At 62.9% G+C, this 113,207-nt stretch carries 111 protein-coding genes, 4 tRNA genes, 1 other RNA gene and 2 pseudogenes (1 of these 118 running past the window's edge); 37 read left to right on the top strand and 81 right to left on the bottom strand.

Annotated elements, in window-relative coordinates:
• Positions 1–89 precede the first annotated feature (89 nt).
• The 3 genes from AYB31_RS21585 (at position 90) to AYB31_RS21275 (ending at position 1,757) form a co-directional block, all read left to right on the top strand.
• Entirely contained in the window at positions 90–611 is a 522-nt protein-coding gene (locus AYB31_RS21585; protein ID WP_153020757.1) for a hypothetical protein, read from the top strand.
• 80 nt (positions 612–691) lie between these two features.
• Positions 692–1,066: a DUF4288 domain-containing protein gene (locus AYB31_RS21270; RefSeq protein ID WP_082805375.1), complete on the top strand. Its 375-nt coding sequence runs from the start codon at positions 692–694 to the stop codon at positions 1,064–1,066.
• A 136-nt stretch (positions 1,067–1,202) separates the two neighbouring features.
• Positions 1,203–1,757 carry a transglycosylase domain-containing protein gene (locus AYB31_RS21275; protein WP_082805376.1) on the top strand — a complete coding sequence of 185 codons (555 nt, stop codon included), beginning with the start codon at positions 1,203–1,205 and terminating at the stop codon, positions 1,755–1,757.
• A gap of 214 nt (positions 1,758–1,971) precedes the next feature.
• Here the strand turns inward: AYB31_RS21275 and ffs are convergent.
• The 3 genes and pseudogenes from ffs to AYB31_RS22420 all read right to left on the bottom strand — a co-directional run.
• Positions 1,972–2,068, bottom strand: an RNA gene (ffs, locus tag AYB31_RS19420) — signal recognition particle sRNA small type.
• 120 nt (positions 2,069–2,188) lie between these two features.
• The gene (locus AYB31_RS22415; RefSeq protein WP_442961846.1) at positions 2,189–2,968 is read right to left on the bottom strand and encodes a methyl-accepting chemotaxis protein; all 780 of its coding nucleotides are present in this window, start codon (positions 2,966–2,968) and stop codon (positions 2,189–2,191) included.
• A gap of 126 nt (positions 2,969–3,094) precedes the next feature.
• A pseudogene (locus AYB31_RS22420) lies at positions 3,095–3,823 on the bottom strand (MCP four helix bundle domain-containing protein); the annotation flags it as partial.
• Positions 3,824–4,042: 219 nt separating this feature from the next.
• Between AYB31_RS22420 and AYB31_RS19430 the strand changes: the two are divergent.
• Complete coding sequence (locus AYB31_RS19430) at positions 4,043–4,321, top strand: HU family DNA-binding protein (protein WP_068830669.1); 279 nt, start codon at positions 4,043–4,045, stop codon at positions 4,319–4,321.
• Between the two features lie 18 nt (positions 4,322–4,339).
• Here the strand turns inward: AYB31_RS19430 and ligA are convergent, their stop codons facing one another.
• From ligA to smc, 3 genes are all read right to left on the bottom strand, one after another.
• Positions 4,340–6,703: an NAD-dependent DNA ligase LigA gene (ligA, locus tag AYB31_RS19435; RefSeq protein WP_068830670.1), complete on the bottom strand. Its 2,364-nt coding sequence runs from the start codon at positions 6,701–6,703 to the stop codon at positions 4,340–4,342.
• A gap of 70 nt (positions 6,704–6,773) precedes the next feature.
• Positions 6,774–7,583 carry a cell division protein ZipA gene (gene zipA / locus AYB31_RS19440; RefSeq protein WP_068830671.1) on the bottom strand — a complete coding sequence of 270 codons (810 nt, stop codon included), beginning with the start codon at positions 7,581–7,583 and terminating at the stop codon, positions 6,774–6,776.
• Positions 7,584–7,770: 187 nt separating this feature from the next.
• The gene (gene smc, locus AYB31_RS19445; protein ID WP_068830672.1) at positions 7,771–11,259 is read right to left on the bottom strand and encodes a chromosome segregation protein SMC; all 3,489 of its coding nucleotides are present in this window, start codon (positions 11,257–11,259) and stop codon (positions 7,771–7,773) included.
• Positions 11,260–11,568: 309 nt separating this feature from the next.
• Between smc and xdhA the strand changes: the two genes are divergently transcribed.
• From xdhA to guaD, 4 genes are all read left to right on the top strand, one after another.
• A complete protein-coding gene (gene xdhA, locus AYB31_RS19450; RefSeq protein ID WP_068830673.1) occupies positions 11,569–13,020 on the top strand; it encodes a xanthine dehydrogenase small subunit in 1,452 nt (483 codons plus the stop codon).
• Positions 13,013–15,409, top strand: a complete 2,397-nt coding sequence (xdhB, locus tag AYB31_RS19455) for a xanthine dehydrogenase molybdopterin binding subunit (RefSeq protein ID WP_068830674.1) — start codon at positions 13,013–13,015, stop codon at positions 15,407–15,409. The genes xdhA and xdhB overlap by 8 nt, the downstream gene beginning before the upstream one ends.
• Before the next feature lie 181 nt (positions 15,410–15,590).
• Positions 15,591–16,427 (top strand): xanthine dehydrogenase accessory protein XdhC, encoded by an 837-nt coding sequence (gene xdhC, locus AYB31_RS19460; protein WP_068830675.1) that lies wholly within the window; start codon positions 15,591–15,593, stop codon positions 16,425–16,427.
• Between the two features lie 81 nt (positions 16,428–16,508).
• Complete coding sequence (gene guaD, locus AYB31_RS19465; RefSeq protein WP_068830676.1) at positions 16,509–17,813, top strand: guanine deaminase; 1,305 nt, start codon at positions 16,509–16,511, stop codon at positions 17,811–17,813.
• Positions 17,814–18,016: 203 nt separating this feature from the next.
• Here guaD and AYB31_RS19470 read toward each other — a convergent pair whose 3' ends face one another.
• Entirely contained in the window at positions 18,017–18,784 is a 768-nt protein-coding gene (locus AYB31_RS19470; RefSeq protein WP_068830677.1) for a GntR family transcriptional regulator, read from the bottom strand.
• Positions 18,785–19,184: 400 nt separating this feature from the next.
• Here AYB31_RS19470 and AYB31_RS19475 point away from each other — a divergent pair, with 400 nt between their 5' ends.
• Together AYB31_RS19475 and AYB31_RS19480 are read left to right on the top strand one after the other, a co-directional pair.
• Positions 19,185–20,534, top strand: coding sequence for an NCS2 family permease (locus tag AYB31_RS19475; protein WP_068830678.1), 1,350 nt, complete (start codon positions 19,185–19,187; stop codon positions 20,532–20,534).
• A gap of 66 nt (positions 20,535–20,600) precedes the next feature.
• Positions 20,601–21,227, top strand: a complete 627-nt coding sequence (locus AYB31_RS19480) for a LysE family translocator (RefSeq protein ID WP_068830679.1) — start codon at positions 20,601–20,603, stop codon at positions 21,225–21,227.
• 441 nt (positions 21,228–21,668) lie between these two features.
• Here AYB31_RS19480 and uraH read toward each other — a convergent pair whose 3' ends face one another.
• On the bottom strand, positions 21,669–22,022 hold the full coding sequence (uraH, locus tag AYB31_RS19485; RefSeq protein WP_068830680.1) for a hydroxyisourate hydrolase: 354 nt from the start codon (positions 22,020–22,022) through the stop codon (positions 21,669–21,671).
• Positions 22,023–22,348: 326 nt separating this feature from the next.
• Between uraH and puuE the strand changes: the two genes are divergently transcribed.
• Genes puuE through AYB31_RS19510 form a run of 5 tightly spaced genes read left to right on the top strand, consistent with a single transcriptional unit; the run spans position 22,349 to position 26,741 of the window.
• Positions 22,349–23,284, top strand: coding sequence for an allantoinase PuuE (gene puuE / locus AYB31_RS19490; protein WP_068830681.1), 936 nt, complete (start codon positions 22,349–22,351; stop codon positions 23,282–23,284).
• Complete coding sequence (gene uraD, locus AYB31_RS19495; RefSeq protein ID WP_068830682.1) at positions 23,281–23,796, top strand: 2-oxo-4-hydroxy-4-carboxy-5-ureidoimidazoline decarboxylase; 516 nt, start codon at positions 23,281–23,283, stop codon at positions 23,794–23,796. The genes puuE and uraD overlap by 4 nt, the downstream gene beginning before the upstream one ends.
• 41 nt (positions 23,797–23,837) lie before the next feature.
• Positions 23,838–24,833, top strand: a complete 996-nt coding sequence (alc, locus tag AYB31_RS19500) for an allantoicase (RefSeq protein ID WP_068830683.1) — start codon at positions 23,838–23,840, stop codon at positions 24,831–24,833.
• A gap of 55 nt (positions 24,834–24,888) precedes the next feature.
• Positions 24,889–25,392 carry an ureidoglycolate lyase gene (locus tag AYB31_RS19505; RefSeq protein WP_068830684.1) on the top strand — a complete coding sequence of 168 codons (504 nt, stop codon included), beginning with the start codon at positions 24,889–24,891 and terminating at the stop codon, positions 25,390–25,392.
• Between the two features lie 53 nt (positions 25,393–25,445).
• Positions 25,446–26,741: a urate hydroxylase PuuD gene (locus AYB31_RS19510; RefSeq protein WP_068830685.1), complete on the top strand. Its 1,296-nt coding sequence runs from the start codon at positions 25,446–25,448 to the stop codon at positions 26,739–26,741.
• 266 nt (positions 26,742–27,007) lie between these two features.
• Here the strand turns inward: AYB31_RS19510 and AYB31_RS19515 are convergent, their stop codons facing one another.
• Together AYB31_RS19515 and rlmE are read right to left on the bottom strand one after the other, a co-directional pair.
• A complete protein-coding gene (locus AYB31_RS19515) occupies positions 27,008–27,400 on the bottom strand; it encodes a GFA family protein (RefSeq protein WP_068830686.1) in 393 nt (130 codons plus the stop codon).
• A 103-nt stretch (positions 27,401–27,503) separates the two neighbouring features.
• Positions 27,504–28,124 carry a 23S rRNA (uridine(2552)-2'-O)-methyltransferase RlmE gene (rlmE, locus tag AYB31_RS19520; protein WP_068830687.1) on the bottom strand — a complete coding sequence of 207 codons (621 nt, stop codon included), beginning with the start codon at positions 28,122–28,124 and terminating at the stop codon, positions 27,504–27,506.
• Between the two features lie 212 nt (positions 28,125–28,336).
• Between rlmE and AYB31_RS19525 the strand changes: the two genes are divergently transcribed.
• From AYB31_RS19525 to AYB31_RS19535, 3 genes are all read left to right on the top strand, one after another.
• The gene (locus tag AYB31_RS19525) at positions 28,337–29,956 is read left to right on the top strand and encodes an NAD(P)/FAD-dependent oxidoreductase (RefSeq protein WP_068830688.1); all 1,620 of its coding nucleotides are present in this window, start codon (positions 28,337–28,339) and stop codon (positions 29,954–29,956) included.
• Entirely contained in the window at positions 29,956–30,678 is a 723-nt protein-coding gene (locus tag AYB31_RS19530) for a TrmH family RNA methyltransferase (protein WP_068830689.1), read from the top strand. The genes AYB31_RS19525 and AYB31_RS19530 overlap by 1 nt, the downstream gene beginning before the upstream one ends.
• Positions 30,679–30,772: 94 nt before the next feature.
• Entirely contained in the window at positions 30,773–31,123 is a 351-nt protein-coding gene (locus AYB31_RS19535) for a VOC family protein (RefSeq protein WP_068830690.1), read from the top strand.
• 73 nt (positions 31,124–31,196) lie between these two features.
• Here the strand turns inward: AYB31_RS19535 and AYB31_RS22425 are convergent, their stop codons facing one another.
• The 7 genes and pseudogenes from AYB31_RS22425 to moaA form a co-directional block, all read right to left on the bottom strand.
• The gene (locus tag AYB31_RS22425) at positions 31,197–32,042 is read right to left on the bottom strand and encodes a methyl-accepting chemotaxis protein (RefSeq protein ID WP_442961847.1); all 846 of its coding nucleotides are present in this window, start codon (positions 32,040–32,042) and stop codon (positions 31,197–31,199) included.
• Between the two features lie 66 nt (positions 32,043–32,108).
• Positions 32,109–33,164 (bottom strand): annotated as a pseudogene (locus tag AYB31_RS22430) (cache domain-containing protein); the annotation flags it as partial.
• A 196-nt stretch (positions 33,165–33,360) separates the two neighbouring features.
• Positions 33,361–34,890 (bottom strand): nucleobase:cation symporter-2 family protein, encoded by a 1,530-nt coding sequence (locus tag AYB31_RS19545; protein WP_068830692.1) that lies wholly within the window; start codon positions 34,888–34,890, stop codon positions 33,361–33,363.
• A 128-nt stretch (positions 34,891–35,018) separates the two neighbouring features.
• On the bottom strand, positions 35,019–35,828 hold the full coding sequence (locus AYB31_RS19550; protein WP_068830693.1) for an outer membrane protein OmpK: 810 nt from the start codon (positions 35,826–35,828) through the stop codon (positions 35,019–35,021).
• A 426-nt stretch (positions 35,829–36,254) separates the two neighbouring features.
• Positions 36,255–37,073 carry a substrate-binding periplasmic protein gene (locus tag AYB31_RS19555; protein ID WP_068830694.1) on the bottom strand — a complete coding sequence of 273 codons (819 nt, stop codon included), beginning with the start codon at positions 37,071–37,073 and terminating at the stop codon, positions 36,255–36,257.
• 78 nt (positions 37,074–37,151) lie between these two features.
• Entirely contained in the window at positions 37,152–38,510 is a 1,359-nt protein-coding gene (locus tag AYB31_RS19560; protein ID WP_068830695.1) for an 8-oxoguanine deaminase, read from the bottom strand.
• Between the two features lie 157 nt (positions 38,511–38,667).
• Positions 38,668–39,663, bottom strand: coding sequence for a GTP 3',8-cyclase MoaA (gene moaA, locus AYB31_RS19565; RefSeq protein ID WP_068830696.1), 996 nt, complete (start codon positions 39,661–39,663; stop codon positions 38,668–38,670).
• A 199-nt stretch (positions 39,664–39,862) separates the two neighbouring features.
• Here moaA and AYB31_RS19570 point away from each other — a divergent pair, with 199 nt between their 5' ends.
• Positions 39,863–40,480 (top strand): TetR/AcrR family transcriptional regulator, encoded by a 618-nt coding sequence (locus AYB31_RS19570; protein WP_068830697.1) that lies wholly within the window; start codon positions 39,863–39,865, stop codon positions 40,478–40,480.
• Positions 40,481–40,495: 15 nt separating this feature from the next.
• Here the strand turns inward: AYB31_RS19570 and AYB31_RS19575 are convergent, their stop codons facing one another.
• Positions 40,496–40,930 (bottom strand): GlcG/HbpS family heme-binding protein, encoded by a 435-nt coding sequence (locus AYB31_RS19575; RefSeq protein WP_068830698.1) that lies wholly within the window; start codon positions 40,928–40,930, stop codon positions 40,496–40,498.
• Between the two features lie 249 nt (positions 40,931–41,179).
• Here AYB31_RS19575 and gcl point away from each other — a divergent pair, with 249 nt between their 5' ends.
• The 6 genes from gcl to AYB31_RS19605 all read left to right on the top strand — a co-directional run bounded on the left by gcl (position 41,180) and on the right by AYB31_RS19605 (position 48,536).
• A complete protein-coding gene (gcl, locus tag AYB31_RS19580; RefSeq protein WP_068830699.1) occupies positions 41,180–42,955 on the top strand; it encodes a glyoxylate carboligase in 1,776 nt (591 codons plus the stop codon).
• A gap of 116 nt (positions 42,956–43,071) precedes the next feature.
• Positions 43,072–43,854: a hydroxypyruvate isomerase gene (gene hyi, locus AYB31_RS19585; RefSeq protein WP_068830700.1), complete on the top strand. Its 783-nt coding sequence runs from the start codon at positions 43,072–43,074 to the stop codon at positions 43,852–43,854.
• Positions 43,855–43,869: 15 nt separating this feature from the next.
• Complete coding sequence (locus tag AYB31_RS19590) at positions 43,870–44,760, top strand: 2-hydroxy-3-oxopropionate reductase (RefSeq protein ID WP_068830701.1); 891 nt, start codon at positions 43,870–43,872, stop codon at positions 44,758–44,760.
• Positions 44,761–44,942: 182 nt separating this feature from the next.
• Positions 44,943–46,214, top strand: a complete 1,272-nt coding sequence (locus tag AYB31_RS19595) for a glycerate kinase type-2 family protein (protein ID WP_068830702.1) — start codon at positions 44,943–44,945, stop codon at positions 46,212–46,214.
• Complete coding sequence (pyk, locus tag AYB31_RS19600) at positions 46,214–47,629, top strand: pyruvate kinase (RefSeq protein ID WP_068830776.1); 1,416 nt, start codon at positions 46,214–46,216, stop codon at positions 47,627–47,629. The genes AYB31_RS19595 and pyk overlap by 1 nt, the downstream gene beginning before the upstream one ends.
• A gap of 4 nt (positions 47,630–47,633) precedes the next feature.
• A complete protein-coding gene (locus AYB31_RS19605) occupies positions 47,634–48,536 on the top strand; it encodes an urea transporter (protein ID WP_068830703.1) in 903 nt (300 codons plus the stop codon).
• Positions 48,537–48,621: 85 nt separating this feature from the next.
• Here AYB31_RS19605 and AYB31_RS19610 read toward each other — a convergent pair whose 3' ends face one another.
• Complete coding sequence (locus AYB31_RS19610) at positions 48,622–49,710, bottom strand: GGDEF domain-containing protein (RefSeq protein ID WP_068830704.1); 1,089 nt, start codon at positions 49,708–49,710, stop codon at positions 48,622–48,624.
• A gap of 350 nt (positions 49,711–50,060) precedes the next feature.
• Here AYB31_RS19610 and AYB31_RS19615 point away from each other — a divergent pair, with 350 nt between their 5' ends.
• Together AYB31_RS19615 and AYB31_RS19620 are read left to right on the top strand one after the other, a co-directional pair.
• Positions 50,061–50,900, top strand: a complete 840-nt coding sequence (locus AYB31_RS19615; RefSeq protein ID WP_068830705.1) for an ion transporter — start codon at positions 50,061–50,063, stop codon at positions 50,898–50,900.
• Entirely contained in the window at positions 50,893–51,516 is a 624-nt protein-coding gene (locus tag AYB31_RS19620; protein ID WP_068830706.1) for an HD domain-containing protein, read from the top strand. Before AYB31_RS19615 ends, AYB31_RS19620 begins: the two co-directional genes overlap by 8 nt.
• Here the strand turns inward: AYB31_RS19620 and AYB31_RS19625 are convergent.
• The 10 genes from AYB31_RS19625 to ccmA are packed head-to-tail and all read right to left on the bottom strand — an operon-like array spanning position 51,504 to position 58,711.
• Positions 51,504–51,821 (bottom strand): hypothetical protein, encoded by a 318-nt coding sequence (locus AYB31_RS19625; RefSeq protein ID WP_068830707.1) that lies wholly within the window; start codon positions 51,819–51,821, stop codon positions 51,504–51,506. The genes AYB31_RS19620 and AYB31_RS19625 overlap by 13 nt on opposite strands.
• Entirely contained in the window at positions 51,818–53,020 is a 1,203-nt protein-coding gene (gene ccmI / locus AYB31_RS19630) for a c-type cytochrome biogenesis protein CcmI (RefSeq protein ID WP_068830708.1), read from the bottom strand. The genes AYB31_RS19625 and ccmI overlap by 4 nt, the downstream gene beginning before the upstream one ends.
• The gene (locus AYB31_RS19635) at positions 53,020–53,505 is read right to left on the bottom strand and encodes a cytochrome c-type biogenesis protein (RefSeq protein ID WP_068830709.1); all 486 of its coding nucleotides are present in this window, start codon (positions 53,503–53,505) and stop codon (positions 53,020–53,022) included. The genes ccmI and AYB31_RS19635 overlap by 1 nt, the downstream gene beginning before the upstream one ends.
• Entirely contained in the window at positions 53,502–54,035 is a 534-nt protein-coding gene (locus AYB31_RS19640; RefSeq protein ID WP_068830710.1) for a DsbE family thiol:disulfide interchange protein, read from the bottom strand. Before AYB31_RS19640 ends, AYB31_RS19635 begins: the two co-directional genes overlap by 4 nt.
• Entirely contained in the window at positions 54,032–56,005 is a 1,974-nt protein-coding gene (locus AYB31_RS19645) for a heme lyase CcmF/NrfE family subunit (RefSeq protein WP_162493018.1), read from the bottom strand. The genes AYB31_RS19640 and AYB31_RS19645 overlap by 4 nt, the downstream gene beginning before the upstream one ends.
• A gap of 17 nt (positions 56,006–56,022) precedes the next feature.
• The gene (ccmE, locus tag AYB31_RS19650) at positions 56,023–56,469 is read right to left on the bottom strand and encodes a cytochrome c maturation protein CcmE (RefSeq protein WP_068830712.1); all 447 of its coding nucleotides are present in this window, start codon (positions 56,467–56,469) and stop codon (positions 56,023–56,025) included.
• On the bottom strand, positions 56,466–56,642 hold the full coding sequence (gene ccmD, locus AYB31_RS19655) for a heme exporter protein CcmD (RefSeq protein WP_068830713.1): 177 nt from the start codon (positions 56,640–56,642) through the stop codon (positions 56,466–56,468). The genes ccmE and ccmD overlap by 4 nt, the downstream gene beginning before the upstream one ends.
• A complete protein-coding gene (locus AYB31_RS19660) occupies positions 56,639–57,394 on the bottom strand; it encodes a heme ABC transporter permease (protein ID WP_068830714.1) in 756 nt (251 codons plus the stop codon). Before AYB31_RS19660 ends, ccmD begins: the two co-directional genes overlap by 4 nt.
• A 16-nt stretch (positions 57,395–57,410) precedes the next feature.
• Positions 57,411–58,082 carry a heme exporter protein CcmB gene (gene ccmB / locus AYB31_RS19665; RefSeq protein ID WP_068830715.1) on the bottom strand — a complete coding sequence of 224 codons (672 nt, stop codon included), beginning with the start codon at positions 58,080–58,082 and terminating at the stop codon, positions 57,411–57,413.
• Complete coding sequence (gene ccmA, locus AYB31_RS19670) at positions 58,079–58,711, bottom strand: cytochrome c biogenesis heme-transporting ATPase CcmA (protein ID WP_068830716.1); 633 nt, start codon at positions 58,709–58,711, stop codon at positions 58,079–58,081. The genes ccmB and ccmA overlap by 4 nt, the downstream gene beginning before the upstream one ends.
• Positions 58,712–58,860: 149 nt before the next feature.
• Between ccmA and fliK the strand changes: the two genes are divergently transcribed.
• The gene (gene fliK / locus AYB31_RS19675) at positions 58,861–60,408 is read left to right on the top strand and encodes a flagellar hook-length control protein FliK (protein WP_068830717.1); all 1,548 of its coding nucleotides are present in this window, start codon (positions 58,861–58,863) and stop codon (positions 60,406–60,408) included.
• Positions 60,405–60,740 (top strand): EscU/YscU/HrcU family type III secretion system export apparatus switch protein, encoded by a 336-nt coding sequence (locus tag AYB31_RS19680; protein WP_068830718.1) that lies wholly within the window; start codon positions 60,405–60,407, stop codon positions 60,738–60,740. The genes fliK and AYB31_RS19680 overlap by 4 nt, the downstream gene beginning before the upstream one ends.
• Here the strand turns inward: AYB31_RS19680 and AYB31_RS19685 are convergent.
• The 9 genes from AYB31_RS19685 to AYB31_RS19725 form a co-directional block, all read right to left on the bottom strand.
• Positions 60,691–61,161, bottom strand: a complete 471-nt coding sequence (locus AYB31_RS19685) for a rhodanese-like domain-containing protein (protein ID WP_068830719.1) — start codon at positions 61,159–61,161, stop codon at positions 60,691–60,693. The genes AYB31_RS19680 and AYB31_RS19685 overlap by 50 nt on opposite strands.
• 123 nt (positions 61,162–61,284) lie before the next feature.
• A complete protein-coding gene (locus AYB31_RS19690) occupies positions 61,285–62,058 on the bottom strand; it encodes a dienelactone hydrolase family protein (protein ID WP_068830720.1) in 774 nt (257 codons plus the stop codon).
• A 183-nt stretch (positions 62,059–62,241) separates the two neighbouring features.
• Positions 62,242–62,721 carry a hypothetical protein gene (locus AYB31_RS19695; protein ID WP_068830721.1) on the bottom strand — a complete coding sequence of 160 codons (480 nt, stop codon included), beginning with the start codon at positions 62,719–62,721 and terminating at the stop codon, positions 62,242–62,244.
• 70 nt (positions 62,722–62,791) lie between these two features.
• Entirely contained in the window at positions 62,792–63,781 is a 990-nt protein-coding gene (locus AYB31_RS19700; RefSeq protein ID WP_068830722.1) for an HD domain-containing phosphohydrolase, read from the bottom strand.
• Complete coding sequence (locus tag AYB31_RS19705; RefSeq protein ID WP_068830723.1) at positions 63,778–67,470, bottom strand: PAS domain S-box protein; 3,693 nt, start codon at positions 67,468–67,470, stop codon at positions 63,778–63,780. Before AYB31_RS19705 ends, AYB31_RS19700 begins: the two co-directional genes overlap by 4 nt.
• 271 nt (positions 67,471–67,741) lie before the next feature.
• Positions 67,742–69,646, bottom strand: a complete 1,905-nt coding sequence (htpG, locus tag AYB31_RS19710) for a molecular chaperone HtpG (protein ID WP_068830777.1) — start codon at positions 69,644–69,646, stop codon at positions 67,742–67,744.
• A gap of 130 nt (positions 69,647–69,776) precedes the next feature.
• On the bottom strand, positions 69,777–71,036 hold the full coding sequence (locus tag AYB31_RS19715) for an MFS transporter (RefSeq protein ID WP_068830724.1): 1,260 nt from the start codon (positions 71,034–71,036) through the stop codon (positions 69,777–69,779).
• 36 nt (positions 71,037–71,072) lie between these two features.
• Positions 71,073–71,519 (bottom strand): PaaI family thioesterase, encoded by a 447-nt coding sequence (locus AYB31_RS19720; protein ID WP_068830725.1) that lies wholly within the window; start codon positions 71,517–71,519, stop codon positions 71,073–71,075.
• On the bottom strand, positions 71,519–71,992 hold the full coding sequence (locus AYB31_RS19725) for a PaaI family thioesterase (RefSeq protein WP_068830726.1): 474 nt from the start codon (positions 71,990–71,992) through the stop codon (positions 71,519–71,521). The genes AYB31_RS19720 and AYB31_RS19725 overlap by 1 nt, the downstream gene beginning before the upstream one ends.
• A 193-nt stretch (positions 71,993–72,185) precedes the next feature.
• On the opposite strand from AYB31_RS19725, the gene AYB31_RS19730 reads away from it, so the two are divergent.
• Complete coding sequence (locus tag AYB31_RS19730; protein WP_068830727.1) at positions 72,186–72,476, top strand: hypothetical protein; 291 nt, start codon at positions 72,186–72,188, stop codon at positions 72,474–72,476.
• A gap of 39 nt (positions 72,477–72,515) precedes the next feature.
• On the opposite strand, the gene AYB31_RS19735 is transcribed toward AYB31_RS19730, so the two are convergent.
• Positions 72,516–72,911, bottom strand: a complete 396-nt coding sequence (locus tag AYB31_RS19735) for an MAPEG family protein (protein WP_068830728.1) — start codon at positions 72,909–72,911, stop codon at positions 72,516–72,518.
• A complete protein-coding gene (locus tag AYB31_RS19740) occupies positions 72,908–73,639 on the bottom strand; it encodes a DUF599 domain-containing protein (protein WP_068830729.1) in 732 nt (243 codons plus the stop codon). The genes AYB31_RS19735 and AYB31_RS19740 overlap by 4 nt, the downstream gene beginning before the upstream one ends.
• Positions 73,640–73,839: 200 nt before the next feature.
• Between AYB31_RS19740 and AYB31_RS21280 the strand changes: the two genes are divergently transcribed.
• The gene (locus AYB31_RS21280) at positions 73,840–74,178 is read left to right on the top strand and encodes a pyocin activator PrtN family protein (RefSeq protein ID WP_082805378.1); all 339 of its coding nucleotides are present in this window, start codon (positions 73,840–73,842) and stop codon (positions 74,176–74,178) included.
• On the opposite strand, the gene AYB31_RS21775 is transcribed toward AYB31_RS21280, so the two are convergent.
• The 16 genes from AYB31_RS21775 to AYB31_RS19815 all read right to left on the bottom strand — a co-directional run bounded on the left by AYB31_RS21775 (position 74,099) and on the right by AYB31_RS19815 (position 86,905).
• The gene (locus AYB31_RS21775) at positions 74,099–74,440 is read right to left on the bottom strand and encodes a hypothetical protein (protein ID WP_068830730.1); all 342 of its coding nucleotides are present in this window, start codon (positions 74,438–74,440) and stop codon (positions 74,099–74,101) included. The two genes, AYB31_RS21280 and AYB31_RS21775, sit on opposite strands and share 80 nt — an antisense overlap.
• The gene (locus tag AYB31_RS19750) at positions 74,440–76,593 is read right to left on the bottom strand and encodes a hypothetical protein (RefSeq protein WP_068830731.1); all 2,154 of its coding nucleotides are present in this window, start codon (positions 76,591–76,593) and stop codon (positions 74,440–74,442) included. Before AYB31_RS19750 ends, AYB31_RS21775 begins: the two co-directional genes overlap by 1 nt.
• A 166-nt stretch (positions 76,594–76,759) precedes the next feature.
• Positions 76,760–78,136: a phage major capsid protein gene (locus AYB31_RS19755; protein WP_177332316.1), complete on the bottom strand. Its 1,377-nt coding sequence runs from the start codon at positions 78,134–78,136 to the stop codon at positions 76,760–76,762.
• A gap of 78 nt (positions 78,137–78,214) precedes the next feature.
• The gene (locus AYB31_RS21590) at positions 78,215–78,460 is read right to left on the bottom strand and encodes a hypothetical protein (protein WP_153020758.1); all 246 of its coding nucleotides are present in this window, start codon (positions 78,458–78,460) and stop codon (positions 78,215–78,217) included.
• 538 nt (positions 78,461–78,998) lie between these two features.
• The gene (locus AYB31_RS19760; protein ID WP_236715586.1) at positions 78,999–79,550 is read right to left on the bottom strand and encodes a hypothetical protein; all 552 of its coding nucleotides are present in this window, start codon (positions 79,548–79,550) and stop codon (positions 78,999–79,001) included.
• A gap of 162 nt (positions 79,551–79,712) precedes the next feature.
• Positions 79,713–79,997, bottom strand: a complete 285-nt coding sequence (locus tag AYB31_RS19770; RefSeq protein ID WP_068830734.1) for a hypothetical protein — start codon at positions 79,995–79,997, stop codon at positions 79,713–79,715.
• Positions 79,998–80,560: 563 nt separating this feature from the next.
• On the bottom strand, positions 80,561–81,220 hold the full coding sequence (locus AYB31_RS19775) for a hypothetical protein (protein ID WP_068830735.1): 660 nt from the start codon (positions 81,218–81,220) through the stop codon (positions 80,561–80,563).
• Positions 81,217–81,441, bottom strand: a complete 225-nt coding sequence (locus AYB31_RS21285) for a helix-turn-helix transcriptional regulator (protein WP_236715587.1) — start codon at positions 81,439–81,441, stop codon at positions 81,217–81,219. The genes AYB31_RS19775 and AYB31_RS21285 overlap by 4 nt, the downstream gene beginning before the upstream one ends.
• A gap of 175 nt (positions 81,442–81,616) precedes the next feature.
• On the bottom strand, positions 81,617–82,939 hold the full coding sequence (locus tag AYB31_RS19780) for a tyrosine-type recombinase/integrase (protein ID WP_068830736.1): 1,323 nt from the start codon (positions 82,937–82,939) through the stop codon (positions 81,617–81,619).
• A gap of 162 nt (positions 82,940–83,101) precedes the next feature.
• Positions 83,102–83,188: transfer RNA gene (locus tag AYB31_RS19785), tRNA-Leu, on the bottom strand.
• A 118-nt stretch (positions 83,189–83,306) separates the two neighbouring features.
• Positions 83,307–83,380 (bottom strand) — tRNA-Cys (locus AYB31_RS19790).
• Positions 83,381–83,418: 38 nt separating this feature from the next.
• Positions 83,419–83,494: transfer RNA gene (locus AYB31_RS19795), tRNA-Gly, on the bottom strand.
• A 69-nt stretch (positions 83,495–83,563) separates the two neighbouring features.
• Positions 83,564–84,124 carry a CDP-diacylglycerol--glycerol-3-phosphate 3-phosphatidyltransferase gene (gene pgsA / locus AYB31_RS19800; RefSeq protein ID WP_068830737.1) on the bottom strand — a complete coding sequence of 187 codons (561 nt, stop codon included), beginning with the start codon at positions 84,122–84,124 and terminating at the stop codon, positions 83,564–83,566.
• Positions 84,125–84,157: 33 nt separating this feature from the next.
• The gene (gene uvrC, locus AYB31_RS19805) at positions 84,158–85,996 is read right to left on the bottom strand and encodes an excinuclease ABC subunit UvrC (RefSeq protein WP_068830738.1); all 1,839 of its coding nucleotides are present in this window, start codon (positions 85,994–85,996) and stop codon (positions 84,158–84,160) included.
• A gap of 57 nt (positions 85,997–86,053) precedes the next feature.
• A complete protein-coding gene (gacA, locus tag AYB31_RS19810; RefSeq protein WP_068830739.1) occupies positions 86,054–86,698 on the bottom strand; it encodes a response regulator transcription factor GacA in 645 nt (214 codons plus the stop codon).
• A gap of 119 nt (positions 86,699–86,817) precedes the next feature.
• Positions 86,818–86,905 (bottom strand) — tRNA-Ser (locus tag AYB31_RS19815).
• A 131-nt stretch (positions 86,906–87,036) separates the two neighbouring features.
• Between AYB31_RS19815 and AYB31_RS19820 the strand changes: the two genes are divergently transcribed.
• The 6 genes from AYB31_RS19820 (at position 87,037) to AYB31_RS19845 (ending at position 90,180) form a co-directional block, all read left to right on the top strand.
• Positions 87,037–87,702: a Bax inhibitor-1/YccA family protein gene (locus AYB31_RS19820; protein WP_068830740.1), complete on the top strand. Its 666-nt coding sequence runs from the start codon at positions 87,037–87,039 to the stop codon at positions 87,700–87,702.
• Positions 87,703–87,801: 99 nt separating this feature from the next.
• Entirely contained in the window at positions 87,802–88,194 is a 393-nt protein-coding gene (gene tusD, locus AYB31_RS19825) for a sulfurtransferase complex subunit TusD (protein ID WP_068830741.1), read from the top strand.
• Positions 88,194–88,553, top strand: a complete 360-nt coding sequence (gene tusC / locus AYB31_RS19830) for a sulfurtransferase complex subunit TusC (protein WP_068830742.1) — start codon at positions 88,194–88,196, stop codon at positions 88,551–88,553. Before tusD ends, tusC begins: the two co-directional genes overlap by 1 nt.
• On the top strand, positions 88,553–88,852 hold the full coding sequence (gene tusB / locus AYB31_RS19835; RefSeq protein WP_068830743.1) for a sulfurtransferase complex subunit TusB: 300 nt from the start codon (positions 88,553–88,555) through the stop codon (positions 88,850–88,852). The genes tusC and tusB overlap by 1 nt, the downstream gene beginning before the upstream one ends.
• Positions 88,849–89,184 (top strand): TusE/DsrC/DsvC family sulfur relay protein, encoded by a 336-nt coding sequence (locus tag AYB31_RS19840; RefSeq protein WP_068830744.1) that lies wholly within the window; start codon positions 88,849–88,851, stop codon positions 89,182–89,184. The genes tusB and AYB31_RS19840 overlap by 4 nt, the downstream gene beginning before the upstream one ends.
• Before the next feature lie 9 nt (positions 89,185–89,193).
• Positions 89,194–90,180, top strand: a complete 987-nt coding sequence (locus tag AYB31_RS19845) for a glycosyl transferase family protein (RefSeq protein ID WP_068830745.1) — start codon at positions 89,194–89,196, stop codon at positions 90,178–90,180.
• A 2-nt stretch (positions 90,181–90,182) separates the two neighbouring features.
• Here AYB31_RS19845 and AYB31_RS19850 read toward each other — a convergent pair whose 3' ends face one another.
• The 25 genes from AYB31_RS19850 to AYB31_RS19970 form a co-directional block, all read right to left on the bottom strand.
• Positions 90,183–90,587, bottom strand: coding sequence for a DUF2802 domain-containing protein (locus tag AYB31_RS19850; protein ID WP_068830746.1), 405 nt, complete (start codon positions 90,585–90,587; stop codon positions 90,183–90,185).
• A 3-nt stretch (positions 90,588–90,590) separates the two neighbouring features.
• Positions 90,591–91,070: a chemotaxis protein CheW gene (locus AYB31_RS19855; protein WP_068830747.1), complete on the bottom strand. Its 480-nt coding sequence runs from the start codon at positions 91,068–91,070 to the stop codon at positions 90,591–90,593.
• A gap of 84 nt (positions 91,071–91,154) precedes the next feature.
• Positions 91,155–91,982 carry a CheW domain-containing protein gene (locus AYB31_RS19860; protein ID WP_068830748.1) on the bottom strand — a complete coding sequence of 276 codons (828 nt, stop codon included), beginning with the start codon at positions 91,980–91,982 and terminating at the stop codon, positions 91,155–91,157.
• A gap of 85 nt (positions 91,983–92,067) precedes the next feature.
• On the bottom strand, positions 92,068–92,856 hold the full coding sequence (locus AYB31_RS19865) for a ParA family protein (protein WP_068830749.1): 789 nt from the start codon (positions 92,854–92,856) through the stop codon (positions 92,068–92,070).
• A 52-nt stretch (positions 92,857–92,908) separates the two neighbouring features.
• Positions 92,909–93,790 (bottom strand): flagellar motor protein MotD, encoded by an 882-nt coding sequence (gene motD / locus AYB31_RS19870; protein ID WP_068830750.1) that lies wholly within the window; start codon positions 93,788–93,790, stop codon positions 92,909–92,911.
• 4 nt (positions 93,791–93,794) lie between these two features.
• Entirely contained in the window at positions 93,795–94,535 is a 741-nt protein-coding gene (locus tag AYB31_RS19875; RefSeq protein WP_068830751.1) for a flagellar motor protein, read from the bottom strand.
• The gene (locus AYB31_RS19880; protein WP_068830752.1) at positions 94,535–95,635 is read right to left on the bottom strand and encodes a protein-glutamate methylesterase/protein-glutamine glutaminase; all 1,101 of its coding nucleotides are present in this window, start codon (positions 95,633–95,635) and stop codon (positions 94,535–94,537) included. Before AYB31_RS19880 ends, AYB31_RS19875 begins: the two co-directional genes overlap by 1 nt.
• A 38-nt stretch (positions 95,636–95,673) precedes the next feature.
• A complete protein-coding gene (locus tag AYB31_RS19885) occupies positions 95,674–97,890 on the bottom strand; it encodes a chemotaxis protein CheA (protein WP_068830753.1) in 2,217 nt (738 codons plus the stop codon).
• Between the two features lie 29 nt (positions 97,891–97,919).
• Positions 97,920–98,708: a protein phosphatase CheZ gene (locus AYB31_RS19890; RefSeq protein WP_068830754.1), complete on the bottom strand. Its 789-nt coding sequence runs from the start codon at positions 98,706–98,708 to the stop codon at positions 97,920–97,922.
• A gap of 19 nt (positions 98,709–98,727) precedes the next feature.
• The gene (locus AYB31_RS19895; protein ID WP_090254048.1) at positions 98,728–99,102 is read right to left on the bottom strand and encodes a chemotaxis response regulator CheY; all 375 of its coding nucleotides are present in this window, start codon (positions 99,100–99,102) and stop codon (positions 98,728–98,730) included.
• 80 nt (positions 99,103–99,182) lie between these two features.
• Entirely contained in the window at positions 99,183–99,926 is a 744-nt protein-coding gene (gene fliA, locus AYB31_RS19900; protein WP_068830756.1) for an RNA polymerase sigma factor FliA, read from the bottom strand.
• Positions 99,923–100,756: a flagellar synthesis regulator FleN gene (fleN, locus tag AYB31_RS19905; protein ID WP_068830757.1), complete on the bottom strand. Its 834-nt coding sequence runs from the start codon at positions 100,754–100,756 to the stop codon at positions 99,923–99,925. Before fleN ends, fliA begins: the two co-directional genes overlap by 4 nt.
• A gap of 95 nt (positions 100,757–100,851) precedes the next feature.
• Positions 100,852–102,174 (bottom strand): flagellar biosynthesis protein FlhF, encoded by a 1,323-nt coding sequence (gene flhF / locus AYB31_RS19910; protein WP_068830758.1) that lies wholly within the window; start codon positions 102,172–102,174, stop codon positions 100,852–100,854.
• A gap of 12 nt (positions 102,175–102,186) precedes the next feature.
• A complete protein-coding gene (gene flhA, locus AYB31_RS19915; protein ID WP_442961845.1) occupies positions 102,187–104,316 on the bottom strand; it encodes a flagellar biosynthesis protein FlhA in 2,130 nt (709 codons plus the stop codon).
• A 106-nt stretch (positions 104,317–104,422) separates the two neighbouring features.
• The gene (gene flhB, locus AYB31_RS19920; protein WP_068830760.1) at positions 104,423–105,559 is read right to left on the bottom strand and encodes a flagellar biosynthesis protein FlhB; all 1,137 of its coding nucleotides are present in this window, start codon (positions 105,557–105,559) and stop codon (positions 104,423–104,425) included.
• Positions 105,560–105,571: 12 nt separating this feature from the next.
• Complete coding sequence (fliR, locus tag AYB31_RS19925) at positions 105,572–106,348, bottom strand: flagellar biosynthetic protein FliR (protein WP_068830761.1); 777 nt, start codon at positions 106,346–106,348, stop codon at positions 105,572–105,574.
• On the bottom strand, positions 106,348–106,617 hold the full coding sequence (fliQ, locus tag AYB31_RS19930; protein WP_068830762.1) for a flagellar biosynthesis protein FliQ: 270 nt from the start codon (positions 106,615–106,617) through the stop codon (positions 106,348–106,350). Before fliQ ends, fliR begins: the two co-directional genes overlap by 1 nt.
• 10 nt (positions 106,618–106,627) lie before the next feature.
• Positions 106,628–107,383: a flagellar type III secretion system pore protein FliP gene (gene fliP, locus AYB31_RS19935; protein ID WP_068830763.1), complete on the bottom strand. Its 756-nt coding sequence runs from the start codon at positions 107,381–107,383 to the stop codon at positions 106,628–106,630.
• Positions 107,380–107,811 (bottom strand): flagellar biosynthetic protein FliO, encoded by a 432-nt coding sequence (gene fliO / locus AYB31_RS19940; protein WP_177332317.1) that lies wholly within the window; start codon positions 107,809–107,811, stop codon positions 107,380–107,382. The genes fliP and fliO overlap by 4 nt, the downstream gene beginning before the upstream one ends.
• A 6-nt stretch (positions 107,812–107,817) precedes the next feature.
• Complete coding sequence (gene fliN, locus AYB31_RS19945; RefSeq protein ID WP_068830765.1) at positions 107,818–108,294, bottom strand: flagellar motor switch protein FliN; 477 nt, start codon at positions 108,292–108,294, stop codon at positions 107,818–107,820.
• Positions 108,295–108,374: 80 nt separating this feature from the next.
• Positions 108,375–109,346: a flagellar motor switch protein FliM gene (fliM, locus tag AYB31_RS19950; protein ID WP_068830766.1), complete on the bottom strand. Its 972-nt coding sequence runs from the start codon at positions 109,344–109,346 to the stop codon at positions 108,375–108,377.
• 12 nt (positions 109,347–109,358) lie between these two features.
• Positions 109,359–109,898 (bottom strand): flagellar basal body-associated protein FliL, encoded by a 540-nt coding sequence (gene fliL, locus AYB31_RS19955; protein ID WP_068830767.1) that lies wholly within the window; start codon positions 109,896–109,898, stop codon positions 109,359–109,361.
• Positions 109,899–110,105: 207 nt separating this feature from the next.
• Positions 110,106–111,386 (bottom strand): flagellar hook-length control protein FliK, encoded by a 1,281-nt coding sequence (locus AYB31_RS19960; RefSeq protein WP_068830768.1) that lies wholly within the window; start codon positions 111,384–111,386, stop codon positions 110,106–110,108.
• Positions 111,387–111,483: 97 nt separating this feature from the next.
• On the bottom strand, positions 111,484–111,834 hold the full coding sequence (locus AYB31_RS19965; protein WP_068830769.1) for an Hpt domain-containing protein: 351 nt from the start codon (positions 111,832–111,834) through the stop codon (positions 111,484–111,486).
• A gap of 29 nt (positions 111,835–111,863) precedes the next feature.
• Positions 111,864–113,207 carry the 3' portion of a fused response regulator/phosphatase gene (locus AYB31_RS19970; protein WP_068830770.1) on the bottom strand. It continues 351 nt past the right edge of the window, so only the last 1,344 of its 1,695 coding nucleotides appear in the window; its start codon lies beyond the right edge, outside the window; its stop codon occupies positions 111,864–111,866.

Raw genomic sequence — 113,207 nt, forward strand, 5'->3', positions numbered from 1 at the left:
ATTGTCTCAAGTCGTTCGCTCCGCTCACTTGGACGTCCGCAAGCTACGCTCGCGGCCGCCCCTTAGCCAAACGTTAGGGGAAATACATCGTGTCCAATCAACTCACGCCTTTATGGGTAGAGTTCCCCAACATTCCATGGGGAAGTATTGGATGGAGAATGGCGTGGGGAGAAGAATACGCCAACAAATGGACCTCTTGGTTCACATCTCTTTCGGATGCCGACCAAAGTAAATACATTGAGCAGTGGCCCGAAACAAGCGATTGGGCAGGATTTTATGAAAATTTACTGAAGGGAGCTGTTCCCCTATGGAAAAAAGAGCGGGAAGCCAAGATTGCTGCCTCGGCCAAAGAACCTACAGCTGAGGAGGATGAAATACATGATAAATACAGAATTTTATGGATGCTACGTTCGTATTTAAAAAAGCCAAGCGTGAGCATCAAAAGCGATGGCAGGCATAGTTGGATTTTAGTGGATCCAAACGGTGATACCTGGTCCCTCATAGAAGCGCAGGAAAACTCACCAGGCGAGTTCACCAAGCCTTATTTAATTCGCTTTCATGACAGGCTAACTGGGGACAACAACCTTGAAGTTAAACGACCAATCCCCTAACAACTGGCTCAAGCCGCTCGCTTCGCTCACTCGGGACCGGCTAAAGCCGGCCCCTTAACCAAACGTTAGAGTGCAAATCCATGACCGACAGCAGGGAAGCGCTTCGATACGCAGCAAAGCTTCTATTTCAGTACCGAGTTATTGATTGCAATGGGCAATCCAATGTCATGCGCACCTGCGAAGAACGCATAATTGTCATTAACGCCATCTGCGCCACCGAGGCACTTGACCTAGCCAAAGAGCGAGGAGTCTCTGCACAGCACAACTATAAAAACAGTGCAGGCTCACGCGTTAGCTTTGAATACGTTGGCATCATGGAGCTTCTTCATCTTGGAGTGGAGTGCGAAGAAGATGAAGTCTGGTATGAAATCACTCAGCGCAAGCTCCCAATGGAAAGATCATCAAGCATTCTTCCCAACGAAGACGAGCTTAACGCCATTAGATTAAAACTTTGAAAGTACAGAGAGCCTAATGAACTCCACGCAAACCAATCAGCACTCTAACAATTGGTTCAAGCTCGTTCGCTTCGCTCACTCTGGACGTCTGCAAGCTACGTTTGCAGACGCCCCTTAACCAAACGTTAGAAACCACATGAAGCTTCTTTGGCGCCTGCTCATCCACACTACAATCGCTGCACTGGCTCTACCAGTAATCGCAGTGCTTATATTTGACATTTTTTGGATTATTCCGCGTATAGAGCACGTCAAAAATCTTGCCGAGACGGGAAGCATAGAAGAGCGAGCCCCAGCGCCGTTAATCACCAGAATGGTAATTGCCTCAGAGCCAAACGGCCTCAATTGGCAAGTAGCAAGAATACTCATCAGTCAATCTGAGCCACCATTCAAGCCCCACGGCAATTTACAGTGGCATTTAGTTGGTGTAACCACATCTTTCCTATTAAAAGTACATCTATCAGAGCAAGAGCTAGTTTCCATTTATTGCTCGCGAATATATGTCGGAAACAAATCTTACGGCCTAAACCATGCAGCACATAAACTCTTTGGAAAAAGTCTTTCGCAGCTCAATACTAATGAGGCGGCAACTGTCGCAGCCTGGCCCAAAGCACCTAACTACTTTGAAAAGAACCAAGCATCATTACAACGCAATCGAGACAGAATTCTTAACAACTTAGCTGGTGGTATCTAACAATGCGCTCAACTGCCGCTCACTTCGTTCGCTGGACGTCCAAAAGCTACGCTTTTGGCCGCCCGTTAGCTTAATCGTTAGATGCACACAGACTCAGCCCATACGGCTTGGCTGCGAGAGATACGGATTTAGGAAAAATAGTCAACGCACAGCAAGGACTAATCGGCCGCTGTGGGTGATATCGAAGATTTTTCTGCTGCATAAATGGAGGCGGCCCCATCAGCCACACCCCGGCACACAATGTTCCCGCTGTGGCTGCTTCCTTCCGGACCTGACCAGGTTAACGGGTAATCGTTGCGGGGGGACCGATGGGGCCACCATAACGAAGCCCGTCGAGCGACGGGCCGCGCCATTGTACTGGTTGGGAGCAAAGTTACAACCGCTTCAAGCACTTAGCTCTCACGATTGACGCACACAGGCACCGAGCGCCCCTACACCCGGAAGCGCCCGACCAGCTGGGCCAGGCCGTGGGACAGGTCGGAAAGCCGTGCACTGGCCTGGGTGCTTTGCTCCGAGGTCGCGGCAGCTTCGTTGGACAGATCGCGAATATCGCTGATGTTGCGGGCAATTTCCTCGGTCACGCTGCTCTGCTGTTCGCAGGCCGTGGCGATCTGGGCGGCCATGTCGTTGATCCGAGCCACCGAGTCGCCGGTGGCGGACAGTGCACCATCCACACCAGCAGCCCGTTCGACGCTGTCGCGCGCCTTGACGCTGCCCGAGTGCATGGCCTTGACGGCATTCTGCACGCCGGACTGTAGGCGCTCGATCATTTCCTGGATGTCTTTGGTCGAGTCCTGAGTGCGAGCAGCCAGAGCGCGCACCTCATCAGCGACCACTGCGAAGCCCCTGCCCTGCTCTCCGGCCCGGGCGGCCTCGATGGCGGCATTTAGCGCCAGCAGGTTGGTTTGCTCCGCAATACCTTTGATCACAGCGAGAACGGCCCCGATATTGGCGGTCTCCTGCTCCAGGGTCTGGATGGTGTCGGAAGCGCTCTCAACCTCATGAGCCAACTGGCGGATCGCGTGGATGGTGGCGCCTACTACCTGCGCGCCCTCGCGGGACTGTTCTTCGGCACTGCGCGCGGCATCCGCGGCATTCTGCGCATTGCGCGCCACCTCGTGCACGGCCACGCTCATTTCGGTAGCGGCAGTACTGACCTGATCCACGGCGGCGTGCTCACTGCTGATCAGCCGGTCATTGGCCGCGGCCATGCCTGCCAGGCTTTGCGCCGACTCGGCCACTTCGCCGGTAACCCGACCGACTTCCTTGATCAGTGGCTGCAACTTGTCGAGAAAGCGGTTGAAGGCATCGCTGAGCTTGCCCAGCTCATCACGCGAAAGCACTTCCAGGCGCACGCGCAGGTCGCCGTCCCCCTCGGCGATCTGCTCGATGCGGTTCAGCAGGTTCTGCAGCGGACGAGTGACCAGCACCGGGAAGCCCAGCACCAGAACGGCACAGATGAACAGGCCGACGACGATGATGGCGCCCTGTTGCCAGCTGAGCTCCTCGCCCAAGGCGATTGCCTTGAGACCTTCGGCATTGGCCTCGTTGTCTTCCATCTCGCCGAGCTTGTCGATCGAGTCGCGCATCGCCTCGAACTGCGTTTCGCTATCGCCATAACTCAGCACGGAGGCCGCATCGGGATCGCTGTCGGACAGTTCCAGAACCTTGCTCGAAGTGGCCTTCCAGCGCGCGAAGCCGCTGTCGAAGCTGGCCACCAGGGCCAGCGCCTCGGCACTTGGCTGCATGTCGGCATATTTGTGCACGCGGTCGTAGGCCTGTTGCAGGTTCTCGGCGTGCGAGGCACGCAGCGCCTCGGCATGCTCACCTGCGGCCTCGTCGAGCAGGCTGCGCTCGGCAACGAAGGCCTGATAGAGGTCGCGGTCAGCATTCAACAGCACGCTGATAGCCGGCAGATAGCGATTGGTCAGGCGCGTGCTGGAGTCGGCGACCTGGTTGATGCCCTGCATGCCCAACCCTCCCATCAGCACCAGTAGCAGGGCCAGCAGCAGAATCGGCAGGGCAATCTTCCAGCGAAAACCGAGGTCGGCAAATAAGCGCAGCATGTTGGCTTCTCCCGCGCAATAGAACGCTATTGTTGTGCCATCAGCATAGTCACTGAAAACAGGGGTGTCCCTGACATCGACACCCACAGCTCACTGGAACATGGCTGACAGCTGCTCGCCGGTCCTGGATCAATTCACCGGCTGAGCTCTTAACATAGCGGCAGAAGAAGGCGGGGCTTTATGGTAGCGTGCCCGGCAAACCACACCACTGGAGCCCCCATGGCCATTACCAAGGACCAACTGATTTCCGACCTCGCCGAAGCCTGCGACCTGCAGAAAACCAGCGTGCGCGCCCTGCTCGATCAGCTCGGCGAGATCATCGCCGATGCACTGGAAAACGATGGCGAGATCAGCCTGCCAGGCGTCGGCAAGCTCAAGGTCAGCGAGCGCCCGGCGCGCACCGGCCGCAACCCGTCGACCGGCAAAGCCATTCAGATCGCCGCGAAGAAGGTGGTCAAACTGGTGCCAGCCAAGGCTCTGGTCGACGGCCTGAACTGAGTTGTCGCAATTGGCCAGCTAGGGCTCGATGCCGTAGCTGGCCAGCGCGGCGAGGAATTGTTCCTCGTCCAACACCCTGATACCCAGCTCACTGGCCTTGGCCAGTTTCGAACCGGCGCCCGGCCCGGCCACCACGCAGTGGGTTTTGGCCGATACCGAGCCCGCGACCTTGGCGCCCAGGCTTTCCAGGCGCTCCTTGCCTACATCCCGGCTCATGGTCTCCAAGGTGCCGGTCAGCACCCAGGTCTGCCCGGCCAGCGGCAAGCCTTCGACCACCTTCTTCTCGCTCTCCCAGTGCATACCGAAGTCGCGCAGCTGCGCCTCGATTTTCGCAGCGCGCTCGGCATTGGCCGGCAGGTCGAAGAACTCACGCAGTGACTTGGCGGCCTTTTCATTGAGGCGCTCGACCTGGCGCAGATCCAACCAGTCGGCCTCGATCACACCCTGCAGGGTGCCGAACCTGGCAGCCAGTTTCTCTGCGCCAGTGATGGCGATGAAGGGGATGTTGAGCTTGTCGATAAAGCCCGGCAGGGTCGCACAGGCGGAGAACTCGGGGTTGAGTTCTCCCTCTTCCTGCAACTCGACACCGCGCGCCAGCAACTCGTCGATGACCTTAAGGTTGTGACTGTCGCCGAAGAAGTTGTGGATCTCGAACGCGACCTCCAGGCCAACATCCGGCAGGTAGGTCAGCACCTCCGGCAGCGCCTGGCGGATGCGCGCTAGCGAGCCCAGGGCGCGGGCCAGCAGCTTGGCGGTTTCCTCGCCAACATCGGGAATGCCCAGGGCATAGATGAAGCGCGCCAGTGTCGGTCGCTTGCTGTCGGCAATGGCGGCCAGCAGGTTGCGCGTGGACAGATCGGCGAAGCCTTCCAGCACCACCACCTGTTCGTAGGTCAGGGTATAGAGGTCGGCTGGCGAGGCGACCAGACCGGTGTCGACCAGTTGCTCGACGATCTTGTCACCAAGGCCCTCGATATCCAGGGCGCGACGCGAGACGAAGTGAATGATCGCCTGCTTGAGCTGGGCCTGGCAGCTCAGGCGGCCGATGCAGCGATAGACCGAGCCTTCGCTGATGCTCTCCTTGCCCTTGCTGCGCTTGATCAGCTGGGTGCGCTCCACGGCCGAGCCGCAGACCGGGCACTGCTCCGGGATCTGCACCGCACGCGCATCGGCCGGACGGCGCTCGGCGACCACCTGCATCACCTGCGGGATCACATCCCCGGCGCGGCGGATGATCACCGTATCGCCGATCATCAGACCGAGTCGTTGGACCTCGTCCATATTGTGCAGCGTGGCGTTGGCCACGGTGACGCCAGCCACCTTGACCGGTTTCAGCCGCGCCACCGGGGTTACCGCACCGGTACGCCCGACCTGGAATTCGACGTCGAGCAGCTCGGTGAGCTCTTCCTGGGCGGGAAACTTGTGGGCAATGGCCCAGTGCGGGGTGCGCGCACGAAAGCCCAGCTGCTGCTGGTCTTCGATGTTGTTGACCTTGAACACCACGCCGTCGATGTCATACGCCAGCGCCATACGCCGCTCGCCAATATCGCGGTAGTAGTCCAGGCAAGCCTGCACACCCTTGGCCAGCTTCAGCTCACGACTGATCGGTACACCCCAAGCCTTGAGCTGTTCCAGCATAGCCACTTGCGTTGCCGGCAGCTCGCCGCTGACCTGACCGACACCATAGCAGCAGAACTCCAGCGGCCGGCTGGCGGTGATCTTCGGGTCCAGCTGGCGCAGGCTGCCGGCGGCGGCGTTGCGCGGGTTGGCGAAGGTCTTGCCACCGCTCTCGGCCTGCCGGGCATTGAGCTCGTCGAAACCGGCCTTGGGCATGTACACCTCGCCGCGCACCTCCAGCACCGCCGGCCAGCCCTCGCCCTGCAACTTCAGCGGCACGTTGCGGATGGTGCGCACGTTGGCGCTGATGTCCTCGCCGGTACTACCGTCGCCGCGAGTTGCGCCGCGCACCAGCACACCTTCGCGATACAGCAGGCTGACTGCCAGGCCGTCGAGCTTGGGCTCGCAGCTGTATTCCACCTCGGCGCCGCCACCGAAAAGATCCCCCGCAGATAGCCCCAGGCCGCTCTGCACGCTGCGATCGAAGGCCAGCAGATCGTCTTCCTCGAAAGCGTTGCCCAGGCTGAGCATGGGCACTTCGTGGCGTACTTCGCCAAACGCGCCCAGGGCCTCGCCGCCCACGCGCTGGGTTGGCGACTCCGGCGTGATCAGCTCGGGGTGTTCAGCCTCCAGCGCCTGCAGCTCGCGGAACAGACGGTCGTACTCGGCATCCGGCACGCTCGGCTCGTCCAGCACGTAGTAACGGTAATTGTGCTCATCCAGCTCGGCGCGGAGCTCGGCAATGCGTTGGGCGACATCGGTCATGGGGCGTGGGTCCTGAAAAACGACAAGAGCAGCCTAGGCTGCTCTTGGGATTGCATGGGGGGGGGAACGGTCAGCGCTTGCCGGCGAGCTGCTTCTTGCGCTCGAACTCGACGATACGCTGACGGTAGTGCTCGATGGTCTGTGCGGTCATCACGCTGCGCTGGTCGTCCTTCAGCTCACCATTGAGCTCATGCGCCAGCTTGCGCGCAGCGGCGATCATCAGGTCGAACGCCTGCTTGGGATGACGCGGCCCTGGAAGACCGAGGAAGAAGCTCACCGCCGGGGTGTAGAACAGGTCGAAATCATCCAGGTCAAAGGTGCCCGGCTTGACGCCGTTGGCCATGGAGAACAGCACTTCGCCATTGCCGGCCATGCTCTCGTGGCGGTGGAAGATGTCCATCTCGCCGAAACGCAGACCGCTTTCCAGAATGTTCTGCAGCAGTGCCGGGCCCTTGAAGCCGTCTTCGGCACGGGCGATCACGTTGATCACCAGCACTTCCTCGACCGGCGGCAAATCTTTGGGCCTGGCGACAGGTTGCTCGTCCTCTTCCTCGACCGGGGTCAACAGCGTCGGCACCGGCTCGTCGGCATCCAGGTTGAGGTCGCCCTGCTGCGGTTCGATATTGCGCCGGCGATTGAGCTCGCTGGCGCTCATGGAGGGCATGTCTTCTTCTTTGAATTCGGGATCACGCTTGCGATCGACGACCCGCGCAGGGCCGAGCAGATCGGGGTCGGAATCGTCGTCCGGCAAGTTGCTGAAGCTGTGGTCGAGTTTGAATTTCAGTTTGCCACTGCCACCGCGCATGCGGCGCCAGCCATCAAACAGAATGCCGACGATAACGATCACACCAATGACGATCAGCCAATAGCGCAGCTCCATGAAACTCCCAAGCCCCTGAACGATTAATTTGTAATGGAATCAAGGGCTTCCCGCCCCGTAAAAACGCAAATAACTGTATGTTTCTACAGCTGTTTTTCGTGTGTAACAAAAGTGAGGCTTAAGCTAGCACGACGAACGGTAAATGTGCACCGCCGCAAGGCATTTCGCCATGTTTAATGCCTCCGAATCAGGCATCGACCAGCGACATGGCCTCCTCGACATCCACCGCCACCAAACGCGAGCAACCCGGCTCGTGCATGGTCACCCCCATCAATTGATCGGCCATTTCCATGGCGATCTTGTTGTGGGTGATGTAGATGAACTGCACGGTTGCCGACATCTCCTTGACCAGGCGCGCATAGCGGCCGACGTTGGCGTCGTCCAGCGGCGCATCGACTTCGTCGAGCATGCAGAACGGCGCCGGGTTGAGTTTGAAGATGGCAAACACCAGGGCCAATGCGGTCAGTGCCTTCTCGCCACCGGACAGCAAGTGGATGGTGCTGTTCTTCTTGCCCGGCGGACGCGCCATGATCGCCACCCCGGTATCGAGTAGATCCTCGCCGGTAAGTTCCAGGTAGGCGTGACCACCGCCGAAAACTTTAGGAAACAGCGCCTGCAGGCCGGCGTTGATCTGATCGAAGGTTTCCTTGAAGCGGTTGCGGGTTTCCTTGTCGATCTTGCGGATGACGTTTTCCAGGGTCTCCAGCGCCTCGACCAGGTCGGCGTCCTGGGCATCCAAGTAGCGCTTGCGCTCGGACTGCTGCTGGTACTCGTCAATGGCCGCCAGGTTGATCGGCCCCAGGCGGGCGATACGCGCGGCGAGGCGCTCCAGCTCCTCGCTCCAGGCCTGTTCACTGGCCTCGCCCGGCAAGGTGGCGAGCACGCCATGCAGGTCGTAGCCCTCTTCCTGCAGCTGCTCCTGCAGGGCCTTGCGCTGCACGCTGAGGCCCTGCCAGTCCATGCGCTGCTGCTCCAGCTGGCCGCGCAGCAGTTGCGCCTGCTGCTCGGCCTGGCTGCGGCGCTTCTCGGCGTCGCGCAGCTCGCGGTCGGCGTCCTCCAGGGCCAGGCGGGCGAGCTTGAGCTCGTCCTCCACGCCCATGCGCCGCTCCAGCAGTTCCTCGAGCTTCATGCGCAGCTCTTCCAGCGGCGCAGCGCCCTCCTCCAGATTCAGATTGAGCTGCTCGCGGCGCTCGATGGCGCGCTCGAACTGCAGTTCCAGGCGCTCCAGCGCCTGGCGGGTCGACTCGTGCTGGGCCTTGATCGAGCCCAGACGTACAGCAAGTTGATGAGCATGGTCCTTGTGCTGACGGGCCTCCTGGCGCACCCGGTCGAGGCGCTCGCGCAGTTGGTCGCGGCTGGCCAGCAGTTGCTCGCGTTGTTCGGTGTCGACGGCCATTGTGTCCAAGGCGTCCTGCAGAATCAGCCGCGACTCGCCCAGCTGCTCCTGCTCCAGCTCGCGCTGCTCGGCGGCCTCGTTCAGCTCGGCGTCCAGGCGGCGACGGCGCAGGGCCAGTTGCTCGGCCTTGGCCTGGCCGGCCGACAGCTGCGCCTTCAGCTCGCCCTGGCGACGGGCTTCGTCCTGCACCAGACGGCGCTGCTGCTCACGGGTCTCTTCCTGCTGACGCTGGCTGGCCTGCAAGCGCTGCAGGCGTTCGTCCAGATCGGCCAGCGCCGCTTCCCGCTCCTCGCGTTCGGCCTGCAGCCGTTCGAGCTCCTGACCGCGGGCCAGCACGCCGCTCTCGGCCTCGCTGGCGCGGCGCACGCGCAGGAAGTTGCGCCCGACCCAGTAACCGTCACGGCTGATCAGCGACTCACCCTCGCCCAGTTGCAGGCGCTGGGCCAAGGCATCGTCGAGGGTTTCCACCGGACGTACTAGACCGAGCCAGGGCGCCAGGTCGAAGGCCGCCTCGACCTTGTCCAGCAGGCTGCCAGCAATACGAGCACCGCCGCGCTGCGGGCTGACCAGGCGCAATTCGCCCTGATCGAAACCAGCCAGATCGAGACCATTGAAATCATCCAGCAGCACCGCCTGCAGATCGGTGCCCAGCACCGTCTCTACCGCCAGCTCCCAACCGCTCTCCACGCGCAGGCCCTCGGCCAGGCGCGGGCGGTTGCTCAGCTGCTGCTCGCGCAGCCATTCGGCCGCGCCCTTGCCAGGGTTCAGCGCGGCCTGCTGCAAGGCTTCCAGCGAGGCGAGGCGGCCATTCAGGCGCTGCAATTCGCCCTGAGCCTGTTGCTGCGCCTGGGTTGCCTGCTGCAACTCGCCTCGCAACTGTTCCAGGTGCTCGGCCTGACCTTCCTCGGCGGCCTGCAGCTCTTCCAGTTGCAGCTCGCTGGCGGCCAGTTGCTCGGAAAGTTCGAGGATGGCCGCATCTTCGGGATCAGCGGACAGTTGGGTCAATTCGTCGGCCAGGCGGCGCTGGCGCTCGGCCAGGCGCTCCAGGCTCTGTTCCAGCTGGGCGATGCGCGACTGCTGCACCTCGGCCTGGCGGCGCGGCTCGGCGCTGCGCTGGTTGAAGCTCTCCCACTGTTCCTGCCAGCCGTGCATGGTGCCCTCGGCTTCCTCCAGCGTGGCAGCGGACTCCTCGGCAGCAGCGCTGGTCAGTTCCTGCTCGGGTTCGAGCATGGCCAGCTCTTCGCCGAGCGTGGCCAGCAGGGTGCGGTCGTGCCCCAGGTGCGATTCGGTTTCCTGGCGGGCGCGCTCGGCCTCGTTGAGATCGTCCTGCAATTGGCGCAGGCGCTGCTGGCCGTGCTGGATGCTCTGTTCGACGCGGGCGATATCGCCGCCCACCGAATAGAAGCGTGCCTGCACCTGATTGAAGCGTTCGGACAGCTCGTGGTGGCCGTCGCGCAAGCGTTCGATGCTGGCGTCGGCGCTGCGCTGCTCGGCCACCAGGGCCTCGAAGGCCACTTCCTGATCGCCGATCACCTGCTCGCGGACGCCGACCTGTTCGTTCAGGGTCTGCCATTTGAGCGCCGCCAGCTGTGCCTTGAGCTGCCGCTCTTCTGCCTTGTATTCCTGGTATTTCTCGGCAGCCTGAGCCTGGCGATGCAGGCGCTCAAGCTGGCGCTCCAGCTCTTCGCGCAGGTCGGTCAGGCGTGCCAGGTTCTCGTGGGTGCGACGGATGCGGCTCTCGGTCTCGCGGCGGCGCTCCTTGTACTTGGAGATGCCGGCGGCTTCCTCGATGAAGTTGCGCAGATCCTCCGGCTTGGCCTCGATCAGCTTGGAGATCATGCCCTGTTCGATGATCGAGTAGCTGCGCGGCCCCAAACCGGTGCCGAGGAAGATGTCGGTGATGTCGCGGCGGCGGCACTTGGTGCCGTTGAGGAAGTAGGTGTTCTGCCCGTCGCGGGTGACCCGGCGGCGGATGGAAATCTCGGCAAACGCCGCGTATTCGCCCACCAGCGTGTTGTCGCTGTTGTCGAAGATCAGCTCGATGCTGGCCTGAGTCACCGGTTTGCGCGTGTTGGAGCCATTGAAGATGACGTCGGTCATCGACTCGCCACGGAGGTTCTTCGCCGAACTCTCGCCCATCACCCAGCGAACGGCGTCGATGATATTCGACTTGCCGCAGCCGTTTGGGCCGACAACGGCAGCCATATTGCTAGGAAAACTGACGGTGGTCGGGTCGACGAAGGACTTGAAGCCTGCCAGCTTGATGCACTTCAGGCGCATGCCAGAGCCTCGCTCGCGGACAGGCGGGTACCGACGCGAATGGCGAGCCGCCCACTGGGGCGCTCCATGGCCTGGAAGCTCATGCTGCTCCTGCTTCTGAAAGGGGATAAAAGGACCGGAAACCGGGCGCCGACGAGTGTAACACAGGCTTTTGACAGGCCAATCTGAGCGGCGAAGGAGCCTTTGCTAGAGGCTTGCAAGAATTTATCTGACTTTGAAGTCAGAATTAGTTGACCTGAAAGTCAGAAAAACTTAACTTGACCAAAACCAGCCCTTCGCCACAACAAATACAAAGCCTGGAGGTCGTACTTGATCCAGTTCCTAATCAACGGCGAGTTGCGCAGCGAGCAGCAACTCGACCCCAATGTCACCGTTCTCGACTACCTGCGCGAGCATGCGGGCAAGCCTGGCACCAAAGAGGGCTGTGGTTCCGGTGACTGCGGCGCCTGCACCGTGGTGGTCGGCGAGCTCGCCGGCGAGCCGGGGCGCGAGCGCATCCGCTACCGCACGCTCAATTCCTGCCTGACCTTCGTCGCGGCCCTGCACGGCAAGCAGCTGATCACCGTGGAGGACCTGCGCCACCAGGGCAAGCTGCACCAGGTGCAACAGGCGATGGTCGACTGCCACGGCTCGCAATGTGGTTTCTGTACTCCCGGCTTCGTCATGAGCCTGTTCGCCCTGCAGAAAGGCTCCGACGGCTACGACAAGGCGCAGACCATGGAGGCCCTGGCCGGCAACCTGTGCCGCTGCACCGGCTACCGGCCGATCATCGATGCCGCCGAGCAGGCCTGCTGCAACCGTCAGCCAGACCAGTTCGACGCCGCCGAGGCCGATACCGTGGCCAAACTCAAGGCCATCGCCCCACGCGAGACCGCGGAGCTGAACAGCGGCGACAAGCGCTGCCTGCTACCGCTGACCGCCGCCGACCTGGCCGAGCTGTACAGCGCCAACCCGCAGGCGCGCCTGCTGGCCGGCGGCACCGACCTGGCACTGGAAGTCACCCAGTTTCACCGCGAGCTGCCGGTGATGATCTACGTCGGCCACATCGCCGAGATGAAGCGCATCGAGGTCAGCGCCAGCCATATTGAGATCGGCGCGGCCGCCCCGCTGTCCGACTGCTACGCGGTACTGAGTAACGAATACCCGGACTTCGGCGAGCTGCTGCACCGCTTCGCCTCGCTGCAGATCCGCAACCAGGGCACCCTGGGTGGCAATATCGCCAACGCCTCGCCGATCGGTGACGCCCCGCCCCTGCTGATCGCGCTGGGTGCGCAGATCGTCCTGCGCAAGGGCAGCCAGAGCCGCACCCTGCCACTGGAAGACTACTTCCTCGATTACAAGGTCACCGCCCGCCAGGACGGTGAGTTCATCGAGAAGATCCTAGTCCCGCGCGCCAAGACAAATCAGGAGTTCCGCGCCTACAAGGTCTCCAAGCGCCTGGACGACGACATTTCTGCGGTATGCGCGGCGATCAACCTGACCCTGGTCGACGGCACGGTGCGCGAAGCGCGCATTGCCTTCGGCGGCATGGCGGCAATTCCCAAGCGAGCCAGCGCCTGCGAGCAGGCCCTGACCGGCGCCGCCTGGTATCCGGGCAGCATTGAGCAGGCCTGCGAGGCCCTGGCCGAGGATTTCACCCCGCTCAGCGACTTCCGCGCCAGCCAGGAATACCGCCTGCTGGCCGCGCAGAACCTGCTGCGCCGCTGCTTCCTCGAACTGTACTCCCCTGAAGTGAAAACCCGGGTGACCGCCTATGTCTAACCATCACGTCAGCAAGTCCCAGGCAGAGCTGGCCGAACTGTTCCGCGCCGGTATCACCACCGGCGTCGGCCGCAACGTCAAGCACGAGAGCGCCGACAAGCACGTCAGCGGCGAAGCGGTGTACATCGACGACCGTCTGGAATTCCCCAATCAGCTGCACGTCTACGCCCGCATGAGCGAGCGTGCCCACGCGCGCATCACCAGGCTGGACGTCACCCCCTGCTATGCCTTCCCCGGCGTAGCCATCGCTATCACCGCCCAGGATGTGCCCGGCCAGCTGGATATCGGCGCCGTGGCCCCCGGTGACCCGCTGCTGGCCGACGGCAAGGTCGAATACATCGGTCAGGTCGTTCTGGCGGTTGCCGCCGACAGCCTGGAGACCGCGCGCAAGGCGGCCATGGCCGCCATCATCGAGTACGAGGACCTGGAGCCGGTGCTCGACGTGGTCGATGCTCTGCGCAAGAAGCATTTCGTGCTGGACAGCCACCAGCACAAGATCGGCGACTCCAGCGCGGCGCTAGATCGCGCCAAGCACCGGATCAAGGGCAGCTTGCACATCGGCGGCCAGGAGCACTTCTACCTGGAAACGCAGATTTCCTCGGTAATGCCCACCGAAGACGGCGGCATGCTGGTGTTCACCTCCACGCAGAACCCCACCGAAGTGCAGAAACTGGTCGCCGAAGTGCTCGGCGTGCCCATGCACAAGGTGGTGATCGACATGCGCCGCATGGGCGGTGGCTTCGGCGGCAAGGAAACCCAGGCGGCCGGCCCGGCCTGCCTCTGCGCGGTGATCGCCCAGCTGACCAAGCGCCCGACCAAGATGCGCCTGCCGCGCATGGAAGACATGACCATGACCGGCAAGCGCCACCCCTTCTACGTCGAGTACGAAGTGGGCTTCGATGACGACGGCCTGCTCAGCGGCATCGAGATGGACCTGGCCGGCAACTGCGGCTATTCCCCGGACCTGTCCGGCTCCATCGTCGACCGCGCCATGTTCCATTCGGACAACGCCTACTTCCTCGGCAACGCCACCATCAACGGCCATCGCTGCAAGACCAACACCGCGTCGAACACCGCCTACCGCGGCTTCGGCGGCCCGCAGGGCATGGTCGCCATCGAGGAAGTGATGGATGCGGTCGCCCGCCACCTCGGCAAGGACCCGCTGGAGGTGCGCAAGCACAACTACTACGGCAAGACCGAACGCAACGTCACCCACTACCACCAGACCGTCGAGCACAACGTCATTCACGAGATGACCGCCGAGCTGGAGGAAAGCTGCGAGTACACCAAGCGCCGCGAGGAAATCCGTGCCTTCAACGCCAGCAGCCCCGTGCTGAAGAAGGGCCTGGCGCTGACCCCGGTGAAGTTCGGCATCAGCTTCACCGCCAGCTTCCTCAACCAGGCTGGCGCGCTGATCCACGTCTATACCGACGGTTCGATCCACCTCAACCACGGCGGTACCGAGATGGGCCAGGGCCTCAACACCAAGGTCGCCCAGGTGGTAGCCGAGGTGTTCCAGGTCGATATCTCGCGCATCCAGATCACTGCCACCAACACCGACAAGGTGCCCAACACCTCGCCGACCGCCGCCTCCAGCGGCACAGACCTCAATGGCATGGCGGCCAAGAACGCGGCCGAGACCATCAAGCAGCGCCTGGTCGAGTTCCTGGTCAAGGAATACCGCGTGACGGAAGAGGACGTGGAGTTCCGCAATGGCCAGGTGCGCGTGCGCGATCACTTCCTGTCGTTCGAGGAAACCATCCAGAAAGCCTATTTCGGCCAGGTGTCGCTCTCCAGCACCGGTTTCTACCGCACGCCGAAGATCTTCTACGACCGCAGCAAGGCCGCCGGCCGCCCCTTCTACTACTACGCCTTCGGCGTGGCCTGCGCGGAAGTGCTGGTCGATACCCTGACCGGCGAATACCGCATGTTGCGCACCGACATCCTGCACGACGTGGGTGACTCGCTGAACCCGGCCATAGACATCGGCCAGGTCGAAGGCGCCTACGTGCAGGGCATGGGCTGGCTGACCACCGAGGAACTGGTGTGGAACGCCAAGGGCAAGCTGATGACCAACGGCCCGGCCAGCTACAAGATCCCGGCAATCGCCGACATGCCCATCGATCTGCGGGTCAAACTGGTGGAAAACCGCAAGAACCCGGAGCAGACCGTGTTCCACTCCAAGGCCGTGGGCGAGCCGCCGTTCATGCTCGGCATCGCCGCCTGGTGCGCCCTCAAGGACGCCGTCGCCAGCCTGGCCGACTACCGCGTACAACCGCAGATCGACGCCCCGGCCACCCCGGAACGCGTGCTGTGGGGCGTGGAACAGATGCGCAAGCTGAAGCAGACCGCCAAGAGTGCCAGCGCCGTTGCGGTAGAGCCGGCCTAACGTCAAGCGTGGCCCGGAAGCGATCCGGGCCACGCGCGACCTCGATCAGGTGTAGAACAATGACAAAACACACCACAAACAAACCCCAAGAGCAGCGGCCGGTGCCGTTGCTGGAACCGTCGCTGAGCAACTGGCGCCTGCCGCGCCCAGGACAGACCTCGCCGACCTGGAGGCTGAGCAAATGAGCTGGATCAGCGCCCTCGCCGAACTGCAGCAGCAGGGAGAAGCCTGCGTGCTGGTCACCATCATCGAGGAACAGGGCTCGACGCCCCGCAACTCCGGCTCGAAGATGGTGGTCACCGCGGAACGCATCTTCGAGACCATCGGTGGCGGGCACCTGGAGTTCAAGGCCATGGAACTGGCTCGCGAAATGCTCGCCTCGCGCACTCAGGACACCCGCCTGGAGCGTTTCAGCCTCGGCGCCAGCCTCGGCCAGTGCTGCGGCGGCGCCACCGTGCTGCTGTTCGAGCCCATGGGCCAGCCGCAGGCGCATGTCGCCCTGTTCGGCGCCGGCCATGTCGGCCGCGCCCTGATCCCCCTGCTCGCCAGCCTGCCGCTGAAGGTGCGCTGGATCGACTCGCGCGACAGCGAGTTTCCCGAGCACATCCCGCCGGGCGTCGAGAAGGTGCTCAGCGAGGAGGTGGTCGATGAAGTGGAGAACATGCCGCCCGGCAGCTACTTCATCGTCATGACCCACAACCACCAGCTCGACCTGGAGCTGACCCAGGCCATCCTCGAACGCGGCGACTTCGCCTACTACGGCCTGATCGGCTCGAAGACCAAGCGTGTCAAGTTCGAGCACCGCCTGCGCGAGCGCGGCTTCGCCGCCGAGCTGCTACAGCGCATGCGCTGCCCGATGGGCCTACCGGAGGTCAAAGGCAAGCTGCCGACGGAGATCGCCATCTCCATCGCCGGCGAGGTCATCGCCCAGTACAACGCCCATTTCGGCCAGGACACTCGCAAGGGCGCCTCGACCGTCAGCCGCCTGCTGCCGGATTCGCGCCGCGCCAAGTCCTGAACCCATAATCCAAGGCCGGATGCGTGCGCGTGTCCGGCTGTCGCACGGCCGCCGTGAAGGCCACAGAACCACGGAAACGACATGACGCAGAACCTGAAAGCCTACCGCGCCGCAATCCTGCACAGCCTTGCCGACCCCACTGAGGTGGGCGTCGAGGCGTCCTACCAGTATTTCGCCGACGGCATCCTGCTGGTCGAGGATGGTCGCGTGGTCGAGGTTGGCGCCGCCGAGGCCCTGCTGCCGCGCCTGCAGGGCGTGGAGGTAGGCGAATACCGCGACGCACTGATCACCCCCGGCTTCATCGACACCCACATCCATTACCCGCAGACCGGCATGATCGCCTCCTACGGCGAGCAGCTGCTGGACTGGCTGAACACCTACACCTTCCCCACCGAGCGCCAGTTCGCCGACAAGGCGCATGCGGCCGACGTGGCCGGCATCTTCCTCAAGGAACTGCTGCGCAACGGCACCACCACCGCGCTGGTGTTCGGCAGCGTGCACAAGGCCTCGGTGGATGCCTTCTTCGAGGCGGCCCAGGCACTCGATTTGCGCATGATTGCCGGCAAGGTGCTGATGGATCGCAACGCCCCGGATTACCTGACCGACACTGCGGAGTCGGGCTACGCCGAGAGCAAGGAGCTGATCGAACGCTGGCACGGCAAGGGTCGCCTGCACTATGCCGTCACCCCGCGCTTTGCCCCGACCAGCACGCCCGAGCAGCTGGAGCTGGCGGGCAAGTTGTTCGCCGAATACCCGGATCTGTACATGCACACCCACCTGTCCGAGAACCGCAAGGAGATCGAGTGGGTCAAGGAGCTGTTCCCGGCACGCAAGGGCTATCTGGATGTCTACGACCACCATGGCCTGATCGGCCCGCGCGCGGTGTTCGCCCACGGCGTGCACCTGTGCGACGAGGAATGTGCGCGCCTCGGCGAAACCGGCTCGGCGGTGGCCTTCTGCCCGACGTCCAACCTGTTCCTCGGCAGCGGCCTGTTCGATCTGCAGAAGCTGGAGCGGCATGGCGTGCGCGTAGGCCTGGGCACCGATGTCGGCGCCGGCACCAGCTTCAGCCAGCTGCAGTCGCTGAACGAGGCCTACAAGATCATGCAACTGCAGGGCAACAAGCTCGACCCTTTCAAATCGCTGTACCTGGCCACCCTGGGCAGCGCCCGCGCCCTGTACCTGGACCAGCACATCGGCAACTTCGAAGCGGGTAAAGATGCCGACTTCGTGGTAATCGACTACAACGCCACTCCGCTGTTGAGCTACCGCATGCAGCAGGCGCGCAGCCTGGAGGAGCGGCTGTTCGCGCTGACCATCCTCGGCGACGATCGTGTCATCCGCGAAACCTTCGCCGCCGGACGCTCGGTGCACCAGCGCGATTGATCTTGCTGAGCGGGAGCCGGTCAGCAGCGAGCAGATGCAGGAGGGGCCTTGGCCGCGACTCAGGCAGCACAGAAGCGTCGCGGCCAAGGCCCCTCCTACGAGCTTGAGTGTCGGGTATGGCATCAGTGGATGCTGATTGCCCTGCCACAAACAGCACAAACAAAAAGGCCCCGCATTGCGGGGCCTTTTTGTTACGACGCTGATCAGGCGCTGCGCGAAGCGCGAGGCGCCTTCTTCTTGCCTTGCAGCAGGTGCGAGAACACTGCATGCAGGTCGTCGGTAGCGTTGTCGTCTTCCAGGTTGAGCTTGGCGTCGACGCTGTCCATGTGGCGCATCATCAGCCCCACGGCGCGCTCGACGTCGCGCGCCTCGATGGCGTCGATCACCTGGTCGTGCTCGTCGTCCGAGCAATGGGTGCGGTTGCTGCTCTCGTACAGCGCGATGATCAGCGACGTCTGCGACACCAGGCTGCGCAGGAAGCCAACCAGAGTCTGGTTGCCTCCAGCTTCGGCCAGCTTGAGGTGGAATTCGCCGGACAGGCGGATGCCCTTGGCGCGGTCACCCTGGGCGAAGCAGGCGCGCTCGTCCTGCACCATCTGCCGCAAACCAGCGATCTGTGCCGGGGTGGCATGCAAGCAGGCCAGCTCGGTAATGGCGCGTTCGATCATGCGGCGGGCATAGAAGATCTGCCGCGCCTCGTCGGCACCGGGACTGGCGACCACCGCGCCCCGGTTCGGGCGCAGCGATACCACGCCCTCATGGGCCAGGCGCGACAGGGCACGACGGATAATGGTGCGACTGACACCGAAAATTTCGCCGAGGGCTTCCTCGCTCAGCTTGGTGCCGGGCGCCAGGCGCTGTTCGAGGATTGCCTCGAAGATGTGCGCATAGACGACCTCGTCCTGGGTACCGGCGCGCACGGCCTTGGCGGCACGCGGAGTCTTGCTCAGAGATTGCACTGCTTCGTTCATGTGGCTCACGTGAGAGAAATAAGGAATCTCGCTGGCGCGACACTACGCCGAAGACAGGGTTGTTGACCAGTGTCTCATCGCGCAGATCGCTCGATTGCCGGCATTGTACACAAAACTTTCGCCACAGCCACGCACCCCAGCGCCCATGCGGCTTCCAGCCTACCCACAAAGTCTCGCGAGCTGCATAGAAGTCTTTGCGAGGTTGTTTTGCAGATTTCAGAGAAAACATTAATTGACTTTTTTGTACACAAAAAGATAATCCAACTGCACACTTCCTGACCTAAAAGTCAGAAAAAGGCACAGCCCCGTGAGGCAACGCACCTCAAGTCGACGCCAGCGCAAGGAACACAGGTAACCAGCCAGGCGAGCGACCAACAACAAACAACGAGAGGTACCAGCTGTGGAAAGCGCGAAGCAACAAGAACAACAACCGCTGGCGGAATATTCATCGGGACGCGGGCTGCTCGAGAGGCTGTTCAAGCTCAGCGAACATCGCACCACCATCAAGACCGAGCTGATCGCCGGCCTGACGACTTTCGTCACCATGGCCTACATCATCTTCGTCAACCCGAACATCATGGCTACCGCCGGCGTCGACCACGGCGCGGCCTTCGTCGCCACCTGCCTCGGCGCGGCGCTGGGCTGCTTCCTGATGGGCCTGTACGCCAACTGGCCGGTCGGCCTGGCACCCGGCATGGGCCTGAATGCCTTCTTCACCTACACCGTGGTCGGCGAGATGGGCTACAGCTGGCAGATCGCACTAGGTGCCGTCTTCCTCTCCGGCATCCTGTTCATGATCATGAGCCTGTCGAAGATTCGCGAATGGCTGCTCAACAGCATCCCCATGAGCCTGCGCTTCGCCATGGGTGCCGGGGTCGGCCTGTTCCTCGGCCTGATCGGCCTGAAGACGGCAGGCATCGTCGTCGATAGCCCGGCCACCCTGCTGACCATGGGCTCCTTCGGCGAGCCGTCGGCGATCCTGGCCGCCGTCTGCTTCCTGCTGATCGCCGTGCTCAGCCACCGCAACGTATTCGGCGCCATTCTCTTCAGCATGCTGGCGGTCACCGCTGCCGGCTGGATGCTCGGCCTGGTCGAGTACAACGGCCTGGTCTCCATGCCGCCGAGCCTGGCGCCAACCTTCCTCGCCATGGACATTGCCGGCGCCCTCAATGTCGGCATGATCAGCGTCATCCTGGCCTTCCTCTTCGTCAACATGTTCGACACCGCCGGCACACTGATGGGCGTCGCCCACCGCGCCAACCTGGTGGATGAAGACGGCAAGATCCAGAACCTGTCCCGCGCCCTGAAGGCCGACAGTACCTCCAGCGTGATCGGTGCCATGGTCGGCTGCCCGCCGGTAACCAGCTACGTCGAAAGTGCCTCGGGCGTCGCCGCCGGTGGCCGTACCGGCCTCACTGCCATCGTGGTCGGCCTGCTGTTCCTCGCGGCGATGTTCTTCGCCCCGCTGGCCGGCATGATCCCCGCCTACGCCACCGCCGGCGCCCTGATCTATGTGGCGATGCTGATGATGAGCGGCATGGCCCACATCGACTGGAAGGACCACACCGACACCATTCCAGCCATCGTCACCGTGGTGATGATGCCGCTGACCTTCTCCATCGCCAACGGCATCGCCCTGGGCTTCCTCACCTATGCCACGCTCAAGCTGCTGACCGGCCAGCGCGACAAGGTTTCTGTCAGCCTCTACGTGCTATGCATTATCTTCATCGCCAAGTTCGCCTTCCTCTGAGGTCTGGCTGAACCCACCGAGCCCCGGCGTACTGCGCCGGGGCTTTCGCACATTCGGAGTACCTGCATGAACCTCGACACCTGGCTGCTGTACGCCAGCGCCGCCCTGATCGTGATTCTGATCCCCGGGCCGCTGTCGCTGCTGATGGTCAGCAACAGCCTCAACTACGGTGTGCGCCGCTCGTTGCCGGCCTTTCTCGGCGGTGTGTCGGCCTCGATCTGCCTGATCTGCGCCTCGGCGCTCGGCCTGGGCGCCCTGCTCCTCGCCTCCGAGCAATTGTTCAGCCTGCTCAAGCTGGTCGGCGCGCTGTACCTGTTCTACCTGGCCTGGCAGAGCTGGCAGGACTCACGGCGCGCCGCGCAGCCGGTGACCCTCAGCGAGCAGCCGGTCAATCCGGGCTTCCGCGCCCTGTTCTGGAAGGCCTTCGGCCTGGGCGCCAGCAATCCAAAGGACATCCTGTTTTTCGCCGCCTTCCTGCCGCAGTTTCTCAGCGCCGAACGGCCACTGCTGGGCCAACTGCTGGTGATGATCGCCACTTGGGCCCTGCTCGACCTGTTCTGCAAGCTGTTCTATGGCTGCAGCGCCCAAGCCCTGGGGCGCTACCTGCGCTCCGGGCGCGGCCAGGTGTGGTTCAACCGCACCAGCGCTGGTCTGTTCGGCGTCGCCGGCACCGCCTCTCTGCTATCGCGCTGAGCGCTACTACAGAATCGACAGTCGCCCGAATGCAATCCGGAGGGCTGCCTGCTTCCTGAGTGGGAGCAACTGTCTTTGAAAGGCGCGCCCCGCTCGACCGAAGCGAGTTGGCAGTGAGCACACGTCGGAGGGCCTTGGCCACGAGGCTTCTGTACGGCCTGTATCGCGGCCAAGGCCGAGTGCCGCCCAGCTCTTCCTGCGCATGGCTCAGCGACCGAAGCAGAGTAAAGGCAAACTGCTTTCGTGGGAGCGGCTTCAGCCGCGATTGGGGGGCCCGGAGCTATTCCGCGCACCCTGTGTCGCGGCCAAGGCGGAGTGCCGCGGAATGCCACCCAGCCCAGCCTCTCCTACGCAGCCAACGCCAAGCCAGCGCAGCTCCACAGAGCCATGAAAAAGGCCCGCGCAAGGCGGGCCTGATACGAAGCTGCAGAACGATGCCGGCTAGCTACCACGATAGGTCGAGTAGCTGTAGGGCGAAATCAGCAGCGGCACGTGGTAGTGCTCCTGGCTCTGGTCGATGCCAAAGCGCAGCACCACCACGTCCAGGAAGGCCGGTTCGGCCATGACCACGCCGCGCGCGCGGTAGTAGTCGCCAGCATGGAAGTGCAGCTGATAGACACCACTGCGATAGTCATCGCCCTGCAGCAGCGGCGCGTCGCAGCGCCCGTCGTCGTTGGTTCGGGCTCGCGCCACCAACTCCAGCCCGCCAGCCTCGACCCGGTACAACTCGATAGCGATATCGCGGCCAGGGCTGCCATGGGCAGCATCGAGTACGTGTGTTGTCAGTCGTCCCATCGCGTTCAGGGCGCCAGCGGCGCCTCACCTCCTCTGCTAAATGGTTATTGGGGCCGGGCCAGTATCGGCGGCGACGGCCTGATGCGAGCAATATAGAACAGCAGATAAGAGTTTTTGTACACAATTTTTACGCACCATATCTGCGCACCTAACCTCTGCATGGAGCCGCGCTGTACCAGGCTGGTGCAGCAGAACCAAGGCAAGGCTGCGGGACAATTAGAGAAATAGCGATTTACAGACCGCCATTGTTTTTGTATACAATTAGCCAAGCCGCTTTATCCGGATAATCTTCCGCGACGGCATCCACTCGATGAAGGAACACTCACGTGAGCGCTGACTATCCTCGTGACCTGATCGGCTACGGCGACACCCCTCCCCATCCGCACTGGCCGAATGATGCCCGCATCGCCATTTCCTTCGTGCTCAATTACGAGGAAGGCGGCGAGCGCTGCGTGCTACATGGCGACAAGGAATCCGAAGCCTTCCTCTCGGAAATGGTCGCCGCCCAGCCGCTGCAGGGCGTGCGCAACCTGAGCATGGAGTCGCTCTACGAATACGGTAGCCGCGCTGGCGTCTGGCGCCTGCTCAAGCTGTTCCAGCGCCACGACATCCCACTGACCATCTTCGCCGTGGCCATGGCCGCACAGCGCCATCCGGACGTGATCCGTGCCATGGTCGAAGCCGGCCACGAGATTTGCAGCCACGGCTACCGCTGGATCGACTATCAGTACATGGACGAGGCGCAGGAACGCGAGCACATGCTCGAAGCCATCCGCATCCTCACCGAACTGACCGGCGAGCGCCCACTGGGCTGGTACACCGGCCGTACCGGCCCGAATACCCGGCGCCTGGTGCGCGAGGAAGGCGGCTTCCTCTACGACAGCGACACCTACGACGATGACCTGCCCTACTGGGACCCGGCCAGCAGCGCCGAGAAGCCGCACCTGGTGATCCCTTACACCCTGGACACCAACGACATGCGCTTCACCCAGGTGCAGGGCTTCAACTGCGGCGACGACTTCTTCAATTACCTGCAGGATGCCTTCGACACCCTGTACGCAGAGGGCGAAGCCGGCGCACCGAAGATGCTCTCGATCGGCATGCACTGCCGCCTGCTCGGCCGGCCGGCACGCATCGCCGCCCTGGCGCGCTTCATCGACTACGTGAAGAGCCACGACAAGGTCTGGTTCGCCCGCCGTGTCGACATCGCCCGCCACTGGCACGCCACTCACCCCTTCCAAGCACAAGGAGCCGCGCAATGAGCCGCTTCCAGACCCTGACCCCGTCCAGCCTGGACCGCGACGCATTTGTCGCCGCCTTCGCGGAAATCTACGAGCACTCGCCCTGGGTCGCCGAGAAAGCCTATGACCTTGGCACCGATGCCCAGGTCGACGACATCGACGGCCTGCACCAGCGCATGGCCGACATCCTGCTCAGTGCCAGCCGCGACCAGCAGCTGGCACTGATCAACGCTCACCCGGACCTGGCCGGCAAGGCAGCCATCCGCGGCGAGCTCACCGCTTCCTCGACTTCCGAGCAGAGCGGTGCGGGCATCCACGCGTGCACAGCCGAGGAATTCGCCCGTTTCACCGAACTCAACGATGCCTACAAGGCCAAGTTCGGCTTTCCCTTCATCAAGGCGGTTAAAGGCAGCAACCGGCACCAGATCCTGGCGGCCTTCGAGGAGCGTATCCACAACTCCCCGGAGCAGGAATTCGCCACCGCCCTGGCCGAGATCAACAAGATCGCGCTGTTCCGGCTGCAAGCACTCTGAGCACAGCCGGCCCGCCACCTCCCCCGTACGAGAAGAGCCCAATGAAAACCTACGCCGTACCCTTCGAGAAATACGTCAACCTGGCCGACGCCCGCCTGGGCACCAAAGCCATCTCGGTTACCGATGACTGGTTCGCCGACGTCAACCGCCTGTTCCAACCGACCCCGGCCGTATGGAAGGAAGGCGTGTTCGACGACAACGGCAAGTGGATGGACGGCTGGGAATCGCGCCGCAAGCGCTTCGAAGGCTACGACAGCGCCGTGATCAAGCTGGGCGTACCGGGCTCGATCAAGGGTGTGGACATCGATACCAGCCACTTCACCGGCAACTTCCCGCCGTCGGCTTCCCTGGAAGGCTGCTTCGTCGCCGAAGGCGACCCGAGCGACAGCACCGAGTGGAGCGAAGTACTCGGCGCAGTGGAACTGCAGGGCAACAGCCACCACTACCACGAGATCAACAACAGCCAGGCCTTCACCCACCTGCGCTTCAATATCTACCCGGACGGTGGCGTGGCCCGCCTGCGCGTGTACGGCGTGCCGTTCCGCGACTGGTCCAGCATCGGCGACAACGAGCAGATCGACCTCGCCGCCGCCCTCAACGGTGGCCGCGCCCTGGCCTGCTCCGACGAGCACTTCGGGCGCATGAGCAACATCCTCAACCCGGGCCGCGGCGTGAACATGGGTGACGGCTGGGAAACCGCCCGCCGCCGCACGCCGGGCAACGACTGGGTGATCGTCGCCCTCGGCCACCCTGGCGAGATCGAGCGTATCGTGGTCGATACCCTGCACTTCAAGGGCAACTACCCGGACAGCTGCTCGATCCAGGGCGCCTACGTCAAGGGCGGCACCGACAGCCAGATCGAAACCCAGAGCCTGTTCTGGCGCGAGCTGCTGCCGAGCCAGAAGCTGTCGATGCACGCCGAGCACGAGTTTGCCGAGCAGATCGCCAAGCTCGGCCCGATCACCCACGTGCGCCTGAACGTGTTCCCGGACGGTGGCGTCAGCCGCCTGCGCCTGTTCGGCAAGCTGGCCAAGTAAGACGTCCCCTCTCCCGCCGGGAGAGGGGAAACAATCCACGAACAAGTAGACCCACATGCGCAAACTGATCATCGAGCCTTTGAGCAAAGAAGCTTTCGCCCCCTTCGGTGATGTCATCGAAACCGAGGGCAGCGAGTTCTTCATGATCAACAACGGCTCCACCCGCCGTTACCACAAGCTGGCCACGGTTGAGACCGCCCAGCCTGAGGACAAGGCGATCATCAGCATCTTCAGTGCCGAGGCCCTGCAGATGCCGCTGACGGTGCGCATGCTGGAGCGCCATCCGCAGGGCAGCCAGGCCTTCGTGCCGCTGCTCGGCAACCCCTTTCTGATCGTGGTCGCGCCACTTGGCGATGCACCTGAATCGGAGTTGGTCCGCGCCTTCCGCAGCAACGGCAGGCAGGGCATTAATTACCATCGCGGCGTCTGGCACCATCCGGTGCTGACGATCGAAAAGCGGGATGACTTCCTGGTGGTTGATCGCAGTGGTTCAGGCAACAACTGCGATGAGCATTACTTCACCGAGGACGAGCAGCTCCTCCTCGACCCCCACCACTAATAAGAGAAGCCCGGCCGGGCGGCGTGACGCTCGGCGGGAAAGAGGTAACGATTGTGGAAGCACATCTGACCGAATGGCTGAACCTGGGCATCCGCTGGCTGCACATGATCACCGGCATCGCCTGGATCGGCGCATCCTTCTATTTCGTCTGGCTGGAGAACAACCTCAACCGCAGCAACCCGCGCGAAGGGTTGTCGGGTGATCTCTGGGCCATCCACGGTGGCGGCATCTACCACCTGGAAAAATACAAACTGGCCCCGCCGAAAATGCCGGAGAACCTGCACTGGTTCAAATGGGAGGCCTACTTCACCTGGATGTCGGGCGTCGCCCTGCTGATGGTGGTGTACTACCTCAACCCCAGCCTGTACCTGATCAAGCCTGGCGTGGAGCTGGCTCCGGCTGCAGCCATCGCCATCGGCGCCGGCTCCCTGCTGGCCGGCTGGATCGTCTACGACCTGCTGTGCGACTCGCCGCTGGGCAAGAAACCCGCCCTGCTCGGCCTGGTGCTGTTCGTGCTGGTGATCGGTGCGGCCTGGGGCTTCAGCCAGATCTTCAGCGGCCGTGGCGCCTACATCCACGTCGGCGCACTGATCGGCACCATCATGGTCGGCAACGTGTTCCGCATCATCATGCCGGCCCAGCGCGCGCTGGTGAAGGCCATCGAGAACAACACGACGCCCGACCCGCTGCTGCCGGCCAAGGGCCTGCTGCGCTCGCGCCACAACAACTACTTCACCCTGCCGGTGCTGTTCATCATGATCAGCAACCACTTCCCGAGCACCTACGGCAGCCCGTACAACTGGCAAATCCTGGCCGGCATCGCCATCGTGGCCGTGCTGATCCGTCACTACTTCAACACCCGCCACGACAGCCACAAGTTCGCCTGGACCCTCCCGGCAGGCGCCCTGGGCATGATCTGCCTGGCCTTCGTCACCGCGCCGAACTACAAGGCAAGCACCGCCCCGCTAGCCAATGTCGCGCCGACACCGCAGGCCGAGGCGATTGGCGCGCCCAAGGACGCCCCGCAACTGAACAAGGTGGAAGAGGTGCCCGCGAGCAAGCCGGCTGCCGCCGAAGCAGCAGGTGCACCGAAACTGGACAAAGTGGTCAGCGTGATCCACGAACGCTGCACCGTTTGCCACTCGGCCAAGCCGAGCAGCCCGATGTTCAGCGCAGCACCTGCCGGCGTGATGTTCGATACCGCGCAGGAGATGCAGGCCAACGCCGCGCGCATCCAGGCGCAAGCGGTTGCTTCGCAGATCATGCCGCTGGGCAACATGACGCAGATGACCCAGGAAGAACGCGATCTGATCGGCGCCTGGATCGCCCAGGGCGCACGCATCGACTGATCTACCACGACGGGCCGTACTGCCTCCCTGGCGGCCCATCGCTTCGTGCCTGCCGCAAGGCAGGCCTTTTTATCACTAGCGTCTGCGGCACAGGCCGGGCGGCAATCCGCTTAAGCCACGCCCTCGCCGCAGCGCCTTGCTGCATAAGAGCATCCCTCGGGCTGCCCTTCCCCCACCTCCCGGGCGCCCACACAACAGGCCTCGAACAACCGGTTGCACACGCCCGGGGGCATTCCCGACCCGCCAATTGGCGGGTTCTTTTTCCTCTATTCCTCGAACCGTTCCGTGGCGTCCCGATCGCCCGAGTAATGCTTAGCCAGCGGAAACGCGGGCAGCCAGGATTCGCGCCGGACGGTCCAGAGCTCGTAGGTGGGTAACAGTTGGTCTGGCGCATCCAGCGCGCCGAGGCTCACTTCGACCTCGTCTGCAGTACGCGAGAAAACCGATGAGCCGCAGTGCGGGCAGAAGAATCGCCCGGCGTAGTCGCGCGTCTCGCCGACCACAGTCACTGCCGCCTGGGGGAAGATCGCCGAAGCGTGGAAAAGTGCGCCGTGATGCTTGCGGCAGTCGAGACAGTGACAGAGGCCGACCCGATACGGTCGCCCAGATGCTTCGATACGCAGGCTGCCACACAGGCAACCGCCGGTGAATCGCTGCATGTCGTCCTCCGCTCGCTTGCCGCCCACCGATCCCGAGCGGCTACCGATTGCTTGAGTACGGTCGCCGAACGGGCCGAGGCCCCAGCGCTAACACAACAAGGCCTTAGCCCTTGAAACCTTTCGCCATCAGATAAACCTCATTCGAGCGCGGCCGCGAAGCAGCGGGCTTGCGCACTACCACCTTCTCGAATGAGGTGCGAACGTCCCTCAGAAACTCGTCAGAACCCTCGCCCTGGAAGACCTTGACCACATAGTTGCCACCCGGCTTGAGCACTTTGCGGACCATGTCGAGGGTGAGCTCGACCAGGTACATCGAGGAGGCCTGGTCGGCGACGGCTACGCCGCTGAGGTTGGGGGCGATATCGGAGACGATCAGGTCGGGCTGCCGGCCATCGAGCTTGTCGAGAATCTGCTGGAACACGGCGTCGTCGGTGAAGTCGCCCTGGATGAAGTCGACGTTGTCCAGCGGGTCCATCGGCAGAATGTCGGTGGCGATAACGCGCCCTTTATCACCCAGCAATTTGCCGGCCACCTGCGACCAGCCACCAGGCGCCGAGCCCAGGTCCATGATCAGCATGCCAGGGCGGATCAGCTTGTCCTTCTCGTTCAGCTCGATCAGCTTGTAGCTGGAGCGCGAGCGCAAGCCATCCTTCTGGGCCTGTTTGACGTAGGGGTCGTTGACGTGTTCGTTCAGCCAGCGGGCGCTGCTTTTGGAGCGTTTCATAAGGGAGCCAGGCACGGAAAATCAGGGAAAGGGGCGCGACAATGCCAGGGGCAGAGGCCACAAAGTGGCGGCAAGTATAAGCCGAGAGTGCCGCGCAGGCTAAATCCAGCGGCCTCGGCGGCCTGACAGGGTCGCGTGGCAGCAGCTACAATTCGCCCCTTACCTCCCCTCTGTTGCTTCCTTTGCCGGAGTCACCGGCCAGGATTACCGCCATGATTCGCATCAACGAACTGTCTCTGCCCCTCGATCACTCCGCCGATGAACTGCGCCAGGCCATCGTCCGACGCCTAGGTATCAACGACGCCGACCTGCTGAACTTCAACGTATTCAAGCGCAGCTACGACGCGCGCAAGAAGAACAGCGTCATCCTGTTCATCTACATCATCGACCTGGAGGCCCGCGACGAGGCGGCGATTCTGGCGCGCTTTGCCGATGACCAGCACATACGCCCCGCGCCGGACACGGCCTACTACCCCGTCGGCCAGGCGCCCGCCGACCTGAGCGAGCGCCCGCTGGTGGTGGGCTTCGGCCCCTGCGGCCTGTTCGCCGCGCTGCTGCTGGCGCAGATGGGTTTCAAGCCCATCGTCCTGGAGCGCGGCAAGGATGTACGCCGCCGCACCAAGGACACCTGGGCCCTGTGGCGCAAGAAGGTGCTGACCCCGGAGTCCAACGTACAGTTCGGCGAAGGCGGTGCCGGCCTGTTCTCCGACGGCAAGCTCTACAGCCAGATCAAGGACCCCAAGTTCTACGCGCGCAAGGTGATGCACGAGTTCGTCCGTGCCGGCGCGCCGGACGAGATCATGTACGTGAGCAAGCCGCATATCGGCACCTTCCGCCTCACCGGCGTGGTCGCCGCCATGCGCGAGGAGATCATCGCCCTCGGCGGCGAGGTGCGCTTCGAGAGCAAGGTCACCGACCTCGTGATCAATGAAGGTCAGCTGGAAGGCGTGGTGCTGGCCAGTGGCGAAACCCTGCACAGCCGCCATGTGGTGCTGGCGCTGGGGCACAGCTCGCGCGATACCTTCCGCATGCTGCACCGCCAGGGCGTGTTCATCGAGGCCAAGCCCTTTGCCGTGGGTTTTCGCATCGAACACCCGCAAGGCATGATCGACCAGGCCCGTCTGGGCAAGTACGCCGGCCATCCAGAACTCGGCGCCGCCGACTACAAGCTGGTGCATCACGCCAAGAACGGCCGCGCCGTCTACAGCTTCTGCATGTGCCCTGGCGGCACCGTGGTGGCTGCTACCTCCGAACCGGAACGCGTAGTCACCAACGGCATGAGCCAATACTCGCGCAACGAGCGCAACGCCAACTCCGGCATAGTCGTGGGCATCAACCCGGAGCAGGACTTCCCCGGCGGCCCGCTGGCCGGCGTCGAGTTCCAGGAGCGCCTGGAGTCGCGCGCCTACGAGCTGGGCGGCAAGGACTACTGCGCGCCGGCACAACTGGTCGGCGACTTCATTCGCGGCGTGCCATCGAGCGAGTTCGGCGAGGTGGAGCCTTCCTACAAGCCCGGCGTGCGCCTGGGTGACCTGGCGCCCTCACTGCCGGAATACGCCATCGAGGCCATCCGCGAGGCCCTGCCGGCCTTCGGTAAGCAGATCCGCGGCTTCGATCGCGATGACGCCGTGCTCACCGGCATCGAAACCCGCACCAGCTCGCCGGTCCGCATCACCCGCGACAACGAAAGCTACCAGAGCCTCAACCTGCGCGGCCTGTACCCGGCCGGCGAAGGCGCCGGTTATGCGGGTGGCATCCTCTCGGCGGGCGTGGACGGCATCAAGGTCGCCGAGGCCGTGGCCAAGTCGATCCTGGCCGGGCAGCGCCACTGATGAAGCTCGACGACATCAAGAAGCTGCAGCAGAAGAAGTACCGGGCCGAGTTCGGGCACTTCCTGGTGGAAGGCGAACACCTGATTCTGGAGCTGCAGAAGGCGGCCCTGCACAATCCGCTGCTGCAACGCAGCCAGCTGTACGTGACCGCCGCCTACGAGCACTGGCAGAGCCCGTTCAAGACCCAGGTGATCAGCGACCGGCAGATGGCGCAGATCGCCGACACCAAGACCCCGCAGGGCATAGTCGCCGTGGTACCCATGCCGGAGAGCGCCGCACCGAGTGCCGCCGGCGAGCGCGCCATCTACCTGCACGAGATCCAGGACCCGGGCAACCTCGGCACCATCCTGCGTACTCTGGCCTGGTTCGGTGGTTTCCGCTGCCTGCTCAGCCCCGGCAGCGTCGACCCGTACAACCCCAAGGTCGTGCGCTCCAGCATGGGCGCCATTTTCCATGCCCCGCTGGAACTGGAGGTGCCGCTGGACGCCCTGCCCGCGCGCTTCGCGCGCATCGCCTGCCTGGACATGCAGGGCGAGCCGGTGCAGTCGGCCGGCTTCAGGGCCTGCGACTGCTACCTGTTCGGCAACGAAGCGCGGGGCGTGCCTCGCGAGCTGCTGACCAGCCTGGACGCCACGCCGTTCACCATTGCCGGCAGTGGCGCCATCGAGTCGCTGAACCTGGCGGCGACCGTAAACATGTGTGCGTATGAGTTGAGTCGCTAGGAAGCATTCACGGGGTGGACCGCCCGAGCAGGCCAATCAGGCCGCCTTACCTGGCCAGCCACCGGAGCCCGCAACCAGAACTTCTGGAGGTCACATGCAGGTCAAGAGAATCATCGCCAACCTTCCCGCGCCAGAGCCGTCCATGGTCGACGAGTTCTACAGGGACATCCTTGGCCTCGAGCTGGCGATGGATCATGGCTGGATTCGCACCTATGCCGGCTCGGCCAAGATGACGGTCCAGGTCAGCATCGCCAGCCAGGGTGGCTCCGACACCCCGGTGCCTGATCTGTCCATCGAGGTGGACGATCTTGACGAGGCGCTGCGCCGCGTTCAGCACAGCGGGATTTCGCTGGAGTACGGCCCCGTCAGCGAGCCTTGGGGCGTGCGCCGCTTCTATGTCAGGGACCCGCTCGGCAAGCTCATCAACATTCTCCAGCATGAGTAGCCCGTAGAATCTGCCGGCCCAGCCGAATCGCCCCCCACTGATGGGCGACTCATGGCCGACAAATGGCGGGCTTTCACTCGGTGCGGAAGCGCACCACCAGTTGCTTGAGCGCGCTGCTGACCTCCTTCTGCTCCCGGGAATACTGCTCCACTTCCATGGCCTGGCCGGAAACCCGATTGACCGCGTCGTTGATGGCAACGATGTTCTGATTGATGTCCTCCGTCACCAGATGCTGCTCTTCGGTAGCCGCGGCAATCTGCATGGTCATGTCGCGGATCATCTGCATCGCACCCTCGATGTTCTCGAAGGCGCCCATGACCTCGCCAGCCAACTCGATGGCCTTGGCGGATTCGGACAGGCTGCTATCCATGGTCGAGGTGACTTCGCTGATACGGCTGACCAGCAGGTTGAGGATGTTGTTGATCTCCCCGGTTGAGTCCTGGGTGCGCTTGGCCAGGTTGCGGACCTCGTCGGCCACCACCGCGAACCCTCGCCCCTGTTCGCCGGCGCGGGCGGCCTCGATGGCGGCGTTGAGCGCCAGCAGGTTGGTCTGCTCGGCAATCTGCTGGATGGTCGAGAGAATATTGTTGATATTGACTGTCTCGCGCTCCAGCTCCTGAATCACCTTGCTGGCGTTCTCGATACTGCCGCCCAAGGCGTTGACTCCGGCAGTACTGCGGGCAATCACGTCCTTGCCATTGCTGGTCGCCTCCAGGCCCTGCTTGGACGCCTCCGCCGTTCTCACGCAGGTCTGTGCCACCTCGTTGGCGGCAGAGGACATCTCGGTTACCGCCGTGACGATCTGCTCAACCGCACTCAGCTGTTGCTGCAGGCCGGCGGACATCGCCGTGGTGCGTTCATTGGTCTGGTCGGACACCTCGTGCATGCTGATGGCGTTTTCCTTGATCACCCGGATCATGGACTGGGTCGACTCGATGAACTGGTTGAACCAGTCGGCCAACTCACCCGTTTCATCCTTGCTGAGCAGCGACAGACGCCGGGTCAGATCGCCTTCGCCCTGGGCAATGGTGCGCAACCCCTCCTTGACCAGATTGATCGGCGTCACGATGCGGTTGGCGATGACCACCCCGGCCAGCGCGAACAGCAGTACCAGCACCGCGGAAACACCCAGGGTCAGCCAGGTCAGCTCATGGGCGCTGGCGAAGATCTCATCGGTCTGCATGAAACCAATGAACTTCCAGCCCAGCTCAGGCGAGGTGTACACATTGGCCAGGTAATCGACGCCGTCGATGCTCACCTCGATAACGCCGATCTCGGTCTTGCCGATGGTGGTGAAATAGTCGTCCTTGAGCTCACTGAGCTTCTTGAAATTGTTCTGCGGATGATGCCCGTCGACCAGCAATGTGCCGCTGCTCTCCACCAGCATGAAGAAGCCGGTCTCGCCGAAGCGGATCTTCTGGGTCATGTCGGTGAGGGCCTTGAGCGATACGTCCACGGCAACCACCCCGGCGAAGCTGCCGGCCTGATCCTTGAAGCCCTTGAGCACCGAGACATAGACCGCATCATCCGGCTCCCAGTAGTAGCCGTCGCGGCGAGCCAGGGTGAAGTTGGCCTCCTTGCCGATGCTGTACCAAGGACGTTTGCGCGGGTCCCAGTCACCGTAGTCACCGGTGCCCGGCCACTCCACATAGGCACCCGCGGTATCGGACATGTAGACGTAGCCGAGGGTCGGGTTGTTCTCGCCGATACTGGAGAAGTAATCGAAGATCTGTTTCTCCCGGCCACCATGGGCCGTCGCAACCTGACTGGGCTTCTGCGCATCACCAAAGTAGGTCGACAGCTCACCGCCCTGGGTATCCCTGAGCGCGGGATAGTCCGCCATGGCAGAAACGGTGTGGCCCACGGAGTTGAAGAAGGTGACGAAGGTATTGTCCACCAGCTTCACGTCCAGACTGCTGGAGTCGCGAAAATGGGTCCTGGCCTGCTCCGTCACGTTCCGTATGGTCAATAGCGCCACTATCAGCACCGGCACCAGGGTTGCGACCACGAAACTGACCAGGAGCTTGGTTTTGATCTTCATCGGAGGAGCCTCTACTTCTTAGCTGGGTAGCTGACGAGGAGTCGCGCTCCTTTACTTGTAGCGACTTGTTCGGGAATTTTCCTCTCCAATGCGGCTCAGGCGGGACAAAGACGTTATCACTGGGCAAAAGAAAGCGGCGCTTGTGCGCCGCCCCTCTGCCTGACGAGCACTCGGCTCATCCATGCCTAGCCAGTGCTCAGTGCATATGTTCGGCCTGCCGCTTCAGCGACCTTGCGGCCTGCTCGCCCGCCTCCTCGCCAGCTTCGATGATCGGCACCTCGTTGTCGTTGCAGTCGAACAGCTTGCCGTCGCGGAAGTGGTCGCCATCGTTGAGCGCGGCGATGTCCTGGTAGCGCAGCGTACGCTCGCTGGCGGCGACGAATACCGACTGCTGGTCGGAGTTGCCAGCCTTGAGATGGTTGAACAACAGGTTGAGCAGGATGGCCATGATCGCCGCCGAGCTGATGCCCGAGTGGAAGATGGTTTCGAACCAGGCCGGGAAGTGGTGATAGAAGCCCGGTGCGGCGATGGGGATCATGCCGAAGCCGATCGAGGTGGCGACGATGATCAGGTTCATGTTGTTGCGATAATCCACCTGGGCCAGGGTACGGATGCCGCTGGCCGCGACGGTGCCGAACAGCACCACGCCGGCGCCGCCCAGCACGGCCGTCGGTACGGCGGCGATCAGCCGCCCCATCACCGGCAGCAGGCCGAGGGTGACCAGGATCAGGCCGGCGGTGGCCACCACGTAGCGGCTCTTCACGCCGGTCACCGCGACCAGGCCGACGTTCTGCGCGAAGGCGCTCTGGGTGAAGGAGCCGAACAACGGCGCCAGGCTGCTGGAGATCATGTCGGCGCGCAGACCATTGCCCAGACGCTTGGAGTCGACCCGGGTGCCGATGATTTCGCCGACGGCGAGGATGTCTGCCGAGGTTTCCACCAGGGTGACGATAATCACGATCAACATCGACAGGATGGCGGCGACCTGGAACTGCGGCGGGCCGAAGTGCAGCGGTTGCGGCAGCGCCACCAGCGTGCCTTCGAGTACCTGGGAGAAGTCGGCCATGCCAAACGCCATGGCGACCAGGGTGCCGATGATCATCGCCAGCAGGATCGACAGACGCGAGATGCTGGCACTGCCCAGCTTGCTCAGCAGCAGCACGGTTATCAGGGTAAACGCGGCCAGGCCGATATTGGCCACGCTGCCGAAGTCCGCCGCCTGACTGTTGCCGCCCATGGCCCAGCGCGCGGCGACCGGCATCAGAGTCAGGCCGATGGTGGTGATGACGATGCCGGTCACCAGCGGCGGGAAGAACTTGGTGATACGCGAGAACACCGGCGTGATCAGCAAGCCGATCAGCGAGGCGGCGATCACCGCGCCGAACACGGTGGGCAAACCGCCGGCACCGTCACTGCCGATGATGGCGATCATGGTCGCCACACCGGCGAAGGACACCCCCTGCACCAGGGGCAGCTGGCAGCCGAAGAACGGCACGCCGAGCGTTTGCAACAGGGTGGCAAGGCCGCCGGCGAACAGCGAGGCGGCAATCAGCAGGCCGATATCGGCCGGTGCCAGGCCCGCGGCCTGGCCAACGATCAGGGGCACGGCGACGATGCCGCCATACATGGTCAATACATGCTGGAGCCCGTAAGCCAGATTGGCCCCAACGCCGAGGTTTTCATCCTCGGGACGTGGTGATGAGGAAGAAGAAACAGAAGAAGTCATATTGAGTTGCTCGCAGTTGTTGTTCTGGCGCGTCTTGCAACACGTTCTGGCGCACTATCAGATGATCTCTGTATACATATTTCATACCACACGCATCCAGATGGATGCGTGCGGCCCCACTTCGATGCTTAGAAGAACACTTTGGCGATCCAGCTGAAGGTGTTCTGGTCGGTACCGCCGAGAATCTGGTCACCCAGGAAGCTGTCGTCGTCGATACCGTACTTGTCCTTCCAGTAGTCGTACTCGATACCGACGTACAGCTGCTTGGCACCCCAACCCATGGCCTTGCCCAGGTCGTATTTGATCTGCGGGTTGAAGTGCAGGTTGGCGTGGTAGGTACCGCGACGGTTCTCGTCGTTGTCCACCACCCAGTCCATGAAGCCGTCGATGACCACGTCGGAATCGCCGACCGGGATGGTGTAGCTCCACGCCGGGGTGATCTGCCAGACATCGTCGCCGGCGCGGTCGCCATCGGTGGTGCGGTTGTAGAAGTTGACCTGGAAGAAGTCGAAGCCGGGAATGGCCAGGTCGAAACCCGGACCGATCAGGTAGGACTCGACATCGCCCTCGCCGAACTCGTAGGTCATGGCCAGCAGCACATCGGTCACCGGGCCGAACTGGATCTTCTGGTCGAAGATCTTGCCCAGCGACAGACGCGGCTGGAACTCGCCGTAGTAGGTGTTGCTGCCCACCAGGTCGTCGTCTTCACCGTTGTAGAAGATCTTGTCGAGGAAGAAGAAGTTGTCGCCGTACTTCCAGCCATCCGCGTGCTCGAAGGTCAGGGTCTGCTGGATGTTCGGGTTGATCTTGTAGCTCTGCCCATAGAGGTAGGTCAGGCTGTTGCTCTGCCAGTACAGCAGATCGTCGGCCGATGCCGGGGCGGCGGCCAGGCAGGTGGCGGTGAGCGCCAGGGTGTGGGGCAGATAACGGAGTTGCATAGGGTTTTCCTGTTGTTTTGAGGTTGCAGGTTGCCCGTCCACGCCCCTCCCTCCACGGCGAGAGGATTGCTGACAGGTAAATGGGTCCAGGTGTGGCTCAGGCGCGTGGGTGCGCGCTTGGGTATGCCCGCGCGACGCACCGGTTCGGCGCAACGGCGGCATAGACGATGCCTTGGAACGGGGCAAAACCTGACTGGGTGCGCAGGTTGCAGAGAGCTACGGGCGAGATGGATGAACTCATGGGTAAAGCCTGCCTGTTGTTGTTCTAGGTCGTGGGCTTACTTGGGTGCTCACGGACACCCATGCGTTATGTCATCAAAGGCTGATCAATCGATCAGCTTTTCCGCGTTATACACCCTGTAAACAGATCAAACAATATTTCGATACAGTAATGTATACATTTTTTATCGAACGACCGTTCGCTGGTCAGGGTTGGCGCTTTTTCTTCTGGCGCTCAAGGAAATCCACCTTCCATTGCTCAAGGCCGAGGTACTCGGAATCCAGATTGGCTTCCACGCCATAGCGCTGCTTGAGCGCCGCGACCTCGCCGGCATGTGTCTGCAGGAAGCGATCGAAACGCTCGATCAGCTGCGGGTAACGCAGGCTGGAAAGATGAAAGGCACCCTTGCTGTGCGGCAGCGCCGGGTCGAACACCAGCGCACCTGGGCGGGCACGCAGGTTGTCCAGGTAGTAGGTGGCCACCACCACGTTGTAGTAGGCGCCGTCTGCCTCGCGGCGCAGGGCCTGGCGCACCATCTGGCGCAGGTCGGCGCTGCGCAGCAATTGAGTCTGCCCGGCCGTGATGCGCGCCTGGTAGTCATGCGGCGTCCAGCCATCGACCAGCGCCAGACGCTGCAGGCGTTCGACGCCCTGCCCCAGCGCCCCTGGCGGCACCAACACGCCATCCACATAGGCCACCACGGGCTGGCTGTAGACGATATCAGCGCCCTGCTTCAGCGCCTGCCCCCACTGCGGGCTGTCCGGATACTTGAAGTCGACGCTGCCGTTGCGCAGGTGCTGCGTCAGCTGGCTGACCGGTAGCGCCTGGTAGCGGAGATCCAGGCCGGCATCGCGGGCAAACAGATCGAGCACTTCGCGGGCAAAGCCGCGGTACTCGCCCTGCTCGTCCTGCCAGTAATGCGGCTGGAAGGATTGCTCTTCGACGCCGACCACGTAGGTCTGCGCCAGTGCGCCGTTGGCGCACAACAGGCTGGCGGACAGCCAACCGAATACCCGAGGCTTCATCACCTTCTCCTTGTTCTGCTTTCGGGTGGACGCACCTCGCCCACGCGAGCCATGAGCTCGCGCAGGCAAGGTGCAGGGTTATTCGCCGCTGACCAGCTGGCGTGCCAGGCGATTGTGGCGCTCCAGCACGCGCGGTAGATCGACGGTCACGATGCGCCCGTCGCGTACCACCGGGCGGCCGTTGATCACGCTGGTATCTACCTGGGTCGGGGTGCAGAACACCAGTGCCGCCAGCGGGTCGTGATGGGCACCGGCGTAGGCCACATGGCCGAGGTCGAAGGCCACGAAATCCGCCGCCATGCCCGGCGCCAACGCACCGATGTCGTTACGGTTGAGCACCTTGGCACCGCCCAGGGTGGCGATTTCCAGCGCCTCGCGGGCGGTCATGGCGTCCGGGCCGAAGCCGACGCGCTGCAACAGCAGGGCCTGGCGTACCTCGCCGATCATGCTGGCGCCGTCGTTGGACGCCGAACCGTCGACCCCCAGGCCGACCGGCACACCGTGGTCGCGCATCTTGCGGATCGGCGCGATGCCCGAGGCCAGGCGCATGTTCGAGCACGGGCAATGCGCCACGCCGGTACCGGTGCGGGCAAACAGCTCGATGCCGTGCTGGTCGAGCTGTACGCAGTGGGCGTGCCACACGTCGTGGCCGACCCAGCCGAGGTCCTCGGCGTACTCGGCCGGGGTCATGCCGAACTTCTCGCGACTGTAGCCAATGTCGTTGACGTTCTCGGCCAGGTGGGTGTGCAGCGACACACCGTACTGGCGCGCCAGCACCGCCGCCTCACGCATCAGATCGCGACTCACCGAAAACGGCGAGCACGGCGCCACCACCACGCGCAGCATCGAGCCGTGGCTGGCGTCGTGGTAATCCTCGATCAGCCGTTGCGACTCCTTGAGGATGTCGCCCTCCTTCTCCACCACCGAATCCGGCGGCAGGCCGCCCTGGCTGCGGCCGACGCTCATGCTGCCGCGCGCGGCGTGGAAGCGCATGCCGATCTCCGCGGCGGCGTGGATGCTGTCGTCGAGCTTGCAGCCGTTCGGATAGATGTACAGGTGGTCGCTGGAGGTGGTGCAGCCGGAGAGAATCAGCTCGGCCATGGCGGTCTGGGTCGACACCTCGATCATCTCCGGGGTCAGCCGCGCCCAGATCGGGTAGAGGTTGGTCAGCCAGTTGAACAGCTCGCCGTCCTGCGCCGCCGGCACCACGCGCGTGAGGCTCTGGTACATGTGGTGATGAGTATTGACCAGGCCGGGGATGACCACCTTGCCGGTCATGTCCAGCACCTCGTCGGCAGTCTGCGGCAGCTCGGCAGAGGGGCCGACCTGCTTGATCAGGTTGTCCTCGATATACAGCCCGCCGCCTTTGATCTCGCGACGCTCGCCGTCCATGGTCACCAGCAGGTCGGCGTTCTTTACCAGTAATGTCTTGGGCATGTACGTGTTCCTTGGGCCCTTTGGGCGAATAAATTTCAACAATGGAAATGCGGGACCGGCGTCATCGGGGCTGCTATGGCAAGGCGCGTCATCGAAGACAGTACGACCAGTACGGCGAGATGACGCAACGCCGCCAGAGCGGCTCCGAGGGCGTCGGTCAGCCGCCGGTCATGCTCATGAAGCGGACTACCTGGACTTGCTGATCCGCCTCGAAATGGTGGCGCTCCGGCTTCAGTCGCAACGCCTCGATCAGCGCCGCGCGCAGACGTTCGGAATCACCGGGATGGCGGCGCAGCAGCGCCTTGAGATCCAGCGCCCCCTCGTTGCCCAGGCACAGCACCAACTTGCCCTCGGCGGTAACCCGCACCCGGTTGCAGTCGCCACAGAAGTTGCGGCTGTGCGGCGAGATGAAGCCAACGCGGGTATCGCTGCCGAGCACCTGCCAGTAGCGCGACGGTCCGCCTGTACGGTGGCTGCTGGGCAGCAACTGGAAACGCCGCTCGATACGCTCGCGCACTTCGTCCGAGGTGCACAGGGTGTGCTTGCGCTCGTGACTGGTGACGCTGCCCAGCGGCATCTCCTCGATGAAGCTGATATCCAGCCCGCGCTCGACGGCGAAGGCGACCAAGTCTTCCACCTCGTCGTCGTTGCGGCCCTTCTGCACCACCGCATTGAGCTTGATGCGCCGGAAGCCGGCCGCCCGCGCCGCCTCGATGCCGGCCAGCACCTGGTCCAGGCGATCGCGCCGGGTGAAGGCGGCGAAGCGTTCACGTCGCAGCGAGTCGAGACTGATATTGAGGCGCGTGACACCGGCCTCGCGCAGCTCGCCGGCCATCTGCCCCAGTTGCGAGCCATTGCTGGTGATGGCCAGGTCTTCCAGCTCACTGCGCCCGCCGAGACGACGCAGCAGGCTGCCGAGGTTCTTGCGCACCAGCGGCTCGCCACCGGTGATGCGTATGCGCGTCACGCCCAGGCCGATAAAGGCGTCGGCAACGGCGTACAGCTCTTCCAGGGTGAGAATCTGCGCGCGCGGGGCGAAGACCATGTCTTCGCTCATACAGTAGGTACAGCGGAAGTCACAGCGATCGGTGACCGACAGGCGCAGATAGGTGATGCGCCGGCCGAAAGGGTCGAGCAAGTGGTTGTCTTGCATGGCACAGCCTGCCGCAGCACGCGCCGGACGGGACTCCAGCGACATGGACGGATAACGAATGGAAACAGAAGTTAAATATTTTGTATACAGTCAATTCACCTGGCGCCTTGCTTGAGGCTCGCGCAAGCCCGGTGCTACCATGCCAACCCCTCGCCGGCCGGCCCTTCCAGGCTGCAGGCGAGCCATTCAAGGAGACGATGTGAGCAGCATCCGCGCGCGCAACAGAGCGCTCATCCTGCAGGCCGCGAGCCAGGAGTTCGCCGACAAGGGCTTCGCCGCCACCAAGACCAGCGACATCGCCGACAAGGCCGGCCTGCCCAAGCCCAACGTCTACTACTACTTCAAGTCGAAAGAGAACCTCTACCGCGAGGTGCTCGAAAGCGTGATCGAGCGCCTGCTACAGGCCTCCGCGCCGTTCAACCAGGATGGCCACCCCGAACAGGTGCTGCGCGACTACATCCGCACCAAGATCGCCATCTCCCGCGACCTGCCCTACGCCTCCAAGGTGTTCGCCAGCGAGATCATGCACGGCGCGCCACATCTCTCCGCCGAACGCACCGAACAGCTCAATGGCCAGGCGCGCTACATCATCAGCTGCATCGAACAGTGGATCGAGCGCGGCCTGATGGCACGCATCGACGCCAGCCACCTGCTGTTCAGCATCTGGGCGGCGACCCAGACCTACGCCGACTTCGACTGGCAGATCTCCGTGGTCACCGGCAAGACCAGCCTCAGCGAGGCCGACTATGAGGCGGCGGCGGAAACCATCATCCGCCTGGTGCTCAAGGGCTGCGAAGTGCAGCCTCTCGGCAGCTAGCGCAGGTTAATTGCCTCACACCCCCGGATCGGCCTGCAGGCGCATGGCCTCCAGCGCACTCACCGCACACTGTTCGTCGATATCCGAAGCATCGCCACTGATGCCAATCGCACCGATCAACTCGCCCGTCTGATCACGGATCAAGACCCCACCCGGGGCTGGCACCAGGTTACCGCCCGCCAGGTTGTTGGCAGCGCCAATGAACGCCGGGCGCTGCTGCGCGTCCGCAGCGATCTGGCGCGAGCCCTTGCCCAGCGCAATCGCTCCCCAGGCCTTGCCGATGGCAATCTGCGGGCGAAGCATGCTGGCGCCATCCTCACGCTGCAGGCTGATCAGGTGTCCGCCGGCATCCAGCACCGCAACGGTAAGCGGTGCGGTGCGCAACTCGCGGGCGATGGCAAAGGCGTGGCTGGAAATACCCAGCGCGGTTTCCAGTTTGAGTACGGGCATGGTGGAAGCTCCTCATGTCGAGGCGACGTCAGCGCAAGGCTGCGCCACCGATTACACACAATAAAAACTAATTTATGTATACAGTTTGGATAATTCTTTATCCATAGCCCCCGCAAAAATCATTTGAAACGCCCGTTTCAAAACAACTTGCCTTGTATACAACCCAGCCCTTGACCCCTGACGAAGGCCGTGAATAGAATCCGTCGCAGGCACTTTGTATACAATTCCAATGCTATCGAGGAACAATAAATGGCCAGAATGAGAGCAATCGAAGCAGCCGTACTGGTGCTGCGCCGCGAAGGCGTCGACACGGCCTTCGGCATCCCCGGCGCCGCGATCAACCCGTTCTACGCGGCGTTGAAAAAAGTCGGCGGTATCGATCACGTCCTGGCGCGCCACGTGGAAGGCGCCTCGCACATGGCCGAGGGTTACACCCGCACCAACCCGGGCAACATCGGTGTGTGCATCGGCACTTCCGGCCCGGCCGGTACCGACATGGTCACCGGCCTCTATTCGGCCAGCGCCGACTCCATCCCGATCCTCTGCATCACCGGCCAGGCGCCGCGTGCGCGCATGCACAAGGAAGACTTCCAGGCCGTCGATATCACCAGCATCGTCGCCCCGGTGACCAAGTGGGCCACCACCGTCATGGAGCCGGGCCAGGTGCCACGTGCCTTCCAGAAAGCCTTCTATGAAATGCGCAGCGGCCGTCCCGGCCCGGTGCTGATCGACCTGCCGTTCGACGTGCAGATGGCCGAGATCGAATTCGACATCGACTCCTACGAGCCACTGCCGCTGGCCAAGCCGGCCGCCAACCGCGTACAGGCGGAGAAAGCCATCGCCATGCTCAACGAGGCCGAGCGCCCGTTGCTGGTCGCCGGTGGAGGCATCTTCAACGCCGACGCGGCGGACAAGTTGGTGGAGTTCGCCGAGCTGACCGGCGTCCCGGTAGTGCCGACCCTGATGGGCTGGGGTGCGATTCCGGATGATCACAAGCTGATGGTCGGCATGGTCGGCCTGCAGACCTCGCACCGTTACGGCAACGCCACCCTGCTCGCCTCCGACCTGGTGTTCGGTATCGGCAACCGCTGGGCCAACCGCCATACCGGCTCGGTCGAGGTCTACACCGAAGGTCGCAAGTTCATTCACGTCGACATCGAACCGACCCAGATCGGCCGCGTGTTCAACCCGGACCTGGGCATCGTTTCCGACGCCGGCAGCGCCCTGGACGCCTTCCTCGAAGTGGCCCGCGAGTGGAAAGCCGCCGGCAAGCTCAAGGACCGCAGCGCCTGGGTCGAGTCCTGCCGCGAGCGCAAGCGCACGCTGCAGCGCAAGACCCACTTCGACAACGTGCCGGCCAAGCCGCAGCGCGTGTACGAGGAGATGAACGAGGCCTTCGGCAAGGACACCTGCTACGTCAGCACCATTGGTCTGTCGCAGATCGCCGGCGCGCAGTTCCTGCACGTCTACAAGCCGCGCCACTGGATCAACTGCGGCCAGGCCGGCCCGCTGGGCTGGACCATTCCGGCGGCCCTCGGTGTGGTCAAGGCCGACCCGCACCGCCAGGTGGTGGCGCTGTCCGGCGATTACGACTTCCAGTTCATGATCGAAGAGCTGGCCGTGGGCGCGCAGTTCCACCTGCCCTACATCCACGTGCTGGTGAACAACTCCTACCTGGGCCTGATTCGCCAGGCGCAGCGCGGTTTCGACATGGATTACTGCGTGCAGCTGGCGTTCGAGAACATCAACGCACCGGAGATCAATGGCTACGGCGTCGACCACGTCGCCGTGGTCGAGGGCCTGGGTTGCAAGGCGATTCGCGTGTTCGACCCCAACGAGCTGCAGAACGCCTTCGCCGAAGCCAAGCGCCTGATGGCCGAGCATCGTGTGCCGGTGGTGGTCGAGGTGATTCTGGAGCGCGTCACCAACATCTCCATGGGTACCGAGATCAACGCCATCAACGAGTTCGAGGAACTGGCCGCACGTGGCGTCGACGCACCGACCGCCATCTCGCTGCTGGACTAAGACTCCCCTCTCCCACCGGGAGAGGGGCCGGGGGTGAGGGATTGCCCGAAGAACACCAAGCACCCTCACCTCAACCCTCTCCCACTGGGAGAGGGAGCCAACCAAGGAGCCAAGACATGCCCCGTTTTGCCGCCAACCTGTCCATGCTGTTCACCGAAGTGGACTTCATGGACCGTTTCGCCGCCGCCGCCGAAGCCGGCTTCAGCGGTGTCGAATACCTGTTCCCCTACGACTACCCGGCCGAGCAGATCAAGGCCCAGCTGGACGCCAACCAGCTCGAGCAGGTGCTGTTCAACCTCCCTGCAGGCGATTGGGCGAAGGGCGAGCGCGGTATCGCCTGCGATCCGAGCCGCGTCGAGGAATTCCGCGCCGGCGTCGACAAGGCAATTGCCTACGCCCAGGTGCTGGGCAACAAGCAGATCAACTGCCTGGCCGGTATTCGCCCCCAGGGCCATGACTGCGCCAGCGTGCTGCAGACCTTCATCGACAACCTCAAGTACGCCGCTGGCAAGCTCGAGGCCGCCGGCATTCGCCTGGTCATGGAGATGATCAACACCCGCGACATCCCGGGTTTCTACCTGACCACCACGCAGCAGGCCCTGGAAATCCGCGAGGCCGTGGGCAGCGCCAACCTCTACCTGCAGTACGACATCTACCATATGCAGATCATGGAAGGTGACCTGGCCCGCACCGTGGAAGGCAACCTGGCCGTGATCAACCACGTGCAGCTGGCCGACAACCCCGGCCGCAACGAGCCGGGCACCGGCGAGATCAACTACCACTTCCTGTTCGAGCACCTGGACCGCATCGGCTACCAGGGCTGGGTCGGCTGCGAATACAAGCCCAAGACCACCACTGCCGCCGGCCTCGGCTGGCTGAAAACCCATAACGCCATCTAACAAGAGGACTTTCACATGGCCAAGATCGGATTTATCGGTACCGGCATCATGGGCAAACCCATGGCGCAGAACCTGCAGAACGCAGGCCACACCCTGTTCTTCTCCGAGCACTTCGAAAAAGCCCCGGCCGAGCTGCTCGGCGACAACGGCATCGGCCTGGCCAACCCGCGCGAAGTGGCGCAGGAAGCCGAGTTCATCATCGTCATGGTGCCGGACACCCCGCAGGTCGAAGACGTGCTGTTCCGCGCCGATGGCGTAGCGGCAGGTGTTGGCGCTGGCAAGGTGGTGATCGACATGAGCTCCATCTCGCCGACCGCGACCAAGGTCTTCGCCGAGAAGATCAAGGCCACCGGCGCCGCCTACCTGGACGCCCCGGTTTCCGGCGGTGAAGTGGGCGCCAAGGGCGCGACCCTGAGCATCATGGTCGGCGGCTGCCCGAATGCCTTCGAACGCGCCCTGCCGCTGTTCCAGGCCATGGGCAAGAACATCACCCGCGTCGGCGGCAATGGCGATGGCCAGACCGCCAAGGTGGCCAACCAGATCATCGTCGCCCTGAACATCCAGGCGGTCGCCGAAGCCCTGCTGTTCGCCGCCAAGAACGGCGCCGACCCGGCCAAGGTGCGCGAAGCGCTGTCCGGTGGTTTCGCCGGCTCGAAGATCCTCGACGTGCACGGCGAGCGCATGATCAAGGGCACCTTCGATCCGGGCTTCCGCATCAGCCTGCACCAGAAGGACCTCAACCTGGCCCTGTCCGGCGCCAAGGAGCTGGGCCTGAACCTGCCCAACACCGCCAACGCGCAACAGGTGTTCAGCACCTGCGCGGCCATCGGCGGCAGCAACTGGGACCACTCCGCGCTGATCAAGGGCCTGGAGCACATGGCCAACTTCAATATCCGCGGTGAGTAAGAACACCCCTTCGGCCTCTGGCTGAAGGATGGGGAGCTCGCTCCCCAACCCCCTATCGACCTTCCTGGCCTGCGGAGTCACGGCCCAAGGGCCAGGTTGGTCGATTCCACTCCACAGGCGCTGCGCTGCGGCGCCTGCGGACTGGAATCGATCCAGCGTCACCAGAACAAGAGAACAGTGCCATGACTCTCGATCCGCAACGCCTGCTACGCGATTTGTTCGCCACGGCCATCGCCGCCGCCCACCCCGACCAGGTGCTGGCCGACTACCTGCCCGCCGACCGCAGCGGCAAGGTCGTGGTCATCGGCGCGGGCAAGGCCGCCGCGGCCATGGCCGCAGTGATCGAACGCGAATGGCAGGGCGAGGTCAGCGGCCTGGTGGTGACCCGCTACGAACACGGCGCCGAGTGCAGCAGGATCGAAGTGGTCGAGGCCGCCCACCCGGTGCCGGACGATGCCGGCGAACGCGTGGCCCGCCGCGTGCTGGAGCTGGTCAGCAACCTCAGCGAAGACGACCGCGTCATCTTCCTGCTCTCCGGTGGCGGCTCGTCCCTGCTGGCGCTGCCGGCCGAGGGCATCTCGCTGGCCGACAAGCAGGCGATCAACAAGGCGCTGCTCAAGTCCGGCGCGACCATCGGCGAGATGAACTGCGTGCGCAAGCACCTTTCGGCAATCAAGGGCGGACGCCTGGCCAAGGCCTGCTGGCCGGCCAGCGTGTACACCTACGCGATTTCCGACGTGCCCGGCGACGAAGCCACGGTGATCGCCTCCGGCCCGACCGTGGGCGACCCAACCACTTCAGTCGAAGCCCTGGCGATTCTCGCCCGTTACAGCATCGACATCCCCGCCAACGTGCGCGCCTGGTTGCAGGACCCGCGCTCGGAAACGGTCAAGCCGGGCGACCCCTGCCTGGCGCGCAGCCACTTCCAGCTGATTGCCACGCCGCAGCAGTCGCTGGACGCCGCGGCCAAGCGCGCCCGCGAAGCCGGCTTCACCCCGCTGATCCTCGGTGACCTGGAAGGCGAATCGCGCGAAGTGGCCAAGGTGCATGCCGGCATCGCCCGCCAGGTGGTGCTGCATGGCCAGCCGATTCAGCCGCCCTGCGTGATCCTCTCCGGCGGCGAGACCACCGTCACCGTGCGCGGCAACGGCCGTGGCGGACGCAACGCCGAGTTCCTGCTCAGCCTGACCAACAACCTGCGCGGCCTGCCCGGCGTCTACGCCCTGGCCGGCGACACCGACGGCATCGACGGCTCGGAAGACAACGCCGGCGCCATCATGACGCCCTACAGCTACGCCCGCGCCGGCCTGCAGCAACTGGATGCCGAGGCCGAGTTGGCCAACAACAACGGCTACGGCTACTTCGCCGCCCTCGACGAGCTGGTAATGACCGGCCCGACCCGCACCAACGTCAACGATTTCCGCGCCATTCTCATCCTCGGGAGCAGTGAATGATGTACGCCGACAAGAAAGTGAAGATCCTCGCCACCCTCGGTCCGGCCATTGGGGGCGTGGACGACATCCGCGCCCTGGTCGAATCCGGGGTCAACCTGTTCCGCCTCAACTTCAGCCATGGCGAGCACAGCGACCACGCCATGCGCCACGGCTGGGTCCGCGAAGTCGAACGCCAGATGGGCACGCCCCTGGGCGTGCTGATGGACCTGCAGGGGCCGAAGCTGCGCGTTGGCCGCTTCGCCGACGGCAAGGTGCAGCTCGAACGCGGCCAGCGCCTGCGTCTGGACCTGGACCCCACGCCCGGCGACACCGCGCGGGTCAACCTGCCGCACCCGGAGATCATCGAGGCTCTGGAGCCGGGTATGAACCTGCTGCTCGACGACGGCCGCCTGCGCCTGCGGGTGATCGCCTGCGCAGCCGATGCCATCGACACCGAGGTGCTGGTCGGCGGCGAGCTGTCCGATCGCAAGGGCGTCAACGTGCCGGAGGCGGTGCTGCAGCTGTCGCCGCTGACCGCCAAGGATCGCCGCGACCTGAGCTTCGGCCTGGAACTGGGCGTGGACTGGGTGGCGCTGTCGTTCGTCCAGCGTCCCGAGGACATCGTCGAGGCCCGCGCCCTGGTCGGCGACAAGGCCGCCCTGCTGGCCAAGATCGAGAAGCCCTCGGCAGTGCAGCATCTGGAAGAGATCGCCCGTCTGTGCGACGCCATCATGGTGGCGCGCGGCGACCTCGGCGTGGAAGTGCCGGCAGAGAACGTGCCACGCATCCAGCGCGACATCGTGCGCACCTGCCGCCGCCTGGGTCGTCCGGTGGTGGTGGCCACGCAGATGCTCGAATCCATGCGTTTCTCCCCGGCTCCGACCCGCGCCGAAGTCACCGACGTGGCCAACGCCGTGGCCGAGGGTGCCGACGCGGTAATGCTCTCCGCCGAGACCGCCTCCGGCGACTACCCGCTGGAGACCGTGCAGATGATGAGCAAGATCATCCGCCAGGTGGAGAACGGCCCGGACTTCCAGTCCCAGCTCGACGTCAATCGGCCCCAGGCCGAGGCCACCGTCAGCGATGCGATCAGCTGCGCCATCCGCCGCATCAGCGCCATCCTGCCGGTCGCCGCGCTGGTCAACTACAGCGAATCCGGCGCCAGTACGTTGCGCGCCTCGCGCGAGCGGCCCAAGGCGCCGATCCTCAGCCTCACCCCCAGCCTGCGCGTGGCGCGCCGCCTGAGCATGGCCTGGGGCGTGTACTCGGTGGTCAAGGAGCGCCTGCAGGAGGCCGAGCAGGTCACCGGTACCGCCCTGGAAGTTGCCCGCGAGCAAGGCATGGCCAGTTCGGGCGATACCCTGGTGATCACCGCCGGCGTGCCGCTGGGCCAGCCCGGCAGCACCAACATGCTGCGCATCGAGCAGCTCGGATGATGCCATGCCACCGTTTGCCGGCTTCCGCGCCCTGCTCTGCGGCTTCGCGCAGATCTTCCTGCAGCAACGACCAGGCTTCGGCCTGGCGGTGCTGCTGGCGCTGCTGATTGGTGCTCCCGACCGGCTGGGTGATGCCCTGCTCGGCGCCCTCGCCGGCACCCTGGTGGCCCAGCGTCGAGGTTATTCACAGGCCGATATAGACGCCGGACTGTACGGCTACAACGGCGCGCTGCTCGGCCTGCTGTTGAGCCTCAAGCTGGCCTGGACGCCCTTGCTGCCCCTGCTGATCCTCGGCAGCGCCGGGCTCTCTAGCCTGCTGCTGGCACGCTGGCTGCGCGCTTCGCGCGAGCGCGAGTGGCTGCCCGCCTACACCCTGCCCTTTGTCCTGTTCGGCTGGCTCCTGCCCTGGCTGGGAGCATCGCTCGGGCTGGCTCCGGCAGCCGAGGGCCCGGCGCCGTCTTTAGCCAGCGGCCTCTGGCCGGCTTTCGCCGAAGCGACCCTGCGTGGCCTGGGCCAGGTGATTTTCCTCGACCATCCGCTGGCAGGCCTGTGCCTGCTGATCGGTTTGAGCCTGTGCAATCACCGTTGTGCCGCCTGGGCACTGGCCGCCGCTGCGCTGCCCGCTGGCCTGGCCTTGCTGGCGCAGCAACCGTCGCTAGCCGCTCTCGCCGGCCTGCACGGCTACAGCCCGGTACTGGCCGCCATCGCCCTCGCCCAGAGCCATCGCCAGCCCTGGGCGCCGCTGGCCGGAATCGTACTGAGCCTGGCGCTGCAGCCAGGCTTCGCCGCCCTCGGCCTAGCACCGCTGACCATGCCCTTCATCCTCGCCTGCTGGCTGGTTGAAGCAGGCACCAGGAGCTGGCGAAGTGCGGCAGAGGCTTGTGCGCCATCTACCGGGCGAAAGTAATCGTCCTCAGGACACTTCTCCGTCAACGTGGCCTTTGACGGCGTTCTGCTCAGTCGAACCGCCGAAGAGGAAATCTCCCCCTCTTTCACTCATGGACCACACACTGATCGCGCCCGTTATTCTTCGCGACGTAGAGCGCCTTATCAGCTCTGCCCACCAGGCTTTCAAACTCAACGCCCTCGCAATACTCGGCAAGCCCCGCGCTGATAGTGGCAACCAATCTGGCCTTAACGGTTTGCCGGATGCGCTCGGCAATGGCCCTGGCTCCCTCGATGGGGGTATGCGGCAAGACCAGAAGAAACTCTTCGCCGCCATAACGTACGACCAGGTCCTCCTCACGACAGCACTCCAGCAGCACAGCGGCGAGGTTGATAAGCAGTTCATCCCCCGCACTATGACCCTTTGAATCGTTGTAATGCTTGAAGTGATCGACATCCAAAATGATCACACTGAATGGCTCGCCGTTGCGCTGAGCTGCGGGAATCAGTTTTTCCAGATAGGCATACAACGCTCTTCTATTGGCCAACTTGGTCAGCGGATCTTTCAAGGCAAACTGTCGATTTTCAATTTTCAACGAAATGTTTTCTATGAGAATCCTGCTCTGCACCACCAGCAACCTGAGCAAGTGCAAGTAACCGACCAGAAGAAACAGCGCCACTAAAGCGAATAACGCATCATCCAGCAGAAAAAAGCGACTGATAATGGCCAGCATCACCAGCGTCAGATACACGATGATCTGGGCAAGAGATGTGCTTAATACCAACACCCCGCCTGCGGCCATGATCATGAAGGCGAAGGCGCACAGGGCAATGGCAACGGGCGTCTCGTTGCCATAGGGCAGGAAGATGACCGAAGCGAACCCCACATAGGCGACGGTTCCAGCCAGCGTCATGAAGCGTTCCCATGGCCGGATATTCGCCGGGGAGATAGCGCCTGCGCGCATGCGCAACTCGAATAAAACGGACACTACGATGCGGGGGATGTTGGCTGTACAGACAGCCAGCAGCCAGGCTAGTGCGATCTCAAGGCCGGCATACCGTTGCGCTACGAAGTACAACAAGCCCAATGATGTGGCCACGCCCAAATAGCCAAACTTCACGTTATTGAAGAGAATTTTGATTCGCTCAAAATCCAGTTCTTGGCTGTTTACGGATCGGAAGTTTTCAGGCCGCATCAACGAACCCTAGTATCAATAGATGGCGTGAAAATGGGGGCAAGGTTGCCGGCATGAACCATACCAGCTCAGGGCCCTGAATGCGCTTGCAATGCCAGCCAGACACGGGAGACGCCCCATCAACCAGGACGGTAAGCCTGCCCTCTGTCCCGCAAGGCTGACCCAACAACGGCGGGCACATTGCGTCCCGTTTGCAAACTGGCTTCGTAGCCTTACCCTCGCCTGCGGGCTGGTACCGCTCAGTTCGCGCCTGCTACGCCAATTGCGAGCCCTTGTCAGGGCCACGCCGCATTCCCTAGGCTTGCATCACTCCGCGCCCCGGGCCGCTTCAAGCACAAGGAACAGACCACATGGATCAACCCCAGAGCTGGCGCGAGCGCCTCTACCTCATCATCTTCCACACCGACACCCCGGCCGGGCAGCGTTTCGATCGCTGGCTGCTGGTCTGCATCCTGGCCAGTCTGGTGGTCGTGATGCTCGACAGCATCGGCGATATCCACCGCGATTACGGCACTGTGCTGGTGGCGCTGGAATGGATCTTCACCGCGCTGTTCGCCGCCGAATATCTGGTGCGCCTGTACTGCTCACCCAAACCGGTGCGCTATGCCTTCAGCTTCTTCGGCCTGATCGACCTGCTGGCCATCCTGCCGGCCTTCATCGGCCTGTTCTACGGTGATGCCCAGTACCTGCTGATCGTCCGTGCCCTGCGCCTGATCCGCGTATTCCGCGTACTCAAGCTGAGTCCGTACATGAAGCAGGCCAACTTTCTGCTCACCGCACTGCGTGGCAGCCAGCAGAAGATCACCGTGTTCTTCGTCTGCATCGCCACCCTGGTGACGGTGTTCGGCGCGCTGATGTATGTGATCGAAGGACCGCAGAACGGCTTCACCAGCATCCCCAAAGGCATCTACTGGGCCATCGTCACCCTGACCACCGTGGGTTTTGGCGATGTCGTGCCGAAAACCCCGCTGGGCCAGGCCTTGGCCTCGCTGGTGATGATCACCGGCTACTCGGTGATCGCCGTGCCCACCGGCATCTTCGGCGCCGAGCTGGCCAACGCCATGCGCGACAACAGCCGCCTGCGCCGCCCCTGCCCGAGCTGCAACAAGGGCGAACACGAGACCAATGCCGCCTTCTGCGACCGCTGTGGCAATCCGCTGTATTCGCGCCGGGAGCCCGAAGATGCTTGACCCGCAGCGCTGGCAGGGACTCTGGCAACAACTGGGTAGCGAGGCGCCTGCCGGCAGCTTTGCCGAGTTGCAAAGCGCCTATGCGACCCCCGGGCGGCACTACCACAGCACGCGGCATATTCAGGCCTGCCTGGATCACTTCGACCGCTGGCAACACCTGGCCGACAACCCGGCGCTGGTGGAGCTGGCGCTCTGGACCCACGACCTGGTCTACGACACCCACCGCCAGGACAATGAGGCAGCGAGCGCGCAGCGCGCCTGCCAGTGGCTCGATGACGCGGAACTGGGCAAGCACGAGGCCGCCCTGCGCGAGCTGATCCTTGCCACCTGCCACCAGCAGGCGCCGGAAGGTGACGATGCGGCGCTGGTGGTGGATATCGACCTGGCCATTCTCGCCAGCAAACCGAACGACTATGCCCAGTACGAGGCCGCTGTGCGCGCCGAATACGCCTGGGTGCCGGAAGCGCTGTTTCGTGCAGGCCGGGCCAAGCTGCTGAAGCAGTTGCTGGCTATGCCTGCGCTCTACCACCAGGCATCGCTGGCCAAGCTGTGGGAAGCCCCGGCAAGGCGCAACCTACAGGCTGCGCTGGCGGCGCTGGAGAGTCAGTCGGAGTAGGTGCGACCGAGCCCCGCCGGCACGCCGCTGCTGTCGGTCGGTTGCCAGGGGCCCTGGGCCGAGCTGGACCAGCTCCAGCCGCGGTTCCAGCGGTAGTAGACACGCTCCCGGTAGTAAACCTTGCTGCTGCCCTGCAGCACATACACGCCCAGGCTCGGGTCCCAGTAGGCGTTGCCGCCAGGCGGCGGCGCGTAGCGTGGGTGGCTCTGCTGACGTACCGGTTCGCTCTTGCCCGGCATCTGGGGCTGTACGGAGCAACCGGCGAGCACCAACAGCGCCGCCAGCGGCAGTGCGGCGCGCATCATTGCGCCACCTCCGGGCTGTCGATCAGCAGGTGTTGCGGCTCGCGGGTGCTACTGGCAATCGGCTGGCCGCGGCCGATCCACTCGCCCTGGGTCGCCACACCGCTGCGCGAGATACGCGCCGCCAGTTGCACCTGAGCGAAGCTGGACAGCTTGAGCTGCTCCATCATCGCGTCCTTGTCGCTTAGCTCCACGGTAGCCGGCAGATCGGCCACCGTCAGGCGCTTGACCGCCAACGGCATGGGCGGCCCGGAAGCGGCACGGGCGAAGACGAATACCGCATCGCCCGGCTCGACCTTGGCCTTGAGCTCGGGGGCCAGGTCGACGCTGACCTTGATCACCGCCATTGCCTTGTTCACCAGTTCCACGGGCTTCTGCACAGGCTCACCGGCCGCCTGTTGCTGCTCGCGGGCCCGCTCGATACCTATCTGAATGGACGCGCGCGCCGGATCGTCTTCCGGCATCTGCGCCAGCAGGCGCTGCCAGAACCCCACGGCATCGCCGAAACGCTGTTCCTCGAACGCGGCAATGCCGAGCAGGCCCAGACTGGTGGTCTCGTTGGGGTCGGCCTGTAGCGCTTCGTCGGTCAGCGCCTGCATCTGCTCATTCCACTGCTTGTCATTGGCGAAATACAACGCCTGGGCCCACTGACCGAGCAGCTCCGGCGCCCGGTCAGCCAGACGGGCGGCCTGCTCGTAGGCCTTGGCCGCCTCGGCGGGACGGCCATTGCCCATCTGGATGCGCCCGAGGAAATACCAGGCCTCGGCGGAGTCCGGGTTGTCCGTCACTGCCTGCTGCAGGCGCGCGGTCATCTGCTCCATGCTCGGCCGTTCGCCCAGCGCGGCGATCTCCTGGCTGGCGCCCCAGTGCCAGTACAGGCCGAAGGCCAGGCCGGGAATGGCCAGGGCGATCAGCAGCGGCAGCGCCTTGCCCAGGCGCTGGCCACGGCCATTGCCGGCACCCTCGGTATCGGCCAGCAACTCGCGCGCGGCCTCGGCCTGACCGGCATCGAACTGTTCGACAGTCAGCGTGCCGGCGTCGCGCTGGCCCTGCAGTTCGGCCAGGCGCTCCTGATACAGGGCGACGTTGAGGGCGGTGCGGTCTTCCTCGGCCTGGGCACGACGGCCACGCAGCACGGGAACCAGCAGAAAAGCCGTGCCGACCAGCAGCAACAGGCCGACGGCGAGCCAAAATTCGATCATCAGTCTTGGGTATCCCGGGAATTGTCTTTCAGCAGCGCGGCCAGGCGCGCGCTTTCAGCGCTGGACAGCGCGGCGTTGGCAGGCGCGTTTTCCACCTTGCGCCGCCGCAGCACCAGCACGCAGAGCACGATGGCACCCAGGCCGAGCAGGCCGAAGGGGCCGTACCAGAGCAGCCAGGTGCGGCTGTCCAGCGGCGGTTTGTACATCACGAAATCGCCGTAGCGCATGACCAGAAAATCGACGACCTCCTTGTCGCTGCGGCCCTCTTCCAGCATGCGGAAGATCTCGCGGCGCAGGTCGGTGGCGATCGGCGCATTGGAGTCGGCGATGTTCTGGTTCTGGCACTTGGGGCAACGCAGTTCCTCGGTGAGGCTGCGAAAGCGCTCGCGCTCGACCTCGTCCCTGAACTCGTAGGTGTCGATGGCGGCGCGGGCCACGCCGACCAGGGAGAGGCCCAGCAGGCAGGCGATCAGCAGGCGCTTCACGGCTTCTCCTCCAGCAGCGCCTGGTAACGCGGCGCCAACTCCTGACGCCAGACACGCTCGTCGATCGCCCCCACGTACTTGTGGCGGATGATGCCCTGAGCGTCGACCAGGAAGGTCTCGGGCGCGCCGTAGACGCCCAGGTCCAGGCCCAGGCTGCCCTGGGCATCACTCAGGGTCAGTCGATAGGGATCGAGGTAATCCTTGAGCCACTTGCGCGCGGCCTCGGCATCGTCCTTGTAGTTGACCCCGTAGATGGTCACGCCGGCCTTGGCCAGATTGTTGAGCATCTGGTGCTCGGCCTTGCAGGTCGGGCACCAGGTGGCCCAGACGTTGATCAGCGCCGGGCCCTTGAAGTCGGCCTGGGTCAGCTGACGCTGCGGTTCCTTCAGGTCCGGCAGGTTGAATGCCGGCAACGGCTTGTCGATCAGCGCCGAGGGCAGCTCGGTGGGGTCGAGAAACAGGCCGCGATAGAGAAACACCGCCATGCCAAGAAACAGCGCCAATGGCAGCAGCAGAATCAGACGCTTCATGCAGTCGCTTCCTTCAGGCCGAGAACATCACGCACGCGGGTACGTACCTTGACCCGATAACGCGGGTCGAAAGCCGCCAGCAGGCCACCGAGGCCCATCATCAGGCCGCCCAGCCAGATCCAGCGTACGTACGGCTTGATGTGCACGCGCACGGCCCAGGCGCCGTCTTCCAGCGGCTCGCCCAGCGCCACGTAGAGGTCGCGGGTGAAGCCGGCATCGATGCCGGCCTCGGTCATCGGCATCTGCTGCACGGTGTACAGGCGCTTCTCCGGATGCAGCACGGCGACTTCCTCGCCGTCCTCCAGCACGCGCACGGTGCCCTTGTCCGAGGTGAAGTTCGGCCCCTCGAAGTGCTTGGCACCCTCGAAGACGAACACATAGCCCCCCAGCTCCAGCGACTCACCCGGTGCCAGGCGCAGGTCGCGCTCGGCGCTACCATGGCTGACCAGCACCACGCCGATGGCGCACACGGCAATGCCCAGGTGCGCCAGCTGCATGCCCCAGTAGCTGCTGGACAGACCGCTGACACCCTTGAGCAGGCCCTTGTGGCGGCACTTGTCGAGCAGATCGCGCACGCCGGCCAGCAGCACCCAGGCCGCCAGCAGGAACACCGCCAGCACGCTCCAGTGGAAGTCGCCAAAGATCAGCGTGGCAACCACCGCCAACGCCACGCTACCCAGCAATACCGGAGTCAGCATGCCCAGCAACCACTGCACCGGGGTGTCCTTCCAGCGCACCAGCACACCCACCGCCATCACCACCATCAGCAGGCCCATGAGTGGTACGAACAGGGCATTGAAGTACGGTGGGCCGACCGACAGCTTGGCGCCGCTCAGGGCATCCAGCACCAGCGGATAGAGGGTGCCGAGCAGGATCATCGAGGCGGCCACCACCAGTACCAGGTTGTTGGCCAGCAGCAGGGTCTCGCGCGACCACAGGGCGAAGCCGACCTGGCTCTTCACCACCGGCGCCCGCACGGCGAACAGCGTCAACGAACCGCCCACCACGATCAGCAGGAACACCAGGATGAACACACCGCGCGCCGGGTCGTTGGCGAAGGCATGCACCGAGGTCAGCACGCCGGAGCGCACCAGGAAAGTACCGAGCAGGCTCAGGGAAAACGCGGCAATCGCCAGCAATACGGTCCAGCTCTTGAACACTCCGCGTTTCTCGGTCACGGCCAGCGAGTGGATCAGCGCGGTGCCGACCAGCCAGGGCATGAAAGAGGCGTTCTCCACCGGGTCCCAGAACCACCAGCCGCCCCAGCCCAGCTCGTAGTAGGCCCACCAGGAGCCCAGCGCGATGCCGATGCCGAGGAAGGACCAGGCGACCATGGTCCAGGGCCGCGACCAGCGCGCCCAGGCAGCGTCCAGCTTGCCGCCAAGCAAGGCGGCAATGGCGAAGGCGAAGGCCACGGAGAAGCCGACATAACCCATGTACAGCATCGGCGGATGCACGATCAGACCGAAGTCCTGCAGCAGCGGGTTGAGGTCGCGACCGTTGGCTGGCGTGTTGGCCAGCAGGCGCTCGAAGGGATTGGAGGTGATGATCAGGAACAACAGGAAGCCGACGCTGATCATGCCCATCACCGCCAGCACGCGGGCTAGCATCTGTTCCGGCAGCTGGCGCGAGAAGATCGCCACGGCGAAGGTCCAGCCGCCGAGAATCAGCGCCCACAGCAGCAGCGAACCCTCGTGCGCGCCCCACACGGCACTGAACTTGTAGTACCAGGGCAAGGCACTGTTGGAGTTGTTGGCCACGTAGGCCACGCTGAAGTCGTCGGTCATGAAGGCCCAGGTCAGGCAGGCGAAAGCGAACGCCAACATGGCGAACTGCCCCCAGGCCGCCGGCTGGGCCAGGCCCATCCACTGGCGGTCGCCAAGCCAGGCGCCAACCAGTGGCAGCGTCGCCTGCACCAGCGCCAGGCACAGGGCGAGAATCAGGGCGACATGGCCCAGCTCGGGAATCATCAGCGCGGCGTCCATGGTCAGCCCTCCTTCGCCGGCAGCTTGCCGCTTTCTTTCAGGGCCTTGGTCACTTCCGGAGGCATGTAATTCTCGTCGTGCTTGGCCAGTACCTCATCGGCGATCAGCACGCCGTCGGCATTCAGCTTGCCGAGCGCGACGATGCCCTGCTCCTCGCGGAACAGGTCCGGCAGAATGCCGCGATAGCGGATGGTCACATTCTTGGCGAAGTCGGTAACCACGAATTCGACGTCCAGCGAGTCGCCCGAACGTTTCACCGAACCCTTGGCGACCATGCCGCCAGCACGGATACGGGTGTCTTTCGGCGCCTCGCCGTTGGCGATCTGGGTCGGGGTGTAGAACAGGTTGATGTTCTCCTGCAGTGCCGACAGGGCCAGGCCGACGGCCACGGAAACCCCGACCAGAATGGCCAGGACGATATACAGACGTTTCTTGCGGACCGCGTTCACTGTTGTTTCTCCCGGCGCAGACGACGCGCCTCGTCTTGCAGATAACGCCGGCGCGCCAGGATCGGCAGCACCACGTTCAAGGCCATGACCGCCAGACTGATGCCGTAGGCCGACCACACGTAGGCGCCATGGTGACCCATGGCGAGAAAATCACTGAAGGAGGCGAAGCTCATGCCCTGCCCTCCACCAGGCGTGCCACCTCGGCGCGCACCCAGCTGCTGCGGGCCTCGCGCTTGAGCACTTCGGTACGCATGCGATAGAGCAGTACGGCACCGAGGAAGCAGTAGAAGCCGAGCACGCAGAGCAGCAGCGGCAGCCACATCTCGACGTTCATGCTGGCCTTGCCGGTGACCTTGAAGGTGGCCGGCTGGTGCAGGGTGTTCCACCACTCCACCGATTTCTGGATGATCGGGATGTTCACCGCGCCGACCAGCGCCAGCACGGCGCAGGCCTTGGCGGCGCTGTCGCGGTTGCTGATGGCGTTGCCCAGGGCGATGACGCCGAAATACAGGAACAGCAGGATCAGCATCGAGGTCAGGCGCGCGTCCCATACCCAGTAGGTACCCCAGGTCGGTTTGCCCCAGATGGAGCCGGTGACCAGGGCGATAAAGCACAACCAGGCACCGATGGGTGCGGCCTGCTGCAAGGCGACATCGGCCAGCTTCATCTTCCACACCAGGCCGACCAGGCCGGCCACCGCCATCAGCAGGTAACAGGACTGGGCGAGAAAGGCCGCCGGGACGTGGATATAGATGATCCGGTAGCTGTTGCCCTGGTACTTCTCCGGCGGTGCGAAGGCCAGCCCCCAGACGATGCCGACAACCAGCAGCACGACGGCGGCGGCGGCCAGCCAGGGCAGCCAGCGGCCGCTGCGCTCATAGAACCACTTGGGTGAGCCCCATTGGTGAAACCACGTCCACTTCATCCGTTCGACTCTTCTCTTACTCGCCGACGCTGATCTTCAGGCCGGCGCCAATCGCAAAGGGTGTCAGGGTGACCGCCAAGGCGGTCAGGCTGGCCAGCCACAACAGGTGGCCGGCCGCGGGCAATCCTTGCAGGGCCGCCTGTAACGCTCCGGTGCCGAGAATCAGCACCGGGATGTACAGCGGCAGAATCAGCAGCGCCAGCAGCAGCCCGCCGCGCTTGAGACCGACCGTCAGCGCCGCGCCGACCGCACCGAGCAGGCTCAGGATCGGCGTGCCCAGCAGCAGCGACAGCAGCAGCACCGGCAGGCAGCGCCCCGGCAGGCCGAGCATCAGCGCTAGCAGGGGCGACAGCAAGACCAGCGCCAGGCCGGAAAACAGCCAGTGTGCCAGCACCTTGGCCAGCACCAGAAGAGGCAGGGGGTGCGACGAAAGGACCCACTGCTCCAGCGAGCCATCTTCGAAATCACTGCGGAAAAGCCCGTCCAGCGAGAGCAGCACGGCCAACAGCGCCGCCACCCAGACCAGACCGGGAGAAAGGGTCTGTAACAGATTGGTCTCCGGGCCGACCGCCAACGGGAACAGGGCGATGACGATGGCGAAGAACACCAGCGGGTTGGCCAGTTCGGCCGGGCGCCGGCACAGCAAGCGCGCCTCTCGACTCAGCAGGAGGAAGAAGACGTTGCTCATGCGCGGCGCCCCAGATCCAATTCGATGTAGCCGGACGGCTTTTCGCTGAGCGTGTGGTGAGTGGTCAGCACGACCAGCCCGCCCTGCTCGCAATGCCCGGCCAGGTGCGCCTCCAGCTCGGCCACGCCCTGCTTGTCCAGGGCCGTGAAAGGCTCGTCTAGAATCCACAGCGGCGGCGCATCCAAATGCAGGCGAGCCAGGGCCACGCGGCGCTGCTGGCCGGCGGACAGGGTATGGCAAGGCACATCCTCGAAACCGCGCAGACCGACCTTCTCCAGGGCACGCCAGATGGCATCGCGATCAGCCGGCTGATGCAGCGCACAGAGCCAGGCCAGGTTCTCCTCGGCGGTCAGCAGCCCCTTGATGCCGGCGGCGTGGCCAATCCACAACAGGCTGCTCCCCAGCTCGCCATGCTGGTGCGCCAATGGCTTGCCGTTCAGCAGCACCTCACCGGCGGTCGGCTGCATCAGCCCGGCGAGCAGGCGCAACAGGCTGGTCTTGCCACTGCCATTGGGCCCGGCGACCTGCAACAGGGTGCCGCCGGCTAGGTCCAGGTCCAGATGCTCGAACAGCAGACGCCAGTCCCGCTCGCAGGCGAGGGCAACGGCTTGGAGGCGTGGACTGATCACTGCATGGTGTCCCGGAGGGGTTCAAGTCAGAGGGGGGCTGGCCGCTATACTGGGGCAAGTTGACTGTACAGCCAGCCCGAACGGGGCGGCATTATACATGCCGGGCTTCCCCCTCCGAAGCCGGCTTTTCGACAGGGTGTAACCCGCCAATGGCAGAAATCAGCAGCCCCCGCCCGCTCCCCGCGACGCCGCCCGTCAGTCGTCCTGTCCAGGCCAGTGCTGCCGACCTGGCGGTAAAACTGCTACAGCCGCTGGAGGGCATGCTCGCCGCCGGGGAAAGCGCCAAGGCCGAGGTACTGGAAGCCAAGGCAGTCGCCCAGAGCTTCCAGCTGCTGCTCAAGCTGACCCTCGGCAACGGCCAGCAGACCACGCTGGAGGCCAGCAGCCCACGCCAGCTGGCCCAAGGCAGCACACTAGCCGTCACCGCCCTCTCGGAAACCCGCTTGGCCGTCGCCCTGCAAGGTGGCGATACGCGCCTGCTGAGCAAGCTGGATCTGGAACAGTTCCCAGTCGGCACCCTGCTGCAGGGCAAGGTCGAGGCCCGTGAGCAGATTGCCCAGCTCAAGGGCCAGCAGGCGCTTTACCGGGCCGTGGTCAACCTGCTCAACACACCGCTGGCGGGGAGCAAACTGAATATCGAGACCGCCCTGCCACTGCCAATCGGCAGCCTGCTCACGGCCCAGGTGCAAGGCAGCCAGGCGCTCAACTTCCTGCCCTTGAGCGGGCGCCTGGATCAGCTGGTGCTGAGCCAGCAACTGGCCGCCCAGCAGAGTCGCCAGGGCTCGCTGGAAGGCCTGTTCAAAGGCCTGCAAGGGCTAGCCAGCCAGACCGATGTACCGGATGACCTGCGCGCCAGCATCGACAAGCTGCTCGGCATGCTGCCGGACAGCAAGCAGCTGAGCACCCCGGACGGACTGGCCAAGGCCCTGCAGCAGAGCGGCGTGTTCCTCGAAGCCAAATTGCTCGGTGGCCAGGCCCAGCAACTGCCCCAGGACCTCAAGGCCAACCTGCTGCGCCTGATCAACCAGCTGCTGCCCAACCTGCCCGGCGCCGCTCCGTTACCCGCCGCCAGTGCTGGCAGCGCGCTGGCCCAGGCCCTGCCCGCCTTTGTGCGCAATGCTCTGGGGGCGCTGGGCCAGCCGAATCTGCGCCAGCAGGCCATGAGCTTCCCCCTGCCCTCGCGACTGCTGCAGTCGATGGACCAGGAAGCCGATCTGGAAATCCTGCTCAAGCTGGCGGCGGCAGCGGTATCGCGCCTGCAGACCCACCAGCTGTCGAGCCTGGCGCAGTCGCAGGTCACGCCCGAAGGCAACCTGCTGACCACCTGGCAGCTGGAAGTACCGATGCGCAACCAGCAGGACGTGGTGCCACTGCAGATCAAGCTGCAGCGTGAGGATTCCGGCCAGGCTGGCAAGCAGGAACAGAAGGAAACGCTCTGGCGTATCGAACTGGCCTTCGACCTGGACCCGCTGGGCCCGCTGCAGGTGCAGGCGCAGCTGCTGCGCGGCAGTCTGTCCAGCCAGCTGTGGGCCGAGCGCGCTGACACCGCTCTGCTGGTCGATGCCGAGCTGGACAACCTGCGCCAACGCCTGCTCAGCGCCGGCCTCGAAGTGGGTGAGCTGAGCTGCCGCCAGGGCATGCCACCGCAGGGGCCGAAGACGCATCTGGAGCAACGCTGGGTGGACGAAACCGCATGAAGCACAAACCGCCACGCCAAGCCATCGCCCTCTCCTACGACGGCGCCAGCGCTCCCAATCTGACCGCCAAGGGCGACGACGAACTGGCCGAGGCCATCCTGGCCATCGCCCGCGAATACGAAGTGCCGATCTACGAGAATGCCGAACTGGTGCGCCTGCTGGCGCGCCTGGAACTGGGCGACGCGATACCCGAACCGCTGTACCGCACCATTGCCGAAATCATCGCGTTCGCCTGGTATCTCAAGGGCAAGCGCCCGGAGGGTTTCGACGAGGAACGCGACGTCACTCCGGAACAGGCAGGCCCGCCGCTGTTGGCTGCGCCCCGAGAATAAAGGCGTACATCTCACCCTCCTCGCCCTTGCCCAGAGGGAAGTCCAGCAACTGCCAGGCGAAGTAGCCGGTGCGGAAGTAGTAGACCTGCTGATAACCCCAGCTCACTGCGCGGCGCGCCGCCTCGGCGCCCTCCGGGCAGACCTCGCTGTCGCAGTACAGCACCATCGGCATGCTGCGCGGCCAGCTGGCTTCCTGGAGATCGGCGAAGCGTCCGCCCAGCTCCATGTGCAGAGCACCATGCACATGCCCCCAGCGCCATTCGCGTGGCGCCCGCACATCGATGAACAGCACCCCGTGCTCATACAACTGACGCGCCTGTAGCGCATTGATGGTAACGGCGCCCTCGACCTGCAACGGAGCCTCGCGGGCCTCGACCGAGGGCAGAACCATGAACAGCAGCAAAAACAGACCGACGCGCATCGTGGACCTCCCAGGGAAGTGCCTCGCTCATGCTTTGAGCATAGGCAGCCAGTCCGGGTGGGCTAGGAACCAATGGGGTCTGACGCCGATGAGCTAATAACCGCAGCGCTTAAGCCGGATCGCTCAGGGCGCGAAAACCTCGTCGAGCAGGTCATTCATCGCCTTGAATGCCCGCGCCGCCACCACCGGGTGGTACTCGTTGCGCCCCGGCACATTGGCCAGCGGGTTGGTAAAGGAATGCACCGCACCGCCATAGCTGACCAATTGCCAGTCCACCTTGGCTGCCTTCATCTCGGCGATGAAACCGTCCACCTGGGCCTGGGGCACCGCAGGGTCCTCGGCACCATGCAGTACCAGTACCGGCGCCTTGATCTGTCGTGCGTCCTCGGGGTGGGGAGTGTCCAGGTTGCCATGGAAGGAAACGAACGCCTTGAGCGGAGCTCCGTCTCGGGCCAGTTCGAGAATGGCCCCGCCACCGAAGCAGAAACCGATGGCGGCCAACTGCTCAGGGTCTATCTCTGGCTGACGCTTGAGCACCGCCAGTGCAGCCTGGGTGCGCAGACGCATCAACGCCCGGTCGCTACGCAGGAAATTGGCCGCGACCTTGGCTTCATCCGGATTGCTCGGGCGTATGGCCTTGCCGTACAGGTCGGCCATGAACACCACGTACTGGTCGCCAGCAGCGCGTGCCGCCTTCTTCGCCGAGGCTTCATTGACACCCAGCCAGTTGGGCACCATCAGCAGGCCGGGGCGCGGCCCACTGACCTTGTCGTCATAGATCAGCAGTCCCTCGTAGGCCTCGCCATCGATCTCGTAGGGCACCGCCTTGACCACCACACCGGCCTCGGCAAGGCTGGCCAAGCCGGCGAACAGCAGCGGGAGAAGGGGCTTGCTCATGTCGCGACTCCTCGATCGAAAGACAATCCGGGCAAGCCTAGCAGGCTGCCGACGAATGCCAGCGGGGCTCCTGGCGCGACACCGTCCGCTGCGGCCGTGCGTGGTCAGCAAACATTACGAAATGTCGCGCCCCACGCGCGCATACCAGGCCAACAATGCTGGTGGTTTTTAGCGATCGGCCAATCAGTCCTGCGCGGTGATGGCTTCTTCGTCCGCCAGGCGGCGGATATAGGCAGCGAAGTCCGGGTCCTCACCGCGTAGCAGGTGCGGCAGGCGCTCGCGGAAGTCCTCGCGGCGACTCCACTCGCGCATGTAGTCCTCCCAGGAATGCCAGCGGCGCTGTTGCCTGGCGTCCATGCCGTCGGTGTAGGCCAGCAGATAGGCGCGCTCGAACAGCGAAATCAGCATGTCGAAGATCACCCACATGCGTTCGCGCTGCTCGTCGCTGAGGTCCGGTGTGGCGGCCTGGCTACGCAGGCGCAGGTCGGGGTTGGCCAGCACCACTTCGAGGAAGTCGATGTAGGCGTCGGAAATCTGCTGCCAGATGGCCTCTTCCTCGTTCGCCCGCTCCTTGCGCTGCTCGAACAGGAACACGCCGATGGCGAACGGCAGCGCCACCACCGTGACGATATAGGACAACAGTTCCCAGGTTGGCAGACTCATGCAGCGCCTCCATAGACAAGGCGGCCATTGTGCCAACGGCCGACAGCCAGGCCCAGCGAGCGGCGCAGAATTACTCGGCCTCGGCCCAGCGTTCCTTGACTTCGAGTACAGCGGGCAGCTGGCTGAGAAACAGTTCGACCAGCTCCGGATCGAAGTGCCGGCCGCTTTCCCGGCGCAGGAGGTCGACGGCTTCGGCCACAGGCCAGGCCGGCTTGTAGGGACGCACGCTGGTCAGCGCATCGAACACATCGGCGATGGCGACGATGCGCCCTACCAGTGGTATCTCCTCGCCAGCCAAACCGTTGGGGTAGCCGCTGCCGTCCCATTTCTCGTGGTGGCTGAGAGCGACGGTGCGCGCCATCTGCAACAGGCCGGAGGGATGCTCGCCGATGATGTCGGCACCGATCTGTGCGTGCTGGCGCATCACCTGCCACTCCGCCTCGTCCAGCTTGCCGTTCTTCTGCAGGATGGCATCGGGAATACCGATCTTGCCCACGTCGTGCATGGGCGCGGCATTGAGCAGGTCATCGGCCGCCACCTCATCGAAACCGGCGGCCTTGGCCAGCAGATAGGCGTAATGACTCATGCGGATCACATGCAGGCCGGTTTCGTTATCCTTGTACTCCGCCGCCAGGCCGAGACGCTGGACGATCTGCAGGCGGGTCTGGCGCAACTCATCGACCCTTACCAGCGACAGGTGGGTACGCACCCTGGCGCGGACGATGGCTGGGCTGACCGGCTTGGTGATGTAGTCCACCGCGCCCAGCTCGAAGCCGCGCGCCTCATCCTCGACATCGGCCAGGGCGGTGACGAAGATCACCGGAATGCCTGCCGTGGCTGGCTCCGCCTTGAGCCGGGCGCACGCTTCGTGGCCGGTCATGCCCGGCATCATCACGTCCAGCAGGATCAGTGCCGGCTGCTCCTGCAATGCCAGCTCCAGGGCCTTGGTGCCGTCCTTGGCAAACAGCAGGCGGTAGTCGTCCTGCAGGATCTGCCGTAGCACCTGCAGGTTGGTGGGCTCATCGTCCACCAGCAGCAACTTGGGGCGGGCATCGTTCATGGTCGGTCTCCGTCCTGCTGTTCCAGCCAACCGAGCAGCTCGGCCAGCAGCGCATCGGCGCGCTCGAAGTCGAAATCGTTGATGGCCCCATCCAGGGCCTGCGCACGCGCCTGCTGGGCCAGGCCCGGCAACGCGGCGATCAGCTGCTGCAGGGCCTGTTCGGCCAGTTCGCCGTGGCGCAGCGCGCTGCGCGCCTGCTCGATCAATGCCAGCAGCTGCGCCTCGCTCAATGTATCGGCATTCGCGCCAGTCTCCACAGCGACGGGTTCCGGCAGCTCACTCGGCAACTCGGCCAGAGCGGCAGCCAATGCCGCCAGCAGCTCATCTACCGAGGCCGGCACGGCGCCCTTGAGCGCGTGCTCCAGCTGTCCGGCCAAGCGGCTGGCACGCAGCAGCGCCAGGTTGGCCGCAGCACCGCGCAGACGGTGCACCCATTCGATGGCCTGCGTCTGTTCACCGGCCTGCAGCAGGCGCTCGATAGCGGCGCAGCTGCCAGCATGCTCATCGAGGAAGCGGCGAATGGCGATGGCCATGGCCTCCTGGCTGCCCCACAGCTGGATACCGCGCAGCCAGTCGATGGGCTGATCGGCAAGCTCTGCGGCCTTAGTGGCCGATTGTTCCTGCGGCACCGGGGCCAAGCCGATAACCGCCGCCATTTCGCCGAGCAGCTTGTCCAGCTCCAGCGGTTTGGAGGCAAAACCGTCCATACCGGCCTGGCGCGCCGCACGACGATCCTCCTCCAGCACGCTGGCGGTCAGGGCGATGATCGGCACCGGCGCCAGGCCATTGACCTGCTCGTGGATGCGGATGCGCCGGGTCGCTTCGAGGCCATCCATACGTGGCATCTGCACATCCAGCAGCAGCAGGTCGAAGTGGCCGCCAAGGAAGGCCGCCAGAGCCTCTTCGCCATCGCGTGCGGTGGTGACCTGATGCCCCAGCTGACCAAGGCTTAGGCTCAGCAGTTCGAGGTTCTGCGGCACATCATCCGCCGCCAGGATGCGCAGTGGCGGTAGTTTCAGATCGGCAGCCAGCGGTTTGCTGTGCGGCGCCTGACCCGCGGCCAGCGGCAGCTCGACGAGGAACAGACTGCCCTCGCCCAGCCGACTTTCCACGCGGATCTGCCCGCCCATCAGCTCGGTCAGCTGGCGAGCGATGGTGGTGCCCAGGCCGGTACCGCCGAAGCGCCGGCTCATGGAGGCATCGGCCTGAGCGAAGGGATCGAAGATGTGCTGCAGGCGATCCGCGGCGATGCCGATGCCGCTGTCGCGCACGGCGAAGCGCACGCCACCGGCAATGCCCTGCACCTCCAGGCGCACCCAGCCGCGCTCGGTGAATTTCACCGCGTTGCCGACCAGGTTGCTCAACACCTGCTGGATACGCAGCGGGTCCCCCCTGAAATGCGCGCTCAGGCTGGCCTGGTAGTCCAGGCTCAGGGTCAGACCCTTGGCCTCGGCGCTCAGGCCGAAGGAATCGCAGATCTGCTGGCACAGCTCGGGCAGGGAAAAGTCCAGGTTTTCCAGTTCCACCGCGCCGCGCTCCAGCTTGGCGGTGTCGAGGATGTCGTTGAGCAGGCCCAGCAGCGAACGTGCGGCCTGGCGCACGGTGCCCAGGTGGCGGCGCTGCAGGTTATCCAGCTGGGTACCCAGCAGCAGTTCGGTAAAGCCGATGATGGCGTTCATCGGCGTGCGAATCTCGTGGCTCATGTTGGCCAGGAAGGTGGTCTTGGCAGCCGCGGCCTGCTCGGCACGCTCCTTGGCGTCGCGCAGGGCCTCTTCCATCTCGCGGCGCTGGCTGAGGTCGGTGGCGAACTTGATCACCTTGAACGGCTTGCCGTCGGCATCGAAGATCGGGTTGTAGGAGGCCTGGATCCATACTTCGCGCCCACCCTTGGCCAGGCGCAGGTACTCGCCGCTTTCCAGTTCGCCGCGCGCGAGCCCCGCCCATAGCGCCCTGTAGGCCGGACTGTCGACATATTCCGGGGTACAGAAGTGGCCATGGTGCTTACCCTGAACCTCCTCCAGTTGGTATCCCATCAGGTCGAGGAAGTTCTGGTTGGCGGTGATCAATTGGCCCTGCAGATCGAACTCGGCGACCGCCAGCGCACGGTTGATGGCCGTCACCGTGCCCTCGAACTCGGCATTGCGCAGCTTGCTCTCGGTGACATCCAGCAGTACGCCGTCGATCCACTTGGGTCGGCCCTGTTCGTCGAGCACCGCGCTGCCACTCTCCCAGATCCAGTGCTCGACGCCCTGGCGATCGTACAGGCGGTATTCCACGGTGTAGCTTTCCTGGCGCGCGATAGCGGCCAGCACCAGATCGGCAACGCGCTGGAAGTCCTCGGGGTGATACAGCTCGCTGATCGACTTGCGCCGGGCCATGTAGTCCTCGGCGCTCCAGCCGGTGAGCTTCTCCACCGCGTCGCTGATGAACAGCATGGTCCAGTCGTCGTCCAGCAAACAGCGAAAGGCCACGCCGGGGATATTGCCGATCAACGAGCGGTACTGCTGCTCGCGCTCATGCAGGGCCTGCTCCATCGCCTTGCGCTCGCTGATGTCGGTGATGAAGCCGACATACAGCGTGCGTTCGGGCAAACGCGCCAGGCCGATGGCCAGGCGCACCGGCACCAGGGTGCCATCCTTGCGCAGTGCTTCCACCTCGCGACTGCCGCCGATGATGTCGCTCTCACCCTGGCGCAGCAGGTTGGCCATATAGCCTGTCCGCCCCTGGCGATAACTCTCAGGGACGGTCAGGTCGATATTGCGCCCGACCAACTCGCTGCGGGAATAACCGTAAAGCCGTTCGGCCGCAGCGTTGAGCCCTTCTATAATGCCGCGCTCATTGATGATGACGATGCCATCCACCGCCGTTTCCAGGATGGCGCGCAGGCGCACCTCGTCACTGCGCACCTGATGGAACAACTGGCGGTAGCGCAGCAGACCGTTGATGCCTGCGACGAAAATGGTCAGCGAGACGGTGATCAGCGCCACTGCCAGCGCCAGAAAGGTACTCTGCGTGGCGGTCTCGCCCGCCGCGTCAGCCGTACCGACGAAACGCGCAGCAGCCATGCCGGTGTAGTGCATGCCACTGATGGCCAGGCCCATGACCACGCCGCTGGCCATGATCGCCTTGCCTGCCGACAGGCGTCCGCGCAGACCGAAGCGCACCCATAGCGCGAGAATCGCCAGCCCCACCGCCACCAGAATCGACAGGGCAAAAATCCAGGGGTCATAGCGCAGCAGAGGCGCCATACGCATCGCCGCCATGCCGCTGTAATGCATGGCACCAATGCCAGCCCCGACCAGCACGCCGCTGCCGATCAATTGCCAGCGAGTGATCTGACGGCGCGCCAGCAACTGCAGCGCCACCCAGGAAGCGCCCAGGCTCGGCAGCAGCGACAGCAGGGTCAGCCCCGGCGCGTAATCCACCGGCGTGCACAACTGGAAGGCCAGCATGCCGATGAAGTGCATTGCCCAGACACCGCCACCCAGAGCCAGCGAGCCGGTCAACAGTGCCGTTTGCCGGTGCACCGAATTGCGGCTGAGCCGCGCCATGCCAGCCACCTGCAGGGCCATTCCCGAGGTGAACATGGCAATAGCCAGCGACAGCAGCACCAGCCAGGGGTTGTAGCTGCCGAACAGCAACAGGCTGGGGTCGGCATCGAGGAGAAAGAGACTGGTCAGGTACGACATGCGAATGGCAACTACTGAAGGACGCGGCTAGTAGAACAGGCAAGCACAGGTCAGATAAAGCCCATGCATATGGCCATTAAATAGCCACCACCCGGCAAGCTCCAGCACTAATTCCATCGCGTATGCCAAGCCCATTAGCGATCATGGGTTGGCAGGAGCGTTTGGCCTGGGATGGGATTGGCTGGTCGGCACGCTCACCCGGTGTATCGCCCTGAATTGCCCGCGCATGAAAAAGCCCGCCGAAGCGGGCTCATTCAACAGGCGATGCCGATCAGGCGGAAAGCTCGACCAGCAGCTTGTTCAGGCGCTGCACATAGGCGGCCGGGTCCTTCAGGCTGTCGCCGGCGGCCAGAGCGGCCTGGTCGAAGAGGATGTGCGAGAGGTCGGCAAAGCGATCTTCGTCCGGCTCGCCGTCCAGCTTCTCGATCAGCGGGTGCTGCGGGTTGATCTCGAAGATCGGCTTGGAGTCAGGCACCTTCTGGCCGCTGGCCTCGAGAATCTGGCGCATCTGCAGACCCAGGTCCTGCTCGCCGATGGCCAGGATCGCCGGCGAATCGGTGAGGCGGTGCGATACGCGAACCTCGGCCACCTGCTCGGCCAGCGCGCCCTTGAGGCGCTCGACCAGCCCTTCCTTGGCCTTGGCCACTTCTTCCTGGGCCTTCTTGTCCTCTTCCGAGTCCAGCTTGCCCAGGTCCAGGTCGCCACGGGCCACGTCGATCAACTGCTTGCCGTCGAACTCGGTCAGGTAGCTCATCAGCCACTCATCGATGCGGTCGGTCAGCAGCAGCACCTCGATACCCTTCTTGCGGAACACTTCCAGGTGCGGGCTGTTCTTGATCTGCGCGTGGGTTTCGCCGGTGAGGAAGTAGATCTTGTCCTGACCTTCCTTGATGCGCCCCAGGTAGTCGGCCAGGGAAACCGACTGCTCGCCGGACTCCTCGCTGGTGGAGGCAAAGCGCAGCAGGCCGGCAATCTTCTCCTTGTTGGCGAAGTCTTCCGCCGGGCCCTCTTTGAGGACCTGACCGAAGGCCTTCCAGAAGGCCTTGTACTGCTCGGGCTCGTTCTTCGCCAGCTTCTCCAGCATGTCCAGTACGCGCTTGGTCAGCGCCGACTTCATCGACTCGACCACCGGGCCGGTCTGCAGGATTTCGCGGGAAACGTTCAGCGACAGGTCGTTGGAGTCCACCACACCCTTGATGAAACGCAGGTACAGCGGCAGGAACTGGTCGGCCTGATCCATGATGAACACGCGCTGTACATAGAGCTTGAGGCCCTTGGGCGCTTCGCGCTGGTACAGGTCGAACGGCGCACGGCCCGGCACGTAGAGCAACGAGGTGTACTCCAGCTTGCCTTCGACCTTGTTGTGGCTCCAGCTCAGCGGGTTCTCGAAGTCATGGGCGACGTGCTTGTAGAACTCCTGGTACTCCTCATCCTTGACCTCGGTACGCGGACGAGTCCACAGGGCGCTGGCGCGGTTGACGGTTTCCCACTCGACCTCGGCCGGCTTGTCCTTCTCTTCGCCATGGAACTCCTTCGGCAGCTCGATCGGCAGAGCGATATGGTCGGAGTATTTCTTGACGATATTGCGCAGGCGCCAACCGTCGGCGAACTCTTCCTGATCGGCCTTGAGGTGCAGAACGATGCGGGTGCCACGCTCGGCCTTGTCGATGGTGGCGACTTCGAACTCGCCCTCGCCTTTCGACGACCAGTGCACGCCTTCGCTGGCGGCAGCGCCGGCGCGACGGGTGAACACCTCAACCTGATCGGCGACGATGAACGCCGAATAGAAGCCAACGCCGAACTGACCGATCAGGTGCGAATCCTTCTTCTGGTCGCCGGTCAGGTTCTTCATGAAGTCGGCGGTGCCGGATTTGGCGATGGTGCCCAGGTGCGCGATCACTTCCTCGCGGCTCATGCCGATGCCGTTGTCTTCGAGGGTGACGGTCTTGGCGTCCTTGTCGAAGCTCAGGCGGATCTTCAGCTCGGCGCCACCTTCGAGCAGCTCGGGCTTGGCCAGCGCTTCGAAACGCAGCTTGTCGGCCGCATCCGAAGCGTTGGAAATCAGCTCACGCAGGAAGATTTCCTTGTTCGAATACAGCGAATGGATCATGAGGTGAAGCAGCTGCTTCACTTCGGTCTGGAAGCCCAGGGTTTCTTTTTGAGTTTCCACACTCATGGTCATCAAACTCCACATGCAGGACAGGCCGCAATCGCGGCGGATGTCCTGCAGATGGGGACTTCAGGAAATATTTCAAGGGCTTGGGGGGATTGACGGCACTGCCACCGCCAACCCGCGCCTGGTCATGTCAGGGTTCAAGCAGCTCGATGCGGCCGATTTCCTCGGGCTTGAAGCTGAAGCTGGCCTGTCCCGCTCCGCCACCCATCTGCTGGCTCAGGCGAATGCTGTCATCGCTGTCGATGCCGACGAAACGCCCCTCCACTGTGCCGCCACTCGCGCGACTGACACGCATCAGCAGGTTGCGGTACTGGCTTGGGTTGCGCTGCAGACGCGGCAAGGAGAAGCGCAGACGACGATCCAGGGTCGGACGCGTGACTTCCGGAGCAACCGGGGTCGCCACCGCGGGCTGCGAGCTGGCGACTTGCGGCTCGGTACGAGCAGACAGGTGCAGCGCCGGGTAACGGTCTCCCGCCACTCGCCAGCCTGCAGCATCCTTCTCCAGCACCACCGGCACGCGCTGCAACTCACCATTGATACGAGCCTCGATATCCAGCGCCAGGCGCTGCGCCGGGAAGGTCATCTCCGGCAACTCGGCGAGCTGTACCAGGCGCGTGGAGAAGCGTCGCTGCAGGTAGTCCTCGACCACACTGGCCAGGGTTTCGCGGGAATCGAAGCGGGTGTCGACACGCCCATCGCGATAACGCAGCCGGTCGGAGAACAGCTCGAGACGCCCGCTCAGGCTGGTCTTGAAGGATGGCGGCATGACCAGATGGAAATCGCCCTGCAACTTGTTCGGTGGCAGAACCTGCAGATCCAGGTGCAAGGTGTAACCCTTGTCCAGGCGACGAGCCTCGGGCAGGTCCTGTTCGGGCAGCAGCCAGCTGATCTCGACTTCCGGCAGCGCACCGCGATCCGCCGGCAGCACATCCAGCATGACCGCGCCCTTGCTGCCATGCGGCAGGCGAATTTTCACTTCGCGTCGGGCAAAGAAGTCCTCACCCTCGCGCAGCGTCAGCACGTCGTCGATCAGCTCGGCGTATTGCGGTGAGAAGGGCTGGCCGTTCAGCTCGCCATTCAGGCGAATGTCCAGCTCGGCAGGAGCCTTGGGCGCATCCTTGAGCCAGCGCAGGCTGAGAATCGCCTCCAGGCGGGCGGCGTCCTGGCTGGCCATCAGCACCAGCCCCACTACAAGCGGAATGCAGCCCAAGGCCGATACCACCAGCGCCTTGCGAGCAGTACGCCAGTGGCGCAGCACATAGATCAGGGTTATCGGTGGAAGCAGACTGCCCCAGCCCCACAGCAGGCTGGTGGAAAAGGCCAGCATCACCAGCCAGACCAGGCCGGCCAGGATCAACAGCAGGCCGCCGAGGATCAGCAACGCATCCATTAAAATTCCTTAGTGATTATTCTTCCCGCATCCCGCTCAGGGCTCGTCGACCTTGAAGTGGGCGCGAGCCGTGGCAATGGGTTCGGTCTGGCTGGTCTGCCAGGCCGTGATGGCCACATTGGCCACACGGCGCCCCTGGCGCCAAACCTGGCACTGGGCGTAGGTGTCACGATAATGACCGGCGCGCAGGTAATCTATCGAGAAGTCGATGATTTTCGGCAAATGTGGAATGCCCATGAACATCAGCAGGTGGAGCATCGCCGAATGCTCCATGAAACCGGCGATCACCCCGCCGTGCAGTGCCGGCAGAATCGGGTTGCCGATGTTTTCCTTGCTCGCCGGCAGGCGGAACACCATGTCGTCGCCGAGGCGCAGGCATTCGATACCGATCAGCTTGGCGTAGGGGATCAGGCTGAGCAGCGTGTCGTAGTTGTCCTTCTCGTGGGCTTCACGTACCAGGTCATTGAGATTGAGTGCGGTCATCAGGCACCTCCCTGGATAGTGCTTTTGAGCCCGCTGTCGCCCTGCGCGCCTTTGCCCATGCGCATGAAGGCCCCCACCACATGAGCGATGGGCTCTGCGGGGTCGTCCTGATAGGCGTAGCCACGGGTGAAGATGACGTTCTCGGTTACCCGGAAGCACTCGGCGAAACCGAATACGTCCTTATGGGGCTGGGCCGGGCGCATGTAGTCGATACGCAGATCCAGGGTCGGGCAGATCTCGAATTCCGGCAGCACGCACACGGTGGAGATGCCGCAGGTGGTATCCATCAGGGTGGTGATGGCGCCGCCATGGATCACACCGGTTTCCGGGTTGCCGATAATCTGCGTGCTGTAAGGCAGGCGCAGGGTCAGGCCCTGCGGCGTAGCCTCGTGCACGCTCAGGCCCAGCACCTGGCAGTGCCGCAGCGCCATCAGAAAGCGCTGGGCGCGCTCTAGAACAGGGTTATCGCTCATGACTGCTATTCCCGGGGCGATATTGCAAAAGGCGCGCATCATACCCGCTCAGCGTGCCCGGCAGACAGCGCCACTCCCTGCTCATGCCGGTGCACTGACCGGATCGGGCGGAACTTTGGCCACTCCAGCGCCCTCCTATCTGGAGTCTTGAGGATAGCCCTCGATGCTAAAGCCACCGAAAGGAGAATCGACCATGCGCAAGCCCTTTACCTATGCCGCGCTGCTGGCCGCCATGCTGACACTCGCCGCCTGTGAGGAAACCCCGGAAGACAAGATGGAGTCGGCCAAGGAGAACGCCTCCGAGGCCATGGAGTCCCTCGGTGAGGCCGCCCGAGATACCGGCGAGGCGCTTGAGCAAAAAACCAACGAAGCGCTGGGCCGTGAGCCGACTGCAGGCGAGAAGATCGAAAATGCCGCCGAAAACGCAGCCGATGCCATGGAAGAGGCAGGCAGCAAAGCCAAAGAAGCCGTCGACGGCGAGTGATAGCAGACCGAGGCCCGCACAAGCGGGCCTTTCTTCGTTTCAGCCCAACACAGGGCTAAGCATCAGCAACAGACTGCAAACCAGCCCAATCACCCACACCAAGCTACGCTGCCAGGCCAGATCGGCCCAATACAGCACGAGATAGAGCACCCGGGCGATCACGAACAGCACAGCCAGCACATCGATCAGCGCCCCTTGCGTCTGCGTCACGTGGGCCACCAGCACACCGGCCGCAAACAGCGAAAACGCCTCGAAACTGTTCTGGTGCGCCGCCACGGCGCGAGCACCGAACCCGGTCAGACGCGCCTGCTGCGCACGCGGATGATGATTGTCGTAACGTCCGCCGCCCTCCTCGGCCATGGCCTTGGCCACCGGCACCTTGGCCAGGAAAATCAGCACCGCACTGAAAAACAGGCACCACAAAGGCAGAGTCATTCGCTTTTCTCCTTGGCCGGCTCGGCCGCAGTTTGGGTATAGACCATCACTTTCAGCACGTCGGAATGGAACTCGCGGTGATACAACACCGCGACCACGCCGGCCGTCAGCAGCATGAAGAACCAGGGATTGATAAACCAACCGAGTGTCGCGAGGCCAAAGTAGTAGGCCCGCAGCCCCAGGTTGAACTGGTTGGCCGCCATCGACACCACACGCGCCGCCCGCGTGGCAAACGCCTTGCGCTGCAGTTCGGACACATCGCGCTCACCGATCAACGGCGCCGAGCCCACCAACACTGCCGCGAAGTTGTATTGGCGCATGCACCAGCTGAAGGTGAAGAAGGCGTAGATGAACACCATCGCCAGGCAGATCAGCTTCAGCTCAGACAATTCGCGGCTGACCGCCTGCACCAACGGCAGATCCTGCAGCAATGACACGGCACGGTCCGAGGAGCCCAGCACCGTCAATACGCCCGCGAGGATGATCAAGGTGCTGGAGGCGAAGAACGAGGCATTGCGCTCAAGATTGCCGATCACACTGGCATCGGCGATACGGTTGTCGCGCAGCAACAGCCGGCGCATCCAGTCTTCACGGTAAAGATGCATCACACTGGCCAGGCACGCCGTATCACGGGCCTTCCAGGTGGCATAACGGGTGTACCCCAACCAACAGATCACGAACCACGCCACCGCAGCCAGATGCGGCAGATAAGCCTTGTCGATGGGCATACGCACTCCTTGTAATGGACGGCCGATTATAGCCAGAGCCGATACAGGGAGCTGAGGGAGAAGAATGCGGAAGATGGTGCCCGAAGCCGGACTAGAACTATGCAGCTGCAGGCCATGTAAATACTCACTCTGCAGCTTAAAATCTTGAGCCAGTATTCCTAAACATATTCCTAAATCAGGATTTACCTGCGAGGGGATCGATGAAAACCGCCTTTATCCTACTGGCCCAATACTCAGGAGCCGCCATCATTCCTCTAAGCCAGGTCTGTTCGGACTACTTCACGCACCTAACGCCAGAGAAGCTACAGCGGAAGGTGCACGCCGGCGAGATCGACTTGCCTATAGTCCGCATCGAGCAGTCACAGAAGAGCGCCAAGGGGGTTCACCTCCAAGACCTGGCCGATTACATCGATAGACGGCGTAGCGAGGCGTTAAAGGAACTTCAGAAATTCGCACCCATCAGCGCTGGAAGGCCTGATGTTTCTCCAGCAGAAGCAAAATCGCAGAGGCCCAAGCCACAAAAGCCCGCTGCACCATGAAATCTTTAAACTCCCGGATTCCACTTCCTACGCGCTTCTGAAGGTCTTCCACCTCGTCAGGATTAAGCCCAAGACCTTCCAACGCGATTGATATCTTAGGCGCCTCCGCAAAGACCTTATCGAACAGCTCGCGCGCCTCCCTTCTGATAGTTGGTCGAGCACCGGCCGTGATTCCAGCTCCCCGCATTGCATCCTCAAGATAGGGCTGAAATTCGCTCCATGTACGCGCAGCGCGCCCAGGGAAGATGATCAATTCACCCATCAGCTATATCTCCCTGAGCCAGAAACCACCCGCGAAACTCCGCGAGCGATCTCTGCAGTTGCCTTGCGTGCTTCCCGCGGATCCGCAGAGCCACTGTAGTTGATGGTGATGTTGTTGGCCGGCGCAACTGCGGCACCTTGAAGACCTGGATAGTCGATCATCGGCTCTCGCCTAAGAGCAACATGGTCCAGCACCGTTTCGTCGGGGTGCATCATTGCCAGAAAGCCTCCTTTGCCATCCAGCCCACCCGATCTGGCACCCTTGCCCGTGCTGCCGCCGCCGTCAAAGCTCGCCAACCCTGCCAGCCACGACCCGGCCTCTACGAGAAGACCGGCGCTTCCTGCCGATCCACCGGCGCCTTTTGCCCCTACTGCCGAGCCGAACAACAGCTCAGTGATCTGCGCCGCCGCAGCATCTGCCGCCATTCGCCTGATGGTCTTCAGCAAGGCATCGGCCATACCATCCAGACCATCTTCGAAAGGATCAAACAGGAAGTCAGCCAGCGTGCCTTGGATGTTCTGTGCAGCCCCCTCCCAGGCGGCGCTGATTTCTTCGGTAGCCTCCACAGTTGCCGCCGCAGCATCTTCCAGCTGCACGTCCAGCGCGGCGACTGCCATGTCATAGCGGCCCTGCGAGATATCACCACCTAGCAGCGCTTCACGCAGCGTCTCAACCTTCTTCTGATATTCGTCCAGCGCCCGACTGCTATCACTCCATGTAGAGCGCTCAATCTCGCCAATTTGCTCGAGCAGATCCGCCCGCTCTCTCAGCTCATCCTGCGCCGCCTCGTAGCCGGTAATAGTTGCCAGCGCTGCTTCGGCAGCCTCAATCTGCGCAACGCTGGCCCCTTCCTGCTCAAGGCGGAGCAGAACAAGCTGCTCCCTGGTTAGGCCTATCGTTGCAGCTTGATCCTGAAGAGCAGCAATCTGTGCCTGAATGGCATCGGTGGTACCGGTGACGGCAATCGCCGCTTTCTCGATTTCTCTGGTCGTCGGCAAACCGAGGCCAAGCCCCAAACCCTTGCCATCAGTTTTCGGCTCTGGCGGAAGGGTAACTTTCCCGGGCGCCTCCATCGCACTCTTGATCGCCGCCTGTATTTTTCCTATTTCCTGATCCAGCTCCTGCTCGTCGTAGTACTCAACGATTCCATCCCGGCCAAAAAAAACCAACTTATCCAAGGCTCCGCCTGCTCTCATTGCCTGCAGCCGCTCCAGTTCGTCATTCAGGCGAACCAGGTCATCAGCCGCGATTCCATTCATGAAAGCCGCTGCAGTCTCCGAGGCCCACTGGATGAATTTCACAGTCTCGCGGGCGCCTTTGATGATCGTGTTAAACGAGGATGCGACCCCTTTGGCCATCGCCGCCGCAGCTTGTACTGTCTCTGGATCCTTAAGTGTTTTGGTTAGCTCAGCCAGGTCTGGCAGCAGCTCTGCTGCGACCTGATTGCCAAGTCCCTCGGCTACCTGTCCGAGCAGGCCGAGCTCCTTTTTGAACTCCTGCCCGGCCTTGATGGTTTCCTCAGAGAGGATCAGCCCCAATTCCTCTGCCTGGGTGCCAAGCTCCTTCATGGCCTTCCCTTGATCCAGAAGCAGCGGCGTCAAAGCCGTTGAATCGCTGGCCATGGCCTCCATGAAGAATGTCACTTCCTGCTGGTTTGCGCCGGCTTTCTGCAGCGTATCCACAAATAGCCCGAGCGCTTGAGGTCCGGAGAGATTCTTGAACTCATCCGCCGTCACGCCCACCAGCGGGGCGACATTCTCGAAGAAGTCCTTCATCGGACCGCCGCCAGTAGTGATGAAATCACCCACGCGATCGTTAACGTCCTTGAGGATATCGGCGAGCCTTTCCTGGCTGATCCCGACCGACTCAGCACCTGCTGCGAACTTCTGAAACTCCGTGGTTCCTGCGTTCGAGACCGCGGCCATGCGGGCAATTTCTTGAGCGGTGTTGGCTGCATTGATGGTGACAGCAGTCAGACCAGCAGCAGCGCCTGCAGCCAGGGCTGCAAGGCCTTTACCGGCTGCCTCTGCCGACTTCTTGATTTCGGCCATCTTCCGGCGTGATTCACGCTCAGCCTTATCGAGCGGGCCAGTAAAGCCGCCAATCTTGGCAATCAAGTCGAGCGTCAAGGTTCCGAGGCTTTTTGCGGGCATGGAATTCCCCTTGATAAACGGCCAGCAGCGCTAGCTATTGGGTTGAAGTGCCCGCCACCGACAATAGAGGTAATCGCGCGGGCTCTCGGGGTTTTTCATGAAGGGGCACTAGCCGAGTAATCCCCTACCGGCTCTCTCGCTATCGCGACGCTGCCGGTCAGCGTTGTCAGGACGAGGGGATCAGACTCATCTTGTAGATGGCGAACGTATCCAGCACCTCAAGGCCCGCGCGCAGCTCACCCAGGATCAGCAACAGGTTTCGGGTGAAATAGTCCTTGTGACTGTTGCTCAGAAGGATGCTTGGCGACTCGCGGTCCAGCACCGTGGTAAAGCTGGTATCGATGGTCATTGCCTCACCTTCGGCAACGCTGGGCGTAGTCACGATGCGCGTATTCCAGAGTGCCGGATCCAGAGGCATAGTCGGAGAGCCGAAGACGTACTCTTCGTCGGTTTCATTCTTGCGAGTGATCTGCAAGCGAAACCAGTCCATGGGGTTCATGATGACCAGACTGGGTTGATAGCCAGCCTCAGACTGGCGAGTCAGCGCCTCGCCGATTATGTCCGCTGGGGTCGTACCTATAGTCGGTATGAACGTGGCGGCCTGGTTCAGCAAGCCGTCAATTTTCCCCAATCCGCCGGGGCCATTGATCAACTGATGCTCCAGACGGCTCAGCAGCTTGTTACGCACCATAAGGTCAACGACAGCCTGCAGCGCAGGGTGATCACTGAGCACCTGCCTCGAGGAGGTGGTATGCGCCGCAACGGTGGCGATATTGGCGGTTTCAAGAGTGCCTTCTACATCGATCTCAGCCTTCTCGTCGCCTTCACGCTCTTGCTCAGCCGCCTCACCGCTGCTATTCAGCTGAACAAACTCGACAGAGTCCCGAGAGGTCGGCCGATGCGGCAATGCAGCCAGCAGACGCAGGGGCCGATTTACCTCACTGACAAATCCGCGCTGCTCAGGCTGACGCGGCACCGATGTATCGCCACTGCTGCCCATACCGTCATTGGTAAGAGCCGCACGAAGGGCCGCCTGAAGCTTGATTCTGCAGGTACCGGCATTCCATTCCTGTAGTGAGGCGAATGGAACTGCCGCAGTTTGCTCGATAGCCTGCAGCGCCAAAGCCCCCAGACCGGCCTGGTTGGACTGATCGTACATCGCAAAACTGCCGTCCATCGCTACAACACGCTGCTCCACAGCGGCCAGCCTGGCGCCGAGCTCGTGTTGATCTTTCTTGGCCTGCTCAGCGTAGTACTTGAGGTCGGCCCCAACCGTTTGCAGGGAGCTCTGCACCTCACGATATTCACGGGCGATATCAATATCCTCACCGGCACGGCCGAACTGTGCATGCGCCATTCGGCGCGGAGACGAGTCAGTCTCTACGCACAGCGCCGCCATGGTCACGACGATCGCGCCGGTGAGCACACCTGCGGCGATGGTTTGCGTGGTCATCGGCAGCACAACGCCAATAACCAGCGGGATGGCCACGACCAGGGCGATAACACCCAGGATCAGTGGCGCGGAGAGTTTGAAGCGTTTCATAGGGAGGCCCTTTCTGTTGTTCAGACAGGGCCATTTTGAAAACACGGCGAAACCGGATGTAGAGCGTTTCCCCTTCTTTCAATGACGTTGAGCTACGTTCACCCGCAGGCTCAGTACCACATGGTGCGAGCCGTAATCATCTACCGCAGAAAGCTGGATGACACCTGGCAAGCTGCTCCCCGGCTGTACCACAAAGCTGACGCTCAGCCGACAACCATTGGCCGCTGAGGCAGCTAAGAGCCGCTGCTCTTCCACCGGCAGTGATGCAATCATTTCTTCGGCTTGCTTTGCGGCAACTTTGGCGAAGTCTGCTGCAGTGCTCATAACTCAACCCTCCCCTGCTCTAGCCAGGCGGCTAGATCATCAATTCGATAGCTAACCTTCGACCCTTCACCGGCCCCCCTGTAGTAAAAGGCGGGGCCCTTAGTGCTGTTGCGGAGGTCCTTCAACGTGTTCGGCTGAAGGCAAAGAAGCCAAGCCGCATCGGCCTCAGCAACTCGCCCATCAGGAGTAATACGCAAGCCGCGCTCAATTGCGGCGCCCCTCAGAACAGAGGCAACTTCACTGACGCGGCCACTTAGTTCACATGTAGTTAACACCATGACTTAACCAATTCCGTTAAAGGGGAATTAATCCGTGAATGAGAGGGGGCGAGGTTTCCAATAAAGGGGGCTTTTTGAACTTTCACCCCACCCCTCCCGGCCTGGACCGCCCTGCAATCCGGCAAGCAGGCGGACAACCAAGGCGACACCAGAACAATTCGGCTCCGCCCTGGTATATCTAAGAAGGAGTACAGTTTCTGTACCGGGTGATCCGATCCCGTGCGTACAGTTTCTGTACCGATAGAGCTCTTATTCATGGTCTAAGCAACCTCCTTCGGTACAGTTTCTGTACCGTGTGGGTACAGTTTCTGTACTCGGTTATTTGCTAGCTCAAGAGTGAACTTGCGCGGCGGAGTAGCAGTGGCTTCCACCTCCAGCTTCCCTTCGCATTCGTCAATCGGCTTCCAGGCAACCGCGTACAAAGCACAGCACCCACCTGGCTTCATGAACCTACCCTCACGGGTCTTGATGACCAGGCCACTCGCCTGCAGCTCATCCAGTGCATTAATCAAGGTGCTCTTGCTCCCTACACCCCAGCCTTTGGCTTGGGTAAAGGTGGCGCTTAGATCTCCGTTATTGGTGCCCCTGTACTGCCGCAGCAGGCCCAACAGAACCTTCAAAGCACCACCGGATAGAGCCCTAAAGTCAGCCGAATCCATGACCACATGAGGCAGAGCCGCGAAGGTTCCTGAATCCTTGCGGCCCTTCGTTTTAGCCCTGGTCCTGGCCATCGCCCCCGCCTTGTTCAGCAAGGTATTGAGGATCCGGGCAGAGCGAGCCCGCCAGCTGCTTGCAATGATCCTCCAAGTCACCGGCCCACTCCTCAGCAATCGACTGCCCCAGACGCGCCAGAGCTATCGCCTCTTCACCCTCCAGCAGCTGAATCGCCCGGAATAGAACCCCACACCGGTCGAGTACATCATTGGCGGCCCATAGCTGGTGAACGGCATCCCATAGGGCATCCTGAGCGGGCGTCATTGGTCTTCACCTTCTGCCTTGGGCGTAGTGGTGCCCGCAGCAAAGCTGACCAGCGTCCTGACTTGCTCCAAGGTGCCTTGCACATCCCAAAGCGCATTGAAGATGACGTGATCTGCAAAGCGGCCGTACTCAGCCTGTCCAGAGAATTGGCCAGACAGCAGCAGCAATACCGCTTCAGCTCGCAAGCAGGCAGCATTAATCGCATCCACAGGCACACCGTGTTGAGCATCCGAACGAACCACAAACAGCTGCTCGGGGGTATCGAAGTACTCTCGCTTCATTTCACACCCCCTTGCCCTTCCAGGGCGCGAGCCCGGGCCATGTGGTGCTGGTAGCGTGAAAGACGAACAGCAGCAGAGGAGTCGGCGCGCAGGGCAGCAAAGGCCATGCGGCGGTGGGCAGCGGCGCGAAGCCTGGACGGACTGAGGGCGTGCAGGTGTTTCATTGGTGGTGCTCCTGTTACTGGTGAGGAGCTGCCACGAACCGTCGCCAAACGATTATGGGTGGCAGCCGTGCGCGGGTTGGCGAACCGGGGTAACAGGATCCCGGCAGACCCGAAGGCCTCCCACGCACGGCCGCCATAACACGGCACTGCGGGCACAAAAAAAGCGCCTGCAATGGAGATATGGGCGCCTGTGCGCCTGTTACTGATCGGGTCGCCAAACCCGGTCGCTGGATTTACAGCGACGAACAGACGATAGCGCGGAGCGGATGAATGGGCAAGAAAGAATGCAAAGCACCCTTGCCCAGCAGAGAAGCCTGGCATAGATTGAGCGTGCACAGCGATTCACCTCCAACGCCCTCGGCTGCCACCGGGGGCGTTCTCGTTTCTGGCGCGGATAGTTCAGACAGCGGCTTGCATCATCGCCAGCAACGGCGGCTCACTCGCGACCCCGCGGAGCCAGGCGGAAATCCGAGCATCGGCAGCCAGCGCCTCAGCCCGCGCCGACTCCAACTCTGCACGGCTCTCATCAAGCCGATTACGCAAGGCCAGCTCATAGCGACTGTCACCGACCTCGGCCACATTTAGCCCCCGAGCCCGCAGATCAGCAGCAGCCTCAAAGCTCTGCGCAAATGCACGCCGCTCGGCCTCTTGGTCGGCCTCGACGTATGCGGCCCAAGCATCGGCGTCATCCAACCAAGCGACCTGCTCAGCAAGCCAGTGCACTATCCAGGGCTTGATGCGCCCAGTGTTTTGCAGCGCATTTAGCTCAGCCGACTTGATAGAGAACTGCCCATCACCGATCACGCGCCCGAACTCCTGCCGCACCGTCCTGCGGCGCAGCAAGGCCGCCAGCGCGTCCCGGTTATGCCATGACGGAACCACCAACCCGGCGCCGTTGATGAACAAGGCCCTGTCTTCAGCGAAGTTCCAACACACGGCGACAATGGTGAGCTGCCGCCGCAGTGGAAATCCTTCGCGTTTTTGTGGGCAGACGGCAAAGCCGAGCCCCGACGGGTCGCGATATGGCTCTTGAAGGTGCTGCGCCCAGGTGGAGTTCATGCTGCGGCCCTCCCACGGGCCGCTATACGAGCCTTGAGCCAGCTCTGCACTTCGGCCAAAACCCAAGCGACCGCCGCACCACGCGCGCCACTGTCACTTAGCGGAACAGGGCGAGGAAAGGTCGGATCTTCCTTAAGACGTTTGTAAATGGTGGTTCGCTGCAAGCCAGTCATTGCGACCAGCTCGGGCATACGAATCAGCGTGATGGATGGTTCAGACATTGCGGACACCCCTGTATTGATTAGTACAGGGATATCTATCTATTCAGTTTCTTCAGAAAAGAAAACAAGGGCTAAAACCACCTGCCGAATCCTGCCGGAAACCTGCCGGAAACCTGCCGCTAAGCCAGACGAACGGTATAGCGCGAAGCGCTATTCCCACTGCCACTGCCTCGCCTCAAACAACCCTACCGAAGTTGACCGGAACCACCTTGCCTGCCCCTTCACCTCGGCTGGCAAAGTCGTAGGGAGTGACGTGCTTCTCCCTGTTGGCATCGAGGTAGTCAGCCCACCACTGCACCATCAGCCGGCGCTCTTCCAGATGCTCGGCCTTGTGGATGTAGGCAGCCCGTACCGTGTTCCGCTCTTGGTGGCTCATCTGCCTCTCTACCGCATCCCGCGTCCACAATCCCGACTCCACCAGGGCAGAACAGGCCATCGCCCGGAAGCCGTGTCCGCATACCTCGGCCTTGGTGTCGTAGCCCATGCGCCGCAGGGCAGCGTTTACCGTGTTCTCGCTCATCGGCTTGTGGTGGTAGTGGTCGCCGGGGAACACCAGGTCGAACCGACTGGAAAGGATATGCACCTGGCCCAGCAGCCCCAGCGCCTGCCGGCTCAGGGGCACCAGGTGCGGGGTTCGCATCTTGGCGCCACGCTCGGAGTGCTTCACACCCTCGATGGCATCGCGCTCGGCCGGGATCGTCCAGAGGCTGCGCGGCATATCAACCTCACCCCAGCGGGCGAAGCGCAGTTCGCTGGAGCGGATGAACACATGCAGCGTCAGCTCCACCGCCAGCCGGGTCAGGGTGCGCCCCTTGTACGCCTCAATGCGCTGCAGAAGCTCGGGTAGCCGCCCAAGAGGCAGCGCCGGCCGATGCTGGGCCTTGCGTGTGGCAGTGGCGCCTACCAGGTCGCTGGCCGGGTTGGTTTCGATATACCCATGCTGCACGGCATAACGCATCACCCCGGTGGTGTACTGGCGCAGGCGGCCGGCCAGCTCAAGGGTGTCGCGCTGCTCGGCCGCCTTGAGTGGGGCCATCAGGTCACGGACCTTCAGCGAATCCACAGGGCGATGCCCGAGAGGTGGAAACAGGTACAGCTCCATGCGGCGCAGCACCTTGGCAGCGTGATCGGCCGTCCACTTGCGAGCGCTGGCTGCATGCCACTGCATGGCGATAGCCTTGAAGGTGTTCCCCGCGGCAACATGGGCTGCTTCGCGCTGCCGCTGCTCATGCTCGATGGGATCCACCCCTGCCGCCAGCAGCTCCAGAGCGGTGGCCCGCCTGGCACGGGCAGCCTTGAGGCCAAGAGCGGGATAATTGCCGAAGGTGGCCAGCCCCGCCCGCCCATCAGGCCGGGTAAACTTGAGGCGCCAGACCTTGGCGCCCGATGGCTTCACCGCCAGGTAGAGCCCCTGGCCGTCGAACAGCTTGTACTCCTTCGCCCGAGGCTTAGCGGCCTCGCACTTAGGGTCTGTCAGGGGAACAACTGTGCGCGCCATAGGAATACGAAAACCTCACCGAACCACCGTATCCCTAAACGTATTCCTAAAATAGGAATATGTATAGAGACAAGGCGAGACAGCCATAAACAACAAAACCGGCTGAAAGTGCCGGTTTTGCTGGGTTTCGTAGACTTGTAGAGACAGCTAGAAACAGTCAAATGGTGCCCGAAGCCGGACTCGAACCGGCACGCCCTTGCGAGCGAGAGATTTTAAGTCTCCTGCGTCTACCGATTTCGCCATTCGGGCAGTAGCGCTGTGCTGAGGGGCTGGACTATATACGCCGACCCAAGCCCCGGCAAGTTATTGCCGTTTTTCAACGGCAATAAAAAAGCCCTGTAAATCATCAATTTACAGGGCTTTTTATTGGAGGCTGAGGTCGGAATCGAACCGGCGTTCACGGATTTGCAATCCGGTGCATAACCACTCTGCAACTCAGCCTTAAACCAAACGAGCCGCCTTGGCGACTCGTGTAAAACTGGAGCGGGAAACGAGACTCGAACTCGCGACCCCGACCTTGGCAAGGTCGTGCTCTACCAACTGAGCTATTCCCGCGTCGTCTTGGTGACGGGCGCCATTCTATCGACTGAGAGCGCCGCGTCAACCCCTTGATTCAAAAATACTTTATTTCTTCTCGGCGTCGATGCTGAGGTGCGGCCAGGCGGCCATCAGGTACTGCAGCATGGACCACAGCGTCAGCGCCGCAGACACCAGAAGCAGCACGTAGCCGATGCCAACCCACAAGGTCAGCTGCGGCGGATTGCCCAGCAGGATGACCAGCGCCAGCATCTGCGCGGCGGTCTTCCACTTGCCGAGATTGGAGACGGCCACCTGCGCCCTGGCACCCAGCTCGGCCATCCACTCACGCAGGGCCGAGACCACGATCTCGCGCCCAATGATGATCACCGCCGGCAAGGTCAGCCAGAGGTTGGCATGCTCCTCTACCAGCAAGACCAGGGCAACGGCCACCATCAACTTGTCTGCCACCGGGTCGAGGAACGCACCAAACGGCGTGCTCTGCTCCCAGCGCCGCGCCAGATAGCCGTCAAACCAGTCGGTGACTGCCGCCAAGGCAAACACGCCACTGGCCGCCCAGTAGCTCCAGGACAGCGGCAGGTAGAAGAACAGTATGAAGACGGGAATCAGGGCAACACGCAGAACGGTGAGCAGGTTTGGGATGTTCATCAGGACTACTGGCCAGCAAGGTGAGCCGGCATTCTACTCGCTGTGCAGAGCCGCATAAATCGACTCCGCGAGCTTTTTGCTGATGCCGGGCGCCTTGGCGATTTCTTCGACACTGGCCCGATTGAGCTCCTGCAAGCCGCCGAAGTGCTTGAGCAGGTCGCGCCGGCGCTTGGGCCCGACACCCGCGACCTCTTCCAGGCTGGAGGTGCGCCGCGCCTTGCCACGTCGCGCCCGATGCCCGGTGATTGCAAAGCGGTGCGCCTCGTCGCGAATTTGCTGAATAAGGTGCAGCGCCGGCGAGTCTGCCGGCAGCGTGAACTCATGCTCGGCATCGTTGAGGTAAAGCGTCTCCAGGCCGGGCTTGCGCGTTACCCCCTTGGCCACGCCAAGCAGGATCAGGTCGGGCACCGCCAATTCCTGCAATACCTCGCGCGCCATGGCCAACTGACCCTTGCCGCCATCCACCAGCAGGATGTCCGGCAGTTTGCCCTCGCCCTCCTTGAGCCGACCAAATCGCCGGGTCAGCGCCTGATGCATGGCTGCATAGTCGTCGCCCGCGGTAATGCCTTCGATATTGAAACGCCGGTAATCGGACTTCAGCGGACCCTCGGGACCGAACACCACACAGGAAGCCACGGTCGCCTCGCCACTGGAGTGGCTGATGTCGTAGCACTCCAGGCGCTGCGGCGTTTCGGCCAGGTCCAGGGCTTCGGTCAATGCATCGAACCGCGCCGCCACATGCTGCCGATTGGCCAGGCGCGCGCCCAGGGCCTGCTCCGCATTGGTCACGGCCAACTGCTGCCAGCGCGCACGCGTGCCACGCACCCGGTGGCTGATGGCAATCTCGCGACCACGCAATTCGGCAATAGCCGCGGCGACAGTCGGCAGGTCCTCGTGCGCCTGATTGACGATCAGCTCGACCGGCAACTCGCGCTCGTGATTGGACAGGTAGTACTGCGCCAGAAAAGCCGCCAGAACGGCGCCGCCCTCCTCCTCGATCCCGACTTGCGGGAAGAAATTCTTGCTACCCAGTACCCGCCCGCCACGCACGCTGATCAGATGCACGCACGCGCCACCCGGATTGACGATGGCAGCCACCACATCGACATCGCCGTTGCCGCCTTCCATGCTCTGCTGGTCCTGTACCCGGCGCAGCAGTGCAACCTGGTCGCGCAACTCGGCGGCCCGCTCGAACTCCAGGCTCATGGCTGCCTTTTCCATCGCAGCGGAAAGCTCATCGGCCAGTGCATTGCTACGCCCCTCAAGGAACATCACCGAGTGGCGCACGTCTTCCGCGTACTCGGCCGGCTCCACCAGGCCGACGCAAGGCCCCTTGCAACGTTTGATCTGGTATTGCAGGCAGGGTCGCGTGCGGTTCTTGAAGTAGCTGTCCTCGCACTGACGCACCAGGAAGGTCTTCTGCAGCAAGGCCAGGCTTTCGCGAATAGCCCCCGCACTGGGATAAGGCCCGAAGTAGCGCCCCTTCTCCTTCTTCGCACCGCGGTGAATGCCCAGCCGTGGAAAGTCGCCGCTTGAGAGCAGCACATACGGATAGGATTTATCGTCACGCAGCAGGATGTTGTAAGGCGGCCGCCACTCTTTGATCAGCGTCTGCTCCAGCAGCAGCGCTTCGGTCTCATTGGCAACTATGGTGGTTTCGACCTGAGCGATGCGCGCCACCAGCGCAGCGGTCTTCGGAGCCAAGCCGGTCTTGCGAAAATAGCTGGCCAGGCGCTTCTTCAGGTTGGAAGCCTTGCCCACATACAGCAGCTTGCCCGCCTCATCGAACATCCGATAGACGCCGGGCCGACCACTGCAGGTAGAGAGGAAGGCGCCGGAGTCAAAGACAGGTTGTGATTCGGAGAGGCTCATCTATGTCGCGTCGGTTTCAGGCGGGGCTACAGTCTAACGCCAGCCCCCGGGCAACGCTTAGCTGATAGCGTCGACCATGCCGTGGCGAACTGCCAGCAGGGCAAGTTCCACATCACTGGTGATCGCGAGCTTTTCGTAGATGCGGTAGCGGTAGGTGTTGACGGTTTTCGGCGACAGGCAAAGCTTGTCGGAGATGACCTGAACCTTCTGGCAGTTGGCGATCATCAGCGCGATCTGAATTTCCCGCTCGGACAGCAGGTCGAATGGCGAGCCACCGTTGTTTGGCTGGAAAGACTTGAGCGCCAACTGTTGAGCGATCTGCGGGCTGAGATAGCGCTGACCGGCAAAGGCCATGCGAATGGCCTGGACCATCTCCTCGAGTGCGGCACCCTTGGTCAGGTAACCAGCCGCACCCGCTTGCAACAGACGAGTCGGGAACAGGTCATCATCACAGGCGGTAACTGCGACGACTTTCAGGTCGGGATGGCTGCGCAGCAGCTTGCGAGTAGCCTCAAGACCGCCGATGCCAGGCATCTTGACGTCCATCAACACGACGTCCGGCTTGAGCTCACGCACTTTGAGGAGGGCTTCTTCGCCGGAATCGGCTTGCCCGATCACCTGCAGGCCATCGATATCGGCCAGCATGCGGGTAATGCCTGTACGAACCAGATCGTGGTCGTCGACCACCAGCACCTTAATCAAGCGACACCTCGCTGAACCAAACTGCCGCAATTGCAGTCAACGAACCTAGCTTGGCGCAGATTCGTCAGAAAGCAAACGCCAGAAAAACGTACTTGGCGGCGACCCTGAGGCGCAAAATATGGCGGAGGCGGTGAGATTCGAACTCACGGATAGTTTCCCATCGACGGTTTTCAAGACCGTTGCCTTAAACCACTCGGCCACACCTCCGCATTCGCGGGTCGCCATACTACCGGAACGCAACACACTGTCAAACTCTCGGCGTTGGCAGGCGTAGTGGCTCTGTTATGATCCGGTCAACTGCCTTACGGACCCTCATCTCGTCAATCAGGAGTTTCACCATGCACGAGCAAGACTACGCCCTAGCCCACGCGCAGGCGGACCAGCTGGAAGTCAGCAAGGTCCTGCGCAACACCTACAGCCTGCTGGCAATGACCCTGGTGTTCAGCGCCGTCTGTGCCTTCTTCAGCGCCCAGCTGGGCCTGCCGCACCCCGGCTTCATCATTACTCTGGTCGGCTTCTACGGGCTGTTCTTCGCTACCGTCAAGCTGCGTAACTCTGCGTGGGGCCTGGTCACTACCTTCGCTCTGACGGGCTTCATGGGCTACACCCTGGGCCCGATTCTGAACATCTACATGGGCATGCCCAACGGCGGCGACATCATCAGTTCCGCCTTCGCCATGACAGCGTTGGTGTTCTTCGGCCTATCCGCCTACGTGCTGACCACCCGCAAGGACATGAGCTTCCTGGCAGGTTTCATCACCGCTGGTTTCTTCGTGCTGCTGGGCGCCATGATCGCCGGTATGTTCTTCGAGATCAGTGGTCTGCAGCTCGCTATCAGCGCAGGCTTCGTACTGTTCTCTTCGGCGTGCATCCTGTTCCAGACCAGCGCCATCATTCACGGCGGTGAGCGCAACTACGTGATGGCGACCATCAGCCTCTACGTATCGATCTACAACCTGTTCGTCAGCCTGCTGCAAATCTTCGGCATCATGGGCGACGACTGATAGTCACGCACTTCGACAGAGCCCGCTTCGGCGGGCTTTTTCGTGTCTGAGCCGGCATCTGCGTTTATCATTGCGCCATTGCCGACACTCGGATTCCCCATGAGATTCGCCATCGCCCTGTTCGCCCCAGGCCATGCCCCCGCTTCTCGCCGTGCCCTGCGCTTCGCCCAGGCGGCATTGGCGGGCGGACACGAGATAACCCGTCTGTTTTTCTATCAGGATGGCGTACATAGCGCTGCCAGCAATGTAGTAAGCCCTCAGGATGAACTCGACCTGCCTGGCGAGTGGCGGACCTTTGTCCAGGATCATCAACTCGACGCCGTGGTGTGCATTGCTGCAGCCCTGCGGCGCGGTGTGCTGAATGCCGAGGAAGCCCGGCGCTACAACAAGCCGGCAGCCAACCTGGATGCCCCCTGGGAACTGTCCGGTCTGGGCCAACTGCATGAAGCGGCGCAGATAGCCGACCGCCTGATCTGCTTCGGAGGCCAGTGATGAGCAAGTCGATGCTGATCATTTCCCGTCAGGCGCCCTGGGCAGGGCCTGCCGCCCGCGAAGCGCTGGACATTGCCCTGGCCGGCGGCGCCTACGACCTGCCACTGGGCCTACTGTTTCTCGATGATGGCGTGTTCCAGTTGGCTACCGGCCAGCAGTCTTCCGCCCTGCAGCAAAAGGACCTCACCGCCAATCTGCAAGCGCTGCCCCTGTTCGGCATCGAGTCGCTCTATGTATGTACCCGCAGCCTGAGCGAGCGCGGTCTGGCAAATGCGCAACTCGGCCTGCCGGTGGAGCGTCTGGACGATTCCGCCGTCGGCCTGCTTATCGACCGCTACGACCTGCTGGTAACGATCTGATGGCCACGCTGCATTTGCTTTCCCACTCCCCCTTCAGCGACAGCCGCCTGAGCAGTTGCTTGCGCCTACTCGGTCCGCATGATGGTCTGCTACTGACCGGCGACGCGGTCTACGCTCTGCAGCCCGGCACAGCCCAACTTCAGGCACTAGAGCTGATGCCGGCAACTATCGCCCTGTATGCCCTGGCAGAAGACCTGCAGGCGCGCGCCATGACCGTGCCAGCCCGTGCCCAGGCCATCGACTATCCGGCATTCGTCGAGCTCTGCGGCCTGTACGCCAAGGTCAACAGCTGGCTATGAATGCACTACTGGTCGAAGGCAAAGAAATTGCCCTGGACAAGGATGGCTATCTGGTCGAACTAAACGACTGGTCGAGCACCGTTGCCGATGCCCTTGCTGCCCGCGAGGAGCTGCAACTGACGCCCGAACATTGGCAGGTCATCAACCTGTTGCGCGATTTCTACGCCGAATTCCAGCTCTCGCCAGCCACCCGGCCACTGATCAAATACGTATCCCTGAAGCTCGGCCCGGACGTGGGTAACAGCCTGCACCTGAACCGCCTGTTCAAAGGAACTCCTGCGAAGCTTGCTGCCAAGCTCGCCGGCCTGCCGAAACCCACGAACTGTCTCTGAAAACTCGCCATGAATCTTGTCGCACCACCGGAACACCCCTTTGCCCAGTTCGTACGCATCCTCGGCAAGGGCAAGCGCGGCGCCCGCAACATGACGCGGGAAGAGGCTCGCGAAGCCATGGGCATGCTGCTGGACGGCAAGGTCGAGGATACCCAGTTGGGTGCCTTCCTCATGCTGCTAAGGCACAAGGAAGAGAGCGCGGAAGAGCTCGCCGGCTTCACCGAAGCGATACGCGCACGCTTGCAAGCGCCGGCCATTGCCGCGGATATCGACTGGCCAACCTACGCCGGCAAGAAGCGCCATCTACCCTGGTTCCTCCTTGCCATCAAGGCCCTGGCCAACAGCGGGCTACGCATCCTGATTCACGGTGGTGGCGCACACACCGCAGGCCGCCTGTACAGCGAGCAACTGCTGACGTTGTTGGAGATTCCGCTGTGCCGGGACTGGCAACAGGTCGGCAGCGCCCTCGACGAGCACAACCTGGCCTTTACCCCGCTCGGCGCCTGGGCGCCGCAGTTGCAGCGCATGATCGACCTGCGCAACACCCTGGGCCTGCGCTCTCCCATCCACTCCCTGGCGCGCATCCTCAACCCGCTAGGGGCAAAGGTCGGCTTACAAAGCATCTTCCACCCCGGCTACCAGGCCGTGCATCGCGAGGCGAGCCAACTGCTGGGCGATCACGTGGTGGTGATCAAGGGCGAAGGTGGGGAAATCGAGGTCAACCCCGATGGTGCCTGCCATTTGTACGGCAGCGAGGGTGGCAGCAACTGGGATGAGGAGTGGCCGGCGCTATCCGCCCAGCGCCACGTCAAGCCCGAAAGCCTGGAGCCGGAGCATCTGCAGGCCTTCTGGCGTGGTGATGTGGATGATGACTATGGCCGCCTGGCCGTTCTGAGCACCATGGCGCTGGCCCTGCGCGCACTGGGAGAACCACGCGATACGGCTTTCGCCCGCGGCGAGGAAATCTGGCGCAAGCGCCACACCCCGTCGCAATAGGATCAGGAGTGCTGTTTCTGCGCCTTGTGCAAGCGACTGACCAGCTCGGCCTCGGCCTGGCTCAGCCCGCAGGACTGAGTCAGGTCATCAGCACTAGCCCCCATTCCGACCAGCCGCGCCGCCTGCGTAAAGGACAGGCTGGTGGGGTCACGCTGTTCGATCTGGGTGAGCTTGTCCGGTAGCGGAGCGACCACCCGGCGCAGCTCATGTAGCTCTTCGCCCATACGGATACTGCCGGTCAGATAAGCGTCCAGACGCTTGCCCAGCTCCTTGAGGCGTTGATCGCGCATGGCGTCGCGCTCCTTCTGCAGCTCGGCCTGCTGACGCAACTTCAGTGATAACTGATAGCAAGCGACTGCGAGCACCACGCAGAACAGGCCCAGCACGGCCACCGCGATCTCAAGCATGGGTCAGATGCTCTCCAGCTCGGACCACTCTTCCTCGGTCATCATCTTGTCCAGCTCGACCAGGATCAGCAGCTCGCCGTTCTTGTTGCATACACCCTGAATGAACTTGGCGGACTCATCGTTACCCACATTGGGCGCGGTCTCCACCTCGGACTGACGCAGATAGACGACCTCGGCAACACTGTCGACCAGGATGCCGACCACCTGCTTGTCCGCCTCGATGATGACGATACGGGTGTTGTCGGTCACCGGTGCCGGCGACAGGCCGAAACGCTGGCGGGTATCGATGACCGTAACCACATTGCCACGTAGGTTGATGATGCCCAGCACATAGGCCGGAGCCCCCGGAACCGGGGCGATCTCGGTGTAGCGCAGGACTTCCTGCACCTGCATCACGTTGATGCCGTAGGTCTCGTTATCCAGGCGAAAGGTCACCCACTGCAGAATTGGATCTTCGGAACCTTGCGCTGACGATTTCTTCATGTCCCTAGCCTCGGTCTGATTGCCGCCTCTGGCGGCGTTCGCGGGTTTGCCCGCTTGTCGTTAACTATAGAGCGCCTGCCGGCATCAGTGCGGACGGGCGGCTCCGTTGCGGGTGGCGCCACTGGCAATCATCCCGGCCAGGGCCGAGACATCCAGCAACGCACACATGTGTTCGATCACCGTGCCGGCCAGCCAGGGCCGCTGCGAGCGCTGGCTGCGCCACTTGATCTCGCTCGGATCCAGGCGAATCGAGCGACTCACCTGATGTACGGCCAGCCCCCACTCGAAACCCTCGACAGAGATCACGTACTGCAGGCCTTCGCGGAAATCCTCGCGATAGCGCTCGGGCATGACCCAGCGTGCGGTATCCAGAACCTTCAGATTGCCCGCCTGGCAAGGCAGGATACCGAGGAACCAGTCCGGCTGACCGAACAGCGGCGTCAATTCGGTATCCGCCAGCGGGTAGATGGTGCCCAGACACACCAATGGCACCGCCAGGGTCAGACCGGCCACATCGAACAGCAGGCACTCGAACGGCTCTTCCGCCCAGTCCGGGCGCCCTTCCAGACTTACGGCTGCGGCTGGCTCAATAACTGACTGCACCACAACCTGTGGCGGTTCGACGACTTCCTTAACTGGCTCGACCTTGACCTCCAACGGCACGTCCGGCAGACGCAACTCGATGGTCGGCAACACCCGGGGCGCGGGCTCGGCCACTGCCAAAGGCTTGACCAGCACTGGGCGCGGCTCCTCGCGGCGGGCATCGCGAATCTGCTCTTCCAGTACCGCAGCCTCGAACTCATCGAGGCCATCGCTCAGCTCCAGCTCGGCAGCCGCCTCCTGCAGCAGGGCATCCAGATAGGACTGCAGGGCCAGCTGAGAGCGAGTGGTGGGAACGGCAGTGCGACTCATAGGGCGATCCACGAAAGAGGTCTGTAAAGCCTATCGGCAAGCATACGCGCCGACTTGAACCAATCTGTTCAGCATAGCCGGCCTGTCAGGCTACCTGAGAGGCCGGCTGGGCCGCTAGCAGGTGTTTGAGCAGCGCACGGTAGGCAATCACGCCGCGACTGTTCGCGTCGAACTGGGATGGCGTGAGTCCGGCCCGACTGGCATCGCGCAAGCGCGTATCCACCGGGACATAAGCCTGCCAGAGATGATCGGGATAGCTGTTGCGCAGGACCCGCAGGGTGCTCAAGGAGGCCTGGGTACGCCGGTCGAACAGAGTCGGCACTATGACGTAGGGCAAGGCCTGCTTGCGCGAGCGATTGATCATGCTCAGCGTGCTGACCATGCGCTCCAGGCCCTTGACCGCGAGAAACTCGGTCTGCACCGGGATCACCAGCTGTTGGCTGGCAGCCAGGGCATTGACCATGAGAACGCCCAGAAGGGGCGGACTGTCGATAATGGCGTGATCGAACTTGTCCCACAGCTGCGCCAGACTCTTGGCGATAACCAGCCCCAGGCCGCTCTGCCCTGGCGACTGGCGCTCCAGTGTGGCCAGGGCCGTACTGGATGGCAGCAGGGCAATATTTTCGTGGCTGGTGGGCCGCAGCAGGCTGGCCGGCAAGCCGCTCGGCACAGTGCCCTGATGCAGAAACAGATCGAAGTTGCTGTGCTCCAGGGTATCTGGATCATGACCGAAATAGCTGGTCATCGACCCATGCGGATCGAGGTCGACTATCACCACGCGCTTGCCGGCATCGGCCAGCAGGCCTGCCAGGGCGATGGACGTGGTGGTCTTGCCGACCCCACCTTTCTGATTGGCTACTGCCCAGACTTTCATCTTTCTCGTCCCCCCGGCCTGGCCGCTGCCCAACCGAGAACTGGGTGGCGCCTCATGGCGAAGGCGTCGGATTATTGGCGGGACCTGTCACAGGCGCCGCTACCGAAGCAGCCGGTGCAGGTTGCGTGCCAGCCCGCTGCAGTGCGGCATCCGGCTTGGCGTTGCTGGCACCCACACCACTGATGCTACGACGCACATCCAGATTGCGCGAGATCACCAGCACTACACGCCGATTGCGCGCCCTGCCCTCTGCCGTCGCGTTGTCCGCCACCGGTTGAAACTCACCATAGCCGACCGCCGCCAGGCGCCCTTCGCTGACCCCGTCCAGCGCCAGCATGCGCACGATGCTCGCCGCGCGCGCGGCAGACAGCTCCCAGTTGCTGGGGAACTGCGCCGTGTTGATCGGCAGGTTGTCGGTGAAGCCTTCGACGTGCACGGGATTCTCGTAGGGCGCGAGAATCCTGGCGACCTTCTCGATCAGGATAAAGGCGGTCTCGTTGGGTATCGCATCGCCACTGGGAAACAGCAGGCTCGAATTCAGCTCTATCTCCACCCACAACTCGTTCCCACGCACCGTGAGCTGCTCGGAAGCAATCAGATCGCCGAAGGCATCACGCATACTCGAGGCAATCTCCTCTAGCGGATCGCTCGGTTCGGCACTGGTGCTGCTGTTGGGGTTGTCCTCGATCATCGAGCGATCCGGCTCGGTGGTGCGCGGCTTCTCGTCACCAATCGGAATCGGTTTGATCGCCCGCTCCGGCTCGCTGAAAACCCCCACCAGGCTCTCCGACAGCACCTTGTACTTGCCCTCGTTGATCGAGGAGATCGAATACATCACCACGAAGAAGGCGAACAGCAGGGTGATGAAGTCCGCGTAGGACACCAGCCAGCGTTCGTGATTTTCATGCTCTTCGTGATTGCGCCGCCGGGCCATGGCATCAATCCATGAAGCCTTGCAGCTTCAGCTCGATGGAGCGCGGGTTCTCACCCTCCGCGATGGAGAGAATGCCTTCCAAGAGCATCTCTCGGTAACGCGACTGGCGCGCGGCAATGGCCTTGAGCTTGTTGCCCACGGGCAACAGCAGCAGGTTGGCGAAGGCCACGCCATAGATGGTGGCGACGAAGGCGACGGCAATGCCGCTACCGAGCTTGCTCGGGTCGGCCAGGTTGCCCATCACATGAATTAGGCCCATTACTGCACCGATGATACCGATGGTCGGCGCATAGCCGCCCATGCTCTCGTACACCTTGGCCGCCTGGATATCGCGCGCTTCCTGGGTGTAAAGATCGACCTCGAGGATACTGCGGATAGCTTCCGGCTCCGCGCCGTCGACCAGCAGCTGCAGGCCTTTGCGCGCGTAGGGATCGGGCTCGGCATCGGCCACCGGCTCCAGGCCGAGCAGTCCCTCCTTGCGCGCGGTCATGCTCCAGCCGACGACCCGATTGATACCGCCAGCCAGGTCGATATGCGGGGGAAAAACGATCCAGCGCAGAATCACCAACGAACGCTTGAAGACATTCATCGGCGCCTGGAGAAACGCGGCGCCCAAGGTGCCGCCGATCACGATCAACGCCGCCGGACCATTTAGCAAAGCACCTGCATGGCCGCCTTCCAGGTAGTTGCCGCCAATGATGGCGACGAAAGCCAGGATGACACCAATGAGGCTGAGTACATCCATTAGACGCAGACCTCGGCCAGATGGCGGCCGATATCGTCCAGGCTATACACCGCATCGGCCAGATTGGCCTTCACCACCGCCATCGGCATGCCATAGATCACGCAGCTGGCCTCATCCTGGGCCCACACCTGGGCACCGCCCTGCTTGAGCAGGCGTGCGCCCTCGCGACCGTCGGCGCCCATGCCGGTGAGCACCACCGCCAACACCTTGTCGTTGAACGATTTGGCTGCCGAACCGAAGGTGATATCGACGCAGGGTTTGTAGTTCAAACGCTCGTCGCCGGGCAGGATGCGCACTGCGCCACGCGGATCGACCATCATCTGCTTGCCACCAGGCGCCAACAGGGCCAGACCCGGACGCAACAGATCACCATCCTCGGCCTCCTTGACGGAGATCCGGCACAGCTTGTCCAGGCGCTCGGCAAATGCCTTGGTGAAAGCCGCCGGCATATGCTGGATCAGCACGATAGGCGCCGGGAAATTGGCCGGCAGCTGAGTCAGAACCCGCTGCAGCGCCACCGGCCCACCGGTAGAAGTACCGATGGCGACCAGCCGGTAGGCCTTACGTTTTGGGGCTGCACTACCAGCTGCCGGCGCCGCGGGAGCTGCTGCAGGCCGCGTAGCGGGTGCCGGGGCAGCCGAGCGAGGCGCCGGTGCGGCAGCCGTTGGTGCTGCAGGTGGACTGAAGGTACTGAAACGGCGGTTGCTGCGCGCAATGGTATGCACCTTCTCGCAGAGCATGGCCTTGACCTTCTCCGGGTTGCGCGAGATGTCCTCGAAGTTTTTCGGCAGGTAGTCGACCGCACCGGCATCCAGCGCGTCGAGCGTCACGCGGGCACCTTCGTGGGTTAGCGAGGAGAACATCAGCACCGGAGTCGGACAACGCTGCATGATGTTTCGCACAGCGGTGATGCCATCCATCATCGGCATCTCATAGTCCATGGTGATCACGTCTGGCTTCAGCGCCAGAGCCTGATCGATGGCCTCGCGACCGTTGGTGGCGGTACCGACCACCTTGATTTCGGGGTCGGCGGAAAGGATTTCCGAGACCCGGCGGCGGAAGAAGCCGGAGTCATCCACCACCAGGACTTTGACTGCCATAAACACTCCAGAGCGGCCGGTTTACCGGCCTGATTCAATCAGAGACGACGTGCGTAGCGCTTGAGCATACTCGGTACGTCGAGAATGAGGGCGATGCGGCCGTCGCCGGTAATGGTCGCGCCGGACATCCCGGGCGTGCCCTGCAGCATCTTGCCGAGCGGTTTGATCACCACCTCTTCCTGGCCCACCAGTTGATCGACCACGAAGCCGATGCGCTGGCTGCCGACGGTGAGGATCACCACGTGACCTTCGCGCTGTTCCTCGTTCGAGGCGCCATTGACCAGCCAGCGCTTGAGGTAGAACAGCGGCAGCGCCTTGTCGCGCACGATAACCACTTCCTGGCCATCCACCACGTTGGTTCGCGACAGGTCGAGGTGGAAAATCTCGTTGACGTTGACCAGCGGGAAGGCGAAAGCCTGCGTGCCGAGCATCACCATCAGGGTTGGCATGATTGCCAGGGTCAGCGGGACCTTGATGATGATCTTCGAACCCTGACCCTTGACCGAGTGCACGTTGATGATGCCGTTGAGCTGGGAAATCTTGGTTTTCACCACATCCATGCCGACACCACGACCAGACACATCGGAAATCTCGGTCTTGGTTGAGAACCCGGGAGCGAAGATCAGGTTGTAGCAATCACTCTCGCTCAAGCGGTCAGCCGCGTCCTTGTCCAGCAGCCCCTTCTCCACCGCCTTGCTGCGCAGGACCTCCGGATCCATGCCCTTGCCGTCGTCGGAGATCGACAACAGGATGTGATCGCCCTCCTGCTCGGCCGACAGCACCACGCGCCCGCCACGGGCCTTGCCCGCCGCCTCGCGCTCGTCCGGACCTTCGATGCCATGATCGACTGCATTGCGCACCAAGTGCACCAGCGGGTCGGCCAGAGCCTCGACCAGGTTCTTGTCGAGATCGGTCTCTTCGCCGATCAACTCCAGGTTGATTTCCTTCTTCAGGTTTCGCGCCAGATCGCGAACCAGACGCGGGAAGCGGCCGAAGACCTTCTTGATCGGCTGCATGCGGGTTTTCATCACCGACGTCTGCAGATCGGCGGTGACCACATCGAGGTTGGACACGGCCTTGGCCATGGCCTCGTCGCCACTGTTCAGACCCAGGCGCACCAGACGGTTACGCACCAGCACCAGCTCGCCGACCATGTTCATGATCTCGTCCAGGCGCGCAGTATCGACCCGTACGGTGGTCTCCGCCTCGCTGGCAGCGGCGGGAGCTGCAGCTGCGGCGGCTGGCGTTGCCGCCGGCTTGACGGGCTCGGCCTTGGCTGCCGGTTTGGCGGCAGCAGGTTTGGCCGGTTCGACTTTCTTGCTCGGCGCAGCAGCGGGTTTGGCTGCAGGCGCTGGAGCCGCTACTGAGTCCTGGGCAGGCGCGACGAACTTGCCCTTGCCATGCAACTCATCGAGCAGCGACTCGAATTCGTCATCGGTGATCTGGTCGCCGCCAGCGGCGGACACTGCGGGAGGCGATGCGACAGGCTCGGCAGCGACCGGCTCGGCGAACTTGCCCTTGCCGTGCAACTGGTCGAGCAATGCCTCGAATTCGTCGTCGGTGATCTCATCGCCGCCACCAGCGGCAGATACCGCAGGTGCCGGTGCCTCAGCAGGAGCCGCAGGAGCTGCTGGCTCGACGAATTTGCCCTTGCCATGCAACTGGTCGAGCAGCGCCTCGAACTCGTCATCGGTGATTTCATCACCCGCCGCAGCTGCAGGAGTAGGCTCGGCTGCCGGCTGCTCGCCTATGGCATCGAGCAGCTGTTCGAACTCGCTGTCGGTGATGTCATCACCAGCGGCCGGCTCGGCAACAGGTTCTTGCTCTGGTTCTGGCTCGGCTTCGCTGGCTTGCTCATCGGCACTTTCCGGCTCGGCCAGGCGCGCCAGTGCGGCCAGCAGTTCGGGCGAGGCCGGTGTCGGCTCAGCACGCTCGCGAACCTTGCCAAACATTTCGTTGACCGCATCGAGTGCCTGCAGCACCACGTCCATCAATTCGGAAGTAACGCGACGCTCACCTTTGCGCAGGATGTCGAAGACGTTCTCCGCAATGTGGCAGCACTCCACCAGCTCGTTCAGCTGGAGGAATCCGGCGCCACCCTTGACGGTATGGAAACCGCGGAAAATTGCATTGAGCAGATCCATGTCGTCCGGCCGGCTTTCCAGCTCGACCAGTTGTTCGGATAGCTGCTCTAGAATTTCGCCGGCCTCTACCAGGAAGTCCTGGAGGATTTCTTCATCGGCGTCGAAGCTCATCGGTGCGCTCCAAAGGCTCTGTTAGAGCCCTAAAATCCAAGGCTGGACAGCAGGTCGTCGACATCATCCTGACTGGACGCGACGTCTTCACGCTTATCGGCATGAATCTGCGGACCTTCACCCTTGGAAGGCTCTTTTTGTTGTTCTTGCTCGGCACGCAAGGCCTGATGGTCATGCTCGATGCCGGCGAAGCGATCAACGTGACTGGCCATCAGCACCAGTTTGAGCAGGTTGCTCTCTACCTCGGTGACCAACTGGGTGACGCGTTTGATCACCTGACCGGTGAGGTCCTGGTAATCCTGCGCCAGCAGAATGTCATTGAGCTGCCCGGACAGTTTCTGGCTGTCGCGCTCGCTACGGGCGAGGAACAGCTCGATACGTTTGGCCAGGTCGCGAAAAGCGTCTGCGCCCATCTCCCGGCGCATGAACTTGCCCCAATCGGTGGAGAGGTTCTTGGCTTCATCGCCCAGATCGTTGACCAGCGGCGCGCTCTGCTCGACCAGGTCCATGGTGCGATTGGCCGCTTTCTCGGTCATCTGTACGACGTAGGACAGACGCTCGGTGGCGTCGGTAATTTGCGAGATTTCCTTGGCTTCCGGCATGCGCGGATCGATCTGGAAATTGACTATTGCATTGTGCAACTCGCGGGTGAGCTTGCCGACCTCCTGGTACAGGCCATGGTCACGAGCCTTGTTCAGCTCATGGATCAACTGCACCGCCTCGCCGAAACGTCCCTTTTCCAGGCTCTCGACGAGTTGGGTGGCATGGACTTTCAGGGTCGACTCGAGTTCGCCCAGTGAAGAATCATCGTTTGCCATAGCGCCCTCGCGGCGAACATCAGCCGTTAACTCGTTCGAAGATCTTTTCGATCTTCTCCTTCAGCACCTGGGCCGTGAACGGCTTGACCACATAACCGTTTACACCGGCCTGGGCCGCTTCGATGATCTGGTCGCGCTTGGCTTCGGCGGTCACCATCAGTACCGGCAGAGTCTTCAGGCGATCATCCGCACGCACCGCACGCAACAGGTCGATACCGGTCATACCGGGCATGTTCCAGTCGGTCACCAGGAAATCGAAGCTGCCACTCTGCAGCATCGGCAACGCAGTGACGCCGTCATCAGCTTCGGCCGTGTTGGTGAACCCCAGATCGCGCAGGAGGTTCTTGATGATCCGTCGCATCGTCGAAAAATCGTCAACGATGAGGATTTTCATGTTCTTGTCCAAGTCGACCTCCGTACAGTCCTAAACGCCCGTGCATCCACAGGCGCCGCAAATCGTGAAACCGGCAATGCTCAGCTGGCTCGCCACTCGCTCAGCCTGGCCCGCAAACGTGCGGCGCACTGGCTATGCAGCTGGCTGACCCGGGATTCACTGACCCCCAGTACCTCGCCGATTTCCTTCAAGTTCAGTTCTTCATCGTAATAAAGCGCCAGGACCAGACGCTCGCGCTCCGGCAGGTTGGCGATGGCATCGGCCAAGGCCGCCTGGAAGCGTTCATCCTCCAGACCATGCAGGGGCCCACCGTGGCTGCTGGCATCCTCATGCAACCCGCCATGCTCGCCGTCCTGCACAAGGTCGTCGAAGCTGAACAGACGGCTGCCCAGAGTGTCGCCAAGAATGCCGTAGTAATCCTCGAGACTCAATTGGAGTTCGGCCGCAACTTCTTGATCTTTAGCGTCTCTTCCTGTTCGCGCCTCAATAATTCGGATGGCGTCGCTGACCATGCGGGTATTGCGGTGTACGGAACGAGGGGCCCAATCACCCTTGCGCACCTCATCGAGCATGGCGCCACGGATGCGGATGCCGGCATAGGTCTCGAAACTCGCGCCCTTGCCGCCGTCGTATTTTTTTGACGCCTCCAGCAGGCCGATCATGCCCGCCTGAATCAGATCATCGACCTGCACGCTGGCCGGCAGCCGGGCCAGCAGGTGATAGGCAATGCGCTTGACCAGGGGCGCATAGCGCTCGATCAACTGGTGCTGCGAATCCTGCGCCTGCGCCTTGTTATACATGCGAAGTCCACTGGCTGCTGTCATACCGCCGTACCCGCGATCGGTTGCTGCACCAGACGCTCGACGAAGAACTCCAGATGGCCGCGCGGATTGGCCGGAAGCGGCCAAGTGTCGACTTTCTGGGCAATCGCCTTGAACGCCAGTGCGCATTTCGAGCGCGGGAAGGCTTCATACACCGCGCGCTGCTTCTGCACGGCCTTGCGAACGGACTCGTCGTAGGGAACAGCGCCTACGTACTGCAAAGCCACATCGAGGAAACGGTCAGTCACCTTGGTCAGCTTAGCAAAGAGATTGCGCCCCTCCTGGGGACTGTGAGCCATGTTGGCCAGCACACGAAAGCGGTTCATACCGTAATCGCGATTGAGCAGTTTGATCAGCGCATAGGCGTCGGTGATCGAGGTCGGCTCGTCACAGACCACCACCAGCACCTCCTGGGCCGCGCGCACGAAACTGACCACGCCGTCGCCGATACCGGCTGCCGTATCGATCACCAGTACGTCGAGGTTGTCGCTGATATCGCTGAAGGCCTGGATCAGGCCGGCATGCTGTACTGGCGACAGCTGCACCATGCTCTGGGTGCCGGAGGCGGCGGGCACGATGCGGATGCCGCCGGGACCTTGCAGCAGGACGTCCTTGATATCGCACTCACCATTGATCACATCGGCCAGGGTGCGCTTGGGCGTCAGGCCGAGCAGCACATCGACGTTGGCCAGCCCCAGGTCGGCGTCCATCAACATGACCCGGCGCCCGAGATCGGCCAGCGCCAGGGACAGATTCACCGACACGTTGGTCTTGCCAACGCCGCCCTTGCCGCCAGTCACCGCAATCACCTGTACGGGATGCATACTACCCATGTTCTTCTCTTACCTTGTCTTGCCGGTCTGGGCTGGTCGGGCAACTACACCGACCCTTTCCTAACACTAGAACGCCTTGCTCGCTATCGCCTGTTCTATCCCACCCGACGCGCCGGGTGGTGGTAGAGGCCGGCGAACATGTCCGCCATGGCTTCCTCGCTCGGATCTTCCGCAACCTGCAGGCTCACAGCACGGCTCACCAGCTGATGACTGCGCGGCACCTGCAGATCATCCGGAATCTTCGGCCCATCAGCCAGATAGGCTACCGGTAGATGCTGGCTGATAGCCAGCCCCAATACTTCGCCAAGGCTGGCTGCTTCGTCGACTTTGCTCAGAATGCAGCCGGCCAAGCCGCAGCGCTTGTAGCTGTGATAGGCCGCCTTGAGGACCTGCGCCTGGCTGGTAGCGGCCAACACCAGATAATTCTTCGACTTGATGCCGCGGCCAGCCAGGCTGTCCAGCTGTAGGCGCAGGGCCGGATCATTACCCGGCAAACCGGCGGTGTCGATCAGTACGACCTTCTTGCGCGCCAGCGGAGCCAAGGCCTGGGCCAGCGACTGACCCGGGTCGACCTGGGTCACCGAAACATTGAGGATGCGACCCAGCGTCTTGATCTGCTCCTGGGCGCCGATGCGGAAGCTGTCCATGCTGACCAGAGCGATGCTCTGCGGGCCGTACTTCAGCACATAGCGCGCAGCCAGCTTGGCCAGCGTAGTGGTTTTGCCCATGCCAGCCGGGCCGACCAGAGCGATGACACCACCCTCCTCCAGCGGCTCGACCTTCGGAGTCTTCACCGCGTGCGCCAGGTGAGCCAGCAACATGCGCCAGGCCTGCCGTGGTTCGGCGACGTTGGCAACGCGATCCAGCAAGGCCTTGGACAGGTCGGCGGGCAACCCCATGCGCTGCAGGCGGCGCCACAGGTTAGCCTGCTGCGGCTTGCGGTTCTGCATCTGCCCCCAGGCAATGGAGCCCAGCTGGACTTCGATCAACTCGCGCAGGCCATGCAGCTCGAAGCGCATCGCATCCAATGCACGCTGGTCGACGGCAGCACTGCTGGGCGTGGCTGGCTGCTGAGCAGCAACCGGGCGCTGGGCCTTGACCGCCGTAGCGGGTAACTCGGGGGCAATCAGCGATTCGTTGGCAAACAGCTGGCGATCCTTGCGCTCATCGGCAATGGCTCGCGTGGTCAGCTCGGCCTGGGCATGGGCAATCTTCGCCTGGGTCTTGCGCAGCTCCGCTTCCAACTCCGGATTCGCTTGGCGTGCCGGCGCAACCGGCTGGTAATCCAGCGCAGCGGTCAGCTCCACGCCGCCGGCGACACGGCGGTTGCCGATGATCGAGGCATCGGCGCCCAGTTCATCACGCACCAGTTTCATGGCGGTACGCATATCGGCTGCGAAGAAGCGTTTGACTTGCATGGCTTAGCGCCCTCAGTTCTGGCCGACCGTAGCGACGATCGTGACCTGCTTGTTATCCGGTATTTCCTGGTAGGCCAGTACATGCATGTTCGGTACGGCGAGCCGCGCAAAGCGCGACAGCATCGCTCTAACCGGACCAGCCACCAGCAGGATCACTGGCTTGCCGAGCATCTCCTGGCGCTGCGCCGCTTCCACCAGGGAGCGCTGCAGCTTCTCGGCCATGCCAGGTTCGAGGAGGATGCCGTCCTCGGAGCCCTGACCGGCCTTCTGCAGGCTATTGAGCAATAACTGTTCCAACCTGGGCTCCAGAGTGATCACAGGCAGCTCCGCCTCTAGTCCCACAATGCTTTGCACGATTGCGCGAGACAGCGCGACGCGCACTGCCGCCACCATCGCGGCGGGATCTTGACTCTTTCCGGCAACGTTGGAGATGGCTTCGGCAATGCTACGGATATCGCGCACCGGCACCTGCTCCTGCAGCAGGGTCTGCAGCACCTTGAGCAGCATGGACAGCGAGATCATCCCCGGCACCAGCTCTTCGGCAAGTTTCGGTGAGCTCTTGGCCAGCAACTGCAACAACTGCTGGACCTCCTCATGCCCGAGCAGCTCGTGGGCATGTTTGTGCAGTACCTGGTTCAGGTGAGTGGCGACCACGGTGCTGGCGTCGACCACCGTGTAACCGAGCGACTGCGCCTGATCACGCTGGCTAGGGTCGATCCACACCGCCTCCAGACCGAATGCCGGGTCTTTGGCGGCGATACCGTTGAGCGTGCCGAAGACCTGGCCAGGGTTAATGGCCAGCTCGCGCTCCGGATACACCTCGGCTTCGGCCACGCTGACCCCCATCAGGGTCAGGCGATAGGCGTTCGGCAACAGGTCGAGGTTGTCACGGATATGCACCGAGGGCATGAGGAAGCCCATCTCCTGGGAAAGCTTCTTGCGTACCCCCTTGATTCTCGCCAGCAGCTGACCGCCCTGATTGCGGTCCACCAGCGGGATCAGGCGATAGCCCACTTCCAGGCCAACCATGTCCACCGGTGTGACGTCGTCCCAGCCCAGCTCCTTGACCTCCTGGGCCTTCTGCGCCGGCAGCAGCTCCTGCTGACGCTGCACTTCCTTGACCTCGGCCTCCTTGGTCTTGCGTTGCTTGTTGGCGATCCAGTAGGCCGCGCCCGCAGCCACCAGGCCGAGGCCGATGAAGGAAAAGTGCGGCATGCCCGGCACCAGCCCCATGGCGATCATGATGGCCGCGGCCACGGCCAGCGCACGAGGCGAGGCAAACATCTGCCGACCCACCTGAGCCCCCATGTCCTCCGAGGTGGAAACACGGGTCACCATGATGGCGGCGGCGGTCGAGAGCAGCAGCGAGGGAATCTGCGCCACCAGGCCGTCACCGATGGTCAGCAAGGTGTAGATGCGCCCCGCTTCGGTAAAGGCCAGGTCGTGCTGGGCAACGCCAATGGCGATACCCCCGATCAGGTTAATGAACAGGATCAGCAAACCGGCTATGGCGTCGCCACGTACGAACTTCGAGGCACCGTCCATCGAGCCGTAGAAGTCCGCCTCCTGGGCTACCTCGGTGCGGCGCTTCTTGGCTTCGGCCTGATCGATCAGACCGGCATTGAGATCCGCGTCGATAGCCATCTGCTTGCCGGGCATGGCATCCAGGGTGAAGCGCGCGGACACTTCGGAAATACGCCCGGCGCCCTTGGTGACCACCACGAAGTTGATGATCATCAGAATCGCGAACACCACGATACCGACCACGTAGTTGCCGCCGATCACGACCTCACCGAAGGCCTGAATCACCTTACCCGCAGCGTCGTGGCCATCCTGGCCGTTGAGCAATACCACCCGGGTGGACGCGACGTTCAGCGCCAGACGCAACAACGTGGCGGCCAGCAGAACGGTTGGGAAGACGGCAAAATCCAGAGGCCTCAGGGCGTAGATGGCGACCAGCAGAACCACGATGGACAAGGCAATGCTGAAGGTGAACAGCACGTCGAGCAGGAACGGCGGGATCGGCAGCATGACCATGGCGAGCATGACCAGCAGCAACAGCGGAATCCCCAGATTGCCGTGGCGCAAACCCGCCAGGTTACTGCGGACATCGCCGATGACTTGTGCACGATTTACTGCCACTTGAATTCCCCGCCCCATTCAAACTTTTGACGCAAAAAGGCGCCGTGCAGGGGTAACGGCAAGAAGCATTCCAACTATGGGAACTGTAAGCGCGGGGCTCCGCCTGTTACTCGTCGCGACGTAGATCTGGCGGGATAGGCAGGTCCGGCAACGGCCCAGGTCGCTTGCCCTTGCCGGCGCGATACTGCTTGAGCTGATAGACGTAGGCCAGTACCTGAGCCACGGCCAGGTAGAGGCCGGCGGGAATTTCCTGATCCACCTCGGTGGAGTAGTACACCGCCCGCGCCAGCCCTGGCGACTCCAGCAACGTCACCTGATGCTCCTGGGCGATCTCACGAATCTTCAGCGCCAGGAAATCGCCGCCCTTGGCCAGCAGCATGGGCGCATTACCTTTGCTCGGGTCGTACTTCAGGGCCACGGCGAAGTGTGTCGGGTTGGTGATCACCACGTCAGCCTCAGGCACCTGCTGCATCATGCGCCGTTCGGCCATCTGCCGTTGCAACTGACGAATCTTCGATTTGACCTCGGGCTTGCCCTCGCTGTCCTTGTACTCGTCGCGCACTTCCTGCTTGGTCATCATCAGCTTCTGCTTGGTGTCCCAGAGCTGGAACGGCACATCCACCGCGGCGATCAGGATCAAGCCGCAGGCCAGCCACAACAGGCTGCGCCCGACCACCATCATGCTGTGCATGATGGCCGACTCGACCGGTTCGCTGGCGATGGCCAGCAGGTCATCCTGGTCGGCAGACAGCACGGCCAGGGCCACCAGCAGAATCAGCACGAACTTGGCGAGCGCCTTGAGCAGCTCGACCAGGGCCTTGGCCGAGAACATGCGCTTGAGCCCTTCCAGCGGGTTCATGCGGCTGAACTTGGGTAGCAACGCCTCCCCGGAGAACAGCCAGCCACCGAGCGCGATGGGGCCGATAATGGAGGCAACGAGCAGCACAATGAGGAACGGCTGCAAGGCAATCAGCGCATGCATTCCACTGCTCAGCAGTTGGCGCGCCATGGCCCCCTCGTCCTGCAGCACCTCGCGTGGCAGAGAGAAGTTGCCGTGCATCAGGCCCAGCATCGCATTGCCCAACTGGGCACCGAAGATCAGCAACGCCGCCGCTCCAGCAAACGTTACCGCCAGGGTATTGAGCTCCTTGGAGCGAGCGATCTGCCCTTTCTTGCGCGCCTCTTCCAGGCGCTTACTAGTGGGTTCCTCGCTTTTGTCGGCGCCGCTTTCGCTCTCAGCCATAGTGCAGCCCCCTTAGCGCGTGCGCGCCAGCTCACGCAGCTGGGCCAGGGCCTCGCTGGTCAGCGTCTGGAAATGCGCGAGAAAGTCAGAGAGACCGACCCAGAAAATCACCAGGCCCAGCACCAGGGTCAGCGGAAAACCGATGGAAAAGATGTTCAGCTGCGGCGCGGCACGGGTCATCACACCGAACGCCAGGTTGATGATCAGCAGCGCGGTGATCACCGGCAGCGCCAGCAGCAGGCCAGCTGCGATCACCCAGCTCAGCTTGCCGGCCAGCTCCCAGTAGTGGTCCACCAGCAAACCGCCGCCTACCGGCAAGGTCACGAAACTCTCGGCCAACACCTCGAACACCACCAAGTGACCATTCATGGCCAAAAACAGCAGGGTCACCAGCATCAATAGGAACTGCGCCAGCACCGGCACCGACACACCATTGCTGGGGTCGACCATGGAGGCGAAGCCCAGACCCATCTGCACGGCGATGATCTGCCCGGCCACGGTAAAAAGATGGAAATACAGCTGCAGCAAGAAACCGAACATCACGCCAATCAGCACCTGCTCGGCGATCAGCAGCATCGACTGCAGGCTGATCGAGTCTACCTGTGGCATCGGCGGCAGATTCGGTGCCAGTACCAGACAGATGGCCAAGGCCAGGTACAGCCGCACCCGCGCCGGCACCAGCTGGGTACCGATCACCGGCATCACCATCAACATGGAGGCGATGCGGAACAACGGCAGGAGGAACTGGCCCACCCAGCCGCCAATCTGTGCGTTGGTAAGTTCCAGCATCAGCCGATCAACAACGGAATGTTCTGCACCAGCGTCTGGGTGTACTCCATCAGCTCGCGCACCAGCCAAGGCCCGGCCCAGATCAGGGTGAGCAGCATCACCAACAGGCGTGGAATGAAACTCAGGGTCTGTTCGTTGATCTGCGTGGCCGCCTGGAACATGGCTACCAGCAAACCGACCAGCAGGCTCGGTAGCACGGTAAGGCCGACGATCATGGCAGTCAGCCAGAGCGCTTCGCGGAACAGGTCGACGGCAACTTCCGGAGTCATCTTGGCGCCTCTATATCGTGCCGAAACTGCCGGCCAGGGTGCCCATGATCAACGCCCAGCCGTCCACCAGTACGAACAACATGATCTTGAACGGCAGGGAAATGATCAGCGGCGACAGCATCATCATGCCCATCGCCATGAGGATACTGGCCACCACCATGTCGATGATCAGAAACGGGATGAAGATCATGAAACCTATCTGGAACGCGGTCTTCAGCTCGGAGGTAACGAAGGCCGGGATCAGAATGGTCAGCGGCGCCGCCTCCGGACTGGCGATATCGGTGCGCTTGGACAGGCGCACGAACAGCTCCAGGTCCGAGGCGCGAGTCTGCGCCAGCATGAAGGACTTGATCGGCACCTCGGCCTTGGCAATCGCTTCCTGCGCCGGCAACTGCTCGTTGAGATAGGGCTGCAGGGCTTCTCGGTTAATCTGATCGAACACCGGCGCCATGATGAACATGGTCAGGAACAGCGCCATCCCGATCAGAATCTGGTTCGACGGTGTCTGCTGCAGGCCCAGCGCCTGACGCAGGATGGAAAACACGATGATGATCCGGGTGAAACTGGTCATCAGCATGACGAACGCCGGAATGAAACTCAGCGCCGTCATGATCAGCAGGATCTGCAGGCTGACCGAGTACTCCTGCTGCCCGGCGGCATCGGTGCTCAGGGTGATGGCAGGGATCGACAAGGGATTGTCGGCGCCGAATGCCAGGGGTGCGGCGATGACCAGCAACAGGGTCAGCAGGATGCGCCAGGCGCTCATGTGTTGTCCTTATGGTCCTTCTGGTCCTTGCCGAGCAGCTCCATCAGGCGCTGGGCGAACTCCGGCGTGGTCGGCTCGCCCTCATGCGGCAATACAGGCTCCTTGAGCACATGCAGCGGCGTGATCCGGCCGGCGCTGATGCCGAGGAGGATCTGCTCGCCACCAACCTGAACCAGCAGCAGGCGATCACGCGGGCCCAGTGCCTGGCTGGCCACCAGCTTGATCGCCTGATTGCCACGCGGGCCGATCTGCTGCATCCGGCGCAGCAGCCAGGCCAGAGCGAAGATCAGGCCGACCACCAGCAGCAAGCCGAACAATAATTGCACCAGCTGGCCACCGATATCGCTGCCAGCCATCGGCGTCGTCGCCGCGGGCTCGGCAGCCAGCGCCGTCAGCGGCGCCAGGAGCAGGACACTGCAGAATCGCATCATGGCTCAGCGCAGCTTCTTGATGCGTTCGCTGGGGCTGATCACGTCCGTCAGGCGAATACCGAACTTCTCGTTGACCACCACCACTTCGCCATGGGCGATCAGCGTGCCGTTGACCAGGACGTCCAGCGGCTCGCCAGCCAGGCGATCCAGCTCGACCACCGAACCTTGATTGAGCTGCAGCAGGTTGCGGATGGAAATCTCGGTACTGCCCACTTCCATGGAGATGGACACCGGAATATCGAGAATCACGTCCAGATTCGGACCATCCAGGCTCACCGGACCATTCCCCGGCTTGGGGGCGGCACCGAATTCTTCCATTTCCATACGCGGCGCGGACGGGGCGGCAGGCGCCCCCTGGTTCATCAACGCATCGATGTCGTCCTGCCCGGCTGCATCGTCGCCGGCCTCGGCCAGGGCTGCGGCCCACTCGTCGGCCAATGCCTGCTCTTCTGGGCTGCTGCCTTCGTTTTCGTCTGCCATCGTTCTACCTCGACTGGCTGTCTATCTGGTGCTGGCCGGATTGCGACCCGACCAGCGTATTAATACCCGGGCACGGCGCCTTAGCGCATGCGCTCAACGGGTTCGAGAACTTGCAGGGCCAGGTTGCCCTTGTGCGCTCCCAGCTTGACCTTGAAGGCCGGTACGCCATTGGCGCGCATGATCATTTGTTCCGGCAACTCGACCGGGATCACATCGCCGGGCTGCATGTGCAGAATGTCGCGCAGCTTGAGCTCGCGCCGCGCCAGCGTGGCACCCAGAGGCACGTTGACGTCGAGAATGTCTTCGCGCAGGGCCTTGATCCAGCGCTCGTCCTGATCGTCCACGTCGGACTGGAAACCGGCATCGAGCATCTCGCGAATCGGCTCGATCATCGAATAGGGCATGGTCACGTGCAGGTCGCCGCCACCGCCGTCCAGTTCGATATGGAACGTGGACACCACCACCACTTCGCTGGGGCTGACGATGTTCGCCAGGGCCGGATTCACTTCCGAGTTGATGTACTCGAAATTGACATCCATCACCGCGTGCCAGGCTTCCTTGAGATCGACGAAGGCCTGGTCGATGACCATGCGCACCACGCGCAACTCGGTTGGCGTGAATTCACGCCCTTCGATTTTGGCGTGGCGGCCGTCGCCGCCGAAGAAATTGTCCACCAGCTTGAACACCAGCTTGGCGTCGAGGATGAACAAGGCCGTGCCGCGCAGCGGCTTCATCTTCACCAGGTTGAGACTGGTCGGCACGTACAGCGAATGCACGTACTCGCCAAACTTCATCACCTGCACGCCGCCCACTGCCACATCGGCGGAGCGTCGCAGCAGGTTGAACATGCTGATACGGGTATAGCGAGCGAAACGCTCGTTGATCATTTCCAGGGTCGGCATGCGTCCACGGACGATGCGATCCTGGCTGGTCAGGTCATAACTCTTGACGCTACCGGGTTCGGCATCGTCCTCGGTCTCGACCAGGCCATCGTCGACGCCATGCAGCAGCGCGTCGATCTCATCCTGTGACAGCAGGTCCTGTACGGCCATGGTGTCTCCCGCCTACTGCAGCACGATATTGGTGAACAGTACCTGTTCGACCACGGTTTTTCCGGTTTCTTTCTGCGCCAGCTCCTGCACGGCAGTGGTCGCCTGCTGACGCAACAGTTCCTTGCCGACCGGGGTCATCAGGGTGTCGAAATCCTGCCCGGAAAACAGCATCACCAGGCGATTGCGCAGCAGCGGCATGTGCACCTTGAGCGCATCGAGTTCGGCCTGGTTGCGGGCCATCAGGGCCACACTGACCTGCATGTAGCGCTGCCGCCCCTGTTGTTTGAAGTTGACGATAAAGGCCGGCGCGATGCTCTCGTAGATGGCCGGCTGTTTGACCGGTGCGGCGCCCTCCTCGGCATGCTCTTCGGCGGCCGGAGTTTCTTCGCCACCCTTGTCCTTGCCGAGGAAGAACAGCGTGGCCCCCACCGACAGCCCCACTGCCAGCAATAGCCCGACGACGATCAGGATGATTATCTTGAGCTTGCCCTTGCCCGGCTTCTCGCCTGAGCCATCGGCTGCGGCGGGGTTAGGAGCTTGTTTCTTTGCCATGCCAGAAATCCGTCACCAAACAGTATTTTTTCTTCCGTCAAGGGCTTACGAGCAAGTGTTATGCCACCTTGTAAACAAGATAGTCGCTTCCAAGCCACCCGACACAGGCAGCCGATATACCAAGGCAACGACCGCCTGTCACCCGAAAACGACGACGCCCGGTGTTTTGCTGCACCGAGCGTCGTCATATGGCTCGCGGGAAATAGGTCAGGCGTAGTAGTCCACCAACCCTCGCGGTGCCGCCGCCGATGGACTGCGGATTTCGCTGGTGCCGATGAGCACTTCGTCATTGCCCGCGTCAGCCAGGCCGCGCCCGCCACCCTGACGGCGGCCCTCGTCGGCACCACCCTGGGAGCCACGGGCGGACTGATCGGAGACATTTACATCGAGCTGGTTCATACCCTGCTGGGCGAACATCTCGCGCAAGCGATGGGCCTGACCTTCCAGCTGGTCCCGCACGTTGGCGTTGGGGCTGACGAAAGTCACCTGCGCCGCCTGATCCTTGTTCAACTCGATGCGCACTTCCAGGCGCCCCAGCTCAGCAGGGTCGAGCTGGATTTCGGCCGATTTGAGACTCTGGCTGGAGAGCCACATGACCCGATCGACCACCGCCTCGCTCATGCCCGCGTGGTTCATCTGCACGGGCGGGCCGGGCACCAGAGGCAAGCGCTGGTTGACCGCATTCTGCTGGCCAATGGCCTGGCTGAGCGCACTCAGCTTGTTGGCAAAGGCCTCGGCACGCGCGTCGACCTGAGTCTCGCGAGCCTCGGGTAGACCTTCCAGCCCCTCGCTCAGCAACTCGGTGTCCAGCCCTTCGCCTGGCGACTCTTCAGTGGGCATCGCGTCGCCGCTGAACGCCGCCAGGGCATTGGCAAAGCCTGGTGAAGTGGAACGCTCCGCTGCCACCGCGCCGGGGCTCAGTTGCTGCGTCGCGGCCTGGCCCTGCGCGCCGACCTCCAGAGCCAGCTTCACGCCTGGCAGGCTGTTGAGCATGTCCAGTTCGGGGTCGTGGCTGGCCTCGGTCAGCGTGGCGGGTGCGCCACTGGCAACGGTCGGTGTTGCCGCAAGGCCTTCGGCCAGTTCCTCGCCGAGCAGCGCAGGATCGCCCTCGGCGTCGTCCGGGTTTTCCGCCGCAGTCTGCTGACCGGCCAACCCGAGCAGCAGCAGAGGATCGATGGCCTCCTCGGCGCCGTCCTGCGCATCGTCCGGCAAGGATTTGCCGCTATCGGCAACCTCCGTCTGCTCGGCAGCGGCCTCAGCAACCGGTGCCTCGGCCGGAGGGGCCTGTTCGGTCGCCTCCTGAGCTGCCTTGGCGCTGGCTTCCTTGCGCTCTGCGGCCTTGGTCTGGCGCTCCTTGGCATACACCTCGGCGAAGCTGGAGTCCTTGTCCCTACTGGGCTCAGGCCCGTTGGCAGGTGCCCTCGCGGGCGCAGCCTTGGGGCGCACTTCAGGCGCGGACTGGAGAAGAAAATCGGGTGCAACGGACATGGGTACTCTCCGTCAGGGGTGGATCGTACCGAAGCTAGAGCAAGGGACGGGCCAACTTTGCCAGGAAGACCGGCGGCCCATTGTTTGAAAAGCAGGTTTAGCGATAACGCTGGCGTTCGGACTTGAGCAGGATGCGCACGATGGCGAACTCTCGCTCGATCTGCTCGACCAGCCCGGGGGCGTCATCCAGGCGCTCGCGCCTTGCATCTTCCTCCAGATCCTTGCACAACCTGGCCAGCAGTGGCGCCCCCATGTTGCTGCAGCTGCCCTTGAAGCTGTGTGCAGCCAGACGCAGGGCCTGGGCATCGGCGGCAGTGAGCGCCTCGTGGAGGCAACGCAGACGCTCTTCCGAGTCGATCAGAAAGGTATCCAGCAGCACGGGATACTCTGCGCCCATGACATCCAGCAGGGAGGCCAATACATTCTGATCGAGATGGGATTCGGACACCGGCTCACTCCGTGATCGGGAAGCGCCGATTATGCCTGAGCCGCCCAGCGAAACTCCACGCTGATGCCACGACCATCCACCGTCCACTCGCATTGGTGAGTGAGTTGGCGAACTAGACGCAGGCCACGACCACTCAGGCAGCCTGCGCCCGGTTGCAGATCGAGGACGTCGACCACGGCGAAGCCCGTGCCGCTGTCCTGCACATCGATACGCAGGCTACCGCCATCGGGCAGCGGACACAGTGCCAGGTCGAAGCGCACGAACCCGTCCTGCAGCGCCTGCAAGCGCTGGCTGCGCTCTCGGTAGTAGCGGGCAAACCCATCGGCGTCGGCCTTGAGCCGCGAATCCAGACCCAGCACGCCATGCTCAAGGGCATTGGAATAAAGCTCCGCCAGCACCGTGTACAGCGCGCCGCCCTGGGCGCGCAGACCCTGTACTTCCATCAACAGCTGCAACAGGAAAGGCAAGGGGTTGAAGCGCTTGAGCGTTTCGGCACGAAACTCGAAACTGGCCGACCAGTCCAGCGGGCTGCTCTGGCCGCTGTCCGTGAATGCCAAAGGTGGACGCTGGATCGCGCCCTCCTCGACCATGCTCAGCTCGATCATGCTGACATCGTCCTGGGCCTCACCCCGAAAGGCGGCCAGCGAGCGCTTGATCTCATCGAACAACGCAGCCGGAGGATGTCCGGCAGTCAACACCTGCAACAGGCGCTCCTCGCCATACATCTGACCGCTGGCATCACGGGTTTCCAGCACACCATCGGAGAGCAGGAAGATGCGATCACCCGGTGCCAAAGCGTGGACTTCATATGATTCGTTGAAGTTCGCCGGTTCCAGCACACCCAGCGGGAGGTGACGCGATACCAGCGGAATGCGCTCGACACCACCGGCGCGCAGCAGATGGCCATCCGGCAGACCGCCGTTCCACACCTCGACGACCCGCCGCTGGAAGCTCAGGTTGAGCAGCACCGCGCAGCAGAACACCCCCACCGGAAGAATGCGTTTGAGCTTGGCATTCATCTCGCGAAGGATTTCCGCCATGGAGAACCCCTTGGCGGTCATGCCATAGAACACCTCGGCCAGCGGCATGGCGCCAATCGCCGCAGGCAGTCCGTGGCCGGTGAAATCACCCAACAGCACATGCATGCCACCACTGGGCTTGAACGCCGCCAGCAGCAGGTCGCCATTGAACAGGGCGAAAGGCGATTGCAGGTAGCGGATGTTCGCCGCGCCCAGGCAACCGGAGTGCGCCACCTTGTCGAACACCGCCTTGGCCACACGCTGCTCGTTGACCAGGTGTTCGTTGTGCTTGGCGATCAGGTCGCGCTGCCGGCGCACCGTGTCCTGCAGTCGACGCAGGCGATCCATGGCGCG

It is taken from the genome of Pseudomonas sp. BMS12, assembly GCF_001592875.1.
GTDB lineage: Bacteria > Pseudomonadota > Gammaproteobacteria > Pseudomonadales > Pseudomonadaceae > Aquipseudomonas.

Coding starts and splice junctions, on each gene's coding strand:
- AYB31_RS21270 (WP_082805375.1), top strand. CDS start 692: ATGACCGACAGCAGGGAAGCGCTTCGATACGCAGCAAAGCTTCTATTT.
- AYB31_RS21275 (WP_082805376.1), top strand. CDS start 1,203: ATGAAGCTTCTTTGGCGCCTGCTCATCCACACTACAATCGCTGCACTG.
- AYB31_RS22415 (WP_442961846.1), bottom strand. CDS start 2,968: ATGGCCGCGGCCAATGACCGGCTGATCAGCAGTGAGCACGCCGCCGTG.
- AYB31_RS19430 (WP_068830669.1), top strand. CDS start 4,043: ATGGCCATTACCAAGGACCAACTGATTTCCGACCTCGCCGAAGCCTGC.
- ligA (WP_068830670.1), bottom strand. CDS start 6,703: ATGACCGATGTCGCCCAACGCATTGCCGAGCTCCGCGCCGAGCTGGAT.
- zipA (WP_068830671.1), bottom strand. CDS start 7,583: ATGGAGCTGCGCTATTGGCTGATCGTCATTGGTGTGATCGTTATCGTC.
- smc (WP_068830672.1), bottom strand. CDS start 11,259: ATGCGCCTGAAGTGCATCAAGCTGGCAGGCTTCAAGTCCTTCGTCGAC.
- xdhB (WP_068830674.1), top strand. CDS start 13,013: ATGTCTAACCATCACGTCAGCAAGTCCCAGGCAGAGCTGGCCGAACTG.
- xdhC (WP_068830675.1), top strand. CDS start 15,591: ATGAGCTGGATCAGCGCCCTCGCCGAACTGCAGCAGCAGGGAGAAGCC.
- guaD (WP_068830676.1), top strand. CDS start 16,509: ATGACGCAGAACCTGAAAGCCTACCGCGCCGCAATCCTGCACAGCCTT.
- AYB31_RS19470 (WP_068830677.1), bottom strand. CDS start 18,784: ATGAACGAAGCAGTGCAATCTCTGAGCAAGACTCCGCGTGCCGCCAAG.
- AYB31_RS19480 (WP_068830679.1), top strand. CDS start 20,601: ATGAACCTCGACACCTGGCTGCTGTACGCCAGCGCCGCCCTGATCGTG.
- uraH (WP_068830680.1), bottom strand. CDS start 22,022: ATGGGACGACTGACAACACACGTACTCGATGCTGCCCATGGCAGCCCT.
- uraD (WP_068830682.1), top strand. CDS start 23,281: ATGAGCCGCTTCCAGACCCTGACCCCGTCCAGCCTGGACCGCGACGCA.
- alc (WP_068830683.1), top strand. CDS start 23,838: ATGAAAACCTACGCCGTACCCTTCGAGAAATACGTCAACCTGGCCGAC.
- AYB31_RS19505 (WP_068830684.1), top strand. CDS start 24,889: ATGCGCAAACTGATCATCGAGCCTTTGAGCAAAGAAGCTTTCGCCCCC.
- AYB31_RS19515 (WP_068830686.1), bottom strand. CDS start 27,400: ATGCAGCGATTCACCGGCGGTTGCCTGTGTGGCAGCCTGCGTATCGAA.
- rlmE (WP_068830687.1), bottom strand. CDS start 28,124: ATGAAACGCTCCAAAAGCAGCGCCCGCTGGCTGAACGAACACGTCAAC.
- AYB31_RS19525 (WP_068830688.1), top strand. CDS start 28,337: ATGATTCGCATCAACGAACTGTCTCTGCCCCTCGATCACTCCGCCGAT.
- AYB31_RS19530 (WP_068830689.1), top strand. CDS start 29,956: ATGAAGCTCGACGACATCAAGAAGCTGCAGCAGAAGAAGTACCGGGCC.
- AYB31_RS19535 (WP_068830690.1), top strand. CDS start 30,773: ATGCAGGTCAAGAGAATCATCGCCAACCTTCCCGCGCCAGAGCCGTCC.
- AYB31_RS22425 (WP_442961847.1), bottom strand. CDS start 32,042: ATGATCCGGGTGATCAAGGAAAACGCCATCAGCATGCACGAGGTGTCC.
- AYB31_RS19545 (WP_068830692.1), bottom strand. CDS start 34,890: ATGACTTCTTCTGTTTCTTCTTCCTCATCACCACGTCCCGAGGATGAA.
- AYB31_RS19550 (WP_068830693.1), bottom strand. CDS start 35,828: ATGCAACTCCGTTATCTGCCCCACACCCTGGCGCTCACCGCCACCTGC.
- AYB31_RS19555 (WP_068830694.1), bottom strand. CDS start 37,073: ATGAAGCCTCGGGTATTCGGTTGGCTGTCCGCCAGCCTGTTGTGCGCC.
- AYB31_RS19560 (WP_068830695.1), bottom strand. CDS start 38,510: ATGCCCAAGACATTACTGGTAAAGAACGCCGACCTGCTGGTGACCATG.
- moaA (WP_068830696.1), bottom strand. CDS start 39,663: ATGCAAGACAACCACTTGCTCGACCCTTTCGGCCGGCGCATCACCTAT.
- AYB31_RS19575 (WP_068830698.1), bottom strand. CDS start 40,930: ATGCCCGTACTCAAACTGGAAACCGCGCTGGGTATTTCCAGCCACGCC.
- gcl (WP_068830699.1), top strand. CDS start 41,180: ATGGCCAGAATGAGAGCAATCGAAGCAGCCGTACTGGTGCTGCGCCGC.
- hyi (WP_068830700.1), top strand. CDS start 43,072: ATGCCCCGTTTTGCCGCCAACCTGTCCATGCTGTTCACCGAAGTGGAC.
- AYB31_RS19590 (WP_068830701.1), top strand. CDS start 43,870: ATGGCCAAGATCGGATTTATCGGTACCGGCATCATGGGCAAACCCATG.
- AYB31_RS19595 (WP_068830702.1), top strand. CDS start 44,943: ATGACTCTCGATCCGCAACGCCTGCTACGCGATTTGTTCGCCACGGCC.
- pyk (WP_068830776.1), top strand. CDS start 46,214: ATGTACGCCGACAAGAAAGTGAAGATCCTCGCCACCCTCGGTCCGGCC.
- AYB31_RS19605 (WP_068830703.1), top strand. CDS start 47,634: ATGCCACCGTTTGCCGGCTTCCGCGCCCTGCTCTGCGGCTTCGCGCAG.
- AYB31_RS19610 (WP_068830704.1), bottom strand. CDS start 49,710: ATGCGGCCTGAAAACTTCCGATCCGTAAACAGCCAAGAACTGGATTTT.
- AYB31_RS19615 (WP_068830705.1), top strand. CDS start 50,061: ATGGATCAACCCCAGAGCTGGCGCGAGCGCCTCTACCTCATCATCTTC.
- AYB31_RS19620 (WP_068830706.1), top strand. CDS start 50,893: ATGCTTGACCCGCAGCGCTGGCAGGGACTCTGGCAACAACTGGGTAGC.
- AYB31_RS19625 (WP_068830707.1), bottom strand. CDS start 51,821: ATGATGCGCGCCGCACTGCCGCTGGCGGCGCTGTTGGTGCTCGCCGGT.
- ccmI (WP_068830708.1), bottom strand. CDS start 53,020: ATGATCGAATTTTGGCTCGCCGTCGGCCTGTTGCTGCTGGTCGGCACG.
- AYB31_RS19640 (WP_068830710.1), bottom strand. CDS start 54,035: ATGAAGCGTCTGATTCTGCTGCTGCCATTGGCGCTGTTTCTTGGCATG.
- AYB31_RS19645 (WP_162493018.1), bottom strand. CDS start 56,005: ATGATTCCCGAGCTGGGCCATGTCGCCCTGATTCTCGCCCTGTGCCTG.
- ccmD (WP_068830713.1), bottom strand. CDS start 56,642: ATGAGCTTCGCCTCCTTCAGTGATTTTCTCGCCATGGGTCACCATGGC.
- AYB31_RS19660 (WP_068830714.1), bottom strand. CDS start 57,394: ATGAAGTGGACGTGGTTTCACCAATGGGGCTCACCCAAGTGGTTCTAT.
- ccmB (WP_068830715.1), bottom strand. CDS start 58,082: ATGAGCAACGTCTTCTTCCTCCTGCTGAGTCGAGAGGCGCGCTTGCTG.
- fliK (WP_068830717.1), top strand. CDS start 58,861: ATGGCAGAAATCAGCAGCCCCCGCCCGCTCCCCGCGACGCCGCCCGTC.
- AYB31_RS19680 (WP_068830718.1), top strand. CDS start 60,405: ATGAAGCACAAACCGCCACGCCAAGCCATCGCCCTCTCCTACGACGGC.
- AYB31_RS19685 (WP_068830719.1), bottom strand. CDS start 61,161: ATGCGCGTCGGTCTGTTTTTGCTGCTGTTCATGGTTCTGCCCTCGGTC.
- AYB31_RS19690 (WP_068830720.1), bottom strand. CDS start 62,058: ATGAGCAAGCCCCTTCTCCCGCTGCTGTTCGCCGGCTTGGCCAGCCTT.
- AYB31_RS19695 (WP_068830721.1), bottom strand. CDS start 62,721: ATGAGTCTGCCAACCTGGGAACTGTTGTCCTATATCGTCACGGTGGTG.
- AYB31_RS19700 (WP_068830722.1), bottom strand. CDS start 63,781: ATGAACGATGCCCGCCCCAAGTTGCTGCTGGTGGACGATGAGCCCACC.
- AYB31_RS19705 (WP_068830723.1), bottom strand. CDS start 67,470: ATGTCGTACCTGACCAGTCTCTTTCTCCTCGATGCCGACCCCAGCCTG.
- htpG (WP_068830777.1), bottom strand. CDS start 69,646: ATGAGTGTGGAAACTCAAAAAGAAACCCTGGGCTTCCAGACCGAAGTG.
- AYB31_RS19715 (WP_068830724.1), bottom strand. CDS start 71,036: ATGGATGCGTTGCTGATCCTCGGCGGCCTGCTGTTGATCCTGGCCGGC.
- AYB31_RS19720 (WP_068830725.1), bottom strand. CDS start 71,519: ATGACCGCACTCAATCTCAATGACCTGGTACGTGAAGCCCACGAGAAG.
- AYB31_RS19725 (WP_068830726.1), bottom strand. CDS start 71,992: ATGAGCGATAACCCTGTTCTAGAGCGCGCCCAGCGCTTTCTGATGGCG.
- AYB31_RS19730 (WP_068830727.1), top strand. CDS start 72,186: ATGCGCAAGCCCTTTACCTATGCCGCGCTGCTGGCCGCCATGCTGACA.
- AYB31_RS19735 (WP_068830728.1), bottom strand. CDS start 72,911: ATGACTCTGCCTTTGTGGTGCCTGTTTTTCAGTGCGGTGCTGATTTTC.
- AYB31_RS19740 (WP_068830729.1), bottom strand. CDS start 73,639: ATGCCCATCGACAAGGCTTATCTGCCGCATCTGGCTGCGGTGGCGTGG.
- AYB31_RS21280 (WP_082805378.1), top strand. CDS start 73,840: ATGAAAACCGCCTTTATCCTACTGGCCCAATACTCAGGAGCCGCCATC.
- AYB31_RS21775 (WP_068830730.1), bottom strand. CDS start 74,440: ATGGGTGAATTGATCATCTTCCCTGGGCGCGCTGCGCGTACATGGAGC.
- AYB31_RS19750 (WP_068830731.1), bottom strand. CDS start 76,593: ATGCCCGCAAAAAGCCTCGGAACCTTGACGCTCGACTTGATTGCCAAG.
- AYB31_RS19755 (WP_177332316.1), bottom strand. CDS start 78,136: ATGAAACGCTTCAAACTCTCCGCGCCACTGATCCTGGGTGTTATCGCC.
- AYB31_RS21590 (WP_153020758.1), bottom strand. CDS start 78,460: ATGAGCACTGCAGCAGACTTCGCCAAAGTTGCCGCAAAGCAAGCCGAA.
- AYB31_RS19770 (WP_068830734.1), bottom strand. CDS start 79,997: ATGAAGCGAGAGTACTTCGATACCCCCGAGCAGCTGTTTGTGGTTCGT.
- AYB31_RS19775 (WP_068830735.1), bottom strand. CDS start 81,220: ATGAACTCCACCTGGGCGCAGCACCTTCAAGAGCCATATCGCGACCCG.
- AYB31_RS21285 (WP_236715587.1), bottom strand. CDS start 81,441: ATGTCTGAACCATCCATCACGCTGATTCGTATGCCCGAGCTGGTCGCA.
- AYB31_RS19780 (WP_068830736.1), bottom strand. CDS start 82,939: ATGGCGCGCACAGTTGTTCCCCTGACAGACCCTAAGTGCGAGGCCGCT.
- pgsA (WP_068830737.1), bottom strand. CDS start 84,124: ATGAACATCCCAAACCTGCTCACCGTTCTGCGTGTTGCCCTGATTCCC.
- uvrC (WP_068830738.1), bottom strand. CDS start 85,996: ATGAGCCTCTCCGAATCACAACCTGTCTTTGACTCCGGCGCCTTCCTC.
- AYB31_RS19820 (WP_068830740.1), top strand. CDS start 87,037: ATGCACGAGCAAGACTACGCCCTAGCCCACGCGCAGGCGGACCAGCTG.
- tusD (WP_068830741.1), top strand. CDS start 87,802: ATGAGATTCGCCATCGCCCTGTTCGCCCCAGGCCATGCCCCCGCTTCT.
- tusC (WP_068830742.1), top strand. CDS start 88,194: ATGAGCAAGTCGATGCTGATCATTTCCCGTCAGGCGCCCTGGGCAGGG.
- tusB (WP_068830743.1), top strand. CDS start 88,553: ATGGCCACGCTGCATTTGCTTTCCCACTCCCCCTTCAGCGACAGCCGC.
- AYB31_RS19840 (WP_068830744.1), top strand. CDS start 88,849: ATGAATGCACTACTGGTCGAAGGCAAAGAAATTGCCCTGGACAAGGAT.
- AYB31_RS19845 (WP_068830745.1), top strand. CDS start 89,194: ATGAATCTTGTCGCACCACCGGAACACCCCTTTGCCCAGTTCGTACGC.
- AYB31_RS19850 (WP_068830746.1), bottom strand. CDS start 90,587: ATGCTTGAGATCGCGGTGGCCGTGCTGGGCCTGTTCTGCGTGGTGCTC.
- AYB31_RS19855 (WP_068830747.1), bottom strand. CDS start 91,070: ATGAAGAAATCGTCAGCGCAAGGTTCCGAAGATCCAATTCTGCAGTGG.
- AYB31_RS19860 (WP_068830748.1), bottom strand. CDS start 91,982: ATGAGTCGCACTGCCGTTCCCACCACTCGCTCTCAGCTGGCCCTGCAG.
- AYB31_RS19865 (WP_068830749.1), bottom strand. CDS start 92,856: ATGAAAGTCTGGGCAGTAGCCAATCAGAAAGGTGGGGTCGGCAAGACC.
- motD (WP_068830750.1), bottom strand. CDS start 93,790: ATGGCCCGGCGGCGCAATCACGAAGAGCATGAAAATCACGAACGCTGG.
- AYB31_RS19875 (WP_068830751.1), bottom strand. CDS start 94,535: ATGGATGTACTCAGCCTCATTGGTGTCATCCTGGCTTTCGTCGCCATC.
- AYB31_RS19880 (WP_068830752.1), bottom strand. CDS start 95,635: ATGGCAGTCAAAGTCCTGGTGGTGGATGACTCCGGCTTCTTCCGCCGC.
- AYB31_RS19885 (WP_068830753.1), bottom strand. CDS start 97,890: ATGAGCTTCGACGCCGATGAAGAAATCCTCCAGGACTTCCTGGTAGAG.
- AYB31_RS19890 (WP_068830754.1), bottom strand. CDS start 98,708: ATGGCAAACGATGATTCTTCACTGGGCGAACTCGAGTCGACCCTGAAA.
- AYB31_RS19895 (WP_090254048.1), bottom strand. CDS start 99,102: ATGAAAATCCTCATCGTTGACGATTTTTCGACGATGCGACGGATCATC.
- fliA (WP_068830756.1), bottom strand. CDS start 99,926: ATGACAGCAGCCAGTGGACTTCGCATGTATAACAAGGCGCAGGCGCAG.
- fleN (WP_068830757.1), bottom strand. CDS start 100,756: ATGGGTAGTATGCATCCCGTACAGGTGATTGCGGTGACTGGCGGCAAG.
- flhF (WP_068830758.1), bottom strand. CDS start 102,174: ATGCAAGTCAAACGCTTCTTCGCAGCCGATATGCGTACCGCCATGAAA.
- flhB (WP_068830760.1), bottom strand. CDS start 105,559: ATGGCTGAGAGCGAAAGCGGCGCCGACAAAAGCGAGGAACCCACTAGT.
- fliR (WP_068830761.1), bottom strand. CDS start 106,348: ATGCTGGAACTTACCAACGCACAGATTGGCGGCTGGGTGGGCCAGTTC.
- fliQ (WP_068830762.1), bottom strand. CDS start 106,617: ATGACTCCGGAAGTTGCCGTCGACCTGTTCCGCGAAGCGCTCTGGCTG.
- fliP (WP_068830763.1), bottom strand. CDS start 107,383: ATGAGCGCCTGGCGCATCCTGCTGACCCTGTTGCTGGTCATCGCCGCA.
- fliO (WP_177332317.1), bottom strand. CDS start 107,811: ATGCGATTCTGCAGTGTCCTGCTCCTGGCGCCGCTGACGGCGCTGGCT.
- fliN (WP_068830765.1), bottom strand. CDS start 108,294: ATGGCAGACGAAAACGAAGGCAGCAGCCCAGAAGAGCAGGCATTGGCC.
- fliM (WP_068830766.1), bottom strand. CDS start 109,346: ATGGCCGTACAGGACCTGCTGTCACAGGATGAGATCGACGCGCTGCTG.
- fliL (WP_068830767.1), bottom strand. CDS start 109,898: ATGGCAAAGAAACAAGCTCCTAACCCCGCCGCAGCCGATGGCTCAGGC.
- AYB31_RS19960 (WP_068830768.1), bottom strand. CDS start 111,386: ATGTCCGTTGCACCCGATTTTCTTCTCCAGTCCGCGCCTGAAGTGCGC.